The following is a 115,343-nucleotide window of genomic DNA, read 5'->3' on the forward strand; positions in this document are numbered from 1 at the left end:
GCACGCGGTGGGTGACCCGGCTTTCCGAGAAACGCGCCAGGTATTCGCCGGCAAAGCGGTCATGCAGGATGGCCATGGCTTCGTTGGCGGTGGGCAGCGGCGCCTCCATGTCGGCGCGCTCGAACACCAGCGCATCGTGCGGTGCCCCGAACACCAGCGGCGAATGGAACGCCACCTTGTACGGTTCGATATTCTTTGGCTGCGGCCCCTGCACCAGCACCCGGCGCGGTTGCACCGGCCGACCGCTGAGCCAGCTGCACAGCGCCAGCGCGCAGGCCAGCGATGCCTCGGCACTGTGCCGGGTCGGTGGCAGATGGTCGCCGTGTACGGTCAGGATCAGCGAATAACCCTCGGGGCCGAGGACGAAGCTGAGGTCGGAGCTTTCGGCGATGATGCGCTGGTAACGCACCAGGCGTTCGAAGCCTTCGGCCAGGGTGCGGCTGGACATCAACGCATAGCCCACCACATGGAACGACGCCGGGCGCACCACCCGCGCCATGTTCAGGCCTATGGCCTCGTTGCCCGACAGTTCCACCGCCAGTTGCCACAACCGGGTCATGGAGTCCTGGGTGAAGCGCGCGTCGGGGTCGTCGAGGGCAGCGAAATCCAGCCCCAGCTGCTTGAACATGGCCCGGCAGTCCAGCCCTTCCAGTTCGAGTGCCTTCACGATCCCTGATGCCCAGCTGGCCGACGTGGTTCTTTCGCTCATGACAGGCATTTATGCTGACCGCTCCTGCGGTGAACCCCAAGGATATTCAATTGGCGCCTATTGTCACTGATAGGCCTCGCCAGTCACTCTAGACTCGAATCAGGCTCCACGCCGTGCATCTTGTCCAGAAGTATTAATCCCGGAGCACTGTCATGAACCGCACAGCGCAGTTTCGCAGTTTTGCCGAGTTCTACCCTTACTACCTGGGGGAGCACAGCAACCCCACCTGCCGCCGCCTGCACTTCGTCGGCACCAGCCTGGTGATAGCCCTGCTGGCCTATATCATCGGCAGTGGCAAATGGTTGTTGCTGCTGGCCTTGCCCGTGTTCGGCTACGGCTTTGCCTGGGTCGGCCATTTCTTTTTCGAAAAGAACCGGCCTGCGACCTTTACCCATCCGCTGTATAGCCTGATCGGGGATTTCGTGATGTTCAGGGATATCCTGCTGGGCAAGATCAGCCTGTAGATTTTTTGGGGCCGCTTTGCGGCCCATCGCGACACAAGGCCGCTCCTACAAGGTCCGCGTAAATTCCGAGCTTACGCGGTCGTTGTAGGAGCGGCCTTGTGTCGCGAAAGGGCTGCAAGGCAGCCCCCTTGGCCCTCAACCCCTACGCCGGTTCGCGCACCGCCGCCGCTGCCTGCGCTTCACGCGCCTGCGCCTCCGCCAGCCGATACAGCTCGATCGTGCCATCCCAATGCTCGATCAGCGCCGTGCACGACTCCACCCAATCCCCGCAATTGAGGTACTCCACCTCCCCCACCTGGCGAATCTCGGCATGGTGGATATGCCCACACACCACCCCATGAAAACCGCGGCGGGTGCACTCGTGGGCAATGGCATCCTCGAAGTCGCTGATGAAGTTCACCGCGCCTTTGACCTTGTGCTTCAGGTACGCCGAGAGTGACCAATAGCCGTATCCATAGCGGGCACGCCAGTGGTTGAGCCAGCGGTTGAGCACCAGGGTGAACTCGTAGGCACGGTCACCGAGGAACGCCAGCCAGCGGTGGTAACGGGTAATCACGTCGAACTGGTCGCCATGGATCACCAGCAGGCGGCGGCCATCGGCAGTCAGATGCTCGGCCTCGTCCACCAGCTGGATGTTGCCGAGCATCAGCTTGGAGTAACGGCGCAGGAATTCGTCATGGTTGCCGGTGACGTAGATCACCTCGGTGCCGCGCTTGCTCATGGTCAGCAGGCGGCGGATCACGTTGGTATGGGCTTGAGGCCAATAGATTCCGCCGCGCAGCTTCCAGCCATCGATGATATCGCCCACCAGGTAGATGCGGTCGACCTGGTAGCCCTTGAGGAACTGCGACAGGTGTTCGGCCTGGCAGTCGCGGGTGCCCAGATGCACATCGGAGATCCACAGGGTACGCACGCGTTGCTTGCGCGAGGGACGGGACAGTTCGGCATGGGTCATGGGCAGGCTCCGGCGCAGTTTGCTGGAGACTGGCAGGCGCGGATGACAGCGCAGTGGCAAAACCGTTACGAGTGATGGACTGCAGGGAATGAGGCACAATGCGGTTCTGCCCTGCGAGGACGACTCTCCCCATGACCGCCGGCCCGATCCTCTCGCTGCGCCATTACCGCGACAGCCTGATCGCCCACAGCCACGAACACCCGCAACTGGTGTTCGGCCTGCGCGGTCGCCTGGAGTTCGAGGTGCAGGGGCATGGCGCCGGGATCGATCGACAGGGGCTGATCGTGGTACCGGCGGGCGCCCATCACACCTGCACCAGCGATGGCGGCAGCGATTGCCTGGTGCTGGATGTACCAGGGGACCACTGGTTGCGCGAGCAACTGGGCGAACATGCCGATGCCAGCCGCCGCCTGCTCGACCGCCCCGCCGCCCTGGGCCTGGACGAGCGCCAGCAGCAATTGGTGGACTGGCTGGCGACCAGCCCCATGCACGACCCGCTGATTGCCCGGCAAGGGGCAGCGCTGCTGCTGGCCAGCCTCAACCCCACGGCAGCAGCCAGCGTCGCAGCCAGCCAGCGCCTGCCCTATGGCGCCTTCGATGCGCATATCGAGCGGCATGCCGCCTACCCGCTGCAAGTGGCTGACCTGGCGCGCATCGCCGGGTTGTCCAGTGCCCGCCTGCATGCGCGCTTCACCGCAGAATGCGGGATGACGCCGATGGACTACATTCGCCAGCGGCGCTTGCTCAAGGCGCGGCGGCTGGTGATGCAGACCTTGCTACCGATGGGGGAGATTGCGGCGCAGGTGGGGTACAGCTCGCAGAGTGCGTTTTCGGCGGCGATGTTGCGGGCGTTCGGGTGTACGCCGTTGGCTTTGCGGCGAGAGTCTGGCGACAATTGACGCCAGTCTTGCGACAGACCGCCTTTGCCTGTGCCTATACACTTTGCCTGTGCCGGCCCTTTCGCGGGTAAACCCGCTCCCACAGGTACTGCGCAGGCTTCAAAAGCGGTGCAGTAACTGTGGGAGCGGGCATGCCCGCGAAGAGGCCGGCACAGCCAGTAGAGATCTTGAGCAAGGACCACCCATGAACCACCGCACCGCCCTCGGCGCCCTGCACATCGGCGCGCTGTTCTTCGGCCTCACCGGCGTTTTCGGCAAACTGGCCGCCAGCGCCAGCCCGGCGATCATCGTCTTCGGCCGCGCCGCCTTCGCCGTGCTCGCCCTGGCCCTGTTCGCCAGCCTGACCGGGCCGGGCTGGCAACGCCTGAGCGGCCAGGACGCCCGTCGCCTGCTGCTCGGCGGCGTGCTGCTGGCCGGGCACTGGGTCAGTTTCTTCATCGCGGTAAAGGTCGCCGGCGTGGCCATCGCCACCCTCGGCTTCGCCAGCTTCCCGGCCTTTACCGTGATCCTCGAAGGCCTGCTGTTCCGCGAACGCATCCGCCGCAACGAGGCTTTGCTGGTGTTGCTGGTCAGCATCGGCCTGGTACTGGTCACACCGGCATTCGACCTGGCCAGTGAAGCCACCGGCGGCCTGCTCTGGTCATTGCTGTCGGGGCTGCTGTTCTCCCTGCTGTCACTCACCAACCGCGCCGGCTCCGGCCGTCTGCCTGCAGTGCAGGCGGCGCTGTGGCAGAACCTGGTGGTGGGCTTGTGCCTGCTGCCGTTCGCGGCACCGGACCTGGCCGGCGTAGCCACCATGGACTGGCTGTGGATCGCCCTGCTCGGCATCTTCTGCACCGGCGTGGCGCACAGCCTGTTCGTCGCCAGCCTGTCGGTGATCAAGGCGCGCACCGCCGCCGTGGTGTTCGGCATGGAACCGGTCTACGGCATTGCCGTGGCCTGGGTGGTGTTCGCCGAAACCCCGACCCTGCGCATGCTGCTGGGCGGCGCGCTGATCATCTTCGCCATCGTGCTGTCCAGCCGCCTGGCCGCCGAGCAACCGCCCAAGCAGCGGCCGCTGGCCGAGGGCGCCTGATTCAGCGGTCGTTGTGGCCCAGGTCACGCTGCGGGTCGATCTGGTCGCGCACCCGCTGCTTCAGCACCTTGGCCTCGGGGAAACCACCGTCGGCCTTGCGCTCCCAGATCTGCACGCCATTGCAGGTGATGCGGAAGATACCGCCGGTGCCAGGCTCCAGGGCCACCCGGCCAAGGTCGTCGGTGAAGGTGCTGAGCAGTTCCTGGGCCAGCCAGGCGGCACGCAGCAGCCATTGGCACTGGGTGCAATACGTGATGACGATTTCCGGTTTGCTGTCGGCCATGGTGAGGCATCTCCAGGTGAGGGGCCGCTTATACTAGCGGTCTTTAGCCCACGGTTTGAGACTCACGATGCGCCGTTTGCTGTTCTGTTTCCTGCTCACCCTCACCTCCCTCACGGTATTCGCCGCCGAACCGGCCAGGCCCAAGGTTGGCCTGGTACTGTCGGGGGGCGCGGCCCGTGGCCTGGCCCACATTGGTGTGCTCAAGGCCCTGGAGGAACAGGGCGTGCGCATCGACGCCATCGCCGGCACCAGTATGGGCGCGGTGGTCGGCGGCCTGTATGCCTCGGGCTACAGTGTCGAAGAGCTGGAAAAACTCGCCACCACCCTCGACTGGCAACAGGCGCTGTCCGACGCCCCGCCGCGCAAGGACGTGCCGTTCCGGCGCAAGCAGGATGACCGCGACTTCCTGGTCAAGCAGAAGCTCAGCTTTCGCGACGACGGCAGCCTGGGCCTGCCGCTGGGGGTGATCCAGGGCCAGAACCTGGCGCTGCTGCTGGAAAGCAAGCTGGCACATACCGCCGACACCCGTGACTTCGACAAGCTGCCCATTCCCTTCCGCGCCGTGGCCACCGACATCGCCAGTGGCGAAAAGGTGGTGTTCCGCCGTGGCCACCTGCCCCAGGTGATCCGCGCCAGCATGTCGATACCGGCGGTGTTCGCCCCGGTCGAACTGGACGGCCGGCTGCTGGTGGACGGCGGCATGGTCGACAACATCCCGGTGGATGTCGCCCGCGAAATGGGTGTGGACCTGGCCATCGTGGTCGACATCGGCACCCCGCTGCGTGACCGCAAGCAGCTGGCCACGGTGGTCGATGTGCTCAACCAGTCGATCACCCTGATGACCCGGCGCAACTCGGAAGAACAACTGGCCAGCCTGCACCGCGACGACATCCTCATCCAGCCACCGCTGACCGCCTTTGGCGTCACCGATTTTGGCCGCGCCCGGGAAATGATCGAGGCCGGCTACCGCGCCACCCGCCTGCTTGACCCGCGCCTTGCCGCCCTGCGCCAGCCCGAAGGTGACAGCAGCCTGGCCGTGGCCCGCTCGCCGCGCCAACGCACGCCGACGATCACCGCGATCAGGATCGAAAACGACTCCAAGGTCAGCGACGAGGTCATCCGCTCGTACATCCGCCAACCGATCGATGCGCCGCTGGAGCTAGGCCGCCTGCAGACCGACATGGGCACGCTGTACGGCCTGGACTACTTCGACCGGGTGCAGTACCGCGTGGTGCACAAGGGCGACGACAACACCCTGGTGATCAACGCCCGCGGCCGACGCGGTGGCACCGACTACCTGCGCCTGGGCCTGAACCTGTCGGACGACCTGCGCGGCGACAGCGCCTTCAACCTGGGCGCCAGCTACCGGGTCAACGGCATCAACAGCCTCGGCGCCGAATGGTTGACCCGTGGCCAGATCGGCGACCAGCAGGAGTTGTACAGCGAGTTCTATCAGCCGCTGGACGTGGGCTCGCGCTACTTCATCGCGCCGTACCTGGACTTCAGCTCGCAGAACATCGAAGCCACCCTGGACAACGACCCGGTGGCCGAGTACCGCCTGGAGCGTTACGGCTTTGGCCTTAACGTGGGGCGGCAGATCGGCACCAACGGCGAAGTGCGCCTGGGCGTGGGCAAGGCCTGGGGCGAGGCCGAGGTACGCATCGGCGACCAGGACCTGCCCAAGGTCAGTTTCAACGAAGGTTTCTACGAGCTGAAGTACTCGTTCGACACCCTCGACAACGTGTACTTCCCGCACAGCGGCGAGGATATCGGCCTGACCTTGCGCAAGTATGACCAGTCGCTGGATTCCGACCAGGATTACCGGCAGTGGATGTTCAACCTGGACAAGGCCCTCAGCAGCGGGCCGAACACCTTCGTGCTGGGCGGGCGCTACGGGCGCACGCTGGATGATACCGAAGTGGTGACCTCGAGCTTCGTGCTGGGTGGCGCGCGGGAGCTGTCAGGCTTCCGCCAGGACTCGGTGTCGGGGCAGAACGTGAGCCTGATGCGCATGGTCTACTACCGCCGCCTGACGCCACGGGCCTACGTGCCGCTGGACTTCCCGCTGTACATCGGCGGGTCGCTGGAGCGAGGGCGGGCGTGGAACAACGACAACGATTTCGACAGTGGCTACATCAATGCGGCGAGCATCTTCCTGGGGCTGGAGACGCCGTTGGGGCCGTTGAACCTGAGCTACGGGGCCAACAGTGCGCATGAGCAGGCGGTGTACCTGAACCTTGGGCATACCTTCTAGGTGCCGGACACATTGTGGGAGCGGCTTTAGCCGCGAACACCGGCGAAGCCGGTGCCATACACCGCGTTGCATTCTTCGCGGGTAAACCCGCTCCCACAGGCCGCAAAGCGGCCCCAGGCCCCTCAGGATTTCTCCAGGTTGGCCAGGATCTTGGCATGCACCCGCATGCACACCTGCAGCTCCGCCTCGTCAACCCCGGTGAACAGCTCTACCCGCAGTTGATTGGCAATGGTCTCGATCTGGTCGATCAGCGGTTTGGCCGGCGGGCACAGCACAATCTTCTTCGCCCGCCGGTCTTCCAGCACCGCTTGCCGGCGTACCAGCCCCTGCGCCTCCAGGCTGTCGAGCAGGCGCGCCAGGGTCGGGCCTTCGACACCCACGCTCTGGGCCAGCTCACGCTGGGTCGGGGCCTCTTCGAAACGGGCCAGGTGCAGCAACACCAGCCAGCGCGCCTGGGACAGGTTGAGCCCGGCCAGGCGGCGGTCCAGCTCGGCACGCCAACCCCGGGACATCTGGGCCAGCTGCATGCCGAAGCGGTGTTGGTTGTCGGTCAGGGGCATAAGCAACTCATTGAACAGATCTAATTATTAGGCAGCTAACCATGGCCCGTCCCACGAGGCAAGGCTCGGGCACCCTGGAATGTTCGATAATCGTCAAAAAACATGACAAAGGTCAGCAGATGGCAGTTCTGCCTTCGATCCTGTCGTCACTTACAGCTCGAACTCGGCCGCCAGCGCAGCCCGCACGCAGTACAGCACGCCCTCCGGCACCCGCGCCCCGAACAGCGGCGCAATCGCCGATACCGGTGGCAGCTCGCCCTCGCCATCGAGGAAGGCATCCTGCACTTCCATCAACAGGTCTTCCGGCAGGTCCAGGGCCTGTTCCAGGCTCAGTTCCTGGCGGCCCAGCGCCTCGGCCAGCAGGCTGTAGACGTTCTTCTCGCTGCAGTTGAGCTGCCCGGCGATCTGCGCCGGGGTCATGCCGGCACGGGCCAGGCTGACCAGTTCGTGGCGCAGGTCGAGTACCACTTTCGGCGCTTCGTCGGTGCCACCGCTGTTGTTCAGCACCTCGAGGAAGGCCTGGCCATAACGCTCCAGCTTGCGCGCACCCACGCCGCTGACCTGGGCCATGTCGCTGAGGCTGACCGGCTGGCTGCGCAGCATCTCCAGCAGCGTCGAGTCGGGGAAGATGACGTAGGGCGGCACGCTGTGCTCCTCGGCCAGCTTGCGCCGCAGGGTACGCAGCGCTTCCCACAGTTCGCGCTCTTCGGCACGCACCAGCTGGCTGGCCGGGCTGCCGCCACTGGACGACGAAGTTCTGGCGGTGGTCTGCGGCTTGAGGTCACGGCGCAGCTGCAAGGTCACTTCGCCACGCAGCAGCGGCCGGCAGCTGTCGGACAGGCGCAGGCCGCCGTAGCCTTCCAGGTCGATGTCGACCAGGCCGCGCGCCACTAGCTGACGGAACAGCGAACGCCACTCGACTTCGGCCAGCCCCTTGCCGACGCCAAACACCGAGAGCTTCTCGTGGCCGAAATTGCGCACCTTCTCGGTGTCCTTGCCCAGCAGCACATCGACCAGGTGACCGACGCCATAGCGCTGGCCGGTGCGGAACACTGCCGACAGCGCCTGACGGGCCGGCTCGGTGGCGTCCCAGGTCTGCACCTGGTCGACACAGTTGTCACAGTGCCCGCACGGTTGCTCGAGGGTTTCGTCGAAATAGGCCAGCAGCGACTGGCGGCGGCAGCGGGTTTCTTCGCACAGGGCCAGCATGGCGTCGAGCTTGTGCTGCTCGATGCGCTTGTGGCGCTCGTCACCTTCGGAGTTCTGCAGCATCTGCTTGAGCATCACCATGTCCTGCAGCCCGTAGGCCATCCAGGCATCGGACGGCAGCCCGTCACGGCCGGCACGGCCGGTCTCCTGGTAGTACGCCTCGAGCGACTTGGGCAGGTCAAGGTGGGCGACAAAGCGCACGTTGGGCTTGTCGATACCCATGCCGAAGGCGATGGTGGCGACCATGATCAGCCCTTCCTCGTTGAGGAAGCGGTGCTGGTTGGCTGCACGCGTCTCGGCAGCCAGGCCGGCGTGATACGGCAGCGCGGGGAAGCCCTGGTCACAGAGGAATGCGGCGGTTTCGTCGACTTTCTTGCGCGACAGGCAATAGACGATACCGGCGTTGCCGCGGCGCTCGCCGAGGAACGCCATCAGCTGCTTGCGCGGCGCCTCCTTGGGCACGATGCGGTAGAAGATGTTGGGCCGGTCGAAACTCGACAGGAAGCGCTCGGCGCCTTGCAGGTGCAGGCGCTGGACGATCTCCTCGCGGGTGCGCATGTCGGCGGTGGCGGTCAGCGCGATGCGCGGCACATGCGGGAACAGCTCGGCCAGCTGGCCCAGTTGCAGGTATTCGGGGCGGAAATCGTGGCCCCATTGCGACACGCAGTGGGCCTCGTCGATGGCGAACAGCGAGATATCCAGGTCGCGCAGGAAGTCGAGCATGCGCGGCTGCACCAGGCGCTCGGGCGCCAGGTACAGCATCTTCACTTCGCCACGGCGCAGGCGCCCGGCCAGGTCACGCTGCTGCTCCGGGGTCAGCGTGGAGTTCAGCGCAGCGGCCGGCACACCCAGTTCATCGAGCGTGGCGACCTGGTCGTCCATCAGCGCGATCAGAGGCGAGACCACCACCGTCAGGCCCGGGCGCAGCAGCCCCGGCACCTGGAAACACAACGACTTGCCGCCGCCGGTGGGCATCAGCACCAGGGCATCGCCGCCATTGGCCACGCAGTCGATGATCGCTGCCTGGCGCCCGCGGAAACTGTCGTAGCCGAAGACGTCCTTGAGAACGCGCTGAGCCTGTTCGAGCATGTGCAACTCCACAAATCGCCGTACCATCCCGGATACAGGCTGGACGAAAAACCCGCCCCGCACACGCCAAATGCGTAAGCGGTTTTTGCCAGGTAGCCGGCAAACCCTGCCCCTGGATGAAAAATCGCGGAGTATACCGCAGCACCGCCCCGCGCAGGGCACCACGGCGATAGACGTTCCCTTTACCCCGCCGCCGTCGCAAGGTGCTAGAATTCGTTATCGTTTATTCCCCAAGGTAGCCCTGTAATGTCCTTCGCCGAGCAACTGACCCGCCTGCAAGCCTTCCTCGACGCCGACGAGCTGCACGAGGAAGCGCTGGACTATGTCGCCGCCCACGGCTACCTCACCGCCCTCTCGATCAATGCCGAGGAAGTGCCCGAGCGCGAGTGGATCGACGCCCTGTTCGCTGAAGAGCCGCACTACGCCAGCGATGCTCAGCGTACCGAGATCGAGGCCACCCTGGTGGCGCTGAAAGCGCACATCGCCCGCCAGCTGGCCAGCGACGACGAGTTCGAGCTGCCATGCGACCTCGACCTGACCGACGAGCCGGACGATTCCGACCTGCGCGGCTGGTGCATCGGCTTCATGGAAGGCGTATTCCTGCGTGAAGAGGCCTGGTTCGAGAACGCCGAGGAAGAAGTCAGCGAGATGCTGCTGCCGATCATGGTCGGCTCGGGCCTGTTCGACGAGCAGCCGGAGTTCGCCGACATCGCCAGCAACGCCAACCTGCAGGACGACATGATCGTACAGATCCCCGAAGCGCTGACGGCGCTGTTCCTGCTGCTGCATGCCCCTGACGAAAAGCCGGCGCTGCTCAAGCCACGCCACCACTAAGTCGCCTGTGCGCTACCTGCTGCTGGCCACCGGCTGGCTCAGCGTCGCGTTGGGGGTGTTGGGGATATTCCTGCCGGTATTGCCCACCACCCCGTTCCTGCTATTGGCGGCCGCCTGCTTTGCCCGCAGCTCGCCGCGCTTTCACCACTGGCTGGTCCATCACCCCAAGCTCGGGCCATGGATCCGTGACTACCTCAGTGGTGAGGGCATCCCCCTCAAGGGCAAGGTCTACGCCATCGGCCTGATGTGGGCCAGCATCGGCCTGTCGTGCTATCTGGTGCCCCTGTTCTGGGCGCGCACCTTCATGTTGACCAGCGCCGTACTGGTAAGCCTGTACATCCTCAGCCAGAAAACTTTGCACAAGCCAAAGTGACAATATTCTGTCGCCAAATATCAATTTCGCCTAACGATTATTCTCCTTATCCGAAATGATTCTGGAACTCTGCCAAACCCCCGTATTAATTGGCTTTCATGGACTTTTCCGCTGCCATTCCCCTGGGTCCTCCTGCGGGCCTATTAGACAATTTATATATTATATGGCAATTTGATATGAAGAAATCTTCTTATCTATCGCGTTGAATGTACTTAGCTGTGTTATTAAAAACCTGCAACACTATATGCAATAACTTTATCGTCATTTTTTTGGCGAGCAGCAGGATAAATTCCAGGATCAGGGAGATGTACCATGCGCGTTTTGAACCCCATCACCAGTGCATTACTGTTGGCCCTGGCGAGTGCCAACGTACAGGCGATGTCGATCACCGAGGCTGTCCAGAGCGCCGTGGACTACCACCCGCAGGTCAGCTCCAACCGCAACAGCAAGCTGTCGGCCGATGAAGATGTGAAGTTCGCGCGTGGTGGCTACTACCCTTCCGTGGATCTGGTCGCCGGCTATGGCCGCCAGCGTTCGGACAACACCACGACGCGTGCCGAGGGCAACCACAACAAGGAAACCCTCAACTACACCCAGTCCGAACTGCGCCTGCGGCAAATGATCTTCGACGGCTTCAACACCTCGAATGAAGTGGGCCGCACCGAAGCAGTCTCCACCTCCCGCGCCTACTACACCCAGGCCGTTGCCCAGGATGTCGCCCTGCGTGCAGTCGAGGTGTACCTGGAAGTGCTCAAGCGCCGTGAACTGGTGACCCTGGCCAGGAACAACCTGCAAGCCCACCTGCGAGTCAACGACCAGATCGGCCTGCGCAACGAGCGCGGCGTCGGCAGCACCGCCGACCTTGACCAGTCCCGCGCACGTCGCGCCCTGGCGGAAAACAACCTGGACACCGCCGAAGTCGACCTGGCCGATGCCGAGGCCAACTTCTTCAGCGTCGTCGGCCGCATGCCGGACGAGCTGGAAAGCCCGCAAACCATCAAGGGTGAGGTGCCTGGCACCCTCGACGAAGCCCGCGACGGCATGCGCCAGAACAACCCGTACATCAAGTCTGCCCAGGCTGACGTGAATGCTGCCGAGCAGCAATACGAAGTGGCCAAGTCGACCTTCTACCCTCGCTTCGACGCCATTCTGGCCACCGGTGCCAACAACAACACCGGCGGCGAGAAAGGCCACAACAACAACGACTGGCAAGCTGGCGTGGAGATGAACTACAACCTGTTCCGCGGTGGCAGCGACAAGGCTCGCCTGCAGTCCGACGCGCACAAGATCAACCAGGCCCTGGACATCCGCAACAACGCCCTGCGTGAGCTGACCGAAAATCTGAGCCTGGCGTGGAACGCCATGAACAACGCCAGCAAGCAGCTGCCGACTGCGCGTGAATACGCCGAGACCACCAAGCGCGTGCGTGCTGCCTACCAGGACCAGTTCGGCCTGGGCCAACGTACCCTGCTCGACGTGCTCGACAGTGAAAACGAGCTGTACAACGCCGACCGCCGCTACACCGAGGTGCGTTATACCGAGGAGTTCTCGCGCTACCGCGTGCTGGCGACCATGGGCGAGCTGCTGAGCAAGCAGCGTATTTCGCTGCCGCCGGAAGCGCTGGCTACCACCGAAGTACGCACCGAGGCGCGTTTGCCTGATATGCGTTGATCGGGTTCGAGATAGCCGGGGCCGCTTTGCGGCCCATTCGCAGCACAAGGCTGCTCCTACAGGAAAGCGCGCAACATCTGTAGGAGCAGCCTTGTGCTGCGAATGGGCTGCAAAGCAGCCCCCTGCCCTCACTCGCTACCATGGTTACGCTGGAACGTCTCCAAACCCATGGCCCTGATCTGCCCCTCGATCAACGCCTCGAACGGTGCCAGCAGCGCATCGAAACAGGCAGGCTGCTCCAATGCGTTCAGCGCTCCCACCACCGCCTCGATAGTCGATAACGCCCCCGCCTCCGGCGCCTTGCGCAAGCGGTAGCGTGAAGGCGCGACAGCCCCCAGCGTCACCCGCGGCAACGCCTCCAGCAACGGGTTCAGGTACAACAGCTTGCGCGCCTTGCGCCAGGTGCCGTCGGGCACGATCAACAGCAAGGGTTGGTCGTCCGTCTCGCCATAGGCCACCAATTCCTGGGCGTCGTCACCCGGGAACAGCAGGGCTGGCCGGTAACCGGGGGTCGCCAGCAATTCATTCAGGTCATCGAATACCTCGCCTACCCGCAACTCGGCATTGTTCAGGCCAAGGGCGGCCAGGCGTGCGGTATTCAGGGCGTGGGCGGTTTCACTGGGGTGCTGCAGCAGGATGACGCGGGTGCGGCTGTCGAGTGCGGGGATCAGTGGGCAGAGGCAATGGTCGAGCGGGCGCTGGCAGCGCTCGCAGCGGGGTCTGGGCATGGGGTTCTCCTTGGCGGGAACAGTTTGCCACAGAACCGGGGCCCGCTTTGCGGGCCATTCGCCGGCAAGCCAGCTCCCACAGGTATTGCACAAGGCCCAGGCCTGTGGTGATCCTGTAGGAGCTGGCTTGCCGGCGAAAGGGCCGCAAGGCGGCCCCGGCAATCTCAACGATTGAACCGCTCCGCCAGGCTATGCAGGTACTCCGCCATGCGCTCCAGGTCCTGGCTGATTTCCGCGCCCTGCCTGGCCTGCCCGGCACTCTGGTCGCACAGGTGGGCTATGCGCACGATCTGCTGGTTGATGTCCTCGGCCACATGGCTCTGCTGCTCCGACGCCGTCGCCATCTGCTGGCTCATGCCGGTGATGCGGCTGACCGCCTGGGCAATCCCGCTCAACGCTGCCTGCACCGCCTCGACACTGTGCACGCTGTCCCGCGAGATCTGCTCGCCACGGCTGGCGGTGCTCACCGCGCGCTCTGCCCCGGCGCGCAACGAGGCGATGATCTGGTGGATCTCCTCGGTCGAGGCACGGGTGCGCTGGGCCAGCGATCGTACTTCATCCGCCACCACGGCAAACCCGCGCCCCTGTTCGCCGGCACGCGCCGCCTCGATGGCCGCGTTGAGCGCCAGCAGGTTGGTCTGCTCGGCGATCGAGGTAATCACATCGACCACGCTGCCGATCGACTGGGTCTGCTCGGCCAGGGCATTGACGGCCTGGCCGATGTCGTTGACCGCATTGCTCATGCTGCCCATGGCTTGCAGGCTCTGCATCGCCAGCTCGCTGCCCTGCTGCGCCAGCTGGTCGGCATCGCCCGCTGCGTGCGCCGTGCTCTGCACGTTATGGGTAACCTGCTGAATGGTCGCCGCCATCTGCGCGATGGCGGCGGCGGACTGGTCGGTCTCGCTGCGCTGGCGGTCGAGCATCTGTGCCTGGGCATCGGACAAGTCGGACGACTGCGCCGCCCGCGACTTCACCCCGACCCCGGCATCCACCAGGCGGGTCAAGGCCGTTTGCAGGCGTGCTTCCTCGCTGATGATGGCAAGATCCAGCTGGCCTTGCAGGCCTGGGTTATCGCTGTAGGTCAGTGCCACCAGCGGGCTGGTGAAGGCCTTGGGGTGCTCGGTCAGCGTGCGGCGGATGGCCTGGTTCTGCCGGTGCTCGACCAGATACCAGGCCAGCAGCAGGCTGGCCATCAGCACCCCGAGCGCCGCGTAGGGCGGTAGCCACAGGTAGCCCGCCGCCGACAGCAGGCCCGCACCGATCAATGGCCAACCGTGACCCAGGCCATACCCCAGACGGGCCGCCCACGGCACCGGCGCGCGGCCAGCCCGCAAGCGCGCGTACAACGCCTCGGCGCGGCGGATCTGCTCACGGGTGGGCACCGAGCGCACCGACTCGTAGCCACTGATGCGGCCCTGCTCGTAGACGGCCGTGACATAGGCGCTGACCCAGTAGTAGTCACCGTTCTTCGCCCGGTTCTTGACTACGCCCATCCACGGTTTGCCTTGTTTGATGGTTTCCCACATATGGCCGAACACGGCCGGAGGCATGTCCGGATGGCGCACCAGGTTGTGGGGTTGGCCGACCAGCTCGTCGTAGGTGAACCCGCTGATCGCCACGAAAGCGTCGTTGCAGTAGGTGATGCGGCTGTTGAGGTCAGTGGTGGAAATCAGGCGCTGATCGTTGGGAAAGGTTCTTTCGTGCTCAGTGACGGGCAAATTCATGCGCATCTTGGGCAATCCTTGCAGGATTAAAGGGAGGAAGTCAGCAGCACACACTGATTTGATATATAGCAGGACGCCATTATGTTGTCGGTCAGCGGCACCAACAATTTAACGGGGGCCGACGAAATACAGCATGTGCCGGACTTCAACCCACGTTGAGCTGGCTTTTCAGCAGGTCGCGGAAAGTCTGGATCAACGGTTCGCGGCTGCGCCCGCGGCGAATGATCAGCGAGAACGGTGCCTGGTAGCCAAAGGTGGACGGCGACAGCACGCGCAAGTCGCCCTTGTCGACCCAGGCCTGGGCATAGTGCTCGGGCAGGTAGCCGATGTAGGCCCCGGAGAGAATCAGGATCAACTGCGCCTCCATGCTCTCCACCGTCGCCGCGCTGTGCTTGAAGCCATGCCGGGCCAGTTCGGCCTGGCTCCAGTAGCCACGCCCGACCATGCGCTGCTGGGTCACCACCTGCTCGGGGATACGCCGTTCGGCATACAACGGGTGGCGGCTGCTGCAGTACAGCCAGTGCTGCTCACGGTACAGCGGCTGGTAGAGCAGCCCGCTCATGCGCGAGGAAAACGCCCCGATCGCCAGGTCCAGGCGGTTGTCCTGCACGCCCAGTTGCAGCTCGTAAGGGCTGGACACCGACAGGTGCAGGTGCACCGCCGGGTGTTCCTGGCTGTAGGCGCCGATGGCTTCGGCCAGCGGCAAGGCCTGGTCACCGACCGTGGAGTCGATCACCCCAAGGTTGAGGGTGCCGCGCAACTCACCCTTGAGGGCGGCGGCGTACTGTTCGAAACCGTCTAGCTCGGCCAGCAGGCGCAGTGTTTCCTGGTGAAACAGCTCGCCCTTGCTGGTGAGGCTGAAGCCGCCACGGCCGCGGTGGCACAGTACGATCCCCAGGGCACCTTCCAGCTGGCTCATGTAGGTGCTGATGGCCGAAGTCGACAGGTTCAGCTCGCGCTGGGCATTGGCAAAGCCCTGGTGGCGCACCACGCTGACGAAGATGCGCAGCAGTTTCAGGTCGGGCAAGGTCGAGGCCATGGAGCAACGGTTCCGCAAGGGTGTTTGCGCGCAGTCTAACCGCTCTGCCGGCCTTTAGTTCAGAAATTCCTGAACTAAGTATTTGCCGGTAGCGATTTTTCCCCGGCACTACCTTCAGCAGACTTGGCCGAAATGTCCCTGCCCGCCGGCAAGACCACACCTGGAAGGCGCGCGGCGGCACAGGTTCGAACAAACAGAACAATCGACCGACTGATGAGGCCCACCGTGGACAAGATCCTCCACCAACCACTGGGCGGCAACGAAATGCCGCGTTTCGGCGGCATCGCCACCATGCTCCGTCTCCCCCACCTGCAAAGTGCCCAAGGCCTGGACGCCGCCTTCATCGGCGTGCCACTGGACATCGGTACCTCGCTGCGCTCCGGCACCCGCTTCGGCCCGCGGCAGATCCGCGCCGAATCGGTGATGATCCGCCCGTACAACATGGCCACCGGGGCCGCACCGTTCGACTCGCTGTCGGTGGCCGACATCGGTGACGTGGCGATCAACACCTTCAACCTGCTGGACGCCGTGCGGATCATCGAAGAAGCGTATGACGAGGTCCTCGAGCACAACATCATCCCGCTGACCCTGGGTGGCGACCACACCATCACCCTGCCGATCCTGCGGGCGCTGCACAAGAAGCACGGCAAGATCGGCCTGGTGCACATCGATGCCCATGCCGACGTCAACGACCACATGTTCGGCGAGAAGATCGCCCACGGCACCACCTTCCGCCGCGCCGTGGAAGAAGGCCTGCTCGATTGCGAGCGCGTGGTGCAGATCGGCCTGCGCGCCCAGGGCTACACCGCCGATGACTTCAACTGGAGCCGCCGCCAGGGCTTCCGTGTGGTCCAGGCCGAAGAGTGCTGGCACAAGTCGCTGGAACCGCTGATGGCCGAAGTGCGCGAAAAGGTCGGCGGTGGCCCGGTGTACCTGTCGTTCGACATCGACGGTATCGACCCGGCCTGGGCGCCTGGTACCGGCACCCCGGAAATCGGCGGCTTGACCACCATCCAGGCGATGGAGATCATTCGCGGCTGCCACGGCCTGGACCTGATCGGCTGTGACCTCGTCGAAGTCTCCCCGCCTTACGACACCACCGGCAACACCTCGCTGCTCGGTGCCAACCTGCTGTTCGAGATGCTCTGCGTGCTACCGGGCGTTGTCCGCCGGTAAACGACGGCCCTTTGTAGGAGCGGCCTTGTGTCGCGACCGGGCCGCAAGGCGACCCCGGACTGTGGCGGTGTCGCATAGGCTGCCGGGGCCGCTCTGCGGCCCGATCGCGACACAAGGCCGCTCCTACAGAAAGCGCCCGCGGTACTTGCTACACCCCGGCAGGAGCCATATGGGAGGGCCATTGAGGCCCGCCAACAACACGACAAGACCGCCGGGCGCCGTGAACCCGCCCGCGTGGTCGATCTCGCCATAATAAAGATAATCGGGAGACCCCCAATGGCCTTGGACATCATTGTTGTAATGATCTATACCGCCGGCATGCTCGGGCTTGGCTGGTATGGCATGCGGCGCGCGAAAACCCACGAGGACTACCTGGTGGCCGGGCGCAACCTCGGCCCGGTCCTGTATATGGGTACCATGGCCACCACCGTGCTCGGTGGCGCTTCCACCGTCGGCACCGTGCGCCTGGGCTACGTCCACGGCATCTCCGGCTTCTGGCTGTGCGCAGCCCTGGGCCTGGGCATCATCGCCCTCAACCTGTTCCTCGCCAAACCCTTGCTGCGCCTGCGCATCTTCACCGTGACCCAGGTGCTGGAGCAGCGCTACAACCCAGCCGCACGCCAGGCCAGCGCCGTGATCATGCTGGCCTACGCACTGATGATCGGCGTCACCTCGACCCTGGCCATGGCCACCGTATTGCAGGTGCTGCTCAACCTGCCGTTCTGGGCCTCGCTGCTGCTGGGCGGTGGTGTGGTGGTGCTGTACTCGACCATTGGCGGCATGTGGTCGCTCACCCTGACCGACATCGTCCAGTTCGTGATCAAGACCGTCGGCCTGATGTTCATCCTGCTGCCAGTGTGCCTGTACAAGGCCGGTGGCTGGGACACCCTGGTGGCCAAGCTGCCGGCGGCCAGCTTCCAGCTGACCACCATTGGCTGGGACACCATCATCACCTACTTCCTGATCTACTTCTTCGGCATCCTCATCGGCCAGGACATCTGGCAGCGGGTGTTCACTGCCCGTGACGAGAAGGTCTGCCAGCGCGCCGGCACCACCGCCGGTGTGTACTGCGTACTGTACGGCCTGGCCTGCGCCGCGATCGGTATGGCCGCGCATGTGCTGATGCCCGACCTGGCCAACCCGAACAATGCCTTTGCCGAGATGATCAAGACCACCCTGCCCGATGGCATCCGTGGCCTGCTGATGGCAGCGGCGCTGGCCGCCATGATGTCCACCGCCAGCGCCGGCCTGCTGGCTGCGTCGACCACCCTGACCGAAGACCTGCTGCCCAAGCTGCGTGGCGGCAAGGCGTCGAGCCTGGGCGTCAGCCGCCTGTTCACCCTGCTCACCGGCCTGGTGGTGCTGGGCATCGCCCTGGTGGTGAACGATGTGATCAATGCCCTGACCCTGGCCTACAACCTGCTGGTCGGCGGCATGCTGATCCCGCTGATCGGCGCGATCTTCTGGAAGCGCGCTACCACCGCCGGGGCTATCGCCAGCATGTCGCTGGGCTTTGCCACCGCGCTGCTGTTCATGTTCAAGGATGGGCTGGAGGCCAATACGCCGATCTACTACAGCCTGGCGGTTGGTCTGGTGAGCTTTGTGGTGGTCAGCCTGATGTCGCGTAAATCGGTGGCGGCGGTGAAGCTGGCCTGATAGATCGCGGCTGCCTGTACAGGCCCTTTCGCGGGTAAACCCGCTCCCACAGGAATATCACAGGCCTCGAGTGCTGTGGGGTACCTGTGGGAGCGGGTTTACCCGCGAAGAGGCCGGTACAGGCAACACACAACTGGCAGACACAAAAAGGCCGCTGCACCCACCCAGGTGCAGCGGCCTTTGTCTGTATCAGCGACGACGCGGTTGGCGTTTGCGCTGCTCTTCATCAGTCGGGATCGGCACCGGCTGCAAGGGTGGTGGAATCAGCCCCAAGGCGACAGCCAGGTCGTGGAGCCAGTTGGACAGTGGTTTATTCATAATGCCCCCTTGACGGGTCAGCCTCACGGCAATTCAATCCTGCGATGTTTCATACAGATCATAGCCCTATGTCCTGTATTACGCATGCCTCTAAACCTACAGATACGGGCCATTTTGATACGGATCAAGCCGTAACGGCGCATTCCGACGACTGGTTAATCGTTTCGCTTTGTTGCAGGTCGATCCAGGCCTGCAAATTTGCCCCGCGCATGCCCTGGCGCCACATCAACCAGGTGACCGCCTGATCGAACGGCGCCTGCAACTGGTGCACCCGCACCCGGTCGCGCCCGGGCAGGCTGTCGAGCATCGACCTGGCCATCATCGCCACACCCGCGCCGGCGATCACGCAGGCCAGCATGCTCTGGTACGACTCGATTTCCATCACCCGGCCCATTGGCGTATGGGCATGGGCATACCAGGCCTCCAGGCGCATGCGGTACGAGCAGCCCTGGCGGAAGGTGAACACCGCCTTGCCCGCCACGTCCTTGGCAGTGTGTACCGCAGGGTGCTCGGGGCTGGTGATCAGTACCAGTTGCTCATCGCACAGCGGCACGCCATCCAGCCCGGCCAGGCTCGGTGGCCCGTCCACGAGGGCCGCGTCCAAGGTGTGGTTGAGCAGGCCTTCCAGCAGCTCGCCACTGGGCGCCGCACGCACCTGCAGGTTAACCGCCGGGTAGGCCTGGTGATAACGCGCCAGCAACCCCGGCAAATGGGTCGCCGCCGTGCTGTACATGGTCCCCAGCACGAAGTCCCCGGCCGGTTGGCCGCCCCGCACGGCGGCCAGTGCCTCGTCGCGCAAGGCTGACATGCGGTTGGCGTAATCCAGCAGCACCTTGCCCGCCGGCGACAGCTGCAGGCGCTGGCGTTCGCGCAGGAACAGCTCGACACCCAGTTGCTCCTCGAGCTGGCGCAAGCGCGTCGACAGGTTCGACGGCACCCGATGCAGGCGCTCTGCGGCACGGGTGACCGAACCTTCCTCGGCCACGGCCTGGAAGATTCGCAGTTGGCTGAATTCCACGGCATTCTCCAAAACAGAACAACTTGATCATCATTATTCAATTTTATTGAAAAAGAAACCGCCCTAACCTTCCAGCCATCGCTTACATCCGTGCAGGAGACTTGTCATGTCGCCACTCATTCAACTGCTTGCCAGCGCCGTGGCGCTGATGATGGCCATGGGCATCGGCCGTTTCGCCCTGACCCCGCAGCTGCCGCAACTGATCGCCGAAGGCCAGTTCGACCTGACGGTCGCCGGGCTGGTGGCCGCGGCCAACTACCTGGGTTACTTCGTCGGCGCGGTCGATGCCATGTTCGCTCGCTCGCCAGGCCAGGTGCGCCTGCGCCTGCACGGTGGGCTGTGGCTGTGCGTGCTGCTGACCCTGGCCTCATGGGCCGCAGACGGGTTCTGGAGCCACCTGCTGCTGCGCTTCGGCACCGGCGTGGCCAGCGCTTGGGTGCTGGTGATGATCACCAGCCTCAGCCAACAGGTGGCCAATGCAAACAACCGCCAGCGCCTAGGTGCCCTGGTGTTCGCGGGGCCCGGCCTGGGCATTGCGCTGACGGGTTTGCTGGCGCTGGTTGCGCATTTGTGGGGGCTGGGCTCGGCAGCACTGTGGCTGATCTATGCCGTGGCCGCGCTGGTGATGCTGCTGGCGGTCCGGCCTTGGCTGCCAAGGGCGCTGCAAGCGGCGCAGGTGCCGTCGGCTGCACGCCAGGGCCCCACGCGCAGTGTCGGCATCGGCCGCCTGGGGCTGGTGTATGCGCTGTATGGCGTGGGTTACATCCTGCCGGCCACCTTCCTGTCGCAAATAGCCAACCAGCAGTTCCACGGGCAGTGGCTGGCCGACCTGTTCTGGCCGGCGTTCGGCCTGGCGGCGGCGCTGGGGATGCTGCTGGTGAGCCTGCGCCGTGGCGGCCGCACCTCGGCCTGGCTCACTGCCACCCTGTGGCTGCAGGGGCTGGGTGTACTGGCCTGCCTGATGGGCGGGGGTGTCGGGCTGGCGTTGGGCGTGGTGCTGTGTGGCGGGCCGTTCCTGGCCTGCATGCAGCTGGTGATGCAACGTTCGCGGGAGCTGGCGCCGCATGCCACGCAGCGCAATGCCGGGCTGCTGACAGCCTGCTTTGCCTTGGGGCAGTTGAGCGGGCCGCTGCTGGCGGCGGTCAGCAGCCATTACAGCGGCGGGTTGCAGCCCGCGCTGATGGTGGCCGCGGGTGGGTTGGTGGTGGCTGGGGGGCTGGTGCTGTTTGGCAGCTCTGCACAGCAGGGCAACGCCTGTCAGGCCAAGGCAGCATCCTGAATCGTAGCTGCCTGTGCCGGCCTCTTCGCGGGTAAACCCGCTCCCACAGGTACTGCACAGGCCTTGAAGATTGTGCGGCCCCTGGACTGCCCCCGAAAAGTTGGACAGTTTTAGCCCGTGGCCTGAGTCCTGTAGCTGACAGGGCTCAGGCCATTGAGTTTCAGCCTGATGCGGTCATGGTTGTAGTAATGGATGTACTCCTCCAGGCCCGCCTTCAGCTGTTCGACGCTTTCAAAGCGCTTCAGGTAGAAGAACTCTGACTTCAGTGTGCCGAAGAAGCTTTCCATCGCTGCATTATCCAGACAATTACCCTTGCGAGACATGCTCTGCTTCACACCGTGCGCTGCGAGCTTATGGCGGTATTGGGGCTGCTGGTAATGCCATCCCTGGTCTGAGTGGATCACTAGCTTGGGCTTTTCACCCAACCCATCGAGCGCCTTTTCCAGCATGTTCCCGACCAAGCCATAGGTAGGCCGGCAAGCTGTTTCATAGGCGATGATCTCACCGTTGTACAAGTCCATCACGGGCGACAGGTAGAGCTTTTGTTGGGCCACTTTGAACTCAGTGACATCGGTCACCCACTTCTGGTTGGGGCGTTGCGCGACGAAATTACGCTCCAGCAAATTCATTGCCACCTTGCCGACAATGCCGCGATAGGATCGATACTTCTTCGGGCGTACAACGGACTGCAAACCAAGCTCAGCCATCAACCGTTCAATGACCTTCTTGTTGACCAAGGTCCCCTGATTCCTGATGGCAAGGGCAATGCGGCGGTAGCCATACAGCCCTTTCTCCTCGTGATAGACACGCTGCACCAACTCCTTGAGCGAGGCGTGCCTGTCCGGCTTTTGCTGGCACTTGACCTGGTAATAAAAGGTACTGCGTGCCAACCCCACCATCTGCAAGAGGTCGGGCAGCGGATATTTATGTCTGAATTTGCAGACGATCAGGGCTTTTTCGTCCGTGTTCGCTCCTTCTCCTCTCGCAGAGCCTTTAACTCCTTTAGGACATCATTCTCCATGCGCAGATACTCGAGCTCGCTCAACAACTGCTCACGAGATTTCTCTGCGTCATTGGTGTCTGTCGGCTTGATGGGCTTAATTTTCTTCGGCACGGCTGATTTTCTTTGTTTGGCGAGAGTGGCTACAGGACTGCCACTGTAGTGCTGCCGCAGCCAAATGCCTATCTGTGAGGACTGTCCAAGGTCAAAGTGCGCCGCTGTTTGGCGCAGGGACAGGCGATGCTCAAGCATGTACTTGAGCACCCGCCGCTTGAATTCCTCGGTGTAGCGGCGACCATGCGAGCGAGGGCTGAGGCTGGCATCGACTTGGTAGCCAGCAACCCAGCGCCGAAGCAGGCTGAAATCGATGCCAAAGTGTTGTGCCACCTTGCGAAAGCCCCGGCTGCCCTCTAGGTAAGCGGTGATAGCCGTGAGCTTGAACTGCTCTGTGTATTTACCCATAGATCCCCCAAGGGTTGGATTGGTGTCCAACTTCTTGGGGGCAGTCCACCCTGTGGGAGCGGGTTTACCCGCGAAGAGGCCGTAACAGGCTAAAACTCACCCCACAAACTTACGCAACTGCTGCTTCACCCAAGGCTCGGCACTCACCAGGACCACCCCCAGCAGCACCATCGACGCGCCAACCACAAAGTTCAGGCTCAGCGGCTCATCCAGCAACAACACGCCGAAGGTCACCCCGAACAGCGGGGTAATGAACGAGAACACTGCCAGGTTCGACGCCAGGTATTTGCGCAGCAACCAGAACCAGGTCAGGTAGCTGATGAACGACACCACAATCCCCTGGAACAGCACGCTGCCCATCGCCAGCGGCGTCAGCGTGACCGCGCCGATCTGGCCGCTGAGCAAGGCAATCAGCAGCAACCCGGCAAAGCCCACCGCCAGCTGATAGAACAGGGTCAGGGTCGCCGGTGCTTCCGACAGCCGCGAGCAACGCACCACCACCGTGGTCGCTCCCCAGGCCAGCCCGGCGATCACGCCAAAGGCATCCCCCAGCAGGGTGCGGCCATCCATGTGCTCGAACGACATGCCGCCCGCAAACGCCATGGCAATGCCGCCGAAGGCCAGCAGGATCCCCAGCCATTGCAGCAGCCGCAGGCGTTCGCTGGGCAACCTGAAATGCAGGCCCAACGCGGTAAACACCGGCGCGGTATAGAGGAACACCGACATGTGCGCCGCAGAGGTCAGCTTCAGCCCCTCGGCAATGAACAGGAACTCCAGGCCGAACAGCCCGCCCGCCACCACCCCGGCACGCCAGGTGCTGCCGACCTGCTCCCAGCCCCCGCGCCAGCACAGCATCAGGCCCACCAGCACGGCGGCGATGCCGTTGCGCAGGGCCGCCTGCATCACCGGCGCGATATCGATGGCGGCAGTCTTGATCAACACCTGCTGGCAGCCCCAGATCAGGCACAGCCCCAGCATCACCTGGAAGGCAAAGGCGTCGGGGTTCTTGCGGACCGCGCTCATAGGCGGGCCTCTGCGGTGGTCATTGGCATGGGCATGGGCTCGGCAGTGTTCAGGAACTACCGATTATCGGGTTTCCATGGCCGCCCTTGCCAGCCTCAAAACGACCTCAGGCGATCTGTGCTTTCGCCGACACCTGCTCGAAGGTGGTTTCGTCCAGCGCATCCTCCTGCTCGTCCAGCACCTGGCGCGGGTGCTCGAAGCCGGGAATGCTGCTGTCGATCAGGCTCATCAGCCGCGAACCGCGCTCGGTCAGCACGAAGTTCTCGCCATTGCCGCCATCCTCTTCGGGCCGGGTTTCGATGAAACCACGCTCGAACAACAGCCTTTCGTACTCGCAGGCACGGGTTTTCAGGTGGTCCAGGTCGCCCACCGGCTCCCCCTTGGCAGCCAGTGCCGCAGCGTGCTGCTCGGCATAGGGGCGTGGCGTGAAGCTGTGACCGGCGCCGTTCTGCACCTCGTGCAGCAAACGCTCGATCAGGTCCCAATCGTAGGCGATGCTCATGGCTACGGGCTCCTGCTGTGGACGGAAGGGGTACACAGGTTGGGACCTGTCGGTGAGCCGTGGTGTTCCGAAAGATCTTGCACGGTGATACGCCACGCTCTGAAGCCGCTGGTACCGCAACAGGCAGAAACCATTTGCTGTCTAGCCACCTGTAGTTTATAAACTACATTCACTCGATGAAAAAAATCGAATCCAGCAGTTTCAGACATTGGGTGACCGGTCTCCGAGACGTTAGTGCCAGAGCCCGAATCATTTCTCGGATCAACCGGTTGATGGAGGGCCTGCCTGGCGACGTATCACCGGTTGGCCACGGCGTCAGTGAGCTCAGGGTTCACTATGGGCCTGGCTACCGGGTGTACTTCCATCAGTCTGGCAGCACATACGTCATTCTGCTTTGCGGCGGCGACAAAGGCAGCCAACAGCGCGACATCAAGGCAGCCCACCAGATTCTGCGTTCGTGGAGGATGCAAAATGACTGAAACCTTCTCTGATTTCGACCCCGCCCAGTACCTCACTACCCCTGAAGCGATCGCGCAGTTCATGACCGACGCACTCGAAACCGGGGATGCCGGCTATGTCGCCAAGGCTGTAGGCGTGGTGGCGCGTGCAAAAGGCATGAGCGAGCTGGCTAAAGAAACCGGTCTGTCGCGCGAGCAGCTCTATCGGTCTTTCAGTGAGCATGGCAACCCGACTCTGAAGTCGTTCCTGACCGTGATGAAGGCGCTGGGAATAGACATGACGGCGCGGCCTCACCTCGCTGGCTGATAAACGAACACGCCGGCTCTCAGCTGATCGGTTACCGCGCTCAGGTGTAGGAGCGGCCTTGTGTCGCGAAAGGGCTGCGAAGCAGCCCCGGGGTTTCAGCGCAAATGCACAAATTGCTGGGGCTGCTTTGCAGCCCTTTCGCGACACAAGGCCGCTCCTACAAGGGCCCGCGCAGGCCGGGAGAAAAGATATCAGCGCTGGCGCCCAGGCAACCGGCCTGCGCGGCTCGGTTACTGCTTGACCAGATAGTTGATGAACAACCGAAACAGCTCCGCATTCCCGGCAATCCCCAGCCGCTGCCAGATGTTGTGCCGGTGCACTTTCACCGTGCCTTCCGAGATGCCCAGCTCGCGTGAGATCGACTGGCTGCTGTGCCCTTGCAGGATCAGCTTGGCCACATGCCGCTGGGTTTCGGTCAGCTGGCCCTGGAGGATATCGACAAAAGCATCTTCCAACTGGCTGTCGGACTCCTGCGGGTCGGCCAGGTCATCGGCATGTGCCAGGCGCAGGTGCTGGCTGAAAATGGCATCGATGACTGGCGTCAACGCTGCCAGCCGCTGCGCTTCTTCAGCCTCGAACGCGCCCTTGTCCAGGCCACGCATCAACGAATACACCAGGGCGGTCCGTGGCCTTACCGGCACGATGAAACCGATCTCCTCGATCAGGCTGCCGTGGTGCGAGGAGACGCAGGGGTGGATGTCGTGGGAGATGGAAAAGCCCGAGGCGAAGAAGCTGTCCGGGGCCAGTTCGCGCATCCGCCACAGGCCACCCGGGTGGTTGTTGGTACAGGCGACGTAGAACGGGTCGAGCAGATAGCCGCCGCGCAGGTAGGCTTTCAGCGTACGTTCGGCGACTCGCTGGTTGTAGCCGTCATGAATCAGCAGCGCGGGCTGGTTGAAACGAAACAGGTAGGCGCAGCTCATGTCGAAATCGACCACGCCCTTGAGCGCGGTGTCGAGGGCCGGGCCCAGTGCATCGCTGCCGATGCTGCGAATGACCGCACCCAGGCGGTTGGCGTTGTCGCTGTTCATTGCGGTGGCCCGTGCGGTGTGGGAGAAGGCGCAAATGCCGCCCGGCTGTGCAAGCCCGAACGGCATTGAACGATGCCTGGCCCTGTCAGTGCAACGGTGCACTGGCGGGCAGCAGGCCGGCCTCTTCTTCCTGGCGGCCCAGTTCCAGTGCCTTGGGCACCGCCAGCCAGTAGGCCAGCAGCATGCCCAGCAGGCCACCGGCGAGCTTGCCGATGATCAGCGGCCCGATCAGCGTGGGCTGGAAGTTGGCCGAGTAGGCCAGATGATCACCAAAGGTGAAGGCGGCGCACACGGCAAAGGCAATCACCAGCACCTTGTCTTTCGGCGGCATGTCGGCCACCAGGCGGAACATCGCCAGGATGTTGGCCGAGGCCGCGAGGATACCGGCCGCGCCCACCGGCGACAGGCCGAGTTTCGACGCCACCTTTTCGATCGGCTGCGACAGGAAACGCTTGATCAGGTAAACCATCGGGAACGCACCGCACAGCATGATGCCCACGTAGCCGGCAATCTCCAGCGCCCGGAATTGGTCGTCCTTGTCGGCAATGATCGGGGCGAAGCCCCAGCCACCGAACAGCGAAGTGAACGCGCCAGTGAAGTACTCGACGATCGACGCCACCAGCACCAGCGTCACGGCGGCGTACATCAACTGCCCCAGCTTGAGGAACAGGCTGACCATGAGGTTGGGGAAGTAGCGCAGCGCCGCCGCCAGTGCCACGCAGAACAGGATCAGCGGCGACAGGTTGCGCAGCAGGGTCGGCAGGGTGAAGTGCAACGCCTGGGTCGCGGCGCCCGCCGTGGCGATGTCCGGGCGCACGCCCAGGCCCATGGCCTGCATGCCCATGGCGATCAACACGATGCTGATCGGGATGCTCAGCAGCCCGGCCATGATGCCCAGCGCCATGTACTTGTGGTCGGCCTTGTTGAGCATTGCCAGGCCCACCGGGATGACGAAGATCACCGTCGAACCGCACTGGAAGCCAGTGATAAGGCCGAGGATCCAGCCTTCGGGGCTGTGCGACAGTGCCTGGGCCAGCTGGTAACCGCCCAGGTCCGAGGCAATGAAGATCGGCCCGGCGATGCCGGCATCGGCGCCCATGGCCAGGAACAGCGGGCCGATGAACTGGCTGATGAAACTGGAAATGAACGGGATGGCGGCCATGATCCCGGCTACCGGGATGAAGATCGGGCCGATGCTGTGCAGGCCGGCGGTGAACTCCTTGGCCAGCTCGGATTCCGCATTGACGATCGATGCGATCGCGCCGATCACGGCGCACACCATGATCACGTAGATGACGTAAGTGCCTATGTTTTCCATCTGCTGCCTCTGTCTTGTTGGAATTGGCTTTGTGGGCAGAATTGAAGGGTGCTGCGTGTTGTTCTTGTTGGTGCCGGCAGGGTACTGCCGGCCGGGTATTACATGGCGGTGTAGGCGTTGTCGACGAACAGATGCGAGCCGCTGACGAAGCTCGACTCGTCACTGGCCAGGAACAACGCGGCGTTGGCCACTTCGGCCGGGTCGCACAGGCGCCCCTGCATGGTCTTGATTGCTTCGTCGGAAGCGTCCACGCCAAAACCGCGCAGCAGGTCGAGTTCGCGGCGGCCATGGGCGGTCCCGATGAAGCCTGGGCAAATGGCGTTGCTGCGGATGTTCTGGCCACGGTATTCCACGGCCAGGGCGCGAGCGAACATGTGGCAGGCGCCCTTGGTGGTGCAATACAGCACCTCCATTGGCGTGCCGACCACCGCCGAGATCGACGAGGTGCAGATCACGCTGCCGCCGCCGGCGGCGAGCATGCCAGGCAACACCGCCTTGGTGACCAGGAACATGCTTTTCACGTTGACGCTCATCAGCCGGTCCCATTCCGCTTCGCTGGTTTCGAGGAACGGGCCGGCAGCGATGATCCCGGCATGGTTCATCAACACGGTGATCGGGCCGAAGTGCGCCTGGGCCTGGGTTACGGCGCGGTGCACCTGGTCGGCCTGCGACACATCGGCGGCGACGAACAGCGCCTGGCCGCCGTCCGCGTTGATGCGCGCCGCCACGGCTTCGCCCTGGCTGGTCGGCAAGTCGAGGATCACCACCTTGGCGCCCTCGGCGGCGAACAGTTCCGACGCGGCCAGGCCACAACCGCCTGCGCCGCCGGTAATCAGTGCCACCTTGCCTTTCAATCGATCCATGGGTGTGTTCCTCGGTTGTCATGTTTGTGGCTTCAAACTAGAGCCGAGGATGAGCGCGGTAAATATACCCAGGGGTATAGCCACCGGTCGAAGGCGCTGAACTAACGGCCAGGCACATGCCTCCACCGGGCATCACCACCGCCGGAGGTAGGAAGGATGAAACTGTTGCTGCCCATTGCCTGCGCCACTGCCCTGTTCTGCGCCCTGCCCGCCTGGGCCTGCACACCGGAAGAAGCAACGCAGAAACGCGAAGAGCTGGCCGGGTTGGTCACCCAGTTGACCGAGCAGAACCCGCAGAAGGCCAAGGAGATCAATGACGAGCTTCAAGGGATGGAGCTTGGGACGGCGAGCAAGGATTTGCCCGACAAGTGTCAGCTGATCGACAAGCGGATCAAGGAGTTGAAAGAGGCGGAGAAAAAGGCTTAATAGTGGTCGCCTGTGCTGGCCCCTTCGCGGGTAAACCCGCTCCCACAGGGATCGCACAGGCCTGGAAACCTGTGGGGTCACTGTGGGAGCGGGTTCACCCGCGAAGAAGCTAACACCGTTACCGAGCGTTACTCAGCCGCAGGCTTGCGCTTTTTCAGCGGCGCCAGGCCGTCAGCGCTGGCCAGCGGTGCGTTGGCCTTTGGCTTGGCGGTTGGCTTGCGCTTGGCGGTCGCCTTCTTGTCACCGGTCTTCTTCTCGACCTTTTTCTTCTTGCTGCCAGCCGCCTTGCCCGAGGCCTTGACCTTCTTAGGCCCGTTGTAGGTGCCCTTCACTTCCTTGATCACCCGGCGCTCGAACTGCTGCTTGAGGTAGCGCTCGATGCTCGACATCAGGTTCCAGTCGTTGTGGGTGATCAGCGAGATCGCCAGGCCTTCGCCACCGGCACGGCCGGTACGGCCCACGCGGTGCACGTACTCGTCACCACTGCGCGGCATGTCGAAGTTGATCACCAGGTCCAGGCCGTCGATGTCCAGGCCACGGGCCGCAACGTCGGTAGCCACCAGCACCTTGGAGCTGCCCTGCTTGAAGCGGTCCAGGGCCAGCTTGCGGTCCTTCTGGTCCTTCTCGCCATGCAGCACGAAGGCCTTCACGTCCTTGGCCACCAGGTGGCCGTAGATGCGGTCGGCCAGGGCGCGGGTGTTGGTGAAGATGATCGCCTTGTCGAAGGTTTCGTTGCCCAGCAGCCACTGCACGATCTGCTCTTTGTGCTGGTCGTGGTCAGCGGTGATGATCTGCTGGCGGGTGCCTTCGGCCAGCTGCGAGACGCTGTTGAGCATCAGGTGCTCTGGGTCTTTCAGCACCTTGCCGATGATGTCGCGCAGGGCTGCACCACCGGTGGTGGCGGAGAACAGCAGGGTCTGCTGGCGGTTCTCGCACTCCTTGCACAGGCGCTCCATGTCTTCGGCGAAGCCCATGTCGAGCATGCGGTCGGCTTCGTCGAGGATCAGCACCTGTACGTGGGACAGGTCGAGGTTGCCGGCATTGAGCTGCTCGAGCAGGCGGCCCGGGGTGCCGATCAGCACGTCCGGCACCTTGCGCAGCATGGCGGCCTGTTCCTTGAAGTCTTCACCGCCGGTAACCAGGCCCGACTTGATGTAGGTGAACTGCGAGAACAGCTGTACCTGCTTGAGGGTCTGCTGGGCCAGTTCACGGGTCGGCAGCAGGATCAGCGCACGGATCTCGACGCGGCGTTCGCGCAGGTCGACCAGGCGGTTGAGCAGCGGCAGCACGAAGGCCGCGGTCTTGCCGCTGCCGGTCTGCGCGGTCACGCGCAGGTCACGCCCTTGCAGGGCCAGGGGGATGGCCGCGGCCTGCACCGGGGTTGGCTCGACAAAGTTAAGCTCGGCCACGGCTTTAAGCAGGCGTTCGTGCAGGGCGAATTGGGAGAACACGGAGGTAACCTCAGGCAAGTGCGGAAAATTCAGTTGCATAGGGTAACGTTTTCTGCCGCCTTAGCCGAATTTCTTTTGGCAACTTTGTCGCCATCCGCGCTCTAATGGCGCTTCGTTTGGCAACAAGACTGTACGCAAGCCCATGGATATCCAACGAATCTGGCGTGACTCCCTCGACCTGTGGGGCACCCTTGACCAACATCCGATGCTGCACGCGGCCATTGGCCTGGCGGTGCTGCTGCTCATTTCCCTGGTCATCGGCCGCCTGGCACGCTTCCTGGTGCTGCACGGCGCCCGCCTGCTGGCCCGCCAGCCAGCACTGAAGTGGCTGGACGACCTGCGCAACAACAAGGTGTTCCACCGCCTGGCACAGACCACGCCGTCACTGGTGCTGCAGTTCGGCCTGAAACTGGTGCCTGAGCTGTCCGACACCGCCCAGCACTTCCTCGGCAATGTCGCCCTGGCCTTTACCCTGCTGTTCATGACCATGGCGCTGTCGTGCCTGCTGGATGCCCTGCTCGACATCTATGCCCGCACCGAACACGCCCGCACCCGCTCGATCAAGGGTTACGTGCAACTGGCCAAGATGATGCTGTGGATCTTCGCCTCCATCGTCATCGTCGCCACCCTGATCGACCGCTCGCCGCTGTTGCTGCTGTCGGGCCTGGGCGCCATGTCGGCGGTGCTGCTGTTGGTGTACAAGGACACCCTGCTGTCGTTCGTCGCCAGTGTGCAGCTGACCAGCAACGACATGCTGCACGTGGGCGACTGGATCGAAATGCCCCAGGTGGGCGCCGATGGCGATGTGGTGGACATCACCCTGCACACGGTGAAGGTGCAGAATTTCGACAAGACCATCGTCTCCATCCCCACCTGGCGCCTGATGAGCGAGTCGTTCCGCAACTACCGCGGCATGCAGCAGTCCGGTGGCCGACGCATCAAGCGCAGCCTGTTCATCGATGCGGCCGGCGTGCGGTTCCTGACTCGCGAGGAAGAACAGCGGCTCACCCAGGTCAGCCTTCTGCGCGATTACCTGGCGGGCAAGCGCCAGGAACTGCAAAGCTGGAACGAAGCCCTGGGGCCAGTGGCCGAGCTGTCGGCCAACCGCCGCAAGCTGACCAACATCGGCACCTTCCGGGCGTTTGCCCTGGCCTACCTGAGGAACCACCCCAACGTGCACCCGAACATGACCTGCATGGTGCGGCAGATGCAGACCACCGCCGAAGGTGTACCGCTGGAGATCTACTGCTTTACCACTACCACGGCGTGGGCTGAGTACGAGCGGATTCAGGGGGATATCTTCGATTATCTGCTGGCGGTGTTGCCGGAGTTTGGGCTGAGTCTGTATCAGCAGCCGAGTGGCAACGACATGCGGGTGGGGTTGAGCGGGCGTGTATCGCAAGAGCCTGTGCCGCGTCGGCTGGAAGACATGAGCGAGGCTTGAGATTGCCGGGGCTGCTTCGCAGCCCATCGCCGGCAAGCCAGCTCCCACATGCTCCGCGCAAAATTCGAGACATGCGCAGTACCTGTGGGAGCAACTGTCTTGCTTAAATTCTAAAAGTTGGCGCGATCCCCTGTGGGAGCGGCCTCGTGTCGCGAAAGGGCTGCAAAGCAGCCCCAGCAATTTCAACTATCGCGCATCAATCCTGGGGCCGCGTGGCGGCCCTTTCGCGACACAAGGCCGCTCCCACAGGTACAGCGACAACCTCGAAATCAACGCTGCAGCCGTGGAAGCTGGCTTGCCGGCGATGGGGCGCAAAGCGGCCCCTTTCCGTGTCAGGACCGAGTCAGGGGTGCGCATTCATGCTTGTCGAAAGCCGGTTACTCTCGCGCCCATGGACCATGCAATACAGCGCACCGGCCAGGATCAACCCCATCGCCCAACTGATGTCCGCCCCCAGCCACTCGGCCACGAAGCCCGTGTAGAACGACAGTTTCATGAACGGGATGGTACCGATGATCGACACGGCGTACACCGCCAGGCTTCGACGATTGAAGCACCCATAACGCCCCTTGGAGTCATACAGCGCCCCGACATCATAGTGGCCTCGGCATACCCAGTAGTAATCCACCAGGTTGATCGCGCTCCATGGGATCAACAGGTACAGCTGGCCAATCAGGATGTCGGCAAAGAACGTATCGAAATTGTATTGGGTGGCGATGGCGATCAGCGTTGCCGCTGCGGTCAGCCCAGCCATCACCAAGGCCTTGGCCGTCGCGGTTACGCGCCGGATGGTCTTGAAGGCGCCAAAGATCGTGACCGACGACATGTAGGCGCTGTACAGGCACAGGACGTTGTACTGGATCACCCCCAGTGCAATCACTGCCAGCGCCAGCGGCGCCCACGGGCCGAACAACGCGGCAATGGCTGTGGCCGGGTCATGCCCCAGTGCCGAGGGCAATTCCACCGCCACCAGCGCGCCGAGCGCCATCATGGCGAAGGAGCCCAGCGCGCAACCGCAATAGGTGGCCCAGAACGTGGCGCGTGGGTTGACGTTGGCCGGGAGGTAGCGCGAGTAATCGGCTACATAGGGGCCATACCCCAGCGTCCAGGAGGCCGACTGGGCCACGATCAGGTTGAAGGCGGTGAACGAGAAGCCGGTACTCACTGCCGTTGTGGTTGCCATGTCGCCGGGGTGCAGCAGGATCAGCACCAGGGCGCCGGCAAAAACCAGTGTGGACAACAGACTCATCCACGCGCCCAGGCGGTGGATCAGCTCGTAGCCGACAAAGCCGATGACAAAAGTCAGCAAGCCGACCACCACGATCGCCTGGTCATCGCTCATGGGCACCAGCGCCTGCAGGGCATTGCGCATCAGCACGCCGCTGGCGGCGAGGAACAGGACTGCGGCCGTGACCATCACCAGCAGAGGGAGCGCGGCACCATGGACACCGAACTGGGCTCGGCTCTGGATCATCTGTGGCACGCCCAGGTGAGGCCCCTGGGCAGAATGCGCGGCCATGAACACGGTGCCGATCAGGTTGCCGACCAACAGGCCCAGCAAGGTCCAGCCCAGACTTAGCCCCGACGCAGCGCCCAGGGTGCCGACCATCAGGGCGGTTATCTGGAAATTGGAGCTGAACCAGATGGTGAACAATCGTTTAGGCGTGCCATAACGCTCGGCGTGTGGGACAAATTCGATACTTCGCGTTTCTAGCTTCACGCCGGTCTCCCGATTTTGTTTTCCTGATTATCGGGTAGGTACCGGCGGGATTTGGGTTCAGTAACGAACGCGTCATAGCTGGCTGCGCCATGGCTTGCTTGATAACGTCAGGGTACCCAGGCGGCTCATCCACACCGACGCCAGGATCACCGCCGCGCCGATGAACAGCCTGCCCAATGGCTCGTCCTGGTTCCAGATCAGCAAATTGAGCAGCAACCCTACCGGCACATGCAGGTTGTTCATCACCGCCAGCGTCCCGCCCGAAACCATGCAGGCGCCCTTGTTCCACCAGTACAGGCCCAGCGCCGTCGGGCACAGGCCCAGGAACAGCAGCACCAGCCACTGCACATCGGTGGTCGGCAAGTGCTGGGCGTTGCCAAACAGCAGGAAGGCCGGCAATACCACAATCAACGCGCCCAAGTAGAAGTAGCCAAAGCGCTTGTAGTGCGGCAAGTCGCTGGGGTGGCGTGCAACCAGGTGGCGGTACAGCACCTGGCCGGCGGCGTAGGTGAAGTTGGCCAGTTGCAGCAGCAGGAAGCCGATGAAGAACTCGCCGCTGATGGTGTCGAAGCGGATCACCGCCGCGCCGGCCACCGCCACCAGCGCTGCCAGCAGCGCCCACGGGTTGAAACGCCGGTTCATGGCGTCTTCGATCAGCGTCACGTGCAACGGCGTGAGAATGGTGAACAGCAGCACCTCCGGCACGGTGAGCACGCGAAAGCTCAGGTACAGGCAGACGTAGGTGATGCCGTACTGCAGCGCGCCGATCAGCAGCATCGAGCGCATGAAGCGCGGCTCGACCTGGCGCCAGCGGGTCAGCGGCAGGAACACCAGGCCAGCCAGCACCACGCGCGCGAGCACGGCAAAGTAGCTGTCGACGTGCCCGGCCAGGTACTCGCCGATCAGGCTGAAGGAAAACGCCTGGATCAGCGCGACGATTATCAGGTAGCCCATGGTTGCCTCTCGTGGATCAAGGCCGCGACCTTAGCGGGTTGCGGCAAATGAGTTCAACCATGAGGAATGTAAGGGCTGTGCCGGCCTCTTCGCGGGTAAACCCGCTCCCACAGGGACACCACAGGCCTCAGGTGCCGTGATATCCCTGTGGGAGCGGGTTTACCCGCGAAGAGGCCGGCACAGGCACCCATGAAATTCCAGACATAAAAAAGCCCGGCCATGCAGGCCGGGCAGGTACACCCAAAGGAGCAACAACAGGTGTCAGGGTTGGGAATTCGCTAAGCCTCAGGCCACCGCCGCCAGCTTGGCCTTGGCCTGGTTGACGCCCTTCTCGTGGAAGTCAGGGCTCATGTTCAGGCCTTCGGCATGGATGAAGTCGACATCGTGAATGCCGATGAAGGCCATTACCTGGCGCAGGTACGGTTCCTGGTGGTCGCTGGTGGCGCCGGCGTGGATGCCGCCACGGGCAGTCAGGACGATGGCGCGCTTGCCGGTCAGCAAGCCCTGCGGGCCGGTGGGGGTGTACTTGAAGGTGATGCCGGCACGCAGCACGTGGTCCAGCCAGGCCTTCAGGGTGCTGGGGATGGTGAAGTTGTACATCGGCGCAGCCATCACCAGCACGTCGGCGGCGAGCAGTTCATCGGTCAGTTCGTTGGAGCGGGCCAAGGCGTCCAGCTCGGCAGCACTACGCTGTTCTTCGGGCTTCATCCAGCCACCCAGCAGGTTGGCGTCCAGGTGCGGCACCGGGTTCACGGCCAGGTCGCGCACACTGATCTGATCGGCCGGGTGGGCGGCCTGCCACTGCTGGATGAAATCACGGGTCAGCTGACGGGAAACGGAATCCTGCTGGCGGGCGCTGCTTTCGATGATCAGTACGCGGGACATGGGGGGCCTCCATCGGCAAAAAGGGTTGCGATTCGATGGAGGTGAGATTACGGCTTGACCTATCGATAAAAAAGCGTAAAAAGTGGGTTCAATCTATCGATTTATCAGTTTATTCTGCACTGCAGTTCAAGGCGATCCGTAATTTGATGATCTGCCGGTTGAACTTGGCAGTGACATCGACGCTTTTACCGGCCGGTACGTTCACCCGTCGCACCCGTGGTGCCTCGGGGCCATTGCGGAAAGTCACCTTGCACGCGGCCGGTACCTGCCCATAGTTGTTGAGGGTGATGGCGCCAATGTCATAGGCCGTGTCATAGGCGGTGTAGTCGAGCTTCACCCCGGTCAGTTCCTTCTCAACGTCGATGGGATAAGCCATGGCCCCGAGGGGCAGGCACATCAGTATTGCCGCACAACATTTCTTCATGGGCCGCTCTCCTTGAAAGAGCGCAGCTTAGGACAACAGGAGCGAAAGATGAAAGCGCCGCGCGTAACCCTTGACCAGTGGCGAACCCTGCAGGCAGTGGTCGATCACGGTGGGTTTGCCCAGGCCGCCGAGGCACTGCACCGCTCGCAGTCATCGGTCAGCTACACCGTGGCCCGCATGCAGGAGCAACTGGGCGTGCCGCTGCTGCGCATCGACGGCCGCAAGGCGGTGCTCACCGAGGCCGGCAATGTCCTGCTGCGCCGTTCGCGCCACCTGGTCAAGCAGGCCAGCCAGCTCGAAGACCTTGCCCACCACATGGAACAGGGCTGGGAGGCCGAGGTACGCCTGGTGGTCGATGCCGCCTACCCCAGTGCCCGCCTGGTCCGCGCCCTGGCCGCGTTCATGCCGCAGAGCCGTGGCTGCCGGGTACGCCTGCGTGAAGAAGTGCTGTCTGGCGTCGAGGAAGTGATGCACGAAGGCATCGCCGACCTGGCCATCAGCAGCTACAGCATCGGCGGCTACCTGGGCGCCGAACTGAGCGCGGTGGAATTCGTCGCCGTCGCCCACCCCGAACACAGCCTGCACCGCCTGGGCCGCGAACTGACCTTCCAGGACCTGGAAAGCCAGTTGCAGGTGGTAATCCGCGACTCCGGCCGCGCCCAGCCACGCGATGTCGGCTGGCTGGGTGCCGAGCAACGCTGGACCGTCGGTAGCCTGGGCACCGCCGCTACCTTCGTCAGCAGTGGCCTGGGCTTTGCCTGGCTGCCCCGCCACATGATCGAGCGCGAGCTGCGCGAAGGCGTGCTCAAGCCGTTGCCGCTGGATCAGGGTGGCAGCCGCCACCCACTGTTCTACCTTTATTCGAGCAAAGAGAAGACCTTGGGCCCGGCTACGCAGATTCTCATCGACCTGCTGCGCAATTTCGACACCGCGCCACTGGACGTGCCCTTCGCAGCCCCCCCACAAGCCTGAGAGGACCGCGCCCATGGCCTATTTCGAACATGAAGGATGCGCACTGCATTACGAGGAATATGGCCAGGGCGAACCCCTGGTATTGCTGCATGGCCTGGGCTCCAGCTGCCAGGACTGGGAGCTGCAGGTGCCGGTGCTCAGCCGCCACTACCGGGTAATCCTCATGGACATCCGCGGCCACGGCCGCTCCGACAAGCCACGCGACGGTTACCAGATCGCCACCTTCAGCGCCGACCTGCTGGCCCTGCTCGAACACCTGCACACCGGCCCGGTGCACATCGTCGGCCTGTCCATGGGTGGCATGGTCGGCTTCCAGTTCGCCGTCGATCACCCGCAGTGGCTGCGCAGCCTGTGCATCGTCAACAGCGCCCCCGAGGTCAAGCGCCGCACCCGCAGTGACTGGGCATGGTGGCTCAAGCGCTGGGGCCTGGCGCGCCTGCTCAGTGTCGAAACCGTCGGCAAGGGCCTGGCCGAGCGGCTGTTCCCCAAACCGCAGCAGGCCGAACTGCGGCACAAGATGGCCCAGCGCTGGGCACGCAACGACAAGCGCGCCTACCTCAAGAGTTTCGACGCCATCGTCGACTGGGGCGTGCAGGAACGCATCGGCCAGATCCACTGTCCTACCCTGGTGATCGCCGCCGACCACGATTACACCCCGATACAACTGAAAGAACGCTACGTCGCCCTGATGCCCCACGCCAGGCTGGTGGTCATCGACGATTCCCGGCACGCTACCCCCCTCGACCAACCCGAGGTCTTCAACCAGACCCTGCTGCAGTTCCTTGCAGCCGCTTCCACCTCTCAAGGATCTTTGAGCCCATGCTGAAAAAACTCCTGCTCACCGCCTGCTCGGTCGCCTTCGCCACCAGCGTCATGGCCTCCGACAAGACCCCGCACGTACTGCTGGACACCAGCTTCGGCCAGGTCGAAATCGAACTGAATGCCGAGAAGGCGCCGGTCAGTACCAAGAACTTCCTCGAGTACGTCGACAGCGGCTTCTACAACAACACCATCTTCCACCGGGTAATTCCGGGCTTCATGGTCCAGGGCGGCGGTTTCACCGACCAGATGGTCCAGAAAGACACCAAGGACCCGATCAAGAACGAGGCCAGCAACGGCCTGCAGAACACCCGTGGCACGCTGTCGATGGCGCGTACCTCCAACCCGAACTCGGCTACCAGCCAGTTCTTCATCAACGTCGCCGACAACGATTTTCTCAATCCGGGCCGCGACGCCGGTTACGCCGTGTTCGGCAAAGTGACCAAGGGCATGGAGGTGGTAGACCAGATCGTCAATTCACCGACCACCGTCAAGAAAGGCATGCGCGATGTGCCGGCCGATCCGGTCTACATCAAGTCCGCCAAACGCATCGACTGACCGCAGGTTTCACAGGGACGTGAAACCTTCCGGGGTCGGGTAGCACAGGAGTCTTGTCACCCATGCTGTACCGCCGTTTCGAGCAACTGATCGACATCTTCCGCGACGCGCCCAGCGAGTCGCCACCCGGCCAGGTGTGGCCGTTCTACCTCTACTACCTGCGCCAGGTGTGGCCGAGCTTTGTCGCCCTGCTGGTGGTGGGCCTGGTCGCCTCGCTGATCGAGGTGGCGATGTTCAGCTACCTCAGCCGCATCATCGACCTGGCACAGGGTACGCCCAATGCCAGTTTCTTCAGCGAACACAGCGGCGAGCTGATCTGGATGCTGGTGGTGATCCTGCTGCTGCGGCCGGTATTCTTCGGCCTGCACGACCTGCTGGTGCACCAGACCATCAACCCCGGCATGACCAGCCTGATCCGCTGGCAGAACCACACCTATGTGCTCAAGCAGAGCCTGAACTTCTTCCAGAGCGACTTCGCCGGGCGCATCGCCCAGCGCATCATGCAGACCGGCAACTCACTGCGCGACTCTGCGGTGCAGGCGGTGGATGCGCTATGGCACGTGCTGATCTACGCCATCACCTCACTGGTGCTGTTCGCCGAGGCCGACTGGCGCCTGATGCTGCCGCTGCTGTTGTGGATCGCCGGCTACATCGCCGCGCTGTTCTACTTCGTCCCCCGGGTGAAGGAGCGTTCGGTGATTTCCTCCGACGCCCGCTCCAAGCTGATGGGGCGCATCGTCGACGGCTACACCAACATCGCCACCCTCAAGCTGTTCGCCCATACCGACTTCGAGCAGCAGTACGCCCGCGAAGCGATCCGCGAACAGACAGAGAAAACCCAGCTGGCCGCACGCGTGGTCACCAGCATGGACGTGGTCATCACCACCCTCAATGGCCTGCTGGTGGTCGCCACCACCGGCCTGGCGCTGTGGCTGTGGAGCCAGTCGCTGATCACCGTCGGCGCCATCGCCCTGGCCACCGGCCTGGTGATCCGCATCGTCAACATGTCGGGCTGGATCATGTGGGTGGTCAACGGCATCTTCGAGAACATCGGCATGGTCCAGGACGGCCTGCAGACCATCGCCCAGCCGGTCACCGTCACCGACCGGCCCAACGCACCGGCGCTCAAGGTAAGCCGCGGTGCGGTGCGTTTCGATGACGTGGACTTCCATTACGGCAAGGCCGCCAACGTGATCGAAGGGCTCGACCTGGACATCCGCCCGGGCGAGAAGATCGGCCTGATCGGCCCGTCCGGGGCAGGCAAGTCGACCCTGGTCAACCTGCTGCTACGGCTGTATGACGTGCAGGGCGGGCGCATCCTCATCGACGGCCAGGACATTGCCGAAGTGAGCCAGGCCAGCCTGCGCGCGCAGATCGGCATGATCACCCAGGACACCTCGCTGCTGCACCGCTCGATCCGCGACAACCTGCTGTATGGTCGCCCCGGTGCCAGCGAGGCGGCGCTGCATGAAGCGGTGCGCCGGGCCCGCGCCGACGAGTTCATCCCGCAGTTGTCGGACGCCCAGGGGCGCACCGGTTTCGATGCCCATGTGGGCGAGCGCGGGGTCAAGCTGTCGGGTGGCCAGCGCCAGCGCATCGCGATTGCCCGGGTGCTGCTGAAAAATGCACCGATCCTGATCATGGACGAGGCCACTTCGGCGCTGGACTCGGAGGTGGAGGCAGCGATCCAGGAAAGCCTGGAGACGCTGATGCAGGGCAAGACAGTGATCGCCATTGCCCACCGGCTTTCCACCATTGCGCGGATGGACCGGCTGGTGGTGCTGGACAAGGGGCGGATTGTCGAGAGTGGCAGCCATAGTGAACTGCTGGAGCAGCAAGGCTTGTATGCCCGGTTGTGGCATCACCAGACCGGGGGGTTTGTCGGGGTCGACTGATTCCTGTACTGGCCTCTTCGCGGGTGAACCCGCTCCCACAGGGACCGCACAAATTTCACGGTCTGTGCAGTACCTGTGGGAGCGGGTTCACCCGCGAAAGGGCCGGCACAGGCAATATGAATGGATCAGTCCCGGCGATAGGGCAACATCCCCCTGGCCTCCTCGGCATACGCCCGCACCCCTTCCCGCTCCTGCGCCAGAAAATCCTCCACCGCCCGCCGCAGCCCCGGGTGCAACAGGTAGTGCCACGACCGCGTCAGCACCGGCTCGAAGCCGCGAATAAGCTTGTGCTCCCCCTGCGCCCCGGCATCGAAACGCTGCAGCCCTTCGGCGATGGCAAAGTCCATGCCCTGGTAGAAACAGGTTTCGAAATGCAGCCGGTCGAATTCATCCAGGCAGCCCCAGTAGCGGCCAAACAGGCTGTCGCCGCCCACCAGGCTAAGGGCCATGGCCACATCACGGCCACCCTGCCGCGCCATCACCACGCGCAAGTTCTCGGGCATGCGCTCTGCCAGCAGGCTGAAGAACTCGCGTGTCAGGTAGGGCGCACGGCGGCGCACCGCGTAGGTATTGGCGTAGCAGCGGTAGACGAAATCCCACTGCGCCTCATCCAGGTCACCCCCACGGTACCAGCGGAATTCAATACCGTGCCCGGCCACCTGTTCACGCTCCTTGCGCATCTGCTTGCGCTTGCGCGAACTCAGGCTGTCGAGAAAATCCTGGAAGTCACGGTAGCCGTGGTTGCGCCAATGAAACTGGCAGCCCAGGCGCTCCATCCAGCCCGGCTGGCCGGCCAGCTGGTCGTCCAGCGCCGGCTCGGTGAAATTGATGTGCGCACCAGACAGCCCGCCCTTGCCCAGGTACTCCGGTAACGCCTGCAGTACCAGCAGGCCATCAGCTGGGTCGGCGGCGAGCAGGCGCGGGCCGCTGACCGGGCTGAACGGCACGGCACCGAGCAGCTTGGGGTAGTAGGCAATGCCAGCCCGCTCACAGGCATCGGCCCAGCCATGGTCGAACACGTACTCGCCAAACGAGTGCCATTTGCGGTACGCCGGCAGCAGCGCCCGTACCTGCCCGTCACGTTCCAGCACCAGGTGCTCGGCGGCCCAGCCGGTGTTGCGCGCGACGCTGCCGCTGTCCTCCATGGCGCTGAGAAACGCATGGCGCAGGAACGGTTGGCCGGCCGGCACCAGGGCATCCCAGGTGGCCGCCGGTAAATCACGCAGATGGGCAAGGCTGTACAGGCTGGTCACGGTTTCGGCTCGCTGTTTCAAGGTACCCAGTATCCCCAAGGAAGGCCCGCCACTCAAATCACGATAGCCGGGACAGATCCTTTTATTCTCAATTACTTAACCGCAGTGCCACTAATTCGACATTAATCTGTCATTCGCCCCCGCAATACTTGCGCCTGTTTTCCGGAACCCCAGAACCTGTCTATTCAGGCCCTTTCCGAAGACATGCCAACACAGGGGCGGGCGCTTGAGCCTCCCCCATCTTATTCAACAGGGAGAACCTTATGCGTCTTGTTTCTACACTTACCGGAGTGAGCCTCACCGGCATGATGCTGGCTCTGAGTACTCCGGCCAGTGCAGCTGTCGACGCCAAGCTGCTCGAAATGCTCCGCGCCAATGGCTCGATCAACCAGGCGCAGTACAACGAACTGCAGGCGGACCTGGCTCAAGAAACCAAGGAAAAGGCCGCTCAGAAAGCTCAGTCCGAACGGATGAGCTCCTTTGAACAGAAAGTGGCATGGGCCGCCAAGACCCAGATCAAGGGTGATGTGCGCCTGCGTTACGAAGACGTCAACGTCGACGACCCGATCGCTCGCAGCGGCAACCAGGACCGTGAACGCGTACGTGCCCGTGTCGGCTTCTACAGCGAGATCAACCCGCAGGTCGACGCCGGCGTGCGTGTGGCCACCGGCAGCAGCGCCGATGCCCGCTCGACCAACCAGAGCCTGGACAACTACTTCGAGAAGAAATCGCTGTGGGTCGACCTGGCCTACCTCGACTGGCACCCGACTGCCGTCCCGAACCTGCACCTGATCGGCGGCAAGATGCTGCAGCCATGGGTGAGCATGGGCGACATCATCTGGGACAGCGACATCAACCCGGAAGGCCTGGCCGCTACCTACAAGACCAACCTCGGCCCGGCCGAAGTGTTCGGCAGCATCGGCCACTACAACCTGAAGGACAACGTCGACGGCGACGGCGTGCAGTTCAAGCACGACGCACAGCTGTACGCGGCCCAGCTGGGTACCAAGTTCAACGCGGCTGACACCGTCAAGGTCACCGTCGGCGGCAGTATCTACGGCTACGACAACGACAAGGAATCTGCTGCCCTGCGTTCGCTGGGCAACACCACCAACGAGTTCCAGCTGGTGGAAGGTTTCGGCCAGGTCGACTTCACCGGCTTCGCCATCCCGCTGTCGGCCTACGGCCAGTTCGTCAAGAACACCGAAAGCACCGATGGCAAGGACAAGGCCTGGCTGGCTGGTTTGAAGAGCAAGATCGGTGCCTGGAGCCTGGACTACAACTACCGCGACGTACAGCGTAACGGTGTAGTCAGCCTGTTCACCGACTCTGACTTCGGTAACGGCTTCACCGGTTCCCGTGGCCACAAGTTCAAGGTGGGTTACGAAATCGACAAGAACTTCGCCCTCGGCGCGGCCTACATGATTGCCAAGACCGACTTCTCCAACCTGCCGAACAGCGATGCTGACGTAGACACGCTGCAGGTAGACCTGGAAGCCAAGTTCTAAGCGACACCCTGCACTGCTTCACCTGAAGCGGGAAATGCCGACCCCATCCGGCATTTCCCGCTTTTTCTTGCCTGGCAGAAATGCGCCGGCCTCTTCGCGGGCTCGCCCGCTCCCACAGAATCACCACAGCTCTTGAAAACTGTGGAGTACCTGTGGGAGCGGGCAAGCCCGCGAAGAGGCCGGTACAGGCGCCAGATAAATCAGCGCTTGCGCAGGATCACACTACCAATCGAATACCCCGCACCAAACGAGCTCAACACGCCCAGCGAGCCCTTGGCCAGGTCGTCCTGGTAAAGGTGGAAGGCAATCACCGACCCCGCCGAACTGGTGTTGGCATAACGGTCGAGAATCACCGGTGCATCTTCCTCGGCCACTTCACGCCCCAGCAGTTTCTTGACGATCAGGTGGTTCATGCTGAGGTTGGCCTGGTGCAGCCAGAAGCGTTTCACATCGCTGGGTTGCAGCCCGTTTTCCCGCAGGTGCTCACCGATCAGCTCGGCCACCTTCGGGCACACCTCGCGGAACACCTTGCGGCCTTCCTGGATGAACAGCTTGTCCGCCGCGCCCTCGCCCTCTTCCGCCGCGCGGTTGAGGAAACCGAAGTTGTTACGGATGTTGTTGGAGAACTCGGTCCACAGCTTGCTGCTGACGATGTCGAACTGGTGCGCCGAGGTGGCCTTGTCGGCACGCTCGAGCAGCACCGCAGTGGCAGCATCACCAAAGATGAAGTGGCTGTCGCGGTCACGGAAGTTCAGGTGGCCGGTGCACACCTCCGGGTTGACCATCAGCACCGCGCGCGCCTGGCCCAGGGCCACGCTGTTGGCGGCGGTCTGGATGCCGAAAGTGGCCGACGAGCAGGCCACGTTCATGTCGAAGGCAAAGCCCTGGATGCCCAGCGCCTGCTGCACTTCGATGGCGATGGCCGGGTACGGGCGCTGCAGGTTGGAGCAGGCGACGATCACCCCGTCGACATCGGCCGCCGTGCGACCGGCGCGCTCCAGGGCCTGGCGGGCAGCGGCCACGGCCATTTCGCAGAGCACCGAAGGTTCGTCGTTGGAGCGCTCGGGCAGGCGCGGCTTCATGCGCTGCGGGTCGAGGATGCCAGCCTTGTCCATGACGAAGCGGCTCTTGATGCCCGAGGCCTTTTCGATGAACGCGGCATCGGACAGCGGCGCCGCCTCGACTTCACCGCGCTCGATGGCGGCGGCGTTGTCCTGGTTGAACTGCTGCGACCAGGTGTTGAAGGACGCCACCAGTTCTTCGTTCGAAATGCTCTGGGCCGGGGTGTACAGGCCGGTGCCGCTGATCACGACGTTATGCACGGTCGTTCCTCTGGTCAAAGGCCATCGCCACGGGGCGCTGGCTGGAAACATGACAGGTTGATGGCACTTTAGTACCAATTTATAGGCGAGGGCTGCGCCCTCGTTCGCGGGCACGCCCGCTTCCACAGGGGTTGCGCCGCTCCCGAGGACACTGCTGTACCTGTGGGAGCGGGTTTACCCGCGAAGGGGCCGCCAGGCGGCCCCAAATTGCGTCAATATTGCCACAACTGTGGAAGTTTAGCCCTCCACCTGGCTCCATTGCTTGCTCAATCGCTTGTCGGAAATCGGCACCTTGGTCCCCAACTGCTGGGCAAACAGCGAAACGCGATATTCCTCCAGCCACCAGCGGTACACCGTCAGTTGCTCATCACGCTTGCCTTCCTGGGCATGCTTGTCGGCACGGGCCTTGTACTGCGCCCACAGGTTGGCCAGCTCACCGCTCCACACCCGGTCCTTCTGCACCTGCGAACCCAGCTTCTCCAGGCGCAGTTCCACCGCCTTGAGGTAACGCGGCAGCTCCTTGAACCAGCCCCCAGGGGTTTCGCGCACGAAGCCTGGGTACACCAGGTTGCCGAGCTGTTGCTTGATGTCGTTCAGCGCCACCGCCTGGCTCAGGTCGATCTTGCCCTTGAAGCGCTTCTGCAGCCCATGCCACAGCTTCAGCACTTCCAACGTCTGCCGTGCCAGGCGCTCGGCATGCTCGGCCCAGCTGCCGCGCTTGCGCTCGGCCAGGCCAGCCAGGGCCGCACCATCGCGTGGCAGCGGCTGTTCACCTTCGAGGATGCAACTGTCCAGGCTGGCCAGCAGAATGTCCTCGACCAGCGCCTCGACCCGGCCCATTTCACGGTACAGCAGGCCCAACTCGGTCAGCCCCGGCAGCTTGCCGCGCAGGTACTTGGCCGGCTCGGCCAACTGCTGCAGCAACAGGCGCTGCAAGGCGCGGCGGTGCTGGAACTCGGCCTCGGCCTGGGTCGAGAAGCGCCCTTCGCGCACGGTGCCGCCCTCTTCCACCAGCGCCGGGTACACGGTCATCGACAGGCCGGCGATCTTCTGCTGCGCGGTCTGCTTCACCTCGCTGAAAGCCTTGGCCTGCACCGGCTGCTCGCTCTTGGCATCACGCGGCACGGCCAACGCTGCCTGGCTGGCTGCTGCAAAGCGCGCGGTCAGCTCGGCCAGGTCGCGGCCTTCACCCAGGAACTTGCCCTGGCCATCGACCACTTCGATGTTCATGCGCAGGTGGCCTTCAACCAGGTTGACCGACTCGTCCCATGCCTCGTCGGGCACACGGGCGCCAGTCATGCGCAGCAGTTCCTGGCCCAGGGCCTGCGGCAATGCGCCCTGGCCGAAGGTCATGCGTGCCAGCGAGGCCTTGACGAAGTCCGGCACCGGCACGAAGTTCTTGCGCAGGGCCTTGGGCAGGTTGCGCACCAGCGCCACGCACTTGGCTTCCAGCAGGCCGGGCACCAGCCACTCCAGGCGCTCGCCCGGCAGGCTCGGCAACAGCGGTGCCGGCACCCGCACGGTCACGCCATCGCGAGGGTGGCCGGGCTCGAAGTGGTAACTCAGCGGCAGGCGCAGCTCGCCCACCTGCATGCTGTCGGGGTACTGCGCAGCGGTGACTTCGCTGGCCTCGCGGGCCAGCACGTCTTCCTCGCGCATGATCAGCAGGTTGGCGTCCTTCTGGCTGCCCATGCGGTACCAGCTGTCGAAGGTCGCGGTCTGGTGGATTTCCGCCGGCAGACGCGCTTCGTAGAAGGCGTACAGCGTCTCTTCGTCGGCAAGAATGTCGCGGCGGCGGGCCTTGGCCTCCAGCTCGTCGAGCTCTTCCAGCAGGCGCTTGTTGGCCGCCAGGCACTTGGCCCGCGACTGGATTTCGCCACCCACCAGGCCTTCGCGGATGAACAGCTCGCGCGAGGTGACCGGGTCGATCGGGCCGAAATGCACCGGCCGACGGCCGACCAGGATCAGGCCGTACAGGGTGATCTGCTCGTAGGCCACCACCTGCCCGCGCTTCTTCTCCCAGTGCGGCTCGAAGTGGTTCTTCTTGACCAGGTGGCCGGCCAGCGGCTCGATCCAGTCCGGCTCGATCCTGGCCACCATGCGTGCGTACAGCTTGGTGGTTTCGACCAGTTCGGCCGCCATCACCCACTGCGGGCGCTTGCGCCCCAGGCCCGACGACGGGTGCACCCAGAAGCGCCGCTGACGGGCGCCCTGGTAGTCGCCCTCTTCGGTCTTCTGGCCGATCTGGCTGAGCAGGCCACTGAGAATGGCCTTGTGCATTTTCGGGTAGTCGGACGGGTCCTTGTTCACTGTCAGCTGCAGGTCACGGCAGATCAGCGCCAGCTGGCGATGGGCATCGCGCCATTCGCGCAGGCGCAGGTAGTTCAGGAAGTTCTTGCGGCACCAGTTGCGCAGCGGGTTGGCGGTCAGCGCCTGGCGCTGTTCCTCGAAGCCACGCCACAGGTTGACCAGCGCGGCGAAGTCGGAATCCACGTCCTTCCATTGCGCGTGCGCCTGGTCGGCGGCCTGCTGGCGCTCCGGCGGGCGTTCGCGCGGGTCTTGCACCGACAGCGCACTGGTGACGATCAGCACTTCCTGCAGGCTGCCCAGGCGGGCGCCTTCGAGCAGCATGCGGCCCAGCCGCGGGTCGATCGGCAGGCGCGCCAGCTGGCGGCCGATCGGCGTCAGCTGGTTTTCGCGGTTGACCGCCGACAGCTCCTGCAGCAGGTTGAAACCATCGCTGATGGCCTTGCCATCCGGCGGCTCGATAAACGGGAAGGCGTCGATTGCGCCCAGGCGCAGGTGCAGCATCTGCAGGATCACTGCCGCCAGGTTGGTGCGCAGGATCTCCGGGTCGGTGAACGCCGGCCGGCTGTTGAAATCCTCTTCGCTGTACAGGCGCACGCAGATGCCCGGTTCGACCCGGCCGCAGCGGCCCTTGCGCTGGTTGGCACTGGCCTGCGACACGGCTTCGATGGGCAGGCGCTGCACCTTGGCGCGGTAGCTGTAGCGGCTGATGCGCGCGGTACCGGTGTCGATCACATAGCGGATGCCCGGCACGGTCAGCGAGGTTTCCGCAACGTTGGTGGCCAGCACCACACGGCGCCCGGTGTGTGGCTGGAAGATGCGCTGCTGCTCGGCCGGCGACAGGCGCGCGTACAACGGCAGAATCTCGGTGTGGCGCAGTTGCGCCTTGCGCAGGATCTCGGCGGCATCGCGGATCTCGCGCTCGCCCGGCAGGAAGATCAGCACATCGCCGGGGCCCTTGCCCTCACTTCGCTCGTGGTGCGCAAGCTCGTCCAGCGTGGCGAGGATGGCCTGGTCGACGGTGAGGTCGTCCTCGATCTGGTTGCCCTCCTCGTCCTGCTCGCTGGTCAGTGGGCGATACCAGGTTTCCACCGGGAAGGTACGCCCGGACACCTCGATGATCGGCGCGCCGTCGAAGTGTTTGGAGAAGCGCTCCAGGTCAATGGTCGCCGAGGTGATGATCAGCTTCAGGTCCGGGCGGCGGTGCAGCAGGGTCTTCAGGTAGCCGAGCAGGAAGTCGATGTTCAGGCTGCGCTCGTGGGCCTCGTCGACGATGATCGTGTCGTAGCGCTCGAGGAAACGGTCGTGCTGGGTTTCGGCCAGCAGGATGCCGTCGGTCATCAGCTTGACCAGGGTGTTGGCGTCGCTCTGGTCTTCGAAACGCACCTGGTAGCCGACCAGCCCGCCCAGCGGCGTGCCCAGCTCTTCGGCGACCCGCGCGGCAACGCTGCGGGCGGCGATCCGGCGTGGCTGGGTGTGGGCGATCAGGCCATGGCTGCCACGGCCCAGTTCAAGGCAGATCTTCGGCAACTGGGTGGTCTTGCCCGAGCCGGTTTCGCCGGCGATCACCAGCACCTGGTGCTCGGCCAGGGCCTTCTTGATTTCGTCACGCTTGGCAGCGATGGGCAGGCTGTCGTCGTAGCGCACGGTCGGCACGCTCTGCTGGCGCGCGGTGACCTGGGCGCAGGACGCCTGGACCTTTTCCACCCACTGCGCCAGCTTGGCCTCATCGGGGCGCTTGCGCAGTTCGTGCAATTGCCGGCGCAGGCGATGGCGGTCGGCGATCATGGCGTGGTCGAGGTTTTGCAGCAGTTTGTCGATGGCGTGGTCAGTCATGGGGCTTTTTAGTGATGCAGGTGAGCCTGCTTTTTCATGATCGGCATTCGAAGGATGCGCGATTGTCGCAGATTTGCCGGTTCTCTGCTGCCTGTGCCGGCCTCTTCGCGGGTAAACCCGCTCCCACAGGGACCGCACGACACCCAGCCTTGATGCAATCCTGTGGGAGCGGGTTTACCCGCGAAGAGGCCAGGTGCAACGGCACAAATGTTTAGCCAGGTGCGATGTAAAGGTTGCCATTCACTGCTTTAATCAACCTTACGCCGCATGTGAGTATCAAAGGCATGACTCCCGTCCAGCCCATCGCCCCACCGTCGTCCCGCCCTTCGCAAGCGAAGGCCCGGCGCCGTGCCGGTGAGAATCCGCTGGTCCATATCATCCTCGCCTTCTGGGCCCTGTGGCACTGCCGTCACGCACGCCCACCGGATTTCTCGCTCACGCCGTTGTGACCAGACCCGGCCTTCTTCCGGCCGTTTGACTCAGCCGGGCCGCCAGCATGCGCGGTGGCCCGTGCGCCCGTGAGCGAATCCATCATGCACTTTGCACCTGTAGAGCAGGCCAGCCGTTTTCTGGCCGACAACCCCGATATCGAACTGTTCGAACTGTTCATCCTCGACGCCAACGGCGTGCCGCGCGGCAAGCTGCTGCACCGCGAGGAACTGCTGGCCGTGTACCAGACCGGCCGGCCGCTGCCCAGCACCATTCTCGGCCTGACCCTGAACGGCGACGACGTGGAAAACTCCGGCCTAGTGTGGGACGTGGGCGATATCGACTGCCGCGCCTACCCGCTTGAAGGCAGCCTGGTACGCCTGCCCTGGCGCCGGGTGCCGACCGCCGCGGTGCAGGTGAGCATGCACCCGAACGAGGGCCTGCCGGCCAGCATCGCCGACCCGCGCCATGTGCTGCTGCGTACCATCGAGGCGTTGAAGGCCGACGGCTACCATCCGGTGATGGCCTGCGAGCTGGAGTTCTACCTGCTCGACCAGCACCGTGATGCCCAGGGCCGCCCGCAACCGGCGCTGGACAACGACGGCGGCCGCCCACGCACCACCCAGGTGTATGGCCTGCGCGAACTGGAGCAGATCGAACCGTTCCTCGCCGACCTCTACGCCGCCTGCAAGGCCCAGGGCATCCCGGCCCGCACGGCGATTTCGGAATACGCCCCCGGCCAGGTGGAAATCACCCTCGAGCACGGCGACGCCCTGCAGGCGATGGACCAGGCCGTGCGCTACAAGCGCCTGGTCAAAGGCATTGCCCACGCCCATGGCATGCAGGCCTGCTTCATGGCCAAGCCGTTCGCGCAACTGGCCGGTACCGGCATGCACATGCACCTGAGCCTGGCCGACAGCGCCGGCAACAACCTGTTCGCCAGTGAGGACAAGGCAGGCACCCCGCTGCTGCGCCAGGCCGTGGCCGGCATGCTGCGCCACCTGCGCGACTCGCTGTTGCTGTTCTGCCCCAACGCCAACTCGTTCCGCCGCTTCCAGGCCAACAGCTATGCCCCGCTGGCGCCAACCTGGGGCGTCGACAACCGTACCGTGAGCCTGCGCATACCCGGCGGCCCCGCCAACAGCCGGCATGTGGAGCACCGCATCTGTGGCGCCGACGCCAACCCCTACCTGGCCGCTGCGGCGATCCTTGCCGCCAGCCACCGGGGCATCCGCGAACAGCTGGACCCGGGGGCACCGGTGGAAGGCAACGGCTATGCCCAGGCCACCGAACACCTGCCCACCGACTGGCTGACTGCCCTCGACGCCCTGCAGCATTCCAGGTGGGCTCGCGAAGCACTGGGCGAGGACTTCCTTGGCGTGTACCTGAAGGTCAAGCGCGCCGAGTACCGCCAGTTCATGGCCGAAGTCAGCGAGCAGGACTGGCGCTGGTACCTGCACCAGGCCTGAGCCCCCCAGATAACAAGGAACCCCCATGAACGCAGCATTGAACAAGGGCCCGGCGCAGCGCGCGCCGTCCTATTACAGCGCCACCCTCAACGACCACACCGAGTACCCGCAGCTCAAGGGCACGGTACAGGTGGATGTGGCGATCATCGGCGGCGGCTTCACCGGCGTGGCCACGGCGGTGGAACTGGCCGAGCGTGGCCTGAAGGTGGCCATCGTCGAAACCAACCGCATCGGCTGGGGTGCCAGCGGGCGCAACGGCGGCCAGGTCACCGGCAGCCTGTCGGGTGACGAGGCCATGCGCACGCAGATGCGCAACCGCCTGGGTGCCGAGGTCGATGACTTCATCTGGCACTTGCGCTGGCGCGGCCACCAGGTGATCGAGCAGCGCGTGGCGCGCTACGGCATCGACTGCGACCTCAAGCGCGGCCACCTGCACGCGGCCATGAAGCCCTCGCACATGGACGAGCTGCGCGCATTCGAAGCCGAGGCCCGGCGGCGCGGCATGGGCGAGCAGGTGCAATTGCTCGACCGCGAAGCCATGGCCGAGCACCTGCAAAGCCCGCTGTACCTGGGCGCGCTGAAGAACCTGCGCAACCTGCACCTGCACCCGCTCAACCTGTGCCTGGGCGAGGCCCGAGCTGCCCATGGCCTGGGGGCGCTGATTTTCGAAAACTCCGAAGTGCTGGACATCGTCCACGGCCCGCGCCCGGCGGTGGTCACCGCCCACGGACGGGTCGAGGCGCGCCAGGTGATGCTGGCCGGCGATGTGTACCACAAACTGGAAAAGCGCCAGCTCAAGGGCAAGATCTTCCCGGCCATGGGTGGCATCGTCACCACCGCACCGCTGGGGGAACTGGCCGAACAGATCAACCCGCAGGATCTTGCGGTGTACGACTGCCGCTTCGTCCTCGACTACTACCGCCTGACCGCCGACAAGCGCCTGTTGTTCGGCGGTGGCGCCAACTATTCCGGCCGTGATTCACGGGATATCGAAGGCGAACTGCGCCCGTGCATCGAGCGCACCTTCCCGGCGTTGAAAGGCGTGCCGATCGAGTTCCAGTGGAGCTGCGCCATGGGCATCGTGGTCAACCGCATCCCGCAGCTGGGCAAGCTGTCGGACAACGTGTGGTATTGCCAGGGTTATTCGGGGCACGGCATTGCCACCAGCCACATCATGGGCGAGATCATGGCCGAGGCGTTGACCGGGACGCTGGAGAAGTTCGACACCTTTGCCCAGTGCAAGCATGTGCGGGTGCCGATGGGGGATTTGCTGGGTAACCCGCTGCTGGCGGCGGGGATGTGGTACTACCAGATGCTGGAGAAACTGCGCTGATTACGCGGTCTCTGTGGGAGCGGCCTTGTGTCGCGAAAGGGCCGCAAAGCGGCCCCAGGGTCTCAGCTGTGATGCTGAAATTGCTGAGGCCGCTTCGCGGCCCTTTCGCGACACGAGGCCGCTCCCACACTGAGCGTGCAGGGCTCTGATCAGGCGATCTTCTTCAAGCCCTGTTTCTTCAGCTCTTCATCGCGCAGTTCGCGGCGCAGGATCTTGCCCACGTTGGTGGTCGGCAGCGCGTCGCGGAACTCGATCTGGCGCGGGACCTTGTAGCCGGTGACGTTGGCGCGCATGTGCTCCATCACCTGTTCCTTGGTCACGGTCATGCCCGGCTTGACCACGATGAACACCTTGATCACTTCACCGGACTTCTCGTCCGGCACACCGATGGCCGCGCACTGCAGCACGCCCGGCAGGGCCGCCAGCACATCTTCCAGCTCGTTGGGGTACACGTTGAAGCCCGAGACCAGGATCATGTCCTTCTTGCGGTCGACAATGCGCATGTAGCCGTCCGGCTGGATCACGGCGATGTCACCGGTCTTCAGCCAGCCATTGCTGTCGAGGATCTCGGCAGTTGCCTCTTCGCGCTGCCAGTAGCCCTTCATCACCTGCGGGCCCTTGACGCACAACTCGCCCACCTCGCCCAACGGCAGCTCGTTGCCATTGTCGTCGATGACCTTGCACAGGGTGGACGGCACCGGAATACCGATGGTGCCGACCTGGTTGGCCTCCGCCGGGTTCACCGCAGCCACCGGGCTGGTCTCGGTCATGCCATAGCCTTCACAGATGGCGCAGCCGGTCACGGCCTTCCAGCGCTCGGCCACGCTCAGTTGCAGGGCCATGCCGCCGGACAGGGTGATCTTCAGCGCCGAGAAGTCGAGGGCACGGAACGCCTCGTTGTTGCACAAGGCAACGAACAGGGTGTTGAGGCCGACGAAGCCGCTGAACTTCCACTTGCCCAGCTCCTTGACCATGGCCGGCAGGTCACGCGGGTTGCTGATCAGCACGTTGTGGTTGCCGATCAGCATCATTGCCATGCAATGGAAGGTAAAGGCGTAGATGTGATACAGCGGCAGCGGGGTGATGAGGATTTCGCAGCCTTCGTGCAGGTTGGAGCCCATCAGCGCCCGGCACTGCAGCATGTTGGCCACCAGGTTGCGGTGGGTCAGCATCGCGCCCTTGGCCACGCCGGTGGTACCACCGGTGTATTGCAGCACCGCCACATCGTTGGCCTGCGGGTTGGCCTCGGTCACCGGCTGGCCCTTGCCCAGCGCCAGTGCGTCGTTGAAGCGTACGGCACGCGGCAGGTTGTAGGCCGGCACCATCTTCTTCACGTACTTGATCACGCTGTTGATCAGCAGGCGCTTGAGCGGCGGCAGCAGGTCGGCCACTTCGGTGACGATGACGTGCCTGACCTGGGTCTTGGGCACGACCTTCTCGGCCAGGTGGGCCATGTTGGCCAGGCACACCAGGGCCTTGGCGCCGGAGTCGTTGAACTGGTGTTCCATTTCCCGTGCGGTGTACAGCGGGTTGGTGTTGACCACGATCAGCCCGGCACGCATGGCACCGAATACCGCCACCGGGTATTGCAGTACGTTAGGCAGCTGCACGGCAATGCGGTCACCCGGCTTGAGGTCGGTATGCTGCTGCAACCAGGCGGCAAACGCCCCCGACAGCGCATACAGCTCGCCATAAGTGATAGTCTTGCCCAGGTTGCTAAAGGCCGGTTTGTCGGCAAAGCGTTGGCAGGATTGCTTGAGTACCGCCTGGATATTGGGGAATTCGTCAGGATTGATTTCCGCCGTAATCCCGGCTGGGTACTTATCCTTCCAAAAATGTTCGATCATGGAAGCCCACTCCTTCAGCAACAGCGAAGTTCGATTCACGCGTCGATGCGCTTATTATTGATATGAGATGACGGCTCGTTGCAAACCGGATCATCTGAAAGCGGGCCGAGAGTAACAGCTTTGCCTGGGGTCGCCTAGAGGCCAAAACAGGCCTCACGGTCACAAAAATGACTCAATGAACAATACAGGTCATTTTTAGAGTAATTATCCAAAATGTCGCAGATCGGGCTATAAATAGCCTGTTAGAGCGGTTTCACGGCATTCGCGGGCTTGCCCGCTCCCACAGGGACCTCACAGGTCTCGAATGCTGTGCAGTATCTGTGGGAGCGGGCAAGCCCGCGAAGGAGCCAACCCGGTATCAAGCTATGTCGCGCAGCTCCCGCCGCAGGATCTTGCCCACCGGCGTCATCGGCAACGACTCGCGCAGCACGATGTGCTTGGGCACCTTGTAGCCGGTGAAGTTGGCCTTGCAGTAGGCCTTCAGCTCATCCACGCTCAGCCCGCCCTCGCGCGGCACCACGAACAGCTTCACCGCCTCGCCGGAGCGCTCGTCCGGCACGCCGATGGCCGCGCAGTTGGCAACCTTGGGATGCCCCATCACCACATCCTCGATCTCGTTGGGGTACACGTTGAAACCCGAGACGATGATCATGTCCTTCTTGCGGTCGACGATGCGGGTGAAGCCGTCCGGGTCGATCACCGCGATGTCGCCGGTCTTGAACCAGCCTTCCGCGTCCAGGGCCTGGGCCGTGGCCTCGGGCTGCTGCCAGTAGCCTTTCATCACCTGCGGGCCCTTGATGCACAGCTCGCCCCGCTCGCCCAGCGGCAACTCGTTGCCGTCATCGTCGATCACCTTGAAGGCGGTGCCGGCCACCGGGATGCCCACCGTGCCCAGGCGCGCCAGCTGGCCATAGGGGTTGGTGCTGGCCACTGGCGAGGTTTCGGTCAGGCCGTAGCCTTCGACGATGCGGCAACCGGTAAGCGCCTCCCAGCGCTCGGCCGTGGCCTTGACCAGTGCGGTGCCGCCGGAGTTGGTGACCTTCAGCGCCGAAAAGTCGAGCTGGCGGAAGCCCGGGTGGTCCATCAGTGCGACGAACAGCGTGTTCAGGCCCAGCAAGGCGGAGAAACGCCATTTGCCCAGCTCCTTGATGAAGCCGGAAATATCCCGCGGGTTGGTGATCAGCACGTTGTGGTTGCCGGTGACCATCATGCACATGCAGTTCGCGGTAAAGGCATAGATGTGGTACAGCGGCAGCGGCGCGATCATCACCTCCTGGCCGTCCTTGATCAGCTTCTGCCCGTCCGGCCCGTGCTGCGAGAAGCAGGCCAGCACCTGCAGCATGTTGGCCACCAGGTTGCCGTGGGTGAGCATGGCGCCCTTGGCCAGGCCGGTGGTGCCACCGGTGTACTGCAGCACGGCAGTATCGTCCAGGCTGAGCGGCACCGGCTTGTGCGACAGCTCGCGGCCCTGGCGCAGCACCTGCTTGAACGACACCGCCTGGGGCAGCTGATAGGCCGGCACCATCTTCTTCACCTTGTCGACCACGGTGTTGACCAGCCAGCCCTTGGCGGTGGGCAGCATGTCGCCCATCCTGGCCTCGATCAGGTACTCGATGCCGGTATCGGGCAACACCTCCTGCACGCGCCTGCCGAACATGTTCAGGTACACCAGCGCACGCGCGCCGCTGTCCTTGAACTGGTGGCGCATCTCGCGCTCGGTGTACAGCGGGTTGGTGTTGACCACGATCAGGCCTGCGCGCAGGGCACCGAACACGGCGATGGGGTATTGCAGCACGTTGGGCATCTGCACCGCGATGCGGTCGCCCGGCTTGAGGTCTGTGTGCTGCTGCAACCAGGCGGCGAAGGCCGCCGAGTGGCGCTCCAGCTCCGCGTAGGTCAGGGTCACGCCCAGGTTGCTGAAGGCCGGGCGGTCGGCGAAACGTTTGCAGGAGCGCTCGAACACCTCGACGACCGAGGTGTAGGCATTGATGTCGATGGTGGAAGGCACGCCCGCCGGGCGCTTGTCATTCCAGAAGTCGGCTTGCATTTATTATTGTTCCTCTGCCTGGACCTGCTGTAAGTCCTGTAGTCCTTTCACCTGCCCGCTTGAAAGCGAAAAGGCGTTGATCCGACGTTAGCAGGTAAGCCCAAGGCGGCATATACGCCAAGTGCCGCCATTAACATTGTGAATCTTATTTGTGCCCTTCCTGCAATCCGGTCGGTTGTGCATACACTGTTCGGGTACCTGTGCGCACAAGGACCCGCCATGCCTCACGACGCCTTCTGGCTGCCCGCCAGCGAGCACTGCAGCCTGTACGTGCACCAATGGTTGCCGGCCACACCAGTAAAAGCCGTGGTGTTGCTGGCCCATGGCATGGCCGAGCATGCCGGGCGCTACCAGCACCTGGGCCATGCCTTGAGCGAGGCCGGCTTCGCCCTGTTCGCCGCCGACCAGCGCGGCCATGGGCGCACCGCCGAACTGGGCAACCTCGGCCTGTTCGCCCGCCATCATGGCTGGAATGCCGTGGTCAACGATCTCGGGCTGCTGGCCCAGCACATCGGCCAGCAATACCCGTGCACGCCGCTGTTCCTGTTCGGCCACAGCATGGGCAGCTACATCGCCCAGGCCTACCTGTTGCACCACAGTGGCAGCCTGCATGGGGCGATCCTCAGCGGCTCCAACTACCAGCCGGCAGCGCTGTACCACGTGGCGCGGCTGATTGCCCGGCTGGAAGCCTGGCGCCAGGGGCCGCTGGGCAAGAGCGCACTGATCGAGTGGTTGTCGTTCGGCTCGTTCAACAAGGCCTTCAAGCCCAACCGCACGGCGTTCGACTGGCTCAGCCGCGACCCGGCGCAGGTCGACCTGTACGTCAACGACCCGCTTTGCGGCTTTCGCTGCAGCAACCAGTTGTGGCTCGACCTGCTGCAAGGCTTGGCGCAGATCAGCCAGCCGAGTAACCTCGCGCAGATCGATCCGAACCTGCCGCTGCTAGTAATCGGTGGTGAATGTGATCCGGTCAGTGCCGGCAAGCGTCTCACCCACCTGGCCGACGCCCTGCGCGCGACCGGCAATCGACATGTACAGCTGCGCGTCTATCCTGAGGCGCGGCACGAAGTACTCAACGAAACCAACCGTGACGAGGTCACCGCCGATATTCTCGGCTGGCTTGAACAGGCGCTGGCTCTTGGCCGCCCTGTGCGCAGTGAATGACAGCCGCCCTCGCCTACCGCTTAAGGAAGCCCCGATGTCCCAGGTCACCAACACGCCTTACGAAGCCCTCGAAGTCGGCCAGAAGGCCGAGTACAAGAAGTCCGTCGAAGAACGCGACATCCAGTTGTTCGCCGCGATGTCCGGTGACCACAACCCGGTACACCTGGACGCCGAGTTCGCTGCCAAGAGCATGTTCCGCGAGCGCATTGCCCACGGCATGTTCAGCGGCGCGCTGATCAGTGCTGCAGTGGCCTGCACCCTGCCTGGCCCTGGCACCATCTACCTGGGCCAGCAAATGAGCTTCCAGAAGCCGGTGAAAATTGGCGATACCCTGACCGTGCGCCTGGAAATCCTGGAGAAGCTGCCCAAGTTCAAGGTGCGCATCGCCACCAATGTGTACAACCAGAATGATGAGCTGGTGGTCCAGGGCGAGGCCGAGATCCTCGCACCGCGCAAGCAGCAGACCGTCGAGCTGGTGTCGCCGCCGAATTTTGTGGCTAGCTGAAGATTGATGCAGGCAGTACCGGCCCTTTCGCGGGTAAACCCGCTCCCACATGGACCTCACAGCATCAAGCCGTGACGCAATCCTGTGGGAGCGGGTTTACCCGCGAAGAGGTCGGCGCAGCCAACATCATTCGATAGCCTGCAACCGCCGCTCGATATGCCTGCGCTCCGGCTCCTGCCGGGTCAGCGCCAGCGCCTGCCGCCAGGCCGCCCGGGCCTCTTCCATATGCCCCAGCTGGTAATGCAGCTCACCCCGCGTCGCATGCGCCAGGTGATAGTCCAGCAACTCTCCCCTCGCCAGAATCCCTTCGACTTCCCGCAGCCCAGCCTCCGGTCCATCCCGCTTCGCCACCGCCACAGCCCTGTTCAGTTCTACCACTGCTGACGGCCAATGCCGCTGCAGCACGTCATACAGCCCGACGATCTCCGCCCAGTCGGTCGCTTCGGCTGTCGCCGCTTCGGCATGCACCGCCGCAATCGCCGCCTGCACGGTATAGGCACCGAATGCCCGGCTTTGCAGGGCCTGGCGCACCAGTTCGCAGCCTTCGGCAATGCGTTGCCGGTCCCACAGGCTACGGTCCTGCTGCTCCAGCAACACCAGGTTGCCCCGGCCATCGGTACGCGCGCGCTGCCGGGACGCCTGCAGCAACATCAGGGCCAGCAGGCCGACCGCCTCCGGGTCGGGCAGCAACTGCACCAGCAGGCGCGCCAGGCGAATGGCTTCATCGCTCAGCTCCTGCTGCAACAGCGCCTCGCCCGACGACGCCGAATAGCCCTCGTTGAACACCAGGTAGATCACCCGCAGCACACTCTCCAGGCGCTCGGGCAGTTCGTTCAGCTCCGGCACCTGATAAGGGATGCCGGCATCGCGGATCTTGGCCTTGGCGCGCACGATACGCTGGGCGATGGTGGCCGGGCTCTGCAGGAAAGCACGGGCGATCTGCTCGGTGGTCAGGTCGCAGACTTCACGCAGGGTCAGCGGCACCTGGGCATCGGCGGACAAGGCCGGGTGGCAGCAGGTGAAGATCAGCCGCAGGCGGTCGTCGGCCAGCAGTTCTTCTTCGCTGGGGTCCTGCGCCTGGCCATCGAGCAGCATGCTCAGGTCCGCCTGGGAACGGTCGAATCGGGCGCGTCGGCGCAGCGCATCGATGGCCTTGAAGCGGCCGGTGGACACCAGCCACGCCCGCGGGTTATCGGGGATACCGTCGCGCTGCCAGCGCTCGACGGCGATGAAGAAGGCATCGTGCATGGCCTCCTCGGCCAGGTCGAAATCACCCAGCAGGCGGATCAGCGTCGCCAGGATGCGCCGTGACTCGCTCCGGTAGACCGCCTCGACCTCGGCGCGCACCTGCGCCAGTGCCGTCATCAGTCGGGCATCCGCTGGGTCACCACCTCCACCAGGCGGTCCATGCTTTCTCCCCAACCCTGGTGGAAGCCCATTTCCTCATGGGCGCGGCAATCGGCGGCATTCCAGTGCCAAGCGCGGGCGGTGTAGCGGGTTTTGCCCTGCTCCTCGTCAAAACTGATCACGGCAGTCATGAAGGCCTTGTCCGAAGGTACCCAGCCTGGGCCGAAGGCATCGGTGAACACCAGCCGCCGCGGCGCGGCGATCTCCAGGAACACGCCTTGGTTCGGGTACTCGCTGCCATCCGGCGCCCGCATCAGGGTGCGGAACAGGCCGCCGATCCACAACTGTATCTCGCACTCCGGGGTGGTCATGCCGTGCGGCCCCCACCACTGCATCAGCCACTGGGGATCGGTCCAGGCGCGGAACACCTTGGCCGGTGGCGCGTCGATCAGGCGGCTAATGGACAACTCGTGTTGCGCTTGCGCGGGGTGTGCAAGGCTCATGCTGGTAGGTCTCCATTGCTGTCAGGGTTGCAGTTCGCGCACCGGCCGCACCTCGACACTGCCGACCCGCGCGGCGGGGATGCCCTTGGCGATGTTCAGCGCCTCGTTCAGGTCACGGGCTTCCACCAGGTAGAAGCCCGCCAGTTGCTCCTTGGTCTCGGCGAACGGGCCGTCGGTCAGGCTCATGTGCCCGTTGCGCATGCGCACTGTGGTGGCAGTCTGCACCGGCTTCAGCGCCTCGGCCGCCAGCATTCGCCCGGAGCCTTGGATGGATTCGGCATACGCCATGCATTCGGCGTCTTCCGGGCTGTCGGGCAGGCTGTGCAGCAGCCCCTCGTCACAATAGACCAGGCACAGGTATTTCATGGTCGCCTCCAGGGCATTGGCAAAGTGCGTTTGGCGATAACGGCTCAGGGCTTGAGATCGAACAGGGCTTTCTGGGTTTCCATGTCGAATGGCGCCGACCAGTGTTCGTGGATTACCTGCCACTGGCCACCTTGACGACGATAGCCCACGGTGGCGCGCATGAAGCCGCACTGGCTTTCGTTGTCCGCAGGGCCACAGCGGTTCAGCCAGTGGGCCAGGGCCAGGTCGCCAGCGGCATGCACGGTAAGTTCGGCGAATTCGAAAACCATCGGGCCGGGGCACATGCCCATGCACATTTCCCAGTGCGCCTGGTAGGTTGCCTTGCCTTTGAATTGCAGGGCCTGGATGGCATCGAAGGCGACAATATCGTCGGCATAGGGAGCGACGATGTTGGGGATGTCGCGGTCGCGCACGGCCTGCATCCAGCGCTCGATCAATTGGCGGATCTCGGTTTCGGCTGCGGTGCTCATCGGGGGTTCCTCCGACAGGTCATGGGTGATTGGGCACGGGGTGCAACGTGCTCTCAACTATTGGTCGAACGGGAACTGGAGGAATCGACAGGCAACGGAAACTATTCTGCATGAGTAATTGCAGAATACCCGCGTGAAACAACGAAAGCAGGCTTGTTCAGGCCATTGCGGCTTGTTCGAAGACCTCGTCGGCCCACTGGTTGAGGCTTTTGCCGGCAGCACGGGCAGCAACACTCGCGGCAGCATGAACTTCGGGCCGGATACGCAGCATTACTTTGCCCGAGGCAGGTTTTTCCGGCGCAATGCCCTGCTCTGCGCAATCGGCCAGGTAATCTTCCAGCGCATTGCGAAACGCCTCATGCAACTCGGGCACCGAGCTTGCGTGAAAACTGATGATGTCACGCATACCAAGCACACGGCCGACGAAGATATCGTCACGCGCGTCGTACTCGATACGGGCGGCGTAGCCTTTGTAGCGCATGCAACTCATATCCTGACTCCTGCCCGCACGAGGAACTCACGGGCTTCTTCAATCTGATACCGCTTGGCTTCCTTGCCTGGATGAGGCCGATGGCATCTCCAGCATTGGCCACCCAGCACCAGCTTGACCCTGGAGCCTTGCCGCTCCAGCACCTCACCGCCCAGATGGAGTACCAATGCCTCGATCTCGGAGAAAGCCAACGACGCCGTGGTCGGCGTTCGGAAAATTGCGTCGAGGACTTTGCGGTATCGAGTGTTCATCAAAAAATGCTATCAAATTAAGATAGCACTTTTTCCTCGATATTCATTCAGGATTTTTCTGTTGCTCGAACTGCAAGACGGTTGATGGCCCCGTCACCCGCAGGCCGGCGAAAGGGCCATCAACACCAGGCAAGCCGATCAACCCTGCTGGCACCCCTCACCCATGGCCCGGTACTGGATGGTGTGCACCTGGCCCTGGTGGTCTTCGTAGGTCATGGTCGCAGGCACCACTTCGCAGACGTTGGGGATGGTCGACAGGTTGATCACCCGCTTGATGTCCAGGTTCATGGAGTAGTCGTACTGCTGGGCGACGGGCTCGCTGGAGACGGGTCTGGCCTCATCGGCGAGGGCGAACGAGGACATACCGACCAATGCAAGAATCAGTAATGGTTTCATGTGAGTTTGCCTTTTGAGCATTCAAGCTGATCGATTGACTTCTATTGCCGTGCCCGGCGCGGAGAAGTTGCCATCTGCGGTGAAGATGGCACGAAGTACCGATCCCGCTTCGTACTGCTAGTGGGGATGGCTAAAAGTCTACTCCCGGCCTGGAATAGTTGAACCCCGAACTCGGACATTCACCCTTGCCAGATATGCAACAATCTGCGACAAGTTCACCGCAAAACATCCGGCCAGAGCCTCTGGCCACCTTTCAGGGCAGGGCGCGCAATTTCTGAAAATTTGTACTGTTCGATACTTTCGGCCCCGGAACGCCGGCTGCTGGACCACTTTTACCGCCAGCACGGCTCACGCATGCGTGCTGCGGGCGATGCTGAGCTGTGGGTGGCGCGGGGCCCCGGCATCATCGCAGGCTTGAGCCTGAGCCCGGTGGGCGATGGCTTCTGGCTGACCGGGTTGTTCGTCGACCCCCAGCGGCGCAGCCAAGGGGTGGCCGGGCGGTTGGTCGAGGCGGCGCTGGCGCAGGCTGGCGGGCCCACCTGGCTGTTCTGCCACCCGGACCTTGCGCCCTTCTACCAGCGCCTGGGCTTCGACATCGCCCTGCAGCTGCCGCAAGCCCTGGCTGGCCGCCTGCAGCGCTACCAGCGCAGCAAGCGGCTGGTGGCACTGCAACGGGGTCAGTCGTCGCTGGCGTCGAGCCCGGGGAACAGCACCTCGGTGTAGCCGAACCGGGAAAAGTCCTGGATGCGTGACGGGTACAGCCGACCGATCAGGTGGTCACATTCATGCTGCACCACCCGCGCATGGAAGCCGTCGGCAAAGCGATTGATCGGGTTGCCCTGGGGGTCGATGCCTTCATAGCAGATGTGCTTGAAACGCGGCACCACGCCGCGCAGGCCGGGTACCGACAGGCAGCCTTCCCAACCGTCCTCGATCTCGCTGGACGTCGGCGTGATGACCGGGTTGAGCAGGATGGTCTGCGGCACCGGTTCGGCATCCGGGTAACGCTCGCTGCGCTCGAAGCCGAAGATCACCAGCTGCAGGTCGATGCCGATCTGTGGTGCGGCCAGGCCCACGCCGCCCACATGGCGCATGGTTTCGAACATGTCGTCGATCAATTGCTGCAGTTCGGCACTGCCGAGCATGTGCTCGGGCACTGGCGGGGCGATGCGCAGCAGGCGTTCGTCGCCCATCTTGAGAATGTCACGGATCATCGGGGGTTCGGCTCGGAAGATTGCTGCTCGCTCGGTACAGGGTGCTCATGGCCCAGCACGGTAATGGTTTCGCGGGCCTTGTGCTCATCGGCGTCCTTCTCGCCAGGGTTCTTGCCCTCGCTCGACATGTGCTCGATCACTGCGTTCATCTCCGCGCCCAGCAGCAAAACGGCGGCGGAGATATAGAAATACAGCAATAGCACGATGATTGCACCGATACTGCCGTACATGGCGTTGTAGTCGGCAAAGGTCTTCACATAGTAGGCAAAGCCCAGCGAGGCCAAGATCCACACCACCACCGCCAGCACCGAGCCCGGGGTGATGAAGCGGAACTGCTGCTTCACATCGGGCATCACGTAGTAGATCAGCGCCACCGCCACCATCATCAGGATGATGATCGCCGGCCAGCGCAGGATGGTCCACACCGTGACGATCACCTCCTGCATGCCGACCTGGGCGGCAATCCACTCCATCACCTGCGGCCCCAGCACCATCAGCGCCGCAGCCACCAGCAACATGCCGGCAATGCCCACGGTGTAGATGATCGACAACGGAATGCGCTTCCACACCGGGCGGCCCTCGGGCACATCGTAGGCGGCGTTCATCGCGCTCATCATCAGGCGCACACCGGCCGATGCGGTCCACAAGGCAATCACGATACCCACCGACAACAGCCCGCCCTTGGACTGCTGCAACTGGTCGATCACCGGGTTCACCTGCTCCAGTGCCTGGGGTGGCAGCACCAGTTCCGATTGCAGGCGCAGCCAGGAGAAGAAGTCCGGCAGGTGCAGGAAACCGATCAGGGCGATCAGGAACAGCAGGAACGGGAACAACGAGAACAGCATCTGGTAGGCCAGTGCGGAAGCGTAGGTCGACATCTCGTCGTCGAGGAATTCCTTGACGGTGCGTACCAGCACGCGGTGCAGGGGCAGGCCGCGCAGGTCGGGGAAAATCATAGCGTCTCCTTTCGCCGCTTGATTCGTGTGTACCACGGTAAGTCTAATAGACCATGCCGCTGCTGTGCTGATCCCGGCCATGCTGCAAGAATTTGCTTACGCCAGTAGCGGCCTCTTCGCGGGCACGCCCGCTCCCTCAGGTACTGCACAGTGCTTGAAATCTGTTCGGTACCTGTGGGAGCGGGCGTGCCGCGAGAAGGCCGGGACAGGCCACTCACATCAAGGCTTTTTCACCGCGTCCTTCACGTTGCCCTTGATCTGTTGCCCCTCGCCCTTGAGCTCCTGCGCTTCACCCTCGGCCCGCAGCCGCTCGTTGTCGGTCACTTTGCCGACACCCTGCTTGACGTTGCCGATCGCTTCGTTGGCCAGGCCTTTCGCTTTGTCTTTGGTACCGCTCATGGCAAAACTCCTGCAATTGGGGGCACGTGGACCGTGCCGACAGTCGGTGGACCCGACGCCTTCGCCAAGCGTTCCAAGAGTTTTTTTGCCCTCGAGCCGAACGGCAAGGCGGTTGGCAAACCTTGCCCCGCTACCCGCCACCCCTCACAATGCAGGCCTTCATAGCGTCAACCCGCAGGAACCTGCATGAAACTCGACAAACCCGCCGCCATCGCCCGGCGTAACGAAGCACTGGCCCGCCCGGTGCTGACCAGCAGCAACACCCTGTTCGCCATCCTCGATCACAAGCGCAACCTGTGGTGGTTCGAGGTGCCGGTGGCGCTGCTGCGCAAGGGCCAGCCCGACTGGGTCAACCTGCTGCTGCACACCCCGGAAAGCGACGAGCTGCAGCACCTGAAGGTGCCGACCAACTTCCTGCGCGCTCACCAGGAACAGATGGAAGTGCGCAACCCCGGCAAGCGCCGCTCGACCATCAGCCTGGCCCTCAGCGCCGACCGCGACTCGCTGCTGCGCGACACCCGCCCGGGTGGCGAGCAGCTGGACTTCCGTACCTTCGTGCAGGCCTGATCAGGCCTTCTCGATGCGATCGTCATGGATGACGATGCGGCCCTGCTTGAACAACCCGCCAATGGCCTTCTTGAAGTTGCCCTTGCTGACGTTGAACAGCTTGCTGATCAGCGCCGGGTCGCTCTTGTCGCACACCCCCAGCACCCCGCCTTCGGCCTCCAGGCGCGCCATGATCTGCTCCTGCAGGCTGTCGGCCAGGGCAGCACCCACCGGTTGCAGGCTCAAGGCGATCTTGCCGTCCGCGCGCACTTCCTTGATGAAGCCCTTCTCGTGCATGCCCGAGCGCAGGAACTTGAACACCTCGTTCTTGTGGATCAGGCCCCAGTGGCGGTTGTTGATGATCGCCTTGAAGCCCATCGGCGTCTCGCCGGCCACCAGCAGCTCGACCGGCTGACCTACCTGGTAGTCCGCCGGGGTGCGGTCCAGGTAACGGTCCAGGCGTGAGGTGGCGGTGATGCGGCGGGTGCGCTTGTCGAGATACACGTGCACCACGCAGTAGTCGCCGATCTTCAGCGGCCGCGCCTCTTCCGAGTACGGCATCAGCAGGTCCTTGGACAGGCCCCAGTCGAGGAAGATGCCGGCACCGTTGATGTCCTTGACCTTGAGGCTGGCGAACTCGCCAACCTGCACCTTGGGCTTCTCGGTGGTGGCGATCAGCTGGTCTTCGCTGTCCAGGTAGATGAACACGTTCAGCCAGTCATCCACTTCGGTTTCGGCGTTTTTCGGGATGTAGCGCCCGGGCAGCAGGATCTCGCCGTCGGCGCCGCCGTCCAGGTACAGGCCGAAGTCCACGTGTTTCACGATTTGCAAACTGTTGTAACGCCCAAGCAGAGCCATTTCCGATGTTCCTCAAGACAAGGCGGCTATTCTACACCTGAAGCCAGCGCGCCGCCCGACCGCTGATGCAGTGGAACCGTCAGCGTCCCTCTTGCGTCTACCGTCTGGCCAGCACCGCAAGGAACAGCCCATGCCGCTACGCCTGTCCAAAGCCCTGCTCGTCGCCATCGGCTGCGCCCTGGCCCTGGCCGCCTGCAGCCGTATCGACCTGGCCTACCGCAACCTCGACCGCCTGGTGCCGTGGTCGCTGGGCGACTACCTGGCCATGAACAGCGAGCAGAAGGCCATGCTTGACGACCGCCTGCGGGAGCACCTGGCCTGGCATTGCAAGACCCAGCTGCCTGGTTACCTCGACTGGCTGGACCGGGTACGCGGCATGGTCGCCGACGACCAGGTGACCGACCAGGCCCTGCAGCAGCGTACCCGCGAAGCCCGCGAGGCGATTGGCCGGGTAGCCGAGGAAATCACCCCTTCGGCCACCGAGTTGCTGCGCGGCATGAGCGATAGCCAGGTGGCGGAGATGCGCGAGGCGTTCCGCGAGGACATCAGCGAACGGCAGAAGAAGTATGTGGATACGCCGCTGGACAAGCAGATCGCCCGCCGTACCGAACGCATGGAGAAACGCCTGACGCCGTGGTTTGGCGAGCTGACCGCGGTACAGAAGCAGCGCGTGCAGGCCTGGTCCCAGGCGCTGGGCGACCAGAACCGCGAATGGATCGCCAACCGCGCGCACTGGCAGCAGCAATTGCTGCTGGCGATGAACCAGCGCAACGACGCCAGCTTCGAGCCACGCCTGGCGACGTTGTTGCAGCGCAAGGAGAGTTTGTGGACGCCGGAGTACCGGGCGGCGTATCAGAATACCGAGCAGCAGGCGCGCAGCTTGCTGGTGGACCTGGTGCACCAGAGTACCCCGCAGCAGCGGCGGTACCTGCAGGAACGGTTGGGCAAGGTGCGTACCGATTTCAGTGAATTGAAGTGTTTGAAGGGGTAATTGGGAAAAGCAGGCCCGGCCTCTTCGCGGGTAAACCCGCTCCCACAGAGACCTCACTGGTTTCGAATCCTGTGCCGTACGTGTGGGAGCGGGTTTACCCGCGAAGGGGCCAGGCCTGCCAAAGCACAGTCACCGCCCCTTGCGCCGATACGGAAACACATCGATCACCTTCCCTTCACGAATCGCCGCCTGCAGCCCCTTCCAGTAATCCGCGTCGTACAACTCCCCATGCAGCCGGCTGAACAAGCGCCGCTGGCCGATATCGGCAAACAGGAACGGCGGAAACTCCTCGGGGAACACGTCATGCGGCCCGATCGAGTACCACGGCTCGCCCGACATCTCGTCCTCCGGGTAACGCGGCGGCGGGATATGGCGGAAGTTCACCTCGGTCAGAAAGCTGATCTCGTCATAGTCATAGAACACCACCCGGCCATGGCGGGTAACGCCAAAGTTCTTCAGCAGCATGTCGCCAGGGAAGATATTCGCCGCCGCCAGCTGCTTGATGGCCAGGCCGTAATCCTCCAGGGCCTCCAGCACCTGGCCCTCGCTGGCGTGTTCCAGGTACAGGTTCAGCGGCGTCATGCGCCGCTCGGTCCAGCAGTGGCGGATCAGCACCGTGTCACCCTCCAGCGCCACGGTCGATGGCGCCACCTCCAGCAGTTCGGCCAGGCATTCCGGCTCGAACTTGCTACGCGGGAAGCGAAAATCGGCGAACTCCTGGGTATCGGCCATGCGCCCGACGCGGTCGACGCTTTTCACCAGCCGGTACTTGTCGATCACCGTGGCACGGTCGACCGTCTTCGACGGTGAAAAGCGGTCCTTGATGATCTTGAACACGGTGTTGAAGCCCGGCAGGGTAAACACGCTCATGACCATGCCGCGTACCCCCGGCGCCATGACGAAGCGGTCGTCGCTGCTGGCCAGGTGGTTGATCAGCGCCCGGTAGAACTCCGACTTGCCGTGCTTGTAGAAACCGATGGAGGTGTACAGCTCGGCCACGTGCTTGCCCGGCAAGATGCGCTTGAGGAAGTTGACGAACTCCGCCGGCACCGGCACATCGACCATGAAGTACGAGCGGGTGAAGGAAAAGATGATCGATACCTCGGCCTCGTCGGTGATCAGCGCATCGGCCTCGATACCGTGCCCTTCGCGGTGCAGCAGCGGGATTACCAGCGGCCACTGCTCGTCGCTGTTGAACAGCCGGCCGACCAGGTAGGCGCCCTTGTTGCGGTACAGCACCGGCACAAACAGCTCCAACGCCAGTTTCGGATCCTTGCATACCCAGTCCGGCAGGCACTCGCGCAGCTGATCCTCCAGGCGCGCCAGGTCGCCTTCCAGGTCGCCGTACGGCACTTCGAACGGGTAATCGCTGAACACCGCCCGCAGCAGGCTCTTGAGCCCAGCATCAGGCCGATAGGTGCGGGTTTGCGCGGCGCGCTCACGGCTGCGCATGGACGGTCGGGTGGTGTGGATGAACATGCAGCCGTCGCTGATCAGGTCGTGGCTGAACAGGCTGCAGAACAGCGAGTTGTACCAGGTCTCGGACAGCTCGTCGTCCAGCCTTGGGTCGATCAGGTGGATATAGGCGTTCTTCACCAACGGCCAATGTTCCACATCCAGCAGCACGTCCTCGGCAAAACCATTACGCAGCCAGCCGTTGACCTCGGCGACCTTCTCTTCATAGAGATTGATGCGGGCGGCAGAGGCACGCTGGATATCCTGCCAGCGCGCCTGCTCGAAGCGCTTGCGGGCACCGAGGGTTATGCGCTGGAAGTGGTCGCGGTAGTCGTCGAAGCCGGCGAGGATCATTCGGGCGATTTCGACAGCGGGCCAGGGCTGGGGCATGCGAAGACCTCGGTGCAAGGGTGAGATACAGAGCTTAGTCTGCCTGTCCGGAATACGGCGCCTGTGCCGGCCTCTTCGCGGGTAAACCCGCTCCCACAGGTTCTGTGCAATGCTCGGCCCTGTGGTAATCCTGTGGGAGCGGGTTTACCCGCGAAGAGGCCGGCACAGGTTTACACCGCAAGAAAGCACAAGAATCCCCAGCCCCCCTGGCGTACACTCGCGCCCCTGCCCTGCCTCCGGAGACCGTTGTGAGCCCCATCGCCCTAGCCCGCCTGCTGACCCTTGCCGCCGTCTGGGGGGCGAGCTTCCTGTTCATGCGCATCATCGCCCCCGAGCTGGGCACGGTGCCGACGGCGTTCTTCCGTGTGTCCATCGCCTGCCTGGGCCTGGTTGCACTGCTCGCTGCCGCCCGCGTGCGCTGGGACTTCCAGGGCAAGCTCGGCGCCTGCCTGGTGCTGGGCATGATCAACTCCGGAATCCCCGCCACGTTCTACTCCGTGGCCGCCCAGGTGCTGCCCGCCGGCTACTCGGCAATCTTCAACGCCACCACGCCGCTGATGGGTGTGCTGATCGGCGTGCTGTTCTTCCGCGAACCGATGACCCTGGCCAAGCTCTGCGGCATCTTCCTGGGCCTGTTCGGCGTCGGCATCCTCAGCGGCGCCGGCCCGGTGGCCCTGGACCTGGCCCTGCTGCAAGGCGCCCTCGCCTGCCTGGCGGCCACCACCTGCTACGGCTTTGCCGGCTTCCTTGCCCGCCGCTGGGTCAGCGGCCTGGACAGCCGCCTGTCGGCACTGGGCAGCATGCTCGGCGCCACCCTGATGCTGAGCCCGCTGTTCGCCTGGAGCGCGCTGAGCCAGCCACCTGCCAGCTGGGGCGGCTGGCAGGTGTGGCTGTCGCTGCTGGGCCTGGGCCTGCTGTGCACAGCGTTCGCCTACATCCTGTACTTCCGCCTGCTGGAGGAGATCGGCCCGGTCAAGGCCAGCACCGTGACCTTCCTGATCCCGGTATTCGGCGTATTGTGGGGGGCGTGGCTGCTGGACGAACCGTTGTCGATGGCGCACCTGTACGGCGGCCTGCTGATTGGCCTGGCATTGTGGCTGGTGCTGCGCCCGGCACGCAGCTGAAACGGGGTACAGGATGAACGACGCGTACAAGAAGGTCCTGTTCCGCCTGGAGCAGGACGAAAACGGCTACCCGCCCGCCTCGGTCGAGGGCCTGTGGGCCAAGGCCGTGGAAGGCGGCTATGCCGTCGACAACATTCCCTTCCATGTCTACGGCATCGCCCCGGGCGACGTGATCGGCACCCGTGAGGAAGCCGGCGAAACCTGGTTCGCCGAACTGCGCCACAGCAGCGGCAGCTCGGTGTTCCGGGTTATCGTCAAGCCCCCGGAAACCCTGGACCAGGTACGCGCGGCCTTGCACGACTTCGGCTGCAACTGCGAAACCGAGCAGGCGGTGAAGATGCTGGCGGTCGAGGTCCCGCCGCAGCGCTCGCTCGACACCTTGCTCTACTACCTGCTCACCCAGCGCGAAGCCGGCCTGCTGGACTTCGAGGAAGGCGTATTGCGCCACGCCATCCCCGAAGAGTTCCGCTAGGACCTACGCCTCGGCCAGGCGCGCGGCGGGCTTGCGGAACACGAACAGCAAGCCCACCACGATCAGCCCCATGCCCAGCAGGCTGAGCGGCGCCAGGCGGTTGCCGAAGATCAGCAGGTCCATCACCGCGGTCACTGCTGGCACCAGGTAGAACAGGCTGGTGACATTGACCAGGTTACCCTTGGCGATCAGCCGGTACAGCAGCAGGGTCGCCAGTAGCGAGACCACCAGCCCCATCCACAGCAGCGCGCCGACGAAACCACCAGTCCACTCCACATGCAGCGGCTGCAGCGGCGCGAACAATGCGCACATGGCAAAGCCGGCCAGGTACTGCAGCGGCAGCGTGCCCATTGGGTTGTCGGTGATGCGCTTCTGCAGGATCGAGCCGAAGGTCATGCTGGCCAGCGCCAGCAAGGCGAACAGCATTCCCGCCAACGACACCCCGCCCAGGTTGATGCCCTGGTAGACCACCATGATCAACCCGCCAAGCCCCAACCCCAGGCCGAACAAGCGGCTCCAGGAGCGCTGGCGCTCCATCAGCACCACGGTCAGGATCGGTTGTACCCCCATCACCGTGGCCATGACGCCGGGGGTGACATGGGTATCGAGCGCCAGCAGGTAGAAGATCTGGTAGGCGCCGAGCAGCACACAGCCAGTGCCCAGGGCCCGCAGGATGGCCCCGCGACTGCGCGGCCAGCGCAGCCCCAGCAATGGGCCGATCAGCAGCAGGCCGGCCAGGGCCAGCGCCGAGCGCAACAGCAGGAAGGCAAACGGGCTGGCATGCGCCAGGCCGAGCTTGGAAACGATCGCCCCGCTGCTCCACAGCAGGACGAACAGGCTGGTAGTGGCCGCCGAGGCCACGGATGCTTTGCTAAAGACAGACATGTATTGCCACCTGATTCAAGGCGAATAAGCCAGACGGACGGCGTGCGCTTCAGCGTGGGAAGTCGCCGACCGTGTTCAGTAGGTTGCGTGTGCGAAGGGATGCGGCCAGAAACCGATCAGCCCAGCACGACCACGCAAGGAGGCGGAGCTACGCCGCCTACGACGCCACTGACAGGTGGTGGTGGATAGTGACTGATCATCGCCGGCTGCTGGCAGCCACGCACGACCATGCCCGCGACTGGCGCGATGGCAAAGCTTGTGGTGGATGGGCTGGCTGGCATGAACAGGTCTTCGGGAAGAGAACAGTGGGCTGGACTATAGCCCGGTGCCCCATGCCTTGCAACCACTGCCTACGGTACTCGCGGGAACAGCTTTTGTGGGAGCGGCCTTGTGTCGCGAAAGGGCCGCAGAGCGGCCCCAGCAATATCTGCGGCGAAGCTGAGAGTGTGGGGCCGCTGCGCGCCCCTTTCGCGACACAAGGCCGCTCCCACAATAAGACCGCGCTACCTTGGATGTTGGTTAATTTCTCACCGCCCCGGCTCGTCTGAATGCGAAACGCAGCCCGCATTCACCCGTTTCGAGGACCACCGATGAACGTATCCGCCTGGCTCTACCGGCCAGCCCAGATCATCTGCCTGCTGCTGGTCAGCGCCTACGCCCACGCCGCCAAGCCCGGCGACGTGTTCAAAGACTGCAAGGACTGCCCCGAGATGGTCGTGCTGCCCGCCGGCAGCTACGTGATGGGGGCCCCTGACGACGAAGTCGGCCGCCAGCCCGACGAGGGCCCGCTGCACACCGTGACCTTCGCCAAGCCCTTCGCCATGAGCCGCTACCAGGTCACCGCCGGCGAACTGGACGCCTACATCAAGGCCACCGGCACCGTCATCAAGAGCGGCGACGACCGCCCCGGCCGCTGGTGCGAAGCCAGCAAGCCCAGCTACAAGCAAGGCCCCCGCCAGCCGGCGGTGTGCGTCGACTACGACGAAGTGCAGGCCTACACCCGATGGCTGGCGAAAACCACCGGCAAGCCATACCGCATGGTCAGCGAAGCCGAACGCGAATATGCCGCCCGTGGCGGCTCCAGCGGCCCGTTCCCCTTCCCCTTCGACGAACCGGGCAAGTACGAGATCAGCAAGCACGCCAACACCTATGGCCCCAAGGACGGGCATACCTTCACCGCCCCGGTGGGCAGCTACCCGCCCAATGCCTTCGGCATGTACGACATGCACGGCAACGTCTACGAATGGGTCGCCGACTGCTACCACGACAGCTACGAAGGCGCCCCCACCGACGGCAGCGCCTGGATCCAGGACCCCAAGTGCATCCGCGCGCACATGCGCGGCAACGACTGGGGCGAGCCGCCGATCTTCTCCCGCTCGGCCAACCGCAACGACCGCCTCAAGACCACCCGCGGTGACTTCCTCGGCTTTCGCGTAGCACGCGAACTGTGAAGTTGTGACGCGGTTAACGCAGCACCGGCCAAAAAAATCGCCAATAAGAATCGTTCCGGTTTTTAACAGGTGCTGCGTCCTATAGCTGACATAGAAAAAAACCCTCTGCCAACGAGACCGCAATAGATGTCCAAGTCCCTCCCCGGCCCGCTCAACCCGCTTGCCAAAGCATTACTGATCCGTCATTCCCTTCGTCCCCAGCGCGCGTTCACACGCATCGGCCTGGGCCTGGCGATATCCGCTGCGATGGTTGCCCAGGTGCAGGCACAGGAGTGGACCCTGGATATTCCCGCGCAGTCGATGAACTCGGCGTTGCAGGCACTGGCCAAGCAGACCGATACCCAGTTGCTGTACAGCCCGGAGGACATCAGTGGGCTGCGCTCCACGGCCCTCAAGGGCCGGCATGACCTGCAGTCTTCGTTGCGGACATTGCTGCAAGGCACCGGGCTGCGTTACCAGATCGATGGCAACACCGTGACGGTGACGGCCAGTTCGGGCGCACAGGCCGGCCAGGTCGAGCTTTCGGCGACCAACGTCAATAGCGTGGGCCTTGGTGCCACTACCGAAGGCACGGGCTCCTACACCACCGGTGTGACCAACACCGCCACCAAGATGAACCTGTCGATCCGTGAAACGCCCCAGTCGATCAGCGTAGTCACCCGCCAGCGCATGGACGACCAGCAGCTCAACAGCGTGACCCAGGTGCTCAACCAGACACCCGGCATCACCATGTCCCAGGACGGTGGCCTGCGCTACAACATCTATTCCCGCGGCAGTGCCATCAACACCTACCAGCTTGACGGCGTGACCACCACCCAGGAAAACCAGACCCGCAACATGCCCAGCACGTTGCTGGACATGACCCTTTACGACCGCGTCGAAATCGTCCGCGGCGCGACCGGCCTGATGACCGGTGCGGGTGAACCCGGCGGTGTGGTCAACCTCATTCGCAAACGCCCGACCCGCGAATTCCAGTCGCATATCCAGGGCACTGTCGGCTCCTGGGACTCCTACCGCAGCGAAGTCGATGTTTCCGGCCCCTTGACCGAGGGTGGCAACCTGCGCGGGCGCATGGTGGCGGCCAAGCAGAAAAGCGGCAGCTTTCGCGACTGGTACAAGGAAGACAAGGACATCCTCTACGGCGTTCTCGAAGCGGACCTGAACGACGACACCCTGGTACGTTTCGGCGTCGACTACCAGAAGTTCAAAGCCACCGGTTCACCGGGTGTACCGTTGTTGTTCACCAACGGCAAGCAGACCAACTTCTCCCGCTCGACCAGTTCCGGCGCCCGCTGGATGTACGACGAGCTGGAAACCACCAACTATTTCATGGCCGCCGAGCATTCCTTCGCCAATGACTGGCAAATCAAGCTGGCCGCGAACTACATGGATTCCAATCGCGATAACTACAACGGCTCATACCAGACCACGACGAACCGAGCATGGATTGATGAAGCAACCGGCGCCGCGAGAATGCTGCGCTACAATGCCGAAGCCGATCAGACTCAACGCGGCGTGGACCTGACCCTGCAGGGGCCGTTTTCCCTGTTCGGGCGCACTCACGAGTTCATCACCGGCTTCAACTATCAGGATTACAAGAACGATCACACCGGTTATGACGTTGGCAGCACAACCGTCAACTTCTATGACTGGGACAACTACCTGCCTCGGCCAACCGAGACTGGCGCACTTGGGGAAATTCTCAACATCAAGAGCAGCCAGCGCGGCACCTACGCGGCATTCAAGTTCAACCTGATGGATGACCTGAACGTAATCGTGGGCGCGCGCACCTCCGACTATGACTACGACTATTACTACTGGCCTACCTCATTCGGATCGCCGGACGTCAAGATGCACGAGCGGGGTGAGGTAACACCGTACGCGGGCATCACCTATGACCTGACCCCTGAGCAATCGGTGTACGCCAGCTATACCGATATCTTCAAGCCACAATCAAGCCGCGATAGCAACGGTTCGGTCATCGGCCCGGTCGTAGGCGCCAACTATGAAGTGGGCTGGAAAGGGGCATTCTACGACGGTCGTCTGAATGCCAGCACGGCACTGTTCCTGGTCAAGCGCGACAATTTGGCAGTAGTGGACAACGGTGTGCTGGTGAACGGCACGGTAAAACAGGATGGCTCGGGAGGCGAGCAAGCCTACAAGGCTGCAAAGGGTACCGAGACCAAAGGTATCGACCTGGAGCTTTCGGGCGAAGTACTGCCTGGTTGGCAAGTCATGACCAGCTACAGCCATGCCCGCACGGAAGACGCCGAGGGCGAGCGCCAGCTGACGCAGTACTCCATGGACACTTTCCGCTTCTGGAACACCTATCGCTTCCAGGGTGACTGGAACAGGCTGACCGTGGGTGGCGGGGTGTCCTGGAACTCCAGCATGTCGCTCTACTACACCAACCTCAAAGCCCGAGCCACCCAGGATGACTACACCGTTGCCAGCCTAATGGCGCGCTATCAGGTCACCGACCATCTGGCCGCCACTCTGAACCTGAACAACATCTTCGACGAGAAGTACTACTCGGGTATCGGCGGCAGTGTTGGCCATTACGGTGACCCGCGTAACGCCACCATGAGCCTGCGCTACGACTTCTAGGCCGACAGCCACCTGTACCGTTGTAATCGAAGCGGCGTCATCCACACAGGATGACGCCGCTTTTTTCGTCTCGGTGGCGACACTGCCGACATGAAAAAACCTGTGGGGCCCACGTTGAACGCGGGCCCCACAGGTCATTCAGCCGGCCTTGCCGGGTCAACCCATGACCGGCTCCGCCACCAGCCTGGCCGCAAGCCCCTCGATCACATCCGGATGCTTGAGGATGTCATAGTGACCCGCTGCAACCGCGTGGTTCTCACCGCTTCCGTGAACCGCGAAGCGTTGGCCATGGTCACCTGCCCACCAGCACAAGGCAGCGGCGCGGGTTGCCGGCAATGCCGGCAACCGTTCCGACAACGCCTTGAGCCGCATCGCCACGGCAAAGGTGTGGGCCAGTTCGGCGCTTTCGACACTGGCGAAGGCCGACGCTACCTGCAGCCCCGAGCGTGCCTCTTCGATCAGCCGCTCAAGCAGCGGCACACCACTGCCCGCCGCGATGGCAGGCAGCACCAGCTGCTCCTTGGCCAGCCCCAGCAGCACACTCAGGAAGCTGCCAAGGTCGGCACTCCAGTCCGCCGCCGGCGTTGCCGGCGCACCGGTTGGGATAAAACTGTCGACCAGGCCAAGCAACGATACTTGCTGGCCCTGGGCTTCCAGCTCCTGGGCCACCAGCACCGCCAGCGTGCCACCCAGCGACCAGCCGGCAAGCTGGTATGGCCCTTCGGGCTGCTTCTGGCGAATGTACTGGGCATAGTCGATCGCCATGGCCTGCAACGAATCATCCTGCCAGTTGCGATCGAGCAACATGCGGCATTGCACGCCGTAGACGCTGCAATGCCCTTCCAGCCGGCGCGCCAGCGGCTCGTAGTCGAACACCGTGCCAAAGCCTGCATGCAGGCAGAACAGCGGCCTGGCCCCGGCTACCCGGCTGTTGAGCAGCAGCAGCGGATCAAGGGCAACGTCGGCATCGGTATAGCCGGAAAGCTCGCCAATGGTGGGCCTGGCCATGACATCGCGCAGTTTCAGCTCGATCGACAGGTCGGGCCGTGCTCGTACCTTCGACAGCATCTTCAGCACGCGCAGCGAATCGCCCCCCAATTCGAAGAAGTTGTCATCGACACCAACTTCATCCACCTCCAGCACTTCCTGCCAGATGGCCGCCAGCGCCTTTTCCGTGTCATCGCGCGGAGCCACCCGCACCGGGCGCCCGGCCAACTCCGGGGCCGGCAGCGCATTGCGATCGATCTTGCCATTGGGAGTGAGTGGAAACGCCGGCAGCAATACCCACTGGGTCGGCACCATGTAGTCCGGCAGGTCGGCACGCAAGGCGTCACGCAATGGCGTAGCGGAAGTCACCCCATTGCCGGTGACCAGATACGCCACCAATTGCTTGCCGGTAGCGCCCTCCCGGGCCACCACCACAGCATCCCGCACATCCGCCAGATTACGCAGCCGTGCTTCGACTTCCCCAGGTTCGATGCGGAAACCGCGAACCTTCAACTGGTTGTCCAGGCGGCCGATGAAATCGATCACGCCATCCGCCCGACGACGCACCCGGTCACCGGTGCGGTACAGCCGCCCGCCCTGGGCAAACGGGTCGGCGACAAAGCGCTCGGCGGTCAGGGACGGACGCTGGTGATACCCGCGCGCCACACCCTCGCCACCAATGTAGAGTTCCCCGGCCACGCCATCGGGCACCGGGTTCAGGCTTTGGTCCAGCACATGCAGCGTGCGCTGGCCAACCCGCTCACCGATCGGCGCATACACCGCCTGGCATGACTGCTGTGCCGATACTTTCCACAACAGGGGGGTCACGACCGTTTCGGTAGGCCCGTAGCCATTGGTCAGGAACTGCGGGCGCAAGGTCCGCTTGACCAGTTCGAACAGTGCATCGGGCACCGCGTCACCGCCAAAGCAATAGATGCGCACCGGCGGTGCGGCCTCCTGCCGGGTTTGCGCGAACTCGGCCAGTTGCTGCAGATACGCCGGCGGGAAGCAGGCAATGTCGATGCGCTCGGCATGCAGTACCTGCCAGGTTTGCTCGGCAGTCCACAGCTGGCTACCGCGCACCACCAGGCAGCCGCCCGACGACAGGGTCGACAGCCAACGCTCCTGGGCACCGTCGAAAGCGAACGACATGAACAACAGCTCGCGAGTGCTTTCATCCATCTGGTAAAGGCGGGCGATTGCCTGGCAGTGCATGCCGATCTGCCCGTGGCTGACCGCCACGCCCTTGGGCTTGCCGGTAGAGCCAGAGGTATAGATCAGGTACGCCAGGTTGGTGTCGTGCACCATCACCTGAGGGGCATCGGACGGCAAGCTGGCGATAGCCAGAAGGTCCAGCTCCACGCAGTGCTCCACCCCGGCAAAACGCTGGCGCAAGCCGCTGCTGGTCACCAGCAGGTGCATGGCCGAATCCTCGACAATCCACTGCAAGCGATCCTGCGGGTAGTCGATATCCAGCGGCACATAGGCGGCGCCGGTTTTCATCACCGCCAGAAATGCCACGATCACCTCCACCGAGCGTTCCAGGGCGATGCCGACCGTAACCTCCGGGCGCGCACCCAAGGCAATCAGGTGGTGTGCCAGGCGGTTGGCACGCTCATCCAGCTGGGCGTAGCTCAACTGTCGCTCGCCACAGGCCACCGCAATTGCCTCTGGCCGCACCTGGGCATGCCGGGCAATCAGCTCGGCCAGCCTTGGCATGGCCTGCTCGCATGGCTGCAAGCCATTGCGAGCCTGGGCCTGCTGCGCTTGCGCCGGGGTCAGCATGTCCAGGCTGCCCACGGTGGCGTGAGGGTTGTCGAGCATGCCCTCGAGCAGCCGTTCGAAACTGCCACGAATGCTGTCGGTGGCTTGCTCCGTGAAGCGGTTGCGCAAGTAGAGGAACTCGACCGAGAGCGTCTCGCCCAGATGCACCGCCAGGTCCATGGCGTAGTTGGTCACGTCGCGGTTGCTCACCTCACCGAACTGCAGCGAGCCACCACCACCTTCCTGCAGGCGTTCGTCCACCGGGTAGTTCTCGAACACCACGATGCTGTCGAACAACGCTTGCCCGGCCTGCCCTGCCCAGCGCTGCACATCGGCCAAGGCTGCATGTTCGTGGTCGCGCAGTTCCAGGTTGCAGGCCTGCAGTTGCTGCAGCCAGTCGACAATCCGCTGCTGCGGTTGGGGCGTCTGCACCACCGGCAAGGTGTTGATGAACAACCCCAGCATTTCGTCGGCACCGCGCAAGCCGGCTGGCCGGCCCGCCACGGTGGCGCCGAAGCACACCGTGGCTTGCCCGGTATAGCGCTGTAGCAGCAGCAGCCAGGTCGCTTGGATCAAGGTGTTTGGGGTGATGCGCAAGCGCTGGGCCTGCTCGCGCAGTTGCCGGGTACGCGAGGCATCCCAACGCAGGTACAGCGCGGCGTGCCCCTGCAGGTCTGCCGCCGGGCGAGCCGCCAGGCTGTCCGCCAGCCAGGTGGGGCTTTCCAGCTCTTGCAGCTTGCCTCGCCAGAACTGCTCCAGCGCCGCCTTGGGTTGCCCGGCAAGCCAGCGGATGTAATCGCCAAACCGCCCTGCCGGCGCTCGCGCAGGGTGGCCATGGTAAGTCTGCAACACCTCGCCAAGCAGCCGCGAGGTACTCCAGCCGTCCATCAGTATGTGATGACGGGTCCATAGCAGATGCAAACGTTCGTCGTCCAGCCGCACCAGGGTCAGGCGCATCAACGGTGCGACACTCAGGTCCAGGCCTTGTGCGGCATCGGCCTCGGCCAGCGCCTGCAGCATCTGCGCACTTACCGAGCGGTCGCGCCAGTCATGCACGACCACCGGCAATTCGACCTTGCGGTAGACAAGCTGCAAAGGTTCGGCCAAGTGGGGCGCCGACCAGAAGGCACTGCGCAGGATATCGTGACAGTCGATCACCTGCTGCCAGGCTGCCACGAACCGTTCGATTTCCAGGCCTTTGACTTCCACCGAAGTCTGGTTGATGTAAAGCGCGCCTTCAGGCCCCTGCAGCGAATGGAACAGCATGCCCTGCTGCATCGGCGACAGCGGGTAGATATCGGCCACCTGCCGTGCAACTGCCGGCAGCTCATCCAGCTGTTGTTGGCGCAGCGCGGCCAGTGGGAAGTCCGAAGGCGTTACACCACGGTTGCCAGGCTCGCAGCAATGAGCGATCAGCGCGCCAAGCTCCGCGGCATAGTCATCTGCCAACTTTTGCATGACCGCTGTGTCGTAGCGCTGCGCACTGAAGGTCCAGCCAAGTTTCAGCTCGCCGCCGTATACCTGGCCGTTCAGGGCGATCTGGCTACCGAGTGGCGCATCGGCTGGTTTGGCCGCACCGCCGTATTCCCGCGCGGGTGCGAACAAGCCCGACTGCTCGTCGAAGCTACCGTCGAACTGCCCGAGGTAGTTGAACACGATCTCGCCCTGAGGCAACGCAGCCAGGGCCTCACGCGCACCAGCCGGCCCCATGTACTTCAGCGCGCCATAGCCAAGGCCTTTGTTCGGCACGGCCCGCAGCTGCTCCTTGACCGCCTTGATCGATTCGGCGATCCCGCCCAGCGGGCTCAGCTTCACTGGGTACATGCTGGTGAACCAGCCCACCGTGCGGCTCAGGTCAATGTCATCGAACAGGTCTTCCCGGCCATGGCCTTCCAGCCTGACCAGCACCTCCGGCCGCTCGGTCCAGCGGGCGATCACCCGAGCCAGGGACGTCAGCAGCAAGTCATTGATCTGCGTGCGATAGGCCGCTGGAGCATCGTGCAACAACTGTCGGGTGGCTTCGCGGCCCAGCCGCGTACTGACCGACGCAGCGTGCTGCTGCTGGTTGCCGCCCTGCGCATTGGCGCACGGCAGGTGGTCGCTGGTGCCCTGCAACTGCGCTTGCCAGTAGGCAAGTTCCGCTTGCAGCGCCTCGCTCTGGGCATAGGCCTGCAGGTGCTGCGCCCAGGTCTTGTAGGCGCTGGTCTTGGCTGGCAATTGCACCGGCTGTCGGTTGCCCAGGGCCTGGTAGGCCTGTTGCAGGTCCTCCAGCAACAGGCGCCACGACACGCCATCTACCGCCAGGTGATGAATGACCAGCAGCAGACGCTGGCTGCCATCGGGCAGGCTGGCCAGCAGCGCACGGACCAGCAAGCCTTGCTGCAGGTTCAGGCTGCGTTGGGCCTGGTCAGCGAGTGCGGACAACGCCTCCTCGTCGGCGCACGCATGCTCCCAGAGTATCCGCGCCTGCTGCTGTGGCTTGTACTCGGCTTGCCAGGCCCCCGCCTGCTGCTCGAAGCCCAGGCGCAGTGCATCATGATGGGCGACCAGTGCCAGCAACGCATCGTGCAGGCGGTCCGCTTGCAGGGGTTCGCTGGGTGTCAGCAGAATCGACTGGTTCCAATGCCCACGCTCACCGATGTCGGCCTCGAAGAACCATTGCTGAATCGGGGTCAGCGGTGTGCTGCCCGTGATCGGCCCTTGCTCGCCAATACCTTCGACAACACGCCGCGCCACCGTGGCCAGGCCTTGTACGGTCTGATGCTGGAACAGTTGCTTGGGGGTGAACTGCACGCCGGCCTGGCGGGCCTTGCCCACCAGCTGAAGGGAAACGATGGAGTCGCCACCCAGTTCGAAGAAGTTGTCGCCCAGGCCTACCCGCTCCAGTTTCAGCACATCGGCCCAGATCGCCGCGATCTGTTGTTCCAGTTCACTCTGCGGGGCCACATATTCCGCTTGCAGCAGGCTGGCGTCCGGTTGCGGCAATGCACGGCGGTCCAGCTTGCCGTTGGCGGTCAAGGGCAGTTTGGCCAGGAACAGCAGGTGGGCCGGCACCATGTAGTCCGGCAGGCTTGCCTTCAGCGCAGTGCGCAGCGCCTCGCGCTCGGCAGCCTGGCCCTCGGTGCTGGCCATCACGGCTGCATCGGCAGGCACCACATAACCCACCAGCTGCTTGCCGCCCGGGCCGTCCTGGGCCAGTACCACGCCCTGAGCCACGCTGGCCTGCGCCTGCAGCCGCGCCTCGATCTCGCCCAGTTCGATGCGAAAACCTCGAATCTTCACCTGATGGTCGATCCGCCCCAGGTACTCCACCACCCCCGCGCCGCCGTAGCGGGCCAGGTCGCCCGAGCGGTACAGGCGGCCACCCTGGCTGTCGAACGGGTTCGGCACGAAGCGCTCGGCGGTCAGCCCCGGGCGCCCGTGATATCCCCGCGCCAGGCCAGCCTGGCCGATCACCAGCTCGCCGTGGCTGCCTGGGGCCACCGGGTTCAGCGCGGCATCCAGCAGGTACCACGACAGGTCCGGGATCACCTCGCCGATCGGGCTGCTCGCGCCCTTGGCCAGGTCGGCCTGGGTGATCGGCCGGTAGGTCACGTGCACCGTGGTTTCGGTGATGCCGTACATATTGATCAGCCGTGGCTGCTGGTCGCCGAACACCTCGAACCAGGGTTCGAGGCTGCTCACGTCCAGCGCTTCGCCGCCGAACACCACATGCCGCAAGGCCAGGCCCTGCCCCTGCCGCGCTGCCGCGCAGGCTACCGGGATCAACTGGCGGAACGCCGACGGCGTCTGGTTCAGCACCGTCACCTGCTCGCGCTGCAGCAGCGCATGGAAGTCCTCGGTGGAACGCGCCACATCCTTGGCCACCATCACCGCCCGGCCGCCATACAACAGCGCGCCGAACAGCTCCCATACCGAGAAGTCGAAGGCGTAGGAGTGGAACACCGTCCACACGTCACTGGCATCGAAACGGAACCAGTCCTGGGTCGCCGCGAACAGCCGGACCACGTTCTGGTGCGGCAGCAGCGTACCCTTGGGCTTGCCGGTGGAGCCGGAGGTGTAGATCACGTAGGCCAGGTTCTGCGGGGCTACTTCGATATTCGGGTTGGCATCGCTGTAGCCGGTCAGGTCTTCGACATCCAGATCCAGGCTGTGCAGGCCAACCGGGATCGGCAGGGCTTCACGCAGGTGCGACTGGGTCAGCAGCAAGGCAATGCCACTGTCGGCGAACATGTAGCTGAGGCGGTCTTCCGGGTACTCCGGATCCAGCGGCACATAGGCACCACCGGCCTTGAGAATGCCCAGCAGGCCGACCACCATGTCCAGGCTGCGCTCCATGGCGATGCCTACCAGCACATCAGGGCCGACACCTCGCTCGATCAGCTTGTGCGCCAACTGGTTGGCCCGGCGGTTCAGCTCGCCGTAGCTCAGGGTCTGCTCGCCGAAGGTGACTGCCGGGGCTTCGGGGGCGGTGGCCACCTGGGCCTCGATCAGCTCATGAATGGTTCGCTCATCCGGGAAGGCGACGGTGTTGCGGTTCCAGTCACACAGCACGGCCTGCTGCTCGTCCTCGCCCAGCAACGGCAGCTCGCTGATGCGCTGGCCCGGTTGGCGCACGATGGCTTCCAGCAGGTTGAGCCAATGCCGCGCCATGCGCTCGATGGTGCTGGTGTCGAACAGGTCGGTGGCATAGGTCAGCGAAGCACCGATGCCCTTTTCATGCTCGGAGGTGTCCAAAGCCAGGTCGAACTTGGCGGTCTGGTTGTCCCAGGCCAACTCCTCCATCTCCAGCCCCGCTATACGTCGGGGCTCGCCCTTGGCCTGGGTCTGGTGGTTGTACAACACCTGGAACAGCGGATTGTGGCTCAGGTTGCGCTCCGGCTGCAGCGCATCGACCAGCTGCTCGAACGGCAGGTCCTGGTGGGCCTGGGCACCCAGGGCACGTTGCCTGACATGTTGCAGCAGCTCGCTGAACGTCAGTTGCACATCGAACTCGGCACGCAGCACCTGGGTGTTGACGAAGAAGCCGATCAAGCGCTCGGTCTCGACCCGGTTACGGTTGGCAATCGGTACCCCAACGCGGATATCAGCCTGGCCCGAGTAGCGATGCAGCAGGGTCTGGAAGCTGGCCAGCAGCAGCATGAACGGCGTCACGCCCTGCTGCTGGGCAACCCGTTTCAGGTTGGTGGCCAGCGCATCGCCCAGCACGATCGGCAACCGTGCCCCTCTGTGGCTCGGCATGGCCGGGCGCGGATGGTCCAGCGGCAGCTCCAGCACCGGTTGCTCATCGCCCAACTGTTCGGTCCAGTAGGCCAGTTGCCGTGCCTGCTCGCCGGCTTCCATCCAGCTACGCTGCCAAATGGCATAGTCGGCATACTGGATCGGCAGGGCCGGCAGTTGCGTTACCTGGCCCTGGCTGAAACCTTGATAGAACTGCACCAGCTCATTGACCATCACCGGCATCGACCAGCCGTCGGCGACGATATGGTGCAGGGTCAGCACCAGCACGTGCTGGTCCGCCGCCAGGCGCAGCAGCCGGGCCCGCAACAGCGGCCCCTGCTCCAGGTCGAACGGTTGCCCTGCTTCGGTCTCGACCCAGGCCCGCACAGCGGCCTCGTCGGCGTTTGCCTGCTCTTCGATGACCAGCTCGAACGGCACTTGAGCATGAATGACCTGCACCGCCTGCTCACCGTCGCGACGGAACGTGGTACGCAGCGTTTCATGTCGCTCGATCAAGGCCGCAAAGGCCAGTTGCAGAGCTGTGGTATCCAGATTCCCCTTGAATTTCAAGGCAGCCGGGATGTTGTAGGTGGCACTGGCAGGCTCCCATTGCCACAGGAACCACTGCCGTTGCTGGGCGTATGAAAGCGCCGGCAACGGATGCTCGCCGCGCACCTCGGGGATCGGCAACTGGGCCAGGCTCATGCCCTTCGCCGCCAGTTTCTCGAGGAAGAGTTTGCGCTGTGGCAGCGGCAGGCCGATGAAGCGCTGCACCAGGGCCATGTTTCTGTTATCCGTTTGCATTTCAGACTGCCTCAAGCTCGCTCATGAAGTCCTGGAGTTCATCCAGGTCTGCATCGCTATGGGTATTCAAGCCATTGATCATTGCTGCGTAGTCCTGCAGCGTTTGCGCCTGGAACAACAACGCCAGGGGCAGGCTCGTGCCAAGCTCGACCTGTAGCCGCGCCATGACCTGGGTAGCCAGCAAGGAGTGCCCACCCAGTTCGAAGAAGTTGTCGCCAAGGCCTACCCGCTCCAGCTTCAGCACATCGGCCCAGATCGCCGCGATCCGTTGCTCCAGTTCGCTTTGCGGCGCGAGGTACTCGCGCTGCAACTGGCTGGCATCCGGTTGCGGCAGGGCACTGCGGTCCAGCTTGCCGTTGGCGGTCAACGGCAATTTGGCCAGGAACAGCAGGTGGGCCGGCACCATGTAGTCCGGCAGGCTCGCCTTCAACGCAGTGCGCAGCGCCTCGCGCTCGGTAGCCTGGGCCTCGGTGCTGGCCATCACGGCCGCATCGGCAGGCACCACATAACCCACCAGCTGCTTGCCGCCCGGGCCGTCCTGGGCCAGTACCACGCCCTGGGCCACGCTGGCCTGCGCCTGCAGCCGCGCCTCGATTTCGCCCAGTTCGATACGAAAACCTCGAATCTTCACTTGATGGTCGATCCGCCCCAGGTACTCCACCACCCCCGCGCCGCCGTAGCGGGCCAGGTCGCCCGAGCGGTACAGGCGGCCACCCTGGCTGTCGAACGGGTTCGGCACGAAGCGCTCGGCGGTCAGCCCCGGGCGCCCGTGATACCCCCGCGCCAGGCCGGCCTGGCCGATCACCAGTTCGCCGTGGCTGCCCGGGGCCACCGGGTTCAGCGCGGCATCCAGCAGGTACCACGACAGGTCCGGGATCACCTCGCCGATCGGGCTGCTCGCGCCCCTGGCCAAGTCGGCCTGGGTGATCGGCCGGTAGGTCACGTGCACCGTGGTCTCGGTGATGCCGTACATGTTGATCAGCCGTGGCTGCTGGTCGCCGAATACCTCGAACCAGGGCTTGAGGCTGCTCACGTCCAGCGCCTCGCCGCCGAACACCACATGCCGCAGGGCCAGGCCCTGCCCCTGCCGGGCTGCCGCGCAGGCCACCGGGATCAACTGGCGGAACGCCGACGGCGTCTGGTTCAGCACCGTCACCTGCTCGCGCTGCAGCAGCGCATGGAAGTCCTCGGTGGAACGTGCCACGTCCTTGGCCACCATCACCGCCCGGCCGCCATACAACAGCGCGCCGAACAGCTCCCATACCGAGAAGTCGAAGGCGTAGGAGTGGAACACCGTCCACACGTCACTGGCATCGAAACGGAACCAGTCCTGGGTCGCCGCGAACAGGCGGACCACGTTCTGGTGCGGCAGCAGCGTGCCCTTGGGCTTGCCGGTGGAGCCGGAGGTGTAGATCACGTAGGCCAGGTTCTGCGGGGCTACTTCGATATTCGGATTAGCGTCGCTGTAGCCGACCAGAGTTTGTTCATCCAGCTCCAGGCACTCGATAGCGGCCGGAATTGGCAGTGCCTCACGCAGATGTGCCTGGGTCAGCAATAAAGTGATGCCGCTATCAGCAAACATGTAGGCCAGACGGTCTTCCGGGTACTCCGGATCCAGCGGCACATAGGCACCACCGGCCTTGAGAATGCCCAGCAGGCCGACCACCATGTCCAGGCTGCGCTCCATGGCGATGCCTACCAGCACATCCGGGCCAACGCCGCGCTCGATGAGCTTGTGCGCCAGCTGGTTGGCCCGGCGGTTCAGCTCGCCGTAGCTCAAGGTCTGCTCGCCGAAGGTGACTGCCGGGGCTTCGGGGGCGGCGACCACCTGGGCCTCGATCAGCTCATGAATGCTGCGCTCATCCGGGAAGGCGACGGTGTTGCGGTTCCAGTCACGCAGCACCGCTCGCTGCTCGTCCTCGCCCAGCAATGGCAGCTCGCTGATGCGCTGGCTCGGTTGGTGCACGATGGCTTCCAGCAGGTTGACCCAGTGCCGCGCCATGCGCTCGATGGTGCTGGCGTCGAACAGGTCGGTGGCATAGGTCAGCGAAGCCCCGATGCCCTTTTCATGCTCGAATGTATCCAGGGACAGGTCGAACTTGGCCGTATTCGTGCTCCACTCCAGGCCGGACATTTCCAGGCCCGGCAAGCGGTGCTGGCTGCCCTTGAGCTCGGTCTGGTGGTTGTACAGCACCTGGAACAACGGGTTGTGCCCAAGATTGCGCTCAGGCTGCAAGGCTTCGACCAGTTGCTCGAATGGCAGGTCCTGGTGGGCCTGCGCGCCCAACGTGCGCTGGCGCACCTGTTGCAGCAGCTCGCCGAACGTCAGCTGCATATCGAACTCGGCACGCAGCACCTGGGTGTTGACGAAGAAACCGATCAGGCGCTCGGTCTCGACCCGGTTGCGGTTGGCCGTGGGCACACCAACACGGATGTCGGCCTGGCCCGAGTAGCGATGCAGCAAGGTCTGGAAGCTGGCCAGCAACAGCATGAACGGCGTCACGCCCTGCTGCTGGGCAACGCGCTTGAGGTTGGCCGCCAGCTCATTGCCCAACTCAATCGGCCACCGCGCGCCTTGGTGGCTCGGTACAGCCGGGCGCGGATGGTCCAACGGCAGCTCCAGCACCGGTTGCTCATCACCCAACTGTTCGGTCCAGTAGGCCAGCTGCCGCGCCTGCTCACCGGCCTCCATCCAGTTGCGCTGCCACACGGCAAAGTCCGCGTACTGGATCGGCAAGGGCGGCAACTGCGGCACCTGGCCCTGGCTGTAGCCGGCATACAGTTGCACCAGTTCGTCGACCAGCAACGGCATCGACCAGCCGTCGGCGACGATATGGTGCAGGGTCAGCACCAATACATGCTGGTCCGCCGCCAGACGCAGCAGCAGGGCCCGCAGCAGCGGCCCCTGCTCCAAGTCGAACGGTTGCCCTGCTTCGGTCTCGACCCCGGCCCGCACAGCGGCCTCGTCGGCATACGCCTGCTCCTCGACGACCAGCTCGAACGGCAGCTGGCCATGAATGACCTGCACCGCCTGCTCGCCGTCCAGGCGGAAGGTGGTGCGCAGGGTTTCGTGACGCTCGATCAAGGCGCCGAAGGCCTGTTGCAGGGCGGCGACATCCAGCGCCCCGGCCAGCTTCAGTGCGGCCGGAATGTTGTAGGTGGCACTGTGCGGTGCCCATTGCCACAAGAACCACTGCCGTTGCTGGGCATAGGAAAGCGCCAGCGGCTGCTCCCGGGAAACCCGCCCAATGACGCTGGAGCAAGCCTGCTCACCTTGCGCTGCAAGCCTGGCGAAGTCGGCCAGGCTCGACGTTTCGAACAGCGCGCGCAACTGCAGCTCCACGCCCAGGCTCTGACGTACCCGGGAGATCACCTGGACGGCGAGCAAGGAATGCCCACCCAGTTCGAAGAAGTTGTCGCCCAGGCCTACCCGCTCCAGTTTCAGCACATCGGCCCAGATCGCCGCGATCTGTTGTTCCAGTTCACTCTGCGGGGCCACATATTCCGCTTGCAGCAGGCTGGCGTCCGGTTGCGGCAATGCACGGCGGTCCAGCTTGCCGTTGGCGGTCAACGGCAGTTTGGCCAGGAACAGCAGGTGGGCCGGCACCATGTAGTCCGGCAGGCTCGCCTTCAACGCAGTGCGCAGCGCCTCGCGCTCGGCAGCCTGGGTCTCGGTGCTGGCCATCACGGCCGCATCGGCAGGCACCACATAACCCACCAGCTGCTTGCCGCCCGGGCCGTCCTGGGCCAGTACCACGCCCTGGGCCACGCTGGCTTGCGCCTGCAGCCGCGCCTCGATCTCGCCCAGTTCGATGCGAAAACCTCGAATCTTCACCTGATGGTCGATCCGCCCCAGGTACTCCACCACCCCCGCGCCGCCGTAGCGGGCCAGGTCGCCCGAGCGGTACAGGCGGCCACCCTGGCTGTCGAACGGGTTCGGCACGAAGCGCTCGGCGGTCAGCCCCGGGCGCCCGTGATACCCCCGCGCCAGGCCGGCCTGGCCGATCACCAGCTCGCCGTGGCTGCCTGGGGCCACCGGGTTCAGCGCGGCATCCAGCAGGTACCACGACAGGTCCGGGATCACCTCGCCGATCGGGCTGCTCGCGCCCTTGGCCAGGTCGGCCTGGGTGATCGGCCGGTAGGTCACGTGCACCGTGGTTTCGGTGATGCCGTACATATTGATCAGCCGTGGCTGCTGGTCGCCGAACACCTCGAACCAGGGTTCGAGGCTGCTCACGTCCAGCGCTTCGCCGCCGAACACCACATGTCGCAAGGCCAGGCCCTGCCCCTGGCGCGCTGCCGCGCAGGCCACCGGGATCAACTGGCGGAACGCCGACGGCGTCTGGTTCAGCACCGTTACCCGCTCGCGCTGCAGCAGCGCATGGAAGTCCTCGGTGGAACGTGCCACGTCCTTGGTCACCATCACCGCCCGGCCGCCATACAACAGCGCGCCGAACAGCTCCCATACCGAGAAGTCGAAGGCATAGGAGTGGAACACCGTCCACACGTCACTGGCGTCGAAACGGAACCAGTCCTGGGTCGCCGCGAACAGCCGGACCACGTTCTGGTGCGGCAACAGCGTGCCCTTGGGCTTGCCGGTGGAGCCGGAGGTGTAGATCACGTAGGCCAGGTTCTGCGGGGCTACGTCGATAGTCGGGTTGGCATCGCTGTAGCCGGTCAGGTCTTCGACATCCAGATCCAGGCTGTGCAGGCCAACCGGGATCGGCAGGGCTTCACGCAGGTGCGACTGGGTCAGCAGCAAGGCAATGCCACTGTCGGCGAACATGTAGCTGAGGCGGTCTTCCGGGTACTCCGGATCCAGCGGCACATAGGCACCACCGGCCTTGAGAATGCCCAGCAGGCCAACCACCATGTCCAGGCTGCGCTCCATGGCGATGCCAACCAGCACATCAGGGCCAACGCCGCGCTCGATCAGCTTGTGCGCCAGCTGGTTGGCCCGGCGGTTCAGTTCGCCGTAGCTCAGGGTCTGCTCGCCGAAGGTGGCTGCCGGGGCCTCGGGGGCGGTGGCCACCTGGGCCTCGATCAGCTCATGAATGGTTCGCTCATCCGGGAAGGCGGCGGTATTGCGGTTCCAGTCACGCAGCACGGCCTGCTGCTCGTCCTCGCCCAGCAACGGCAGCTCGCTGATGCGTTGCCCGGGCTGGCGCACGATGGCTGCGAGCAGGTTGACCCAATGCCGCGCCATGCGCTCGATGGTGCTGGCGTCGAACAGGTCGGTGGCATAGGTCAGCGAAGCCCCGATGCCCTTTTCGTGCTCGAATGTATCCAGGGACAGGTCGAACTTGGCCGTATTCGTGCTCCACTCCAAGCCCGACATTTCCAGGCCCGGCAAGCGGTGCTGGCTGCCCTTGAGCTCGGTCTGGTGGTTGTACAGCACCTGGAACAACGGGTTGTGCCCAAGGTTGCGCTCAGGCTGCAAGGCTTCGACCAGTTGCTCGAATGGCAGGTCCTGGTGGGCCTGCGCGCCCAACGTGCGCTGGCGCACCTGTTGCAGCAGCTCGCCGAACGTCAGCTGCACATCGAACTCAGCACGCAGCACCTGGGTGTTGACGAAGAAGCCGATCAGGCGCTCGGTCTCGACCCGGTTGCGGTTGGCCGTGGGCACACCAACACGGATGTCGGCCTGGCCCGAGTAGCGATGCAGCAAGGTCTGGAAGCTGGCCAGCAACAGCATGAACGGCGTCACGCCCTGCTGCTGGGCAACGCGCTTGAGGTTGGCCGCCAGCTCATTGCCCAACTCAATCGGCCACCGCGCGCCTTGGTGGCTCGGTACAGCCGGGCGCGGATGGTCCAACGGCAGCTCCAGCACCGGTTGCTCATCACCCAACTGTTCGGTCCAGTAGGCCAGCTGCCGCGCCTGCTCACCGGCCTCCATCCAGTTGCGCTGCCACACGGCAAAGTCCGCGTACTGGATCGGCAAGGGCGGCAACTGCGGCACCTGGCCCTGGCTGTAGCCGGCATACAGTTGCACCAGTTCGTCGACCATCACCGGCATCGACCAGCCGTCGGCGACGATATGGTGCAGGGTCAGCACCAGCACGTGCTGGTCCGCCGCCAGGCGCAGCAGCCCGGCCCGCAGCAGCGGCCCCTGCTCCAGGTCGAACGGTTTCCCCGCTTCGGTCTCGACCCAGGCCCGCACAGCGGCCTCGTCGGCGTACGCCTGCTCCTCGACGACAAGCTCGAACGGCAGCTGGCCATGAATGACCTGCACTGCCTGCTCGCCATCCAGGCGGAAAGTGGTGCGCAAAGTTTCGTGACGCTCGATCAAGGCGCCGAAGGCCTGTTGCAGGGCGGCGATATCCAGCGCCCCGGCCAGCTTCAGTGCGGCCGGAATGTTGTAGGTGGCACTGTGCGGTGCCCATTGCCACAAGAACCACTGCCGTTGCTGGGCGTAGGAAAGCGCTAGCGGCTTCGCCCTGCTCACGCATTCGATGACAGCAGCCTGTGCCCGTTCACCGTGCTCGGCACGTTTGGCAAAGTCCCTCAACACCGGAGCCTCGAACAGGGTAAGCAACTGCACGTCCAGCCCCAGGTGCTGACGAATGCGGGCAATCACCGAAACTGCCAGCAGGGAATGCCCGCCCTGCAGGAAGAAGTGGTCGCCGAGGCCGACCCTCTCCACCTTCAGCACATCGGCCCAGATCGCCGCGATCTGCTGCTCCAAAGCACTCTGCGGCGCGATGTACTCGCCCTGCAACTGGCTGGCATCCGGCTGCGGCAGGGCCTTGCGGTCCAGCTTGCCGTTCGGCGTCACTGGCAGCTTGCCGAGCAGCAGCAGGTGCGCCGGCACCATGTAGTCCGGCAAACCGGCCTTCAGCGCCTCGCGCAGGCTGTCGCGCAATGCGCCTTCGTCTTGCGTGCTGTCGGCAGGCACCACATAGCCCACCAGCTGCTTGCCGCTTGGCCCGTCCTGGGCCAGCACCACGGCTTCCTGCACACTCGGCAGCTCCAATAGACGCGCCTCGATCTCACCCAGTTCGATACGCAGGCCACGGATCTTCACCTGGTGGTCTATGCGCCCGGCATAGTCGATCACACCATCGGCGCGGTAGCGCGCCAGGTCGCCGGTGCGGTACAGGCGCCCGCCGTTGTCGCTGAACGGGTCCGGCACGAAGCGTTCGGCGGTCAGCGCCGGGCGTTGGTGGTAACCACGGGCCAGGCCGACACCACCGAGGTACAGCTCGCCAGCACTGCCGCGCACCGCCGGTTGCAGGCTGCCTTCGAGGATGTGGGTCTTGAGGTTGTCGATCGGCTGGCCGATCGGCACGCTGATGCTTTCGTCCGGCTGGCAGGTCCAATGGGTCACGTCGATCGCCGCTTCGGTCGGGCCGTACAGGTTGTACAGGCCCACCGCCGGCAGGCGTTGCAGGGTCTGGCGGGCCAGCTCGGCCGGCAACGCTTCACCACTGCACACCACGCGCTTGAGGCTGATGCAGCTTTCGACCGCTTCGTGGGTCATGAACGCCTGCAGCATCGACGGCACGAAGTGCAGCGTGCTGATGCCGTAATGATTGATGGTTTCGACCAGCAACTGCGGGTCGCGGTGCGCGCCGGGCTGGGCCACGACCAGGCGCGCGCCAGTCATCAGCGGCCAGAAGAATTCCCACACCGACACATCAAAGCTGAACGGGGTTTTCTGCAACACGCTATCGCTGGCGTCCAGGCGGTAGGCCTTCTGCATCCAGCACAGGCGGTTGACCAGCGCCTGATGGCTGTTGCCAGCGCCCTTCGGGCGACCGGTGGAGCCGGAGGTGTAGATCACGTAGGCGAGGTTCAGCGGGGCCACGTCGACATTCGGGTTGGCATCGCTGTAGTCGTCGAAGTTCTCGGTATCCAGGTCCAGGCTGCGCAGGCCGGCCGGGATCGGCAGGGTCTCGCGCAAATGCGACTGGGTCAGCAGCAAGGCGATGCCGCTGTCCTCGAACATGTAGCTCAGACGGTCCTGGGGATATTCCGGGTCCAGCGGCACATAGGCGCCGCCGGCCTTCACGATACCCAGCAAGCCGATGACCATCTCCAGGCTGCGCTCCATGGCGATGCCCACCAGCACATCCGGGCCCACGCCCAGCTCGCGCAGCTTGTGCGCCAGCTGGTTGCTACGGCGGTTGAGCTCGGCATAGCTCAGGGTCTGCTCGCCAAAGACCAGCGCCGGGGCATCCGGGGTGGCGAACACCTGGGCCTCGATCAGCTGATGGATGCTGTGCCCTGCCGGGAAGTCCGCTTCGGTGGCGTTCCAGTCGCGCACGATGATGTGCCGCTCAGGCACGTCCAGCAGCGGCAGGTCGGCAACCCGCTGCCCAGGCTCGCATACGATCCCCTGCAGCAGGTTCAGCCAATGCCGGGCCATGCCCTCGATGGTCGCCGCGTCGAACAGGTCGGTGGCGTAGGTCAGTGCCGCGCCAATGCCCTGCTCGTGCTCGAAGGTATCCAGGGTCAGGTCGAACTTGGCGGTGTGGCTGTCCCAGACCAGCTCTTCCATCTGCAGCCCTTGCAGGCTACGGCGCTCGCCCTTGGCCTGGGTCTGGTGGTTGTACATGACCTGGAACAGCGGGCTGTGGCCCAGGTTGCGCTCGACCTGCAAGGCCTCGACCAACTGCTCGAACGGCAGGTCCTGATGGGCCTGGGCACCCAGTGCGCGTTGCTTCACCTGCTGCAGCAGGTTAATGAAGGTCATCTGCAGGTCGAACTCGGCCCGTAACACCTGGGTGTTGACGAAAAAGCCGATCAGGCGCTCGGTCTCGACCCGGTTGCGGTTGGCAACCGGTACACCGACGCGGATGTCTGGCTGGCCACTGTAGCGGTGCAGCAGCGCCTGGAAGCTGGCCAGCAACAGCATGAATGGCGTCACGCCCTGCTGCTGGGCCAGCTGCTTGAGCGCCCCGGCCAGTTGCTGGTCCAGAGCGACCTTTACCCGTGCGCCCTGATGGCTGCTCACGGCGGGCCGTGGGCGGTCGGTGGGCAGCTCCAGCACGGGCTGCTCTTCCCCCAGTTGCGCGGTCCAGTAGGCCAGTTGCCTTTCCTGCTCGCCGGCCTCCATCCAGTTGCGCTGCCAGGTGGCGTAATCGGCGTACTGCACCGGCAGTGTCGGCAACGCCACGGGTTGGCCCTGGCTGTGGCCGTGGTAGAGCTGCACCAGCTCGTTGACCATTACCGGCATCGACCAGCCGTCGGAGACGATGTGGTGCAGGGTCAGCACCAGCACATGTTCGTCTGCTGCCAGGCGCAACAGGCGCACACGCAGCAGCGGGCCCTGCTGCAGGTCGAAAGGCAGGTGGGCTTCGGCCTCGACACGCTGACGCAGGTGGCTGTAATCGGCCTGCGCCAGCACTTCAACGGCCAGTTCGAAAGGGATATGTGGGTGGATCACCTGAACCGCTTGCTCCCCTTCCAGGCGGAAGGTTGTACGCAGCGTTTCGTGGCGCTCGATCAGGGCCTCGAAACTGCGCTGCAGGGCTTGGGTATCCAGGTGGCCTTTGAAATGCAAGACGGACGAGAGGTTGTACGCGCCGCCCACCTCGCCCAATTGCGACAGTATCCACAGGCGCTGCTGAGCGTAGGAAAGCAGCACCGGCTCTGCAGGATCCCTCGGGAAGATCGGCGTGACACCGTACAGGTTCACGCCTTGTTTCTTGAGCAAGGCTGCCAACGCCTTACGTTTTTGGGTGGACAACGATACGACCGTATCGAGCAGCTCTTGCACAGGGAATCTCCTAAGAAATCAGCTCATCAATTTCCTCCGTAGTTAGACGGTTGAGTGGTGGCATGGATTTAGATGGAAATTCGGGGGAGGCAGCGCCCGGTGCATGTACAGCGTCAGCCTGAAACCTGCACCGAACCCACTTCCCATGGCACTGCACATAACTCATTGAATTGGCAGGGCCCCTGTGGAACTCGGAAACCTGCGCCGTACCTGTAGGAGCCGGCGCGCCCGCGAACACCGGCGTAGCCGGTGCCATCCACCGCGTCGCCTGCTTCGCGGGCATACCCGCTCCCACAGAGCCACCACCGACTGAAGGAATGCGCCATACCTGTGGGAGCGGGCGCGCCCGCGAACACCGGCGCAGCCGGTGCCATCCACCGCGTCGCCTGCTTCGCGGGTGAACCCGCTCCCACAAGGGCCCCACCAGCTGAAGGAATGCGCTGTACCTGTGGGAGCGGGTTTACCCGCGAACACCGGCGCAGCCGGTGCCATCCACCGCGTCGCCTGCTTCGCGGGCATGCCCGCTCCCACAAGGGCCCCCACCAACTGAAGGAATGCGCTGTACCTGTGGGAGCGGGCGCGCCCGCGAACACCGGTGCAGCCGGTGCCATCCACCGCGTTGAACTGCTTCGCGGGTGAACCCGCTCCCACAGGGGCCCCATCAGCTGAAGGAATGCGCCATACCTGTGGGAGCGGGCGCGCCCGCGAACACCGGCGCAGCCGGTGCCATCCACCGCTTCGCCTGCTTCGCGGGCATGCCCGCTCCCACAGGGACCCCACCAGCTGAAGGAATGCGCCGTACCTGTGGGAGCGGGTTTACCCGCGAACACCGGCGCAGCCGGTGCCATCCACCGCTTCGCCTGCTTCGCGGGCATGCCCGCTCCCACAGGGACCCCACCAGCTGAAGGAATGCGCTGTACCTGTGGGAGCGGGTTTACCCGCGAACACCGGCGAAGCCGGTGCCATCCACCGCGTCGCCTGCTTCGCGGGCATGCCCGCTCCCACAGGGACCCCACCAGCTGAAGGAATGCCTCATATCTGTGGGAAAGGGTTTACCCACATGCACGGATCACATCAGGGCCTCAGGAAATCAGCTCATCAAGCTCTTCCATGCTCAGGCTATCGAGCAGCGCCAGGGATCTGGCCAACTGGTCCTGGGTGGAATCGACCAGGGGCGTCCTGGCTTCCAGTTGACGACTGAAGTCAGCCAGCACCGGGAACTCGAAGAGTTCTTTCAATTCGGCCACTACCCCCGCTTGCTCCCGGATGCGCACGATCACCGAGGTGGCCAGCAAGGAGTGCCCGCCAAGCTCGAAGAAGTTGTCACCCAGGCCAACCCTATCCACCTTCAGCACATCGGCCCAGATCGCCGCGATCTGCTGCTCCAAAGCACTCTGCGGCGCGATGTACTCGCCCTGCAACTGGCTGGCATCCGGCTGCGGCAGGGCCTTGCGGTCCAGCTTGCCGTTCGGCGTCACTGGCAGCTTGCCGAGCAGCAGCAGGTGCGCCGGCACCATGTAGTCCGGCAAACCGGCCTTCAGCGCCTCGCGCAGGCTGTCGCGCAATGCGCCTTCGTCTTGCGTGCTGTCGGCATGCACCACATAGCCCACCAGCTGCTTGCCGCTTGGCCCGTCCTGGGCCAGCACCACGGCTTCCTGCACACTCGGCAGTTCCAATAGACGCGCCTCGATCTCACCCAGTTCGATACGCAGGCCACGGATCTTCACCTGGTGGTCTATGCGCCCGGCATAGTCGATCACACCATCGGCGCGGTAGCGCGCCAGGTCGCCGGTGCGGTACAGGCGGCCGCCGTTGTCGCTGAACGGGTCCGGCACGAAGCGTTCGGCGGTCAGCGCCGGGCGCTGGTGGTAACCACGGGCCAGGCCGACACCACCGAGATACAGCTCGCCAGCACTGCCGCGCACCGCTGGTTGCAGGCTGCCCTCGAGGATGTGGGTCTTGAGGTTGTCGATCGGCTGGCCGATCGGCACGCTGATGCTTTCGTCCGGCTGGCAGGTCCAGTGGGTCACGTCGATCGCCGCTTCGGTCGGGCCGTACAGGTTGTACAGGCCCGCCGCCGGCAGGCGTTGCAGGGTCTGGCGGGCCAGTTCGGCCGGCAACGCCTCACCGCTGCACACCACGCGCTTGAGGCTGATGCAGCTTTCGACTGCTTCGTGGGTTATGAACGCCTGCAGCATCGACGGCACGAAGTGCAGCGTACTGATGCCGTGGTGGTTGATGGCTTCGACCAGCAGCTGCGGGTCGCGGTGCTCGCCGGGCTGGGCCATGACCAGACGCGCACCGGTCATCAGCGGCCAGAAGAACTCCCACACCGACACGTCGAAGCTGAACGGGGTTTTCTGCAACACGCTATCGCTGGCGTCCAGCCCGTAGGCCTTCTGCATCCAGCACAGGCGGTTGACCAGCGCCTGATGGCTGTTGCCAGCGCCCTTCGGGCGACCGGTGGAGCCGGAGGTGTAGATCACGTAGGCGAGGTTCAGCGGGGCCACGTCGACATTCGGGTTGGCATCGCTGTAGCCGTCGAAGTTCTCGGTGTCCAGGTCCAGGCTGCGCAGGCCGGCCGGGATCGGCAGGGCTTCGTGCAGGTGCGACTGGGTCAGCAGCAGGGCGATGCCGCTGTCCTCGAACATGTAGCTCAGGCGGTCCTGGGGATATTCCGGGTCCAGTGGCACATAGGCGCCACCGGCCTTCACGATACCCAGCAGGCCGACGACCATCTCCAGGCTGCGCTCCATGGCGATGCCCACCAGCACATCCGGGCCCACCCCCTGCTCGCGCAGCTTGTGCGCCAGCTGGTTGCTACGGCGGTTGAGCTCGGCATAGCTCAGGGTCTGCTCGCCAAAGGCCAGCGCCGGGGCATCCGGGGTGGCGAACACCTGGGCCTCGATCAGCTGGTGAATGCTGCGCTCGTCCGGGTACGTCGCCTGGGTTTCGTTCCAGCCTTCGACCATCTGTCGCTGTTCTGGCAGCCCCAGCATTGGCAGCTCGCCAATCACCGCGTCAGCATTCTCCGTCAGCGCCTGCAGCAGGTTGGCAAAGTAGCCAGCCAGGCGGCCAACGCTCTCGTCGCTCCACAGCGCACGGTCATGGCTGTACTGCATCGACAGCGTGGTGCCCAGTTCCACCACCAGGGTCAGCGGGTAGTTGGTCTGCTCCTGCACGGCCACATCGCCGAAGCGCAGGCCACCGGGCGCGCCCTGTTGCAACGCCTCGGCCACCGGGTAGTTCTCGAACACCAGGATGCTGTCGAACAAGGCGTCACCGCCCTGCCCCGCCCAGCGCTGCACATCGTACAGCGGGGTGTGCTCGAACTCGCGCACGGCCAGGTTGCCGGCCTGCACCTGGCCGATCCACTCGGCCACGGTCTGCTCGGCACGCGGGGCGCCGATCACCGGCAAGGTGTTGATGAACAGGCCGATCTGTTCCTCTACCCCCGGCAGGTCTGCCGGGCGACCGGCGACCGTGGCGCCGAAGCACACGCTGGCCTGGCCGGTGCAGCGTTGCAACAACAGCAGCCAGGCTGATTGCACCAGGGTGTTGACCGTGACCCGGTTGGCCCGGGCGAAGGCTTCGATGCGTGCGGTCTGCTCAGGCTCGAAGGCCAGGCGGTGGTCGCCATGACCGCTACCGCTTGTGCCTGCACTGCCAGCGATGGCCTGGGCCAGGCGGGTCGGCTCGTCCAGGGCCGCAAGCTGGGCTTTCCAGAAGGCTTCGGCAACGGCCGCGTCCTGGCCCTGCAGCCAGGCGATGTAGTCGCGGTAGTGCGTGGCCTGTGCCTGCGGCGCCAGGCCGGCATAGCGCTGCAGCACTTCGCCCAACAGCCGCGAGGTGCTCCAGCCGTCCATGAGGATGTGGTGGTTGGTGTAGATCAGGTGGTGGCGGGTATCGCCCGTGCGTACCAGAACCAGGCGCAGCAGCGGCGCGGCAGCAAGGTCGAAGCCGCGCTGGCGCTCACCCTCGGCCAGGGCCTGCAATGCCTGCTCCAGCGCCGGCTGGCCACGCCAGTCGTGCCCGCTGCACGGCAGTTCGACGGCCTTGCGTACCACCTGCACGGCCTGCTCCAGTTCGCCCTGCAGGATGAAACCGCTGCGCAGGATGTCGTGGGCATCGAGCGCGGCCTGCCAGGCCTGCTGGAAACGCTGCACATCCAGCCCATCCACATCCACGCGCAGCTGGTTGATGTAGTTGCCGGCCTGCTGGTCGTAAAGGGTGTGGAACAACATGCCCTGCTGCATGGGTGATAGCGGGTACACATCGGCGATCTGCCCGGCCTCCAGCGGCAGGCTGTCCAGTTGCGCCTGGGTCAGCGCGGCCAGCGGGAAGTCCGACGGCGTCACGCCTTGGTGCCGCGCATCGCAGCAGTGCTCGACCAGCTCTGCCAAGGCCTGCCCGTAGGCCTGGGCCAGCTTCTCGATGGTGGCCGGGTGATGAACGTCGGCGCTGTAGGCCCACTCCAGGAACAGCTCGCCGCCGTACACCTGGCCGGTGATGCTCAGCCAGTTGCCCAGCTGTGCGCCGGCACATTGGGTACGGCCTGCGCTTTCCCCGCTCGGGGTGAACAGGGCGCCGGCCTCGGCATCGAAGCTGGCATCGAACTGGCCCAGGTAGTTGAAGGTGACACGGGCCTGGGCGGCACGCTCGAGCCGGTCACGCACTTCAGCATCGCCGAAGTAACGCAGCAAGCCGTAGCCGAGGCCTTTGTCCGGCACGCCGCGCAGTTGCTCCTTGATCGCCTTGATCGACTGGCCAAGGTCCTGGCCGGGTGTGAGGCGCACCGGGAACAGGCTGGTGAACCAGCCCACGGTGCGGCTGAGGTCGAGGTCGTCGAACAGGTCTTCGCGGCCATGGCCCTCCAGCAGTACCTGCACGTTGTCCTGTGCGCTCCACTGGCACAGGGTGCGCGCCAGCGCGGTCAGCAGCAGGTCGTTGATCTGCGTGCGGTAGGCCGCCGGGGCCTGTTTCAGCAGCTTGGCGGTGCGCTCGGCATCCAGCCGCGTGGCAACGGTACGGGCATGGGTGTTGGCCAGGCTGCCCAGCGGGTTGTCACGCGGCAGTTCGGCGTGGTCGCCGGCCAGCGCCTGCAGCCAGTAGTCGTGCTGTGCTTGCAATGCGGGGCTGCCGGCATGGCTGGCCAGGCGCTCGGCCCAGGTCTTCACCGAGGTGGTCTTGGCGGGCAGGCTCACGGCCTGACCGTTCAGCAATTGCCGGTAGGCCGCTTGCAGGTCTTCCAGCAACACCCGCCACGACACACCGTCGACCACCAGGTGATGGACCACCAGCAGCAGGCGCTGCTGGCCATCGGCGAAATCGAACAGTTCGGCACGCAGCAGCGGCCCGCGCTCCAGGTTCAGGCTGGCCTGCACCTGGTTGCCGGCGGCGTCCAGCTCACTCAGTGCGGCCAGGTTGCGCTGGCGCAGCAGTGGTGCATTGTCCAGCGGCTGGAAGCGCGCCTGCCACTGGCTTTCGCCACGGCTGAAGCGCAGGCGCAGGGCATCGTGCTGCTCGACCACGGCGCGCAGGGCTGCCTCCAGGTGTTGCACCTGCACCGGGCTGGCAGGCTTGAGCAGCACCGACTGGTTCCAATGCGCCGGCTGGGCGATCTCCATCTCGAAGAAACGCGCCTGGGCCGGCAGCAATGCCAACTCGCCGCTGGTGGCGGTGTCCACGGCTGCGGCCGCAACCGCTTGCTTGGCCTCGATGCGCTTGGCTACCTGGGCCAGCTGGGCGATGGTCTGTTGTTCGAACAACTGCTTGGGGGTGATCCTGATGCCCTGGCGTTTGGCCCGGGCGATGATCTGCAGGCTGAGGATCGAGTCGCCGCCCAGTTCGAAGAAATTGTCGGTGCTGCCGACCTGCTCCAGCTTGAGCACATCGGCCCACACTGCGGCCAGCTTCTCCTCGATATCGCCTTGCGGCGCCACATAGCCACGGCTGACCGCGCCCGGTGCCGGCAAGGCACGCTTGTCGAGCTTGCCGTTGGCGGTCAGTGGCAGGCGCTCCAGCAGCAGTATCTGCGCCGGCACCATGTAGTCCGGCAGGCGTGCCTGCAATTGCGCCTGCAGTTGCTGCACGGTCACACCGGCGTCGGCCACACCGTAGACCACCAGCTGCAAGCGCTCGGCATCGCCCTCCAGTGGCAAGGCCAGTACCACGGCCTCGCTGACACCGGGCAGGCCGGCCAGCACCCGGCCGACTTCACCTGGCTCCACGCGATAGCCACGGATCTTCACCTGGTCGTCGGCACGGCCGATGAACTCGACCAGGCCATCGGCAGTCCGCCGCGCGCGGTCGCCGGTGCGGTACAGGCGGGCACCACCCTCGGTCGGCACGAAGCGTTCGGCGGTCAACGCTGGCTGGCCCAGGTAGCCCTGGGCGACGCCTTGCCCGCCCAGGTAAAGCTCACCGGGCACCTGCGCCGCCAACGGGTTGAGATAGCCATCCAGCACCTGGGCGCAGGCGTTGCCCAGCGGGCGCCCGACCGGCACCGTGCGGCAACCTGGCAGCGGCTGCCCCGGCTCGAAGGTGAGCACGCCTACAGTGGTTTCGGTCGGGCCGTAGTGGTTGATGACCCGGCAAGCCGGGCGCAGTTCGCGGATTTTTTCCAACAGGCCCCAGCTGCATGCCTCACCACCCAGGATCAATGCCTCGGCGGGCAGCACATCGGCGGCGCGGGCCGCTTGCAGCAAGCCTTGCAGGTGGCTCGGCACCAGCTTGAGCACGCCGACCTGGTGCTGCGCCATGTAGCTGGCGAAGCCATCCGGGTCGAACGCCAGTTCCTGTGGCAACAGGTGCAGCAGGCGGCCCGAAGCCAGGGCACCGAACAGCACGGTGTGGCCCAGGTCGGCCGCGGTGGTGGACACCATCGCCATGCTCGCTGCGGCCGGCAGTTGCAGGCGCTCCAGCACCGCCTGGGTGTAACTGGCCAGCGCCCCGTGGCTGACTACCACGCCTTTCGGCTGGCCGGTCGAGCCCGAGGTGTAGATCAGATAGGCCGGTTGTTCGGCGGCGATGGCCACCTCGACCGGGCTGTCGCTGCAGGTTGCCCAGGCGGTGTGATCACAGGCAATCAGCTGCACGCCGTCCAGGCCGGCGAAGCGCTGGTCGCCCGGCTCATGCAGGAGTATGGCGGCGCCACTGTCGGCAATCAGTTGTTGCAGGCGCTCCTGCGGCTGCTGGGTGTCCAGCGGCTGATAGGCGGCGCCGGTCTTGAGCACCGCGAGCAAGGCACCGACCCACTCGATGGAGCGCGGCAGGCACAGGGCGACGATGCTGCCGGCACCGACGCCGTGCTGACGCAGGTAGTCGGCCAGGCGGTTGGACGCCGCCTCCAGCCCGGCCTGGGTCATGAACCGGTCACCAGCACGCACACCGCCGTGGGCCTGGCCTTGCGCCATTGCCTGGCGCCACAAAGCGAGGAAGTTGCCGTGCGGGTAGGCCTGCGTGGCCGCCGGCAGCAGCGTCGCCACTTGCGGGCTGTCGACGATCGCCTGCTGCGGGTCACGGATCAGCGCATCCAGCACCTGGCGCAGCGAAGCGGCCATGCGTTCGATGGTGGCCTGCTCGAACAGGTCGGTGGCGTAAGTGAAGTAACCTTCGATGCCGTCGGCCTTGTCGGAGAAGTCGAACGCCAGGTCGAAGCGGGCATCGCCACCGTCACGGGCAAAGCCTTCCACCTCCAGCGCGCCCAGGCGCTTGCGCCCTGCATCGCTGGCGGCCACGTGCTGGTTGATCTTGAACTGGAACAGCGGGTTGTGGGCCAGGTTGCGCTCGGGCAGCAAGGCATCGACCAGGTGCTCGAACGGCAGTTCCTGGTGCGACTGGGCGCCGCCGATCACGTCTTTTACCTGCTCCAGCAGCGCGGCGAAGGTGGCGCGCTCGTCCACCTGCACGCGCAGCACCTGGGTGTTGATGAAGAAGCCGATCAGGCCTTCCAGCTCCTTGCGGTTGCGCCCGGCGTTCGGGGCGCCGATGCGGATGTCGGCCTGGCCGCTGTAGCGCGACAGCACCACCGCCATGGCCGCCAGTACCAGCACGAACAACGTGTGGCCACCCTTGCGCGCCTGGCTGCGCAGGGCCTCGGCCTGTTCGGCGCCGATGTCCACGCGCACCACCGCGCCACGCTGGCTGGGCGTGGCCGGGCGCTCGAAGTCCAGCGGCAGGCTCAGCACCGGCTGCTCGTCGCCCAACTGGGCCTGCCAGTAGGCCAGCTGGCGCTGCGCTTCACCGGCCTCGAGCCAGGCGCGCTGCCAGATGGCGTAGTCGGCGTACTGGATCGGCAACGCCGGCAACTCGGCCTGCCGGCCTTCGGCCAGGGCGCTGTATAGCTGGATGAATTCCTGCACCAGCACATCGCTGGACCAACCGTCGGAGATGATGTGGTGCATGCTCAGCGCCAGCACGTGGTGATCGGCGGCCACGCGCAGCAGGGTCACCCGCAGCAGCGGGCCGGCCAGCAGGTCGAAGGGCTGCTTGAGGGCGGCGTCCACCGCCACGCTCAGCGCTGCCTCGTCGGCGGCACCGTCGAACATCACCCGTTCCAGCGCCAGCGGGCAGTGCTCGAGGATTTCCTGGTAGAACTCGCCCTCCTCCGAGGCGAAGCGCGTGCGCAGCGACTCGTGGCGTTGCACCAGCGCATCCAGCGCCTGCTGCAGCACCGCCTGGTCCAGCGCGCCCTTCAGGCGTACCGCCATCGGCACGTTGTAGGCCGGGCTGTCGGGCTCCAGCTGCCAGAGAAACAGCAGGCGTTGCTGGGCGTACGACAGCGGAATACGCGCCAGGCCCTGACGTGCGGGCACGATGGGCAGCAGCCGGAAGCTCTGCCCGGTGGCCTGCATCTTTGCCAGGATCTGCTGGCGTTGCTCCACGGGGAGGCCAACGAAACGTTGGGCGATGCGTTGTGCGGCAGTGAGTTCCATGTCAGGCCTCTGTGAATGCATTCATCATTTGTTCGATATCGCTCAGGCCATCGTCGGAGAGCGACAGGCCCTGCTCGTCCAGTGCCTGGGCGAACGCGCGCAGTTCGGGGTGGCCGAAGATCAGCCGCAGGGGTATGTCCAGCCCCAGCTCGACGTTGATCCGCGACACTGCCTGGGCCGCCAGCAAGGAGTGGCCGCCCAGCTCGAAGAAGTTGTCGTTCAGGCCGACCCGGGCAACGTTAAGCAACTGCGCCCAGATGTTCGCCAGCTGCTGCTGCCGCTCGGTCTGCGGCGCCTGATATTCATGCTGTGGCTGGTTCGGGTCTGGCAGTGGCAGGGCCTTGCGGTCGAGTTTGCCGCTGGGGGTCAGCGGCATGCTCGGCAGGGTCACCAGGTAGGCCGGGATCATGTAGTCCGGCAGGCTGGCCTTGAGGTACTGCTTCAGGGCCTGGCGCAGATCGCCGCGGTAACCTTCGGCCGGCACCGCATAGGCGCACAGCTGCTTGCCACTGGGCAGGTCGACGGCCAACACGGTGGCTTCGCGAACGTCCGGGTGCGCCCGCAGGTACTGCTCGATCTCACCCAGCTCGATACGGAAGCCGCGCACCTTCACCTGGTGGTCGACCCGGCCGCGATAGGCCAGCTGGCCATTTTCGTCGTAGCAGCCGAGGTCGCCGGTGCGGTACAGGCGGCCACCGCCAACCGGGTCGAACGGGTCGGGGATGAAACGCTCGGCGGTGAGTGACGGACGCTGGTGATAACCGCGCGCCAGGCACCCTGCCCCGCCGATGAACAGCTCGCCGGGCACGCCCACCGGTGTCGGCGCCAGGCCATCGTCCAAGGCATACAGGGTACGCCCCGGCAAGGCACGCCCGATCGGCACGCCGCCCTGGCTGATCTGCTCCACGGTCATCTGCGAGCAGTCGTAGGTGGTGGCGACCACGGTGGCTTCGGTCGGGCCGTAGGTGTTCAGCAGGCGCACCGCTGGCGGGCCGTCGGCCAGCCAGGCGCGCAGGGCATCTTCCGGCACCGCCTCACCCCCCACGTGAATCTGCTTCAGCCGGCCATAGGCCTCGGGGGCGCGGCGCTCCAGCGCCAGCAGGCGCCAGTAGGCCGCCGGCAGGTCGGCCACGGTCACGCCGTGGCGGTTGATCTCGTCCAGCAGGGTGGCGGTGTCCCACAGCCGCAGGTCGCGCAGCACCACACAGGCGCCCTGGGCCAGCGGCGGGAAGAACTGCTCGATGAAGCCATCGAAGCTGATCGTGGCGAACTGCAGCACGCGATCGCCCGGGGTGAGGCGCGAATAGTCGCCGGCCACCTGGCAGAACAGCGACAGGGCCTGGTGGTCGATGGCCACGCCCTTGGGCATGCCGGTGGAGCCGGAGGTGTAGATGACGTAGGCGAGGTTGTGCGGTGCCGCCAGGTTGGCCAGCGGCTCGGCGGGCCAGGCGTGCAGCCACTCGGTGCCCGGCTCCAGTACCACGCATGGCAGTTGCTTGCCCAGTTGCAGGCGCTCACGCGAAGGAGCATCGGCCAGCAGCAGGCCGATATTGCTGTCCTCGACCATGTAGACCAGGCGTTCTTGCGGATAGTCCGGGTCCAGCGGCACATAGGCGCCACCCGCCTTGTGAATGGCGATCAGCGCCAGGGCCATGCCCAGACCGCGCTCGACAGCCACGCCAACCAGGCAGTCCGGCCCCACGCCCAGCGCCCGCAGGCGGTGGGCCAACTGGTTGCTGCTGCGGTCCAGTTCGGCGTAGGTCATCTGCTGGTCGTCGAAGATCAGCGCCAGCGCATCCGGCCGCTCGTGGGCCTGGAGTGACAGCAGCTGGTGCGCACACAAGCCGCTGCCAGCCTGGGGCGCCGGGTTCCAGCCGTGGGTCAGCTGCTGGCGTTCGGCACTGCCAAGGAAGTCCAGCTCGGCAATGCGGCGCTGTGGCTCGGCGCAGATGGCTTCCAGCAATGCTTGCCAATGCCCGGCCATGCGCTCGATACGTGCGACATCGAACAGGTCGGTGGAATAGTTGAATGAGGCAGTCACGCCGTCGGAGCGCTCCAGGGTATTGAGCGAAATGTCGTACTGCGCGCCCGGCTCCAGCAGGTCCACTTCCTTGACCTGCAGGCCGTGCAGGGCATCGCTGGATACCTGCTGGCCAAGGTCGCGCAGGTGGTTGTACAGCACCTGGAAGAACGGGTTCACACCTTGGCCACGGTCGGGGTACAGCGCCTCGGCTACCTCGAGGAACGGCACGTCCTTGTTGGCCTGTGCCTGCAAGGTGGTTTCCTTGATTGCCGCCAGCAACTGCGCGAAAGGCTGGCTGCCATCGACACTGATACGGGCCACCACCACGTTGATGAAGAAGCCGATCAGCCCTTCCAGCTCCAGGCGGTTGCGGTTGGTGACCGGCACGCCGATGTTGAGCGTGCCCTTGCGGCTGTAGCGCGACAGCACGATGGCATAGGCTGCCAGGAACACATGGAACAGCGTGGCGTTGGATGCCACCGCCAGTGCCCGCAGGCGCTCGGTGAGGGCCTGTGGCAGGCGCACGTCGAAGCGGCTGCCCTGGTAGCTTTTGACCTGCGGGCGAATGCGGTCGGCAGGCAGTTCCAGCACTTCGAAGTCGTCTTCCAGGCGGGCCTTCCAATAGGCGATCTGCGCCTGCATCTGCCCCTCGGCCAGCCACTTGCGCTGCCAGGCGGCGAAGTCGGCGTACTGCACCGGCAGTGGCTCGATGGTTTGCGCCTGGCCCGTGGCGGCGGCGTTGTAGGCGGCGGCGAACTCGCGCACCAGCAGGCTCATCGACCAGCCATCGGAGACAATATGGTGCAAGGTCAGCGACAGCAGGTGCTCCTGCGCATGCACCTTGAACAAGCGTGCGCGCAGCAGCGGGCCGCGCTCCAGATCGAACGGGACGAAGGCTTCGGCTTCCAGCTTGCGCATCTGCGCGGCGTGGTCCTGGCCGCTGAGGTCTTCGAAACCGATCGGTACCGTGGCGGCCGGCAGGATGCGCTGCCAGGGCAGGCCGTCGGCCTCGACGAACACCGTGCGCAACGATTCGTGGCGGGTTACCAAGGCATCCAGCGCAGCCTGCACGGCGCAGTGGTCGAGGTGGCCCTGCATGCGCACGGCCATCGGCGTGTTGTAGGCCAGGCTTTCGGGGTTGAGCTTCCAGAACAGCCACTGGCGGTTCTGCGAGCGGGACACCGGCAGCGGTTGCTGGCGGTCGAGGATCTCGATGTCCAGGCCTGCGCCCTGCTCGCCTTCGACCACTGCCTGGGCAAAGGCCTGCAGGTCGACGGTGTCGAACAGGCTGCGCAGCGGAATATCCACGCCCAGCTGCTTGCGTATCCGCGATAACGCCTGGGTGGCCAGCAGCGAATGGCCGCCAAGGGCAAAGAAGTTGTCGCCCAGGCCTACCTGCGGTACTTGCAGGACTTGCGCCCAGATCTGTGCCAATTGCGCTTGCAGCGGGGTCTGCGGCGCTTGATAGGCTACTTGGGTGGCGACGGGTTCCGGCAGCGCCTTGACGTCGACCTTGCCGTTGACCGTGACCGGCAGGTGCTCCAGCACTATCAGGTGGGTCGGCACCATGTGCTCGGGCAGCAGGCTCTTGAGGCTGGCGCGGACCGATTCCTGCCAGGCCAGGCTGTCGGCCGGCATCTGGCTGGGCACCAGCCAGGCAGCCAGTTGCAGTTGCGGCGCCTGGCCATGCACGCGCACCAGGGCATTGGCGACACCGCCCAGGGCACGCAGCTGGTTTTCGATTTCGGCCAGTTCCACGCGATAGCCGCGGACCTTCACCTGGCCATCCATGCGCCCGGCGAACTGCAGGTCGCTGCCTTGGCGAACCCAGTCACCGCTGCGGTACAGGCGCTGGCCGTGGCTGCCGTTCGGGTCGGGGACGAAGCGCTCGGCGGTGAGTGCCGGGCGGTTCAGGTAGCCACGGGCCAGGCCGGCGCCACCGATGTACAGCTCGCCCTTGGCTTTGGCCGGCAGGGGTTGCAGGCAGCGGTCGAGCACCGCGACGCGGGTGTTGGCCAGGGGCTGGCCGAGGCTGGCCTGCCCGTTCAGTTCGGCGACCAGCACACCGACAGTGGTTTCGGTCGGGCCGTAGTGGTTGAACACCTTGAGCGCCGGGGCCAGGTTGCGGATCTTGCCCAGCAGGCTCGGGCTGATGGCCTCGCCGCCGAGCACCAGGCACTGTGCCGGCAGCGCCGAGCGGCCAGCCACCAACATGGCTTCCAGGTGCGACGGTACGATCTTCAGCGCGTCTACCTGGTGCTCGGCCAGGTAGGCGGCGAAGCCTTCGGCATCCAGCACCTGCTCGCGTAGCAGCAAATGCAGGGTATGGCCGCCGCACAAGGCACCGAACAGCATGGTGTGGCCGAGGTCGGCTGCCGGGGTCGAGACCTGCGCCATGCTGCGGATACGCTCGAGCGGCAGGCGCGCGGCGATGCCTTCGACGTAGTTGGCCAGGGCGCCGTGGCTGACCGCCACACCCTTGGGCTGGCCGGTGGTGCCGGAGGTATAGATCACGTAGGCCAGGTTGGCCGGCGCCGGGGCGATGCGGGCGGCGCTGCCGTTGCCGGTTTGCGCCCAGTCCAGGCGCTGCACGCCCTCGGGCAGTTCGGCCTGCCAGTTACCGGGCGCCAGTACCAGGCGCGTGCCGCTGTCGGCAAGCATGTAGGCCAAGCGTTCGGCCGGCTGCTCGGGCTCCAGTGGCAGGTAGGCGCCACCGGCCTTGAGCACGCCGAGGATACTGGCGAGCATGCCGACACTGCGGTCGGCCAGCACACCGACCAGTGTGTCCGGCCCTGCTCCGGCTTCCACCAGCCGGCCTGCAATGGCCTCGGCGCGGGCATCGAGTTCGGCGAAGCTGGCCTGCTCGCCCGCAGCCATCACCGCCGTGCGTTCGGGGTGGCGGCTGGCGGCCAAGGCAAAACGCTGGTGAACCAGCAGCGTTGCGTCAGCCTGCACAGGCGCGCCAATGGCAGGGGCCAGGCCTGGCAATGGCAGCTCGCCGACTGCGCCACCCGCTTCGTCGGCCAATGCCTGCACCAGGGCCAGCCACTGCTCGCCAAGGGCTTCGACGGTGGCCATATCGAAAACGTCGGTCGCATAGGTGAACGCTGCGTGCAGCTGCCCCGCTCGCTCATGGGTGTCCAGCGCGAGGTCGAAGCCGGCACTGTGCTTTGCCAGCACGACAGGCGCCAGACTCAGGCCGGAGCGGGTCTCGATGGCCTGCACATCCGCCACCTGCGCCTGGTGGTTGAACAGCACGCGGAACAGCGGGCTCTCGCTGCTGCGCGGCAGGTCCAGGGCTTCGACCAGTTGCTCGAACGGCAGGTCCTGGTGGCTTTGCGCGCCTACGGCGGTTTCGCGCACGCGCTGAAGCAGGCCGGTGATGTCCAGCAGCGGGTCGATTTCGGTGTGCAGTACCTGGGTATTGATGAAGCAGCCGATCAGCCCTTGGCTTTCGGAGCGGTTGCGGTTGGCGATGGGCACGCCGACACGGATCGCCGACTGGCCGCTGTAGCGCTGCAGCAGCAGCTTGAAGGCGGCCAGCAGGACCATGAACAGGGTGACGTTATGCTTGCGTGCCAGGCCGCGCAGCCGTTCGGCGACATCTGCAGCGATGGGGAACTCGTGACGTGCGCCGCGATAGCTGGGGCGGCCCTGGCGGCTGCGGTCCAGTGGCAGTTCCAGCGGCGAATGGTCGTCGCCCAGGCGCGCCTGCCAGTAGGCCAGCTGGCGCTCCTGCTCACCGGCCTGGAGCCAGCTGCGCTGCCACAGGGCGTAGTCGCGGTACTGGATCGGCAGCGGTTCCAGGCGGGCTTCGCTGCCGGCCACGGCGGCATCGTACAGGTGCAGGAATTCGTCGATCAGCACGTTCATCGACCAGCCGTCGGCGACGATGTGGTGCAGGGTGAGCAGCAGGATGTGCTCCTGTGCCGCCAGTTGCAGCAGGCGCACCCGCAACAGCGGGCCGCTGGCCAGGTCGAAGGGGGCCAGGGCTTCGGCTTCGGCGATGGTTTCGATGGCGGCCTGACGGGCGTCTTCGTCCAGGCCGGCCAGGGCATCCTGGCGCAGCTGCAACGGGGCAGCGCTGGCATCGACCTGCTGGCGCACGTCATCGCCGTCGGCGACGAAGCGGGTGCGCAGGGTTTCGTGGCGGGCCACCAGGGCATCGAAGGCATGCTGCAGGGCTGCCAGGTCCAGCGGGCCATTCAGGCGCACGGCCATGGGCAGGTTGTACGCCGCACCTTGCGGGTCGAGCTGCCAGAGGAACCACATGCGCCGCTGGGCGTACGACAGCTGATCACGCTCGGCCACCTCCACCCCGGGCGCAATCGGCAGCACGGAAAAATCCATGCCCTCGCCCTGCAGCGCCTTGAGGAACAGGCGGCGCTTGTCGGGGCTGAGTTCGATGAAGCGGCGGGCGAGCTTGAGCGTTTGGTCGGCATTCATGTCGAGCGGTGTCCTGGCAGTCGAGCGGTAACTGTCAGACGAAGGTGTGGGGGGGTGATTTAGTGGCGCCAACCTTAGGCCCAGCACCATCCCTGTGGGAGCGGGCGCGCCCGCGAAGGGCCTAACGCGGTGTATGGCACCGGCTACGCCGGTGTTCGCGGGCGCGCCCGCTCCCACAGAGCCCTGCTAAATCAATGACTTATGTGTTGTTCTATGGAGCGGGCATGCCCGCGAAGAGGCCGGCATTGCCATCAATAAAATGACGTAGTCCAAATCTCTATTCCTTGTAGGACCCTTCCCAAACCCCCACCACCCCGAAAATACCCGCCAACCGCCTGCTAGGTTCCTGGCTTCCACCTGAAAAAGAGGCGAGCCATGAGCATGCGCATGAACATCTTCGGCCGATACCAAGGCCTGGACGGCGACGAAACCACCACAGGCGCCATCTGCATTGCCAGCCAAGCCAGGGGCCGTGTGCATGGCCGCGACTGGCTACTTCAAGGCGACCCGACCACACCCTGCCCGCTATGTGGACAAGCGGGCACCATCGTCGAGGGCGAAGTCCGCTGGCGACAGGATGGTATTCCCACGGCTCTGGACGGAGCACTGGTGCAATGCGGGTGCCCACAGGGCAGCAATCGCCTGGTTGCAAGTGGGTACGCACCTCCGGCTTCGCGCGGGGCACCCGCATCTGAGCCTGTTCGTGAGGCACCAGCACAGGCCCAGACGGGTAACCCGATAAGAAGTACCTATCAGCCTGAGGTGGTTCAGCCCTCGCCCACTCCTCAAGGCATGGAGCCCGGCTTCTACATCGTTCCGCGCTGTATGTCATACCAGGAAGTCCTGGCAGAGCTGGGCGCGCCGCAGGCCAACCTGCCTCGGTCAATTTTGGAGCGGCTGAACCCGACGTATCAGCGTGGTTTCAAGGCAGGTGAGATCTTTGTCATTGGTGATGGCTTGAGGCGCCCGGCGTGCACTCGGGAAGAGCATTTTGCGATGAGTGCGGCGAAACAGGCGCGGGAGGACTTGGCAGATCTCACAGCGGAAGAAGCTGACTTCTTGATGCGCCATCAGGCCGAAATTGCCGGATTACTCAGCGATGTGAGCTTGGCGATGGGGGTGACTGAGGCGATGGTTGCCAAATCGTTGGATGAAATCAGCGTCACATTGCAAAAAATTGAAGACCTGCATAGACAGCAATTCATCAAGCATGGGCATCTTCGCCATCCAGAGTTTTTTTCGGAACGTCAAAAACTGTTCAAAAAATTAAGCACAAACCTGAATGCGACTGTTCTGAACAAACACCTCAACCTTGGCAACTATGAAAGCCTACGACGGGACTTGGGAATCTCCTCGAGAAGCTTGGTGCACCATTGGAGCAAAGCTGGCGCCCCAGGACATATCCCTGGCTACTCGACACACTTAAACAAGCTGGCCAAAATGGCTAAATACTTGAAACACGGAGGGCGCATCGGTATTGCTGTTGGCGGAATTGGCTCAGCAATAAAAGTCTCCGAAGTATGCCAGGCTGGCAATACAAAGGCCTGTGAAAAAGTCCGAGTTACTGAAGCGGGAAATTTTTCTGGCGGCTTAGCCGGGGGATGGTTTGGCGCAAAGATGGGAGGAAAGGCCGCAACCCAAGTTTGTTGGAGAGCAGGTCCTGCGAGCTTGGTATGCGGAATAGTTATCACTGGCGGAGGAGCATTGGCGGGAAGCCTTGCAGGCATGAAAGGCGGTGAAAAAATCGGCGAAATAATTTTCGAGGCTTTTCAAGATGATTGATCATCTCGACATCAAGCTAAAACTATTTTTAGTCGCTTCCCCTTTCTGCCTCTGCCTAACCGCACTCGCGATGGATCTTCATATCGCATGCTCTCGTCAATATGAAGTAATGACCGCAGCACTCCACCGAAGCCCATGCCTCTCATATTCCGTCAGACTTTGGGGAGAGAAAAGTGTACGTTCAAGAATGCTGGTAACGTTCATGATAGCGGGTGCTATCACACTACCAAACTCCAGCATTCGAAAAGGCTCGCTTGATGCCCGGGATTTTGAGCAGCTCCCTAAACATCTGAAAGCCAAAATCACTATCGCATCATGGCTTAACACCGCCGGTTTTAGCTGGCTAATCATAAACTACTTCATAATATAACCACAACAGAGCTTCGAGATTTTCAAAATGATTGAGCATCTTGATGTAAAACTAAGACTATTTCTGTTAGGCACTCCTATCTGCCTCGCCTTAATCGGGCTTGTATCTGACCTTCACATTGCGTGCTCTCGCCAATATAAAGAAATGACCTCAGCACTCCAACGGAGCGCGTGCCTTCCATTTGCGACCGGCATGTGGGGAGAGAAAAAGATAGGTTCCAGAGTTCTAGTTATTTCTGTAATCGCTGGCGCCATTGGGTCCCCCGCCTCAAGCATTCGCAGCGGGCTATTGGATGAGCAAGACCATTTACAATTCCCTGAGAAGTTAAGAAGAAAAATTCTTATTGCATCATCACTAAACACCATTGGCATCGCTTGGATAGCCATCTATTACCTGACGAAACTGCTAGACTGAGAGACAAAACAGATGAACTCAAATCTTTCATATAACACCGAACCTCAAGCAAACCAGCGCACTCAAAAACACCGACTTCACGTAGTCTCTATATCGAAGCTGATCACCATTACCTAATTATCAGCTGGTCGCCCTCCGCCGCTCTACTTGCACTAATTTCTCATTATGCCAACCACTAAATGACGTAAAGATCGGTTTGCCACTGATTGTATGGTACCGGCTGCGCCGGTGTTCGCGGGCACGCCCGCTCCCACAGGAGTTGTGCACAGCCTGAGGCATTCTGCATAACCTGAGGCATGCACAATCCCTGTAGGAGCGGCTTTAGCCGCGAAAGGGCCAGCCCAGCCAATACAAGGATCAGCGCATCAAACCCAACTCGGCATCATCCAACAACGCCTTGGCCATGGCTGCAAAGTAATGCGATGCCCAGAGCATCTGCTGATCGCCATCCATCAAACCGGTCAGTGACAAGTCGCGTGCATAGCCCATCAGTTCCGAGGCTTGCTCCCGGGCGCTGCGGCAGGGGATGCCCTCAGCGATACGGAACAGCGGATGGGTTTGGCCTTCGCCTTGGTAGAAGTAGGTAACGCCTGGGGTGGTTTTGGTATAGTCGGTCATGGGTTTTCCTGAATGCTCGTTGACCGCCTCTTCCGTTTCCACACGAAGGGTGGCGGCTGTACACGGGGTGGAAACCCGAGTGCATTCAGAGAAACTCGGTAGGCACGAGGCCTCCCGGGTACAGCCGCCATGAACGACATAACCTGAAATGCTTGCTGCAGGTTTCCACACCCGATCGCTGAACCGTCAGCGACGGGCAAAGCCTAGAGTGCGGGATTTGCAGGAACAATCAGACGCGTGTCGACAGAGGTTGTAGGGTATTTCGCAGGGGGTGGAGTTGCCAGTCCCGAGGCGTAGGAAGAGTCTGGGATTGTTGTAGGTTGCAAGAGTTATGTCTGGGGAATGCATCTGGGCTGACAGGTGTTCGCCACAACCCTTTCAGTGCCTGTGAGATCGAGCGCCGCCCGCGCGGCGCATCGCGACGCAAGGCCGCTCCCACAGGGGCCTTGCAGTACCTTGAGAACTGTCAGCGCAACAACTCGGAATGCCCCTGCGCCATCGCCACCACCACCTTGCGCTTGCCGGTAAACGGCGACCGCGCATGCGCCGCGAGCATGTTGTCGAGCATCAACACATCGCTCTCCAACCACGGAAAGCTGATGGTGCATTCGTCCAGCACCCCGCGCACTTCATCGAGCAGCGAATCCTCGATGGTCGTACCGTCGCCGTAATACACGTTACGCGGCAGGTCCTCTTCCTCGACGATGTCCATCAACGACTCGCGCACTTCTGGCTGCAGGTTCGACACATGGAACAGGTGCGCCTGGTTGAACCACACATCCTCCCCGGTCACCGGGTGGCGCGCCACCACCTGGCAGCGCTGGCGGGTGCGCAATTCGCCGTCATCCTTCCAGATGCACTCGATGGCATGCGCCCGGCAATAGGCCTCGACCTGGCGCGGGTCTTCAGTGTTGAACACCTGCGACCATTCCACATCAAGGCCGTTGCCGTAGTTGCGCACGTACATCAGCCCCTTCTCCACCAGCCGCTCACGAATGCGCGCCGGCATGCGCCGGTACACCTCGCGGCTGTCGGCAATCGGCGTCTCGCCACCGGTCTCGGCGGGAATCACGCTGTAGAACCAGATCTTCATCGGCCATTCCAGGGTATAGGCCTGCTCGTTGTGCAGGGGGATGCTCTGGTGCGCCGGGTACTCGGTGGAGGTGTACACGCCCTTGGTCACGTTGCTGCGCGGGGTGGAGCCAAACTCGTAGTTGAGCAGCGGGTGACCGAAGGAAGCGGCGAACTGGCGGAACGCTTCGGCGCCACCCACCTCGAAGCCGCGAAACAGGATGCCGCCAGCCTGCAGCAGGTGCCGGTCCACCAGCGGCTGCAACTCGGCAAAGGCTTCCAGCAGGTCGATACCCGGCTCCGGCGCGCGCACCAGCAATGGCAGGTTGCCGCGTGCGGCGTCCAGGGGTTCGATCGCAAAGCTCAGCAGTTCACTCATGTCCGGTCACCTCAGGCCAGGGCCGCATAGGCGGCGAAATCGGGATGTGCGCCATGTCGGCGCCTGACTGAATGAACGAGCGGGCGATGGGGAAATTCACCCGGCCCGCACACACAGGTAAAGCCGGCGCGCGCCGGTTCGTCTGAACGATGTGCACCCTTCTATCGCCCAGGAACCGTACATGACTCGCCAGCTTCTGCTCCTCGCCCTGCTCGCCGTGGCCCCTGCCGCGTGGTCGGCAGAGCCATGCGCCGTGGAAATCCATGGCACCGACCAGATGACCTTCGACAAGGCCGCCATCACCGTGCCCAAGGCCTGCGCCGTGTTCACCGTCACGCTCACCCACCCTGGCGACATGCCGAAGAACGTGATGGGCCACAACTGGGTGCTGAGTACCCAGGCCGACATGCAAGGCGTGCTCGACGACGGCCAGAAAGCCGGCGAGGCACTGGACTACGTGAAGCCCGGCGATACCCGGGTGATCGCCCACACCCGCCTGATCGGCGGCGGTGAAACAGACAGCATCAGCCTCGACGTCCGGTCGCTGAAGGCAGGTACCGCGTACAGCTTCTACTGCTCGTTCCCGTTCCATGGCACCTTGATGAAAGGCTCCCTGACCCTAGGCAGCTGACCCGCCCCCACCTCACCAGCGAGATCACGCTTCATGAAAACCTCCTCCCCCGGGGCCATCCGCGAATTGCTGGGCCTGCTGAAACCCTACCGCCCGGCGGTAATCGTCTCGGTGCTGCTGGGCATGCTCGGCGGCCTTGCCGTGACCGCCCTGCTGGCCACCGTCAACCAGGGCCTGCATGCCGCTGGCGGTATGAGCCAGGGCGTGATCCTGGCCTTCGCCGGCCTGTGCGTGCTGGCCCTGGTCAGCAGCGTGGCGGCTGACAGCGGCACCAACTACGTTGGGCAGAAAGTCATCGCCAGGCTGCGCAAGGACCTCGGCGCCAAGGTGCTGTCGGCGCCGATCGAGCAGATCGAGCGCTACCGCACCCATCGCCTGATCCCGGTGCTGACCCGCGACGTCGACACCATCAGCGACTTTGCCTTCGCCTTCGCCCCGCTGGCCATCTCGCTCACCACCGTGACTGGCTGCATGGCCTACCTGGCCTGGCTGTCGTGGCCGATCTTCCTCATCACCCTGGCGGCCATCGGCATTGGCAGTGGTATTCAGTACGTGGCCAGGCAGAAAGGCGTGGCCGGCTTCAACGCCGCCCGCGATGCCGAAGACAACCTGCAGAAGCACTACTCGGCCATCGCCGAGGGCGCCAAGGAGCTGCGCATCGACCGCCGCCGCCGCCACGCCATGCTGACCCGCAACATCCAGGGCACCGCCGACTTCATCGCCAACACCCATATCCGCGCCATCAACATCTTCGTCGCGGCCAAGAGCCTGGGGTCAATGCTGTTCTTCGTGGTCATCGGCCTGACCCTGGCCCTGCAATCGCTATGGCCGAGCAACGACCCGGCGGTGATGAGCGGCTTCGTGCTGGTGCTGCTGTACATGAAAGGCCCGCTGGAAACCTTGATCGGCAACCTGCCTATCCTCGGCCGCGCCCAGGTGGCGTTCCGCCGCATTGCCGACCTGTCCGAGCGCTTCTCCTCGCCCGAGCCGCACCTGCTGCTGGAGCCGCCGGTCAAGCGCACCGCCCCGGCCAGCGCGCACCTGGAACTGCACAACGTCGAGTACGCCTACCCGCCGGTGGACGGCAACGAGCCGTTCCGCGTGGGGCCGGTGAACCTGAGCATCGAACCGGGCGAGATCCTGTTCATCGTCGGCGAGAACGGCTGCGGCAAGACTTCGCTGATCAAGCTGCTGCTGGGCCTGTACACCCCGCAAAGCGGCGAAGTGCGCCTGAACGGCAAGGCCGTCGGCCCGGAGGGGCTGGATGACTATCGCCAGCTGTTCACCACGGTGTTCGCCGACTACTACCTGTTCGACGACCTGCCCGAGCATGAACACAGCCTGCCCAGCGATGCCACACGCTACCTGGAGCGGCTGGAGATCGCCCACAAGGTGAGCGTGCGCGATGGTGCCTTTACCACCACCGACCTGTCGACCGGCCAGCGCAAGCGCCTGGCACTGGTCAATGCCTGGCTGGACGGGCGGCCGGTGCTGGTGTTCGACGAATGGGCAGCGGACCAGGACCCGACCTTCCGCCGGGTGTTCTACACCGAGCTGCTGCCGGACCTGAAGCGTTTGGGCAAGACCATCATCGTGATTTCGCATGATGACCGGTACTTCGATACGGCGGACAAGGTGGTGCACCTTAGCCGGGGGAAAGTGGTGGAGGCGTTGGAGCCGGCTTGAGGCAGCAAAGGGGGCTGCGCGCCCCCTCATCAACCACAATCTATAATCGCTCTATAGTCTTTCTATAATTCCCTATAAACACCGAACCAGAGTGGTTTGCTGAGAGGGCGCCGGGGGCGCTTTGCGCCCCTATCGCGACACAAGGCCGCTCCTACAGGGGTACTCGATCACCTGTAGGAGCGGCCTTGTGTCGCGATGGGCTGCAAGGCAGCCCTAACAGGCAGAATCAGAACAACCAGTGATACAACAGGTACACCACCACCGCCGCCAGCACCGGCCGCAGCACGCGGTAGGCCTTGGGGTTGGCGCGCTTGAACTGCTTGACCTTGCTACTGATCCGGTTGCTGAAGCGCTTGCTCCAGGCGTAGGCCTGGTTGATCCCGCCCACACGCTCGTCGTCGGTGTTCTGCGGCGCGGTGGCACGGCCGAGGAAGGCGCTGACCTGGCGGTTGATGCGGGTCATCAGTGGGCTGCT

Annotated in this window: 79 protein-coding genes and 2 pseudogenes (2 of these 81 only partly in view); 33 read left to right on the forward strand and 48 right to left on the reverse strand. The window is 64.1% G+C overall.

Translation table 11 applies throughout. From position 1 onward, the window contains the following. Positions 1 to 709, reverse strand: the 5' portion of a protein-coding gene (locus ABNP31_RS19075) for an AraC family transcriptional regulator (protein WP_085663950.1). It extends 353 nt beyond the left edge of the window; only the first 709 of its 1,062 coding nucleotides appear in the window; it begins with the start codon at positions 707 to 709; its stop codon lies beyond the left edge, outside the window. 152 nt (positions 710 to 861) lie between these two features. Here ABNP31_RS19075 and ABNP31_RS19080 point away from each other — a divergent pair, with 152 nt between their 5' ends. After that, complete coding sequence (locus ABNP31_RS19080) at positions 862 to 1,173, forward strand: DUF962 domain-containing protein (RefSeq protein WP_025340141.1); 312 nt, start codon at positions 862 to 864, stop codon at positions 1,171 to 1,173. 142 nt (positions 1,174 to 1,315) lie between these two features. Here ABNP31_RS19080 and ABNP31_RS19085 read toward each other — a convergent pair whose 3' ends face one another. After that, positions 1,316 to 2,128, reverse strand: coding sequence for a UDP-2,3-diacylglucosamine diphosphatase (locus ABNP31_RS19085; RefSeq protein WP_085663949.1), 813 nt, complete (start codon positions 2,126 to 2,128; stop codon positions 1,316 to 1,318). Between the two features lie 131 nt (positions 2,129 to 2,259). On the opposite strand from ABNP31_RS19085, the gene ABNP31_RS19090 reads away from it, so the two are divergent. Together ABNP31_RS19090 and ABNP31_RS19095 are read left to right on the forward strand one after the other, a co-directional pair. Further along, a complete protein-coding gene (locus ABNP31_RS19090; RefSeq protein WP_085618601.1) occupies positions 2,260 to 3,027 on the forward strand; it encodes a helix-turn-helix transcriptional regulator in 768 nt (255 codons plus the stop codon). A 184-nt stretch (positions 3,028 to 3,211) separates the two neighbouring features. Then, a complete protein-coding gene (locus ABNP31_RS19095) occupies positions 3,212 to 4,102 on the forward strand; it encodes a DMT family transporter (protein ID WP_350012663.1) in 891 nt (296 codons plus the stop codon). A gap of 1 nt (position 4,103) precedes the next feature. Here ABNP31_RS19095 and ABNP31_RS19100 read toward each other — a convergent pair whose 3' ends face one another. Beyond that, the gene (locus ABNP31_RS19100) at positions 4,104 to 4,385 is read right to left on the reverse strand and encodes a SelT/SelW/SelH family protein (RefSeq protein WP_025340145.1); all 282 of its coding nucleotides are present in this window, start codon (positions 4,383 to 4,385) and stop codon (positions 4,104 to 4,106) included. A 67-nt stretch (positions 4,386 to 4,452) separates the two neighbouring features. Here ABNP31_RS19100 and ABNP31_RS19105 point away from each other — a divergent pair, with 67 nt between their 5' ends. Continuing rightward, a complete protein-coding gene (locus tag ABNP31_RS19105; protein WP_238066738.1) occupies positions 4,453 to 6,639 on the forward strand; it encodes a patatin-like phospholipase family protein in 2,187 nt (728 codons plus the stop codon). 122 nt (positions 6,640 to 6,761) lie between these two features. On the opposite strand, the gene ABNP31_RS19110 is transcribed toward ABNP31_RS19105, so the two are convergent. Further along, positions 6,762 to 7,199 carry a MarR family transcriptional regulator gene (locus ABNP31_RS19110; protein WP_013973685.1) on the reverse strand — a complete coding sequence of 146 codons (438 nt, stop codon included), beginning with the start codon at positions 7,197 to 7,199 and terminating at the stop codon, positions 6,762 to 6,764. Positions 7,200 to 7,349: 150 nt separating this feature from the next. After that, complete coding sequence (gene recQ / locus ABNP31_RS19115) at positions 7,350 to 9,497, reverse strand: DNA helicase RecQ (RefSeq protein WP_085589121.1); 2,148 nt, start codon at positions 9,495 to 9,497, stop codon at positions 7,350 to 7,352. A 246-nt stretch (positions 9,498 to 9,743) separates the two neighbouring features. Here recQ and ABNP31_RS19120 point away from each other — a divergent pair, with 246 nt between their 5' ends. From ABNP31_RS19120 to ABNP31_RS19130, 3 genes are all read left to right on the forward strand, one after another. Beyond that, positions 9,744 to 10,331 (forward strand): YecA family protein, encoded by a 588-nt coding sequence (locus ABNP31_RS19120; protein WP_025340148.1) that lies wholly within the window; start codon positions 9,744 to 9,746, stop codon positions 10,329 to 10,331. Further along, entirely contained in the window at positions 10,285 to 10,704 is a 420-nt protein-coding gene (locus tag ABNP31_RS19125) for a YbaN family protein (protein WP_176240861.1), read from the forward strand. The genes ABNP31_RS19120 and ABNP31_RS19125 overlap by 47 nt, the downstream gene beginning before the upstream one ends. 312 nt (positions 10,705 to 11,016) lie before the next feature. Beyond that, entirely contained in the window at positions 11,017 to 12,375 is a 1,359-nt protein-coding gene (locus ABNP31_RS19130; RefSeq protein WP_085618603.1) for a TolC family outer membrane protein, read from the forward strand. 128 nt (positions 12,376 to 12,503) lie between these two features. Here the strand turns inward: ABNP31_RS19130 and ABNP31_RS19135 are convergent, their stop codons facing one another. The 3 genes from ABNP31_RS19135 to ABNP31_RS19145 form a co-directional block, all read right to left on the reverse strand. Continuing rightward, on the reverse strand, positions 12,504 to 13,103 hold the full coding sequence (locus tag ABNP31_RS19135; RefSeq protein ID WP_238066742.1) for a tRNA-uridine aminocarboxypropyltransferase: 600 nt from the start codon (positions 13,101 to 13,103) through the stop codon (positions 12,504 to 12,506). 164 nt (positions 13,104 to 13,267) lie between these two features. Then, positions 13,268 to 14,833, reverse strand: coding sequence for a methyl-accepting chemotaxis protein (locus ABNP31_RS19140; RefSeq protein WP_085663945.1), 1,566 nt, complete (start codon positions 14,831 to 14,833; stop codon positions 13,268 to 13,270). Positions 14,834 to 14,972: 139 nt separating this feature from the next. After that, positions 14,973 to 15,866: a LysR family transcriptional regulator gene (locus ABNP31_RS19145; RefSeq protein ID WP_025340153.1), complete on the reverse strand. Its 894-nt coding sequence runs from the start codon at positions 15,864 to 15,866 to the stop codon at positions 14,973 to 14,975. 225 nt (positions 15,867 to 16,091) lie between these two features. Here ABNP31_RS19145 and speB point away from each other — a divergent pair, with 225 nt between their 5' ends. Together speB and ABNP31_RS19155 are read left to right on the forward strand one after the other, a co-directional pair. Further along, positions 16,092 to 17,042 carry an agmatinase gene (gene speB, locus ABNP31_RS19150; protein WP_025340154.1) on the forward strand — a complete coding sequence of 317 codons (951 nt, stop codon included), beginning with the start codon at positions 16,092 to 16,094 and terminating at the stop codon, positions 17,040 to 17,042. Between the two features lie 276 nt (positions 17,043 to 17,318). Next, positions 17,319 to 18,698: a sodium:solute symporter gene (locus ABNP31_RS19155; RefSeq protein ID WP_350012664.1), complete on the forward strand. Its 1,380-nt coding sequence runs from the start codon at positions 17,319 to 17,321 to the stop codon at positions 18,696 to 18,698. Positions 18,699 to 18,887: 189 nt separating this feature from the next. Here the strand turns inward: ABNP31_RS19155 and ABNP31_RS19160 are convergent, their stop codons facing one another. Further along, positions 18,888 to 19,016 carry a PA1414 family protein gene (locus ABNP31_RS19160; RefSeq protein ID WP_009683677.1) on the reverse strand — a complete coding sequence of 43 codons (129 nt, stop codon included), beginning with the start codon at positions 19,014 to 19,016 and terminating at the stop codon, positions 18,888 to 18,890. Between the two features lie 124 nt (positions 19,017 to 19,140). Next, on the reverse strand, positions 19,141 to 20,034 hold the full coding sequence (gene ptrR / locus ABNP31_RS19165; RefSeq protein WP_015271294.1) for a putrescine utilization regulator PtrR: 894 nt from the start codon (positions 20,032 to 20,034) through the stop codon (positions 19,141 to 19,143). Positions 20,035 to 20,140: 106 nt separating this feature from the next. On the opposite strand from ptrR, the gene ABNP31_RS19170 reads away from it, so the two are divergent. After that, a complete protein-coding gene (locus ABNP31_RS19170; protein WP_238066746.1) occupies positions 20,141 to 21,313 on the forward strand; it encodes an MFS transporter in 1,173 nt (390 codons plus the stop codon). Positions 21,314 to 21,423: 110 nt separating this feature from the next. On the opposite strand, the gene ABNP31_RS19175 is transcribed toward ABNP31_RS19170, so the two are convergent. The 3 genes from ABNP31_RS19175 to ABNP31_RS19185 all read right to left on the reverse strand — a co-directional run bounded on the left by ABNP31_RS19175 (position 21,424) and on the right by ABNP31_RS19185 (position 24,300). Next, a protein-coding gene (locus ABNP31_RS19175) for an IS3 family transposase (protein WP_371915777.1) occupies positions 21,424 to 22,775 on the reverse strand; the annotation gives its coding sequence in 2 pieces (ribosomal slippage) (positions 21,424 to 22,304 and positions 22,304 to 22,775; 1,353 coding nt in all). 96 nt (positions 22,776 to 22,871) lie between these two features. Then, positions 22,872 to 23,798, reverse strand: coding sequence for a DMT family transporter (locus ABNP31_RS19180; RefSeq protein WP_350012665.1), 927 nt, complete (start codon positions 23,796 to 23,798; stop codon positions 22,872 to 22,874). A gap of 106 nt (positions 23,799 to 23,904) precedes the next feature. Continuing rightward, on the reverse strand, positions 23,905 to 24,300 hold the full coding sequence (locus tag ABNP31_RS19185) for a hypothetical protein (RefSeq protein WP_013973698.1): 396 nt from the start codon (positions 24,298 to 24,300) through the stop codon (positions 23,905 to 23,907). 176 nt (positions 24,301 to 24,476) lie between these two features. On the opposite strand from ABNP31_RS19185, the gene ABNP31_RS19190 reads away from it, so the two are divergent. Together ABNP31_RS19190 and ABNP31_RS19195 are read left to right on the forward strand one after the other, a co-directional pair. Then, complete coding sequence (locus tag ABNP31_RS19190; RefSeq protein ID WP_238066750.1) at positions 24,477 to 24,779, forward strand: type II toxin-antitoxin system RelE/ParE family toxin; 303 nt, start codon at positions 24,477 to 24,479, stop codon at positions 24,777 to 24,779. Further along, entirely contained in the window at positions 24,772 to 25,065 is a 294-nt protein-coding gene (locus ABNP31_RS19195) for an addiction module antidote protein (RefSeq protein WP_025340161.1), read from the forward strand. The genes ABNP31_RS19190 and ABNP31_RS19195 overlap by 8 nt, the downstream gene beginning before the upstream one ends. A 230-nt stretch (positions 25,066 to 25,295) precedes the next feature. Here ABNP31_RS19195 and ABNP31_RS19200 read toward each other — a convergent pair whose 3' ends face one another. From ABNP31_RS19200 to ABNP31_RS19210, 3 genes are all read right to left on the reverse strand, one after another. Next, the gene (locus ABNP31_RS19200; protein WP_025340162.1) at positions 25,296 to 26,096 is read right to left on the reverse strand and encodes a helix-turn-helix transcriptional regulator; all 801 of its coding nucleotides are present in this window, start codon (positions 26,094 to 26,096) and stop codon (positions 25,296 to 25,298) included. Between the two features lie 85 nt (positions 26,097 to 26,181). Beyond that, on the reverse strand, positions 26,182 to 27,414 hold the full coding sequence (gene eutH, locus ABNP31_RS19205; protein ID WP_025340163.1) for an ethanolamine utilization protein EutH: 1,233 nt from the start codon (positions 27,412 to 27,414) through the stop codon (positions 26,182 to 26,184). A gap of 98 nt (positions 27,415 to 27,512) precedes the next feature. Next, complete coding sequence (locus ABNP31_RS19210) at positions 27,513 to 28,277, reverse strand: SDR family NAD(P)-dependent oxidoreductase (protein WP_238066752.1); 765 nt, start codon at positions 28,275 to 28,277, stop codon at positions 27,513 to 27,515. 156 nt (positions 28,278 to 28,433) lie between these two features. On the opposite strand from ABNP31_RS19210, the gene ABNP31_RS19215 reads away from it, so the two are divergent. Then, the gene (locus ABNP31_RS19215) at positions 28,434 to 28,703 is read left to right on the forward strand and encodes a hypothetical protein (RefSeq protein WP_238066754.1); all 270 of its coding nucleotides are present in this window, start codon (positions 28,434 to 28,436) and stop codon (positions 28,701 to 28,703) included. Positions 28,704 to 28,831: 128 nt separating this feature from the next. Here ABNP31_RS19215 and ABNP31_RS19220 read toward each other — a convergent pair whose 3' ends face one another. Beyond that, complete coding sequence (locus ABNP31_RS19220; protein WP_350012666.1) at positions 28,832 to 30,193, reverse strand: DEAD/DEAH box helicase; 1,362 nt, start codon at positions 30,191 to 30,193, stop codon at positions 28,832 to 28,834. Positions 30,194 to 30,296: 103 nt separating this feature from the next. Here ABNP31_RS19220 and ABNP31_RS19225 point away from each other — a divergent pair, with 103 nt between their 5' ends. Continuing rightward, positions 30,297 to 31,598 carry a mechanosensitive ion channel family protein gene (locus tag ABNP31_RS19225; protein WP_350012667.1) on the forward strand — a complete coding sequence of 434 codons (1,302 nt, stop codon included), beginning with the start codon at positions 30,297 to 30,299 and terminating at the stop codon, positions 31,596 to 31,598. Positions 31,599 to 31,941: 343 nt separating this feature from the next. On the opposite strand, the gene ABNP31_RS19230 is transcribed toward ABNP31_RS19225, so the two are convergent. From ABNP31_RS19230 to ABNP31_RS19245, 4 genes are all read right to left on the reverse strand, one after another. Further along, positions 31,942 to 33,318, reverse strand: a complete 1,377-nt coding sequence (locus tag ABNP31_RS19230) for a purine-cytosine permease family protein (protein WP_350012668.1) — start codon at positions 33,316 to 33,318, stop codon at positions 31,942 to 31,944. A gap of 72 nt (positions 33,319 to 33,390) precedes the next feature. After that, entirely contained in the window at positions 33,391 to 34,272 is an 882-nt protein-coding gene (locus tag ABNP31_RS19235) for a carboxylate/amino acid/amine transporter (protein WP_085589145.1), read from the reverse strand. Positions 34,273 to 34,557: 285 nt separating this feature from the next. Further along, positions 34,558 to 35,157: an FMN-dependent NADH-azoreductase gene (locus ABNP31_RS19240; RefSeq protein ID WP_025340170.1), complete on the reverse strand. Its 600-nt coding sequence runs from the start codon at positions 35,155 to 35,157 to the stop codon at positions 34,558 to 34,560. Between the two features lie 109 nt (positions 35,158 to 35,266). Continuing rightward, the gene (locus ABNP31_RS19245; protein ID WP_012051530.1) at positions 35,267 to 35,581 is read right to left on the reverse strand and encodes a hypothetical protein; all 315 of its coding nucleotides are present in this window, start codon (positions 35,579 to 35,581) and stop codon (positions 35,267 to 35,269) included. Between the two features lie 48 nt (positions 35,582 to 35,629). Here ABNP31_RS19245 and ABNP31_RS19250 point away from each other — a divergent pair, with 48 nt between their 5' ends. From ABNP31_RS19250 to ABNP31_RS19265, 4 genes are all read left to right on the forward strand, one after another. Then, positions 35,630 to 36,553 (forward strand): LysR family transcriptional regulator, encoded by a 924-nt coding sequence (locus ABNP31_RS19250; RefSeq protein ID WP_012273620.1) that lies wholly within the window; start codon positions 35,630 to 35,632, stop codon positions 36,551 to 36,553. Between the two features lie 13 nt (positions 36,554 to 36,566). Beyond that, positions 36,567 to 37,379: an alpha/beta fold hydrolase gene (locus ABNP31_RS19255; RefSeq protein ID WP_025340171.1), complete on the forward strand. Its 813-nt coding sequence runs from the start codon at positions 36,567 to 36,569 to the stop codon at positions 37,377 to 37,379. Then, a complete protein-coding gene (locus tag ABNP31_RS19260) occupies positions 37,373 to 37,930 on the forward strand; it encodes a peptidylprolyl isomerase (RefSeq protein WP_085618620.1) in 558 nt (185 codons plus the stop codon). Before ABNP31_RS19255 ends, ABNP31_RS19260 begins: the two co-directional genes overlap by 7 nt. Positions 37,931 to 37,992: 62 nt before the next feature. Then, complete coding sequence (locus ABNP31_RS19265; protein WP_075045990.1) at positions 37,993 to 39,825, forward strand: ABC transporter ATP-binding protein; 1,833 nt, start codon at positions 37,993 to 37,995, stop codon at positions 39,823 to 39,825. A 125-nt stretch (positions 39,826 to 39,950) separates the two neighbouring features. On the opposite strand, the gene ABNP31_RS19270 is transcribed toward ABNP31_RS19265, so the two are convergent. Next, on the reverse strand, positions 39,951 to 41,078 hold the full coding sequence (locus tag ABNP31_RS19270) for a GNAT family N-acetyltransferase (protein ID WP_085664061.1): 1,128 nt from the start codon (positions 41,076 to 41,078) through the stop codon (positions 39,951 to 39,953). Between the two features lie 263 nt (positions 41,079 to 41,341). Between ABNP31_RS19270 and ABNP31_RS19275 the strand changes: the two genes are divergently transcribed. Beyond that, the gene (locus ABNP31_RS19275) at positions 41,342 to 42,586 is read left to right on the forward strand and encodes a putative porin (RefSeq protein ID WP_350012669.1); all 1,245 of its coding nucleotides are present in this window, start codon (positions 41,342 to 41,344) and stop codon (positions 42,584 to 42,586) included. 200 nt (positions 42,587 to 42,786) lie between these two features. Here the strand turns inward: ABNP31_RS19275 and ABNP31_RS19280 are convergent, their stop codons facing one another. Then, a complete protein-coding gene (locus tag ABNP31_RS19280) occupies positions 42,787 to 43,908 on the reverse strand; it encodes a beta-ketoacyl-ACP synthase III (protein WP_085663935.1) in 1,122 nt (373 codons plus the stop codon). A gap of 237 nt (positions 43,909 to 44,145) precedes the next feature. After that, positions 44,146 to 48,051, reverse strand: coding sequence for an ATP-dependent RNA helicase HrpA (gene hrpA, locus ABNP31_RS19285; RefSeq protein ID WP_025340176.1), 3,906 nt, complete (start codon positions 48,049 to 48,051; stop codon positions 44,146 to 44,148). Positions 48,052 to 48,584: 533 nt separating this feature from the next. Between hrpA and ABNP31_RS19290 the strand changes: the two genes are divergently transcribed. Continuing rightward, positions 48,585 to 49,949 carry a glutamine synthetase family protein gene (locus ABNP31_RS19290; protein WP_350012670.1) on the forward strand — a complete coding sequence of 455 codons (1,365 nt, stop codon included), beginning with the start codon at positions 48,585 to 48,587 and terminating at the stop codon, positions 49,947 to 49,949. Positions 49,950 to 49,974: 25 nt separating this feature from the next. Beyond that, the gene (locus ABNP31_RS19295) at positions 49,975 to 51,282 is read left to right on the forward strand and encodes an NAD(P)/FAD-dependent oxidoreductase (RefSeq protein ID WP_085663933.1); all 1,308 of its coding nucleotides are present in this window, start codon (positions 49,975 to 49,977) and stop codon (positions 51,280 to 51,282) included. Between the two features lie 149 nt (positions 51,283 to 51,431). Here ABNP31_RS19295 and fadD1 read toward each other — a convergent pair whose 3' ends face one another. Then, positions 51,432 to 53,129: a long-chain-fatty-acid--CoA ligase FadD1 gene (gene fadD1 / locus ABNP31_RS19300; protein WP_025340179.1), complete on the reverse strand. Its 1,698-nt coding sequence runs from the start codon at positions 53,127 to 53,129 to the stop codon at positions 51,432 to 51,434. 358 nt (positions 53,130 to 53,487) lie between these two features. Further along, positions 53,488 to 55,176, reverse strand: a complete 1,689-nt coding sequence (gene fadD2, locus ABNP31_RS19305; protein WP_085618626.1) for a long-chain-fatty-acid--CoA ligase FadD2 — start codon at positions 55,174 to 55,176, stop codon at positions 53,488 to 53,490. A 219-nt stretch (positions 55,177 to 55,395) separates the two neighbouring features. Between fadD2 and ABNP31_RS19310 the strand changes: the two genes are divergently transcribed. Together ABNP31_RS19310 and ABNP31_RS19315 are read left to right on the forward strand one after the other, a co-directional pair. After that, positions 55,396 to 56,340, forward strand: a complete 945-nt coding sequence (locus ABNP31_RS19310; protein ID WP_015271311.1) for an alpha/beta hydrolase — start codon at positions 55,396 to 55,398, stop codon at positions 56,338 to 56,340. A gap of 34 nt (positions 56,341 to 56,374) precedes the next feature. Then, a complete protein-coding gene (locus tag ABNP31_RS19315; protein WP_012273633.1) occupies positions 56,375 to 56,845 on the forward strand; it encodes a MaoC family dehydratase in 471 nt (156 codons plus the stop codon). A 126-nt stretch (positions 56,846 to 56,971) separates the two neighbouring features. Here the strand turns inward: ABNP31_RS19315 and ABNP31_RS19320 are convergent, their stop codons facing one another. From ABNP31_RS19320 to ABNP31_RS19350, 7 genes are all read right to left on the reverse strand, one after another. Next, positions 56,972 to 58,210: an RNA polymerase sigma factor gene (locus ABNP31_RS19320; RefSeq protein ID WP_350012671.1), complete on the reverse strand. Its 1,239-nt coding sequence runs from the start codon at positions 58,208 to 58,210 to the stop codon at positions 56,972 to 56,974. Then, on the reverse strand, positions 58,210 to 58,695 hold the full coding sequence (locus ABNP31_RS19325; RefSeq protein ID WP_350012672.1) for an SRPBCC family protein: 486 nt from the start codon (positions 58,693 to 58,695) through the stop codon (positions 58,210 to 58,212). Before ABNP31_RS19325 ends, ABNP31_RS19320 begins: the two co-directional genes overlap by 1 nt. A 21-nt stretch (positions 58,696 to 58,716) precedes the next feature. Next, positions 58,717 to 59,061, reverse strand: a complete 345-nt coding sequence (locus ABNP31_RS19330; protein WP_013973721.1) for a YciI family protein — start codon at positions 59,059 to 59,061, stop codon at positions 58,717 to 58,719. A gap of 44 nt (positions 59,062 to 59,105) precedes the next feature. After that, entirely contained in the window at positions 59,106 to 59,531 is a 426-nt protein-coding gene (locus ABNP31_RS19335; RefSeq protein WP_025340184.1) for a YybH family protein, read from the reverse strand. A gap of 157 nt (positions 59,532 to 59,688) precedes the next feature. Continuing rightward, positions 59,689 to 60,021: a type II toxin-antitoxin system HicB family antitoxin gene (locus ABNP31_RS19340; protein WP_075045998.1), complete on the reverse strand. Its 333-nt coding sequence runs from the start codon at positions 60,019 to 60,021 to the stop codon at positions 59,689 to 59,691. Continuing rightward, positions 60,018 to 60,272: a type II toxin-antitoxin system HicA family toxin gene (locus ABNP31_RS19345; protein WP_350012673.1), complete on the reverse strand. Its 255-nt coding sequence runs from the start codon at positions 60,270 to 60,272 to the stop codon at positions 60,018 to 60,020. The genes ABNP31_RS19340 and ABNP31_RS19345 overlap by 4 nt, the downstream gene beginning before the upstream one ends. 138 nt (positions 60,273 to 60,410) lie before the next feature. Continuing rightward, the gene (locus ABNP31_RS19350; protein WP_004375752.1) at positions 60,411 to 60,668 is read right to left on the reverse strand and encodes a DUF2790 domain-containing protein; all 258 of its coding nucleotides are present in this window, start codon (positions 60,666 to 60,668) and stop codon (positions 60,411 to 60,413) included. Between the two features lie 354 nt (positions 60,669 to 61,022). Between ABNP31_RS19350 and ABNP31_RS19355 the strand changes: the two genes are divergently transcribed. After that, positions 61,023 to 61,391 carry a GNAT family N-acetyltransferase gene (locus ABNP31_RS19355; protein WP_350012674.1) on the forward strand — a complete coding sequence of 123 codons (369 nt, stop codon included), beginning with the start codon at positions 61,023 to 61,025 and terminating at the stop codon, positions 61,389 to 61,391. Here the strand turns inward: ABNP31_RS19355 and def are convergent. From def to ABNP31_RS19370, 3 genes are all read right to left on the reverse strand, one after another. Then, positions 61,346 to 61,882, reverse strand: coding sequence for a peptide deformylase (gene def, locus ABNP31_RS19360; protein WP_013973724.1), 537 nt, complete (start codon positions 61,880 to 61,882; stop codon positions 61,346 to 61,348). The genes ABNP31_RS19355 and def overlap by 46 nt on opposite strands. Beyond that, complete coding sequence (locus tag ABNP31_RS19365) at positions 61,879 to 62,838, reverse strand: YihY/virulence factor BrkB family protein (RefSeq protein ID WP_025340186.1); 960 nt, start codon at positions 62,836 to 62,838, stop codon at positions 61,879 to 61,881. Before ABNP31_RS19365 ends, def begins: the two co-directional genes overlap by 4 nt. 219 nt (positions 62,839 to 63,057) lie before the next feature. Continuing rightward, positions 63,058 to 63,237, reverse strand: coding sequence for a CsbD family protein (locus tag ABNP31_RS19370; protein WP_015271319.1), 180 nt, complete (start codon positions 63,235 to 63,237; stop codon positions 63,058 to 63,060). 186 nt (positions 63,238 to 63,423) lie between these two features. Here ABNP31_RS19370 and ABNP31_RS19375 point away from each other — a divergent pair, with 186 nt between their 5' ends. After that, positions 63,424 to 63,804: a hypothetical protein gene (locus ABNP31_RS19375; protein WP_238066816.1), complete on the forward strand. Its 381-nt coding sequence runs from the start codon at positions 63,424 to 63,426 to the stop codon at positions 63,802 to 63,804. On the opposite strand, the gene ABNP31_RS19380 is transcribed toward ABNP31_RS19375, so the two are convergent. Next, complete coding sequence (locus ABNP31_RS19380) at positions 63,805 to 64,641, reverse strand: CvfB family protein (RefSeq protein ID WP_013973728.1); 837 nt, start codon at positions 64,639 to 64,641, stop codon at positions 63,805 to 63,807. A gap of 130 nt (positions 64,642 to 64,771) precedes the next feature. Between ABNP31_RS19380 and ABNP31_RS19385 the strand changes: the two genes are divergently transcribed. Continuing rightward, positions 64,772 to 65,632 carry a DUF6279 family lipoprotein gene (locus tag ABNP31_RS19385; RefSeq protein WP_085663928.1) on the forward strand — a complete coding sequence of 287 codons (861 nt, stop codon included), beginning with the start codon at positions 64,772 to 64,774 and terminating at the stop codon, positions 65,630 to 65,632. Positions 65,633 to 65,761: 129 nt separating this feature from the next. Here the strand turns inward: ABNP31_RS19385 and aceK are convergent, their stop codons facing one another. Beyond that, entirely contained in the window at positions 65,762 to 67,477 is a 1,716-nt protein-coding gene (gene aceK / locus ABNP31_RS19390) for a bifunctional isocitrate dehydrogenase kinase/phosphatase (RefSeq protein WP_346616520.1), read from the reverse strand. Between the two features lie 248 nt (positions 67,478 to 67,725). Between aceK and ABNP31_RS19395 the strand changes: the two genes are divergently transcribed. After that, positions 67,726 to 68,601, forward strand: a complete 876-nt coding sequence (locus ABNP31_RS19395) for a DMT family transporter (protein WP_025340189.1) — start codon at positions 67,726 to 67,728, stop codon at positions 68,599 to 68,601. Positions 68,602 to 68,614: 13 nt separating this feature from the next. After that, positions 68,615 to 69,073 carry a DUF4265 domain-containing protein gene (locus tag ABNP31_RS19400; RefSeq protein WP_025340190.1) on the forward strand — a complete coding sequence of 153 codons (459 nt, stop codon included), beginning with the start codon at positions 68,615 to 68,617 and terminating at the stop codon, positions 69,071 to 69,073. A gap of 3 nt (positions 69,074 to 69,076) precedes the next feature. On the opposite strand, the gene ABNP31_RS19405 is transcribed toward ABNP31_RS19400, so the two are convergent. Next, positions 69,077 to 69,958: a DMT family transporter gene (locus ABNP31_RS19405; RefSeq protein WP_085663923.1), complete on the reverse strand. Its 882-nt coding sequence runs from the start codon at positions 69,956 to 69,958 to the stop codon at positions 69,077 to 69,079. A gap of 590 nt (positions 69,959 to 70,548) precedes the next feature. Here ABNP31_RS19405 and pvdO point away from each other — a divergent pair. Both pvdO and ABNP31_RS19415 read left to right on the forward strand, forming a co-directional pair. Beyond that, complete coding sequence (gene pvdO / locus ABNP31_RS19410) at positions 70,549 to 71,409, forward strand: dihydropyoverdine dehydrogenase (RefSeq protein WP_238066819.1); 861 nt, start codon at positions 70,549 to 70,551, stop codon at positions 71,407 to 71,409. A gap of 126 nt (positions 71,410 to 71,535) precedes the next feature. Continuing rightward, a complete protein-coding gene (locus tag ABNP31_RS19415) occupies positions 71,536 to 74,016 on the forward strand; it encodes a TonB-dependent siderophore receptor (RefSeq protein ID WP_085663921.1) in 2,481 nt (826 codons plus the stop codon). A 156-nt stretch (positions 74,017 to 74,172) separates the two neighbouring features. Here the strand turns inward: ABNP31_RS19415 and ABNP31_RS19420 are convergent, their stop codons facing one another. The 6 genes and pseudogenes from ABNP31_RS19420 to ABNP31_RS19435 all read right to left on the reverse strand — a co-directional run bounded on the left by ABNP31_RS19420 (position 74,173) and on the right by ABNP31_RS19435 (position 107,917). Continuing rightward, positions 74,173 to 82,770, reverse strand: a complete 8,598-nt coding sequence (locus tag ABNP31_RS19420; protein WP_350012675.1) for an amino acid adenylation domain-containing protein — start codon at positions 82,768 to 82,770, stop codon at positions 74,173 to 74,175. Between the two features lie 22 nt (positions 82,771 to 82,792). After that, the gene (locus ABNP31_RS19425) at positions 82,793 to 89,236 is read right to left on the reverse strand and encodes an amino acid adenylation domain-containing protein (RefSeq protein ID WP_433916061.1); all 6,444 of its coding nucleotides are present in this window, start codon (positions 89,234 to 89,236) and stop codon (positions 82,793 to 82,795) included. 105 nt (positions 89,237 to 89,341) lie between these two features. Continuing rightward, positions 89,342 to 91,159, reverse strand: a pseudogene (locus tag ABNP31_RS26260) (amino acid adenylation domain-containing protein); the annotation flags it as partial. After that, positions 91,133 to 92,512 (reverse strand): annotated as a pseudogene (locus ABNP31_RS26265) (condensation domain-containing protein); the annotation flags it as partial. The pseudogenes ABNP31_RS26265 and ABNP31_RS26260, both read right to left, overlap by 27 nt. 1,082 nt (positions 92,513 to 93,594) lie before the next feature. After that, positions 93,595 to 101,448, reverse strand: a complete 7,854-nt coding sequence (locus ABNP31_RS19430) for an amino acid adenylation domain-containing protein (RefSeq protein ID WP_350012677.1) — start codon at positions 101,446 to 101,448, stop codon at positions 93,595 to 93,597. Position 101,449: 1 nt separating this feature from the next. Beyond that, entirely contained in the window at positions 101,450 to 107,917 is a 6,468-nt protein-coding gene (locus ABNP31_RS19435; RefSeq protein ID WP_350012678.1) for an amino acid adenylation domain-containing protein, read from the reverse strand. Between the two features lie 375 nt (positions 107,918 to 108,292). Between ABNP31_RS19435 and ABNP31_RS19440 the strand changes: the two genes are divergently transcribed. Next, the gene (locus ABNP31_RS19440) at positions 108,293 to 109,699 is read left to right on the forward strand and encodes a PAAR domain-containing protein (protein WP_350012679.1); all 1,407 of its coding nucleotides are present in this window, start codon (positions 108,293 to 108,295) and stop codon (positions 109,697 to 109,699) included. A 1,141-nt stretch (positions 109,700 to 110,840) separates the two neighbouring features. Here the strand turns inward: ABNP31_RS19440 and ABNP31_RS19445 are convergent. Continuing rightward, complete coding sequence (locus ABNP31_RS19445) at positions 110,841 to 111,101, reverse strand: DUF3077 domain-containing protein (RefSeq protein WP_350012680.1); 261 nt, start codon at positions 111,099 to 111,101, stop codon at positions 110,841 to 110,843. Positions 111,102 to 111,567: 466 nt separating this feature from the next. After that, on the reverse strand, positions 111,568 to 112,551 hold the full coding sequence (locus ABNP31_RS19450) for a TauD/TfdA family dioxygenase (protein ID WP_085665293.1): 984 nt from the start codon (positions 112,549 to 112,551) through the stop codon (positions 111,568 to 111,570). A gap of 181 nt (positions 112,552 to 112,732) precedes the next feature. On the opposite strand from ABNP31_RS19450, the gene azu reads away from it, so the two are divergent. Further along, positions 112,733 to 113,182, forward strand: coding sequence for an azurin (gene azu / locus ABNP31_RS19455; protein WP_025340201.1), 450 nt, complete (start codon positions 112,733 to 112,735; stop codon positions 113,180 to 113,182). 33 nt (positions 113,183 to 113,215) lie between these two features. Further along, positions 113,216 to 114,868, forward strand: a complete 1,653-nt coding sequence (locus ABNP31_RS19460; protein ID WP_085665291.1) for a cyclic peptide export ABC transporter — start codon at positions 113,216 to 113,218, stop codon at positions 114,866 to 114,868. Positions 114,869 to 115,094: 226 nt separating this feature from the next. Here the strand turns inward: ABNP31_RS19460 and ABNP31_RS19465 are convergent, their stop codons facing one another. Then, a protein-coding gene (locus ABNP31_RS19465; protein WP_085618090.1) for an aspartyl/asparaginyl beta-hydroxylase domain-containing protein crosses the window boundary here: on the reverse strand, positions 115,095 to 115,343 show its 3' portion. 687 nt of this gene lie beyond the right edge of the window; the window shows 249 of its 936 coding nt (coding positions 688-936); its start codon lies off the right edge, out of view — the gene reads right to left on this strand; its stop codon occupies positions 115,095 to 115,097.

Origin of the sequence: Pseudomonas asiatica (assembly GCF_040214835.1) — a bacterium.
Lineage (GTDB): Bacteria > Pseudomonadota > Gammaproteobacteria > Pseudomonadales > Pseudomonadaceae > Aquipseudomonas > Aquipseudomonas putida_Z.

What these genes read in the sequence shown, in the direction of transcription:
- ABNP31_RS19080 (WP_025340141.1), top strand. Translation starts at nt 862, where the DNA reads ATGAACCGCACAGCGCAGTTTCGCAGTTTTGCCGAGTTCTACCCTTAC.
- ABNP31_RS19085 (WP_085663949.1), bottom strand. Translation starts at nt 2,128, where the DNA reads ATGACCCATGCCGAACTGTCCCGTCCCTCGCGCAAGCAACGCGTGCGT.
- ABNP31_RS19090 (WP_085618601.1), top strand. Translation starts at nt 2,260, where the DNA reads ATGACCGCCGGCCCGATCCTCTCGCTGCGCCATTACCGCGACAGCCTG.
- ABNP31_RS19095 (WP_350012663.1), top strand. Translation starts at nt 3,212, where the DNA reads ATGAACCACCGCACCGCCCTCGGCGCCCTGCACATCGGCGCGCTGTTC.
- ABNP31_RS19100 (WP_025340145.1), bottom strand. Translation starts at nt 4,385, where the DNA reads ATGGCCGACAGCAAACCGGAAATCGTCATCACGTATTGCACCCAGTGC.
- ABNP31_RS19105 (WP_238066738.1), top strand. Translation starts at nt 4,453, where the DNA reads ATGCGCCGTTTGCTGTTCTGTTTCCTGCTCACCCTCACCTCCCTCACG.
- ABNP31_RS19110 (WP_013973685.1), bottom strand. Translation starts at nt 7,199, where the DNA reads ATGCCCCTGACCGACAACCAACACCGCTTCGGCATGCAGCTGGCCCAG.
- recQ (WP_085589121.1), bottom strand. Translation starts at nt 9,497, where the DNA reads ATGCTCGAACAGGCTCAGCGCGTTCTCAAGGACGTCTTCGGCTACGAC.
- ABNP31_RS19120 (WP_025340148.1), top strand. Translation starts at nt 9,744, where the DNA reads ATGTCCTTCGCCGAGCAACTGACCCGCCTGCAAGCCTTCCTCGACGCC.
- ABNP31_RS19125 (WP_176240861.1), top strand. Translation starts at nt 10,285, where the DNA reads ATGCCCCTGACGAAAAGCCGGCGCTGCTCAAGCCACGCCACCACTAAG.
- ABNP31_RS19130 (WP_085618603.1), top strand. Translation starts at nt 11,017, where the DNA reads ATGCGCGTTTTGAACCCCATCACCAGTGCATTACTGTTGGCCCTGGCG.
- ABNP31_RS19135 (WP_238066742.1), bottom strand. Translation starts at nt 13,103, where the DNA reads ATGCCCAGACCCCGCTGCGAGCGCTGCCAGCGCCCGCTCGACCATTGC.
- ABNP31_RS19140 (WP_085663945.1), bottom strand. Translation starts at nt 14,833, where the DNA reads ATGCGCATGAATTTGCCCGTCACTGAGCACGAAAGAACCTTTCCCAAC.
- ABNP31_RS19145 (WP_025340153.1), bottom strand. Translation starts at nt 15,866, where the DNA reads ATGGCCTCGACCTTGCCCGACCTGAAACTGCTGCGCATCTTCGTCAGC.
- ABNP31_RS19155 (WP_350012664.1), top strand. Translation starts at nt 17,319, where the DNA reads ATGGCCTTGGACATCATTGTTGTAATGATCTATACCGCCGGCATGCTC.
- ABNP31_RS19160 (WP_009683677.1), bottom strand. Translation starts at nt 19,016, where the DNA reads ATGAATAAACCACTGTCCAACTGGCTCCACGACCTGGCTGTCGCCTTG.
- ABNP31_RS19170 (WP_238066746.1), top strand. Translation starts at nt 20,141, where the DNA reads ATGTCGCCACTCATTCAACTGCTTGCCAGCGCCGTGGCGCTGATGATG.
- ABNP31_RS19180 (WP_350012665.1), bottom strand. Translation starts at nt 23,798, where the DNA reads ATGAGCGCGGTCCGCAAGAACCCCGACGCCTTTGCCTTCCAGGTGATG.
- ABNP31_RS19185 (WP_013973698.1), bottom strand. Translation starts at nt 24,300, where the DNA reads ATGAGCATCGCCTACGATTGGGACCTGATCGAGCGTTTGCTGCACGAG.
- ABNP31_RS19190 (WP_238066750.1), top strand. Translation starts at nt 24,477, where the DNA reads ATGAAAAAAATCGAATCCAGCAGTTTCAGACATTGGGTGACCGGTCTC.
- ABNP31_RS19195 (WP_025340161.1), top strand. Translation starts at nt 24,772, where the DNA reads ATGACTGAAACCTTCTCTGATTTCGACCCCGCCCAGTACCTCACTACC.
- ABNP31_RS19200 (WP_025340162.1), bottom strand. Translation starts at nt 26,096, where the DNA reads ATGAACAGCGACAACGCCAACCGCCTGGGTGCGGTCATTCGCAGCATC.
- eutH (WP_025340163.1), bottom strand. Translation starts at nt 27,414, where the DNA reads ATGGAAAACATAGGCACTTACGTCATCTACGTGATCATGGTGTGCGCC.
- ABNP31_RS19210 (WP_238066752.1), bottom strand. Translation starts at nt 28,277, where the DNA reads ATGGATCGATTGAAAGGCAAGGTGGCACTGATTACCGGCGGCGCAGGC.
- ABNP31_RS19215 (WP_238066754.1), top strand. Translation starts at nt 28,434, where the DNA reads ATGAAACTGTTGCTGCCCATTGCCTGCGCCACTGCCCTGTTCTGCGCC.
- ABNP31_RS19220 (WP_350012666.1), bottom strand. Translation starts at nt 30,193, where the DNA reads ATGCAACTGAATTTTCCGCACTTGCCTGAGGTTACCTCCGTGTTCTCC.
- ABNP31_RS19225 (WP_350012667.1), top strand. Translation starts at nt 30,297, where the DNA reads ATGGATATCCAACGAATCTGGCGTGACTCCCTCGACCTGTGGGGCACC.
- ABNP31_RS19235 (WP_085589145.1), bottom strand. Translation starts at nt 34,272, where the DNA reads ATGGGCTACCTGATAATCGTCGCGCTGATCCAGGCGTTTTCCTTCAGC.
- ABNP31_RS19240 (WP_025340170.1), bottom strand. Translation starts at nt 35,157, where the DNA reads ATGTCCCGCGTACTGATCATCGAAAGCAGCGCCCGCCAGCAGGATTCC.
- ABNP31_RS19245 (WP_012051530.1), bottom strand. Translation starts at nt 35,581, where the DNA reads ATGAAGAAATGTTGTGCGGCAATACTGATGTGCCTGCCCCTCGGGGCC.
- ABNP31_RS19250 (WP_012273620.1), top strand. Translation starts at nt 35,630, where the DNA reads ATGAAAGCGCCGCGCGTAACCCTTGACCAGTGGCGAACCCTGCAGGCA.
- ABNP31_RS19255 (WP_025340171.1), top strand. Translation starts at nt 36,567, where the DNA reads ATGGCCTATTTCGAACATGAAGGATGCGCACTGCATTACGAGGAATAT.
- ABNP31_RS19260 (WP_085618620.1), top strand. Translation starts at nt 37,373, where the DNA reads ATGCTGAAAAAACTCCTGCTCACCGCCTGCTCGGTCGCCTTCGCCACC.
- ABNP31_RS19265 (WP_075045990.1), top strand. Translation starts at nt 37,993, where the DNA reads ATGCTGTACCGCCGTTTCGAGCAACTGATCGACATCTTCCGCGACGCG.
- ABNP31_RS19275 (WP_350012669.1), top strand. Translation starts at nt 41,342, where the DNA reads ATGCGTCTTGTTTCTACACTTACCGGAGTGAGCCTCACCGGCATGATG.
- hrpA (WP_025340176.1), bottom strand. Translation starts at nt 48,051, where the DNA reads ATGACTGACCACGCCATCGACAAACTGCTGCAAAACCTCGACCACGCC.
- ABNP31_RS19290 (WP_350012670.1), top strand. Translation starts at nt 48,585, where the DNA reads ATGCACTTTGCACCTGTAGAGCAGGCCAGCCGTTTTCTGGCCGACAAC.
- ABNP31_RS19295 (WP_085663933.1), top strand. Translation starts at nt 49,975, where the DNA reads ATGAACGCAGCATTGAACAAGGGCCCGGCGCAGCGCGCGCCGTCCTAT.
- fadD1 (WP_025340179.1), bottom strand. Translation starts at nt 53,129, where the DNA reads ATGATCGAACATTTTTGGAAGGATAAGTACCCAGCCGGGATTACGGCG.
- fadD2 (WP_085618626.1), bottom strand. Translation starts at nt 55,176, where the DNA reads ATGCAAGCCGACTTCTGGAATGACAAGCGCCCGGCGGGCGTGCCTTCC.
- ABNP31_RS19310 (WP_015271311.1), top strand. Translation starts at nt 55,396, where the DNA reads ATGCCTCACGACGCCTTCTGGCTGCCCGCCAGCGAGCACTGCAGCCTG.
- ABNP31_RS19315 (WP_012273633.1), top strand. Translation starts at nt 56,375, where the DNA reads ATGTCCCAGGTCACCAACACGCCTTACGAAGCCCTCGAAGTCGGCCAG.
- ABNP31_RS19320 (WP_350012671.1), bottom strand. Translation starts at nt 58,210, where the DNA reads ATGACGGCACTGGCGCAGGTGCGCGCCGAGGTCGAGGCGGTCTACCGG.
- ABNP31_RS19325 (WP_350012672.1), bottom strand. Translation starts at nt 58,695, where the DNA reads ATGAGCCTTGCACACCCCGCGCAAGCGCAACACGAGTTGTCCATTAGC.
- ABNP31_RS19330 (WP_013973721.1), bottom strand. Translation starts at nt 59,061, where the DNA reads ATGAAATACCTGTGCCTGGTCTATTGTGACGAGGGGCTGCTGCACAGC.
- ABNP31_RS19335 (WP_025340184.1), bottom strand. Translation starts at nt 59,531, where the DNA reads ATGAGCACCGCAGCCGAAACCGAGATCCGCCAATTGATCGAGCGCTGG.
- ABNP31_RS19340 (WP_075045998.1), bottom strand. Translation starts at nt 60,021, where the DNA reads ATGAGTTGCATGCGCTACAAAGGCTACGCCGCCCGTATCGAGTACGAC.
- ABNP31_RS19345 (WP_350012673.1), bottom strand. Translation starts at nt 60,272, where the DNA reads ATGAACACTCGATACCGCAAAGTCCTCGACGCAATTTTCCGAACGCCG.
- ABNP31_RS19350 (WP_004375752.1), bottom strand. Translation starts at nt 60,668, where the DNA reads ATGAAACCATTACTGATTCTTGCATTGGTCGGTATGTCCTCGTTCGCC.
- ABNP31_RS19355 (WP_350012674.1), top strand. Translation starts at nt 61,023, where the DNA reads ATGCGTGCTGCGGGCGATGCTGAGCTGTGGGTGGCGCGGGGCCCCGGC.
- def (WP_013973724.1), bottom strand. Translation starts at nt 61,882, where the DNA reads ATGATCCGTGACATTCTCAAGATGGGCGACGAACGCCTGCTGCGCATC.
- ABNP31_RS19365 (WP_025340186.1), bottom strand. Translation starts at nt 62,838, where the DNA reads ATGATTTTCCCCGACCTGCGCGGCCTGCCCCTGCACCGCGTGCTGGTA.
- ABNP31_RS19370 (WP_015271319.1), bottom strand. Translation starts at nt 63,237, where the DNA reads ATGAGCGGTACCAAAGACAAAGCGAAAGGCCTGGCCAACGAAGCGATC.
- ABNP31_RS19375 (WP_238066816.1), top strand. Translation starts at nt 63,424, where the DNA reads ATGAAACTCGACAAACCCGCCGCCATCGCCCGGCGTAACGAAGCACTG.
- ABNP31_RS19380 (WP_013973728.1), bottom strand. Translation starts at nt 64,641, where the DNA reads ATGGCTCTGCTTGGGCGTTACAACAGTTTGCAAATCGTGAAACACGTG.
- ABNP31_RS19385 (WP_085663928.1), top strand. Translation starts at nt 64,772, where the DNA reads ATGCCGCTACGCCTGTCCAAAGCCCTGCTCGTCGCCATCGGCTGCGCC.
- aceK (WP_346616520.1), bottom strand. Translation starts at nt 67,477, where the DNA reads ATGCCCCAGCCCTGGCCCGCTGTCGAAATCGCCCGAATGATCCTCGCC.
- ABNP31_RS19400 (WP_025340190.1), top strand. Translation starts at nt 68,615, where the DNA reads ATGAACGACGCGTACAAGAAGGTCCTGTTCCGCCTGGAGCAGGACGAA.
- ABNP31_RS19405 (WP_085663923.1), bottom strand. Translation starts at nt 69,958, where the DNA reads ATGTCTGTCTTTAGCAAAGCATCCGTGGCCTCGGCGGCCACTACCAGC.
- pvdO (WP_238066819.1), top strand. Translation starts at nt 70,549, where the DNA reads ATGAACGTATCCGCCTGGCTCTACCGGCCAGCCCAGATCATCTGCCTG.
- ABNP31_RS19415 (WP_085663921.1), top strand. Translation starts at nt 71,536, where the DNA reads ATGTCCAAGTCCCTCCCCGGCCCGCTCAACCCGCTTGCCAAAGCATTA.
- ABNP31_RS19420 (WP_350012675.1), bottom strand. Translation starts at nt 82,770, where the DNA reads ATGGCCCTGGTGCAGCGCTTCATCGGCCTGCCGCTGCCACAGCGCAAA.
- ABNP31_RS19430 (WP_350012677.1), bottom strand. Translation starts at nt 101,448, where the DNA reads ATGGAACTCACTGCCGCACAACGCATCGCCCAACGTTTCGTTGGCCTC.
- ABNP31_RS19435 (WP_350012678.1), bottom strand. Translation starts at nt 107,917, where the DNA reads ATGAATGCCGACCAAACGCTCAAGCTCGCCCGCCGCTTCATCGAACTC.
- ABNP31_RS19440 (WP_350012679.1), top strand. Translation starts at nt 108,293, where the DNA reads ATGAGCATGCGCATGAACATCTTCGGCCGATACCAAGGCCTGGACGGC.
- ABNP31_RS19445 (WP_350012680.1), bottom strand. Translation starts at nt 111,101, where the DNA reads ATGACCGACTATACCAAAACCACCCCAGGCGTTACCTACTTCTACCAA.
- ABNP31_RS19450 (WP_085665293.1), bottom strand. Translation starts at nt 112,551, where the DNA reads ATGAGTGAACTGCTGAGCTTTGCGATCGAACCCCTGGACGCCGCACGC.
- azu (WP_025340201.1), top strand. Translation starts at nt 112,733, where the DNA reads ATGACTCGCCAGCTTCTGCTCCTCGCCCTGCTCGCCGTGGCCCCTGCC.
- ABNP31_RS19460 (WP_085665291.1), top strand. Translation starts at nt 113,216, where the DNA reads ATGAAAACCTCCTCCCCCGGGGCCATCCGCGAATTGCTGGGCCTGCTG.